The following is a 114,928-nucleotide window of genomic DNA, read 5'->3' on the forward strand; positions in this document are numbered from 1 at the left end:
TGGACGCTGCACGCGGCGGCCGAGCAGGGCTACGAGGGGCCGGGCGTCGGCTGGCCCGCGCCCTACCGGGCGGGCAGCCGCCCCCCGCGCACCGGGCGCACGGACGCCCCCAAGCCCCGGCTCACCCTGGGGAACTGACCTGCGCCCTGCCCGCGCTGAGCACGCCACCGCCCGCCGGGCCGATCAGGACGGACCGGCCGGCGCGGCGGGAGAACGGCGCAGTCATCGCGGGCGCCCCGGCCCCGCCGCGCGCAGGCCGGTCCGGGTCCTTCGCGGACGGCTCGGTCCTCTCCCCGAGGGACGCGACGATCACCCGCACAGCCCGCTGGGGGTTCCACGAGTGACGCGTGATGCGGCCGGAACCAGGCCCCACGGCCTCGCCGGGACCAGGCCCCATGCACTCGCCGGGTCGGGCCCGACGGCCTCGCCGGGATCGGGCCCCACGGCCTCGCCGGGACCAGGCCCTTATGCACTCGCCGGGTTCAGGTTTCCACGAACTCGGCCCCCGCGTCCCGCAGTCGCGCGTGCAGCGCGTGGAACACCTCCGCCGAGCGGGCGCCCGGCCAGCCCGTGGGCACCAGGTGCGCCGGCAGCCCGGGGTCGGTGTAGGGCAGGCGCCGCCAGGAGTCCAGGGCCAGCAGATAGTCGTGGTACGCCTCCTCGGGCGGGGTGTCCGCCCGCCGCTGCCAGGTCTGCAGCACGGGCGCGTGCGCGTCCAGGAACTCCTCGTGCTCCTTGGCGATGGCGGCCAGGTCCCACCAGCGGGCGACCGCCTCCACGGTCGGCGCGAAGCCCAGGTGCTCACCGCGGAAGAAGTCGACGTACGGGTCGAGGCCCAGCCGCTGGAGGGTGTGCCGGGCCTCCGTGTGCAGCCGCGCCGGAGCGATCCACACCCCGGGCGCCGCCGTGCCGAAGCCCAGGCCCGCCAGCCGGGAGCGCAGCACATGCCGCTTCTGTCGCTCCGACTCCGGCACGGAGAACACGGCGAGCACCCAGCCCTCGTCACCCGGCGGCGCGGACGCGTAGATGCGCAGATCGCCGTCGTCGAGCAACTGCCGTGCCTCCGGGGAGAGTTCGTACCCGGCCGCGCCCCGCTCCGTGCGGGCGGGCAGCAGCAGCCCGCGCCGTTTCAGACGGGACACCGACGAGCGCACGGACGGCGCGTCCACACCGACCGCGGCCAGCAGTCGGATCAGCTCGGCGACGGGCACCGGACCGGGCATGAAGCGGCCGTACGCGCCGTAGAACGTGACGATGAGGGACCGGGGGGCGTGCTGCTCGGACACGTTGATCATCTTAGGTCTTCGTGATCATTACGGGTCACCTTGGGTGCGGAGGGCGCGGAGGGCGCGGAGGGCGCAACGGCACGGAGGCGGAAACGCTGGAGCTTGCCGGTCGCCGTGCGCGGCAGCGCGTCCAGGAAGACGATCTCCCGCGGGCATTTGTAGGGCGCCAGCTCGGACTTGACGAAGGCCCGCAGCGCGTCGGCGTCCCGCGCGGCCCCCTCGGCCAGCACGGCGTACGCCACCACCACCTGGCCGCGCGCCTCGTCGGGCCGCCCGACCACCGCGGCCTCGACCACGTCCGGATGGCGCAGCAGCGCGTCCTCGACCTCCGGGCCCGCGATGTTGTACCCGGCAGAGACGATCATGTCGTCGGCGCGCGCGACGTACCGGAAGTAGCCGTCGGGCTCCCGGACATAGGTGTCGCCGGTGATGTTCCAGCCGCCGCGCACATAGACGCGCTGCCGTGGGTCGGCGAGATAGCGGCAGCCGACCGGGCCGCGCACGGCCAGCAGCCCCGGCCGGCCGTCGGGCACCGGGTTCCCGTCCGCGTCCTGTACGCGCGCGTGCCAACCCGGCACGGGCACCCCCGTGGTGCCGGGCCTGATCCGCTCGTCGGCGGCGGAGATGAAGATGTGCAGCAGCTCGGTGGCGCCGATGCCGTTGATGATGCGCAGCCCGGTGCGCTCGTGCCAGGACCGCCAGGTCGCCGCCGGCAGGTTCTCGCCCGCCGAGACACAGCGCCGCAGCGACGAGGTGTCGTGTCCGTCCAACTGGTCCAGCATGGCGCGGTAGGCGGTCGGCGCGGTGAACAGCACGGACACCCGGTGCCTGGCGATCGCGGGCAACAGCTGCCTGGGTCCGGCCTGTTCCAGCAGGAGCGCGCTGGCGCCGGCCCGCATCGGGAAGACCACGAGCCCGCCGAGGCCGAACGTGAAGCCGAGCGGGGGGGCTGCCCGTGAACACATCGTCCACATGGGGGCCGAGCACATGTCTGGAGAAGGTGTCCGCTATGGCGAGCACATCCCGGTGGAAGTGCATACACCCCTTCGGGCGGCCGGTGGTGCCGGAGGTGAACGCGATCAGCGCGATGTCGTCGGCGGCGGTGCGCACGGCCGGGTACGGGGTGCCGGGCGCCGGGAGGTGCAGCAGGTCGTCCGGCGCGTCACCACCGTACGTCGTGATGCGCAGCCCGGGGCACCTCGGCCCTCGCGAGGTCGGCCACGGACCGGATGTCGCACAGGGCGTGACCCACCCGGGCGATCTCGCAGATGGTGGCCAGCTCGTGCGGGCGCTGCTGGGCCAGCACCGTGACCGCGACGGCGCCCGCCTTCAGCACCGCGAGCCAGCAGGCCGCGAGCCACGGAGTGGTCGGGCCGCGCAGCAGGACCCGGTTGCCGGGGACCACGCCGAGGCCGGCGGTCAGCACATGCGCGAGGCGGTCGACCCGGGCGCGCAGCTCGCCGTAGGTCCATGAACCGTCCGTGGGGGTGTGGAACACCGGGCGCGCCGGATCGGCGTGGTCCAGGAGTTCCGCTGCGCAGTTCAGCCGGTCGGGGTAGCGCAGCTCCGGCAGGTCGAAGCGGAGCTCGGGCCACTCGTCGGGCGGCGGGAGGTGGTCGCGCGCGAAGGTGTCCACGTGCGCCGAGACGTTCATGGCGTCTCCCCCCTTGCCGGCCGGGCTCGTGGTGGGCTCGCGGATCGAGCGTATCGTGTCGGTGACGACAGTCAATGGCCCGCGATACCGTCGGGGTGGGGTCATGCGACCCGCCGTGGAGGGAGGAACGGCAGTGCCCGCATTCTCACTCGAACCCGAGCAAACCGCCTGGTGCGCCCGGTTGCGCACGCTCGCCGCGCAACGGCTGCGCCCGCTCGCCGAAAAGGGCGAGCCCGGCCGGGTCAACCGTCCGCTCGTCGCCGAACTCGGCCGACTGGGGCTCATCTCCCGGCTGTTCGACTCCGGCGCCCTCGACCTGTGCCTGATGCGGGAGTCCCTGGCGTACGCGTGCACGGAGGCCGAGACCGCGCTCGCCCTCCAGGGGCTCGGCGCCCATCCGCTGCACGCCCACGGCACCCCGGCCCAGCGCGACCGCTGGCTGCCGCGGGTCGCCGACGGCAGCGCGATCGCCGCGTTCGCCCTGACCGAGCCGGGAGCGGGGTCCGACGCGGCGGCACTGACCCTGCGAGCGGAGGCCGAGAACACGCGGGACACGTGGGATGCTTCGGGCGTGCGGGATGCTTCGGACTTGCGGTACGTTTCGGGCGCGCGGGACCGGCAGGGCGTGCGGGATGCGCAACCGGCCTTGCGGGGCGGCGAGTTCGGTGGTGGGCCGGTGGCCGAGGGTGACGGTGTTCGGCGGTGGCGGCTCACCGGCGCGAAGTGCTGGATCTCCAACGCGCCCGAAGCCGACTTCTACACGGTGTTCGCGCGCACCACCCCGGGCGCCGGAGCCCGCGGCGTGACCGCCTTCCTCGTGCCGGCCGACCGGCCCGGCCTCACCGGAACCGCCCTGGAGATGCTGTCACCGCACCCCGTCGGCACCCTCGACCTCGACGCCGTACCGGTCACAGCGGACGATGTGCTCGGCGTGCCCGACCGCGGCTTCCGGGTCGCCATGGGCACCCTGAACCTGTTCCGTCCGAGCGTCGGCGCCTTCGCGGTCGGCATGGCACAGGCCGCACTCGACGCCACCGTCGACCACACCCGCCGAAGGGACGCCTTCGGCGGCAAGCTGAGGGACCTGCAGACCGTCGCCCACCAGGTCGCGGAGATGGCCCTGCGCACCGAGGCCGCCCGCCTGATGGTGTACGCGGCGGCCACGGCGTACGACGAGGCCGCGCCGGACGTCCCGCGGCGCGCCGCGATGGCGAAGCTGCTCGCCACCGAGACCGCGCAGTACGTCGTCGACACCGCCGTCCAACTGCACGGCGCCCGCGCGCTGCGCCGGGGCCACCTCCTGGAGCACCTGTACCGCGAGGTACGCGCCCCGCGGATCTACGAGGGCGCGAGCGAGGTCCAACGCGGCATCATCGCCAAGGAGTTGTACGCCCCGCACGCCGCATCGCCCACTTCCCAGGAGGCCCCGTGACGGCCGAGCGCGTCAACCCGCCCGACCTCTCCCCGCCCGTCGGCTTCTCCCACGCCGTGGTCGCCACCGGCACCCGGCTGGTCTTCCTGGCGGGCCAGACCGCGCTCGACGCCGACGGAAAGGTCGTCGGCGACACTCTGCCCGAGCAGTTCGAGCGGGCACTCGGCAACCTCCTCAGCGCCCTGCGCGCGGCCGGCGCCACCCCGGCCGACCTCGCCCGGATCACCGTCTACGCCACCGACGTCGCCGCCTACCGCACCCACGCCGCCGAACTCGGCCACATCTGGCGGCGGTTGGCGGGACGTACGTATCCGGCGATGGCCGTCGTCGAGGTGGTGCGGCTGTGGGACGAGCGGGCCATGGTGGAACTCGACGGCTTCGCCCTCCTCGACTAGGCGCTCCGCCAGGCGCTCCGCCAGGCGCTCCGCGGGGTGAGCGGTAGGGGGTGGTTGTGCGGCTGCGGGTGTGTGGTGGCTCGTCGCGCAGTTCCCCGCGCCCCTATGGGGGCTGTGACGCGCCACCGATGGGGTGATGTCAGGGGAGTGGGTCCGGGCAGGCGGTAGGACCTGAGGTGACCCCCACCAGTTCACGATCTCGGGAGGTACCCCATGCCCGTACGCCCCGTTCTCGGCCCGGCCGTCGGCGGCGTCGTGCTGCTGCTCGGTGCGCTCGCGCCGGTGACCGCTGCCGCCGCCCCCGCCGAACGCGTCACCGTCGACTCCGTGGGCCGGGTCGCCGCCGACGGCACCGTCGTCCTCAGCGGCACCTACCGGTGCGGCGCGGGCATCGGCCCGGTGTTCGTCACTTCCTCGATCAGCCAGGAATCCACGCCGGCCCGCTACGGCGTCGGCGGCACCCGCGCGCTGTGCGACGGCGCCCGACACCGCTGGGAGAACTCCGGCACGGTGCCGTCGGACCGGATCGCCCCCGGGGCGGCGCACGTCGAGGCCACCCTCATGGAGCTGCGCCCGCAGGGCGGCCTGCCGCTGCCGTACTTCCACGCCACCGGTCGGCAGGATGTGACACTCGTCGCACGCTGACCCGCGCCCCCCGGCGCTCGTCCACCCCGGCCGAACGAGCGCCGGCTCACCACCCCGTAGGCCGTCTCCTCGACGGCACGGGAGCCGAGCCGTCCCGCTACGGCGCCGGACGGGATTCGTCGCGGCGCAGGGCGCGGGCGCACGCGCCGATGACCAGGGCATTGACCAGCGCGCCGACCGCGACCACCGCGACGAACGCCGACACATGGTCCGGCGCCACGATCAACAGCAGGAGGCTGGCCGGCGCGGTGACGAGCAGCGGGACGACGCCCGCCATGGACTCGCCCGAGCTGTCGCCCACGCTCACCACGACGGCCCACACCAGCAGCACGGCGCAGACCGCCAGATAGAGGCGGGCGACGGCGGTGCCGAGGGCGTCCCGCACCCGGCGCCGTACGCGGACGGTCATCGGTGGTTCTCCTCGTCCCTCCGGACCGGGTCCCGCGTCGCGGGTGCCACGGTGCCCACGGCGTTCGGGGCGTCCACGGCATGCAGGGTGTACACGGCGTACAGGGTGTCCGCGTCGTCCCGGCCCAAACCCGGCCCGGTGTCGTCCCGCCGGAACGCGGCACGGCCCGTGGCCCGGCGGTGGTGAGCGTGCCGGTCGGTCCGTCACGAGAGGCGGCCTAGGACAGCCAGGTCGTGGCGAGCCGGCAGGCGAGGGCCGCGGTGGCGATGAGCACGACGTTCAGAGCGATCCGGCGGTCGCCGAGGCTCAGGTGGACGCCGATCGCACCGATCTGCAGCAGCACGAACCCGATGGCCGCGGCCAGGGCCAGCCAGGGCGCGACGCCGGTCAGCGGCGGCAGCACGAGCCCGATCGCGCCGAGTACTTCGAGGACCCCGAGGGTCCGCACGGCCGGCATCGGTATGCGGTCCACCCAGGCCATCATCGGCCGCAGCCCCTCACGGGTCCTGATCACCTTGAGCCCGCCCCCGTAGAGGTAGAAGAGGGCGAGCAGGCCGGCGACGATCCCATACGCGACGTTCATGATCCCCATCTGTCGTGGTCGGTGGTCGGTGCTGCGGACACCGGGGCCTGCGCGAAGTCGTCGGCGGGCTCGGTCGCGTACCGGCTCATCGTCCGCACGCTCGCCTCCGGGGTCGGCGCACCGCCGCCCGCGATCATGTCCCGCAGGTCGCGGAAGTACTGCACGTACAGGTCGGGCGTGAACGTGCTGAGCATGACGGCCGGCCGGTCGGTCGGGTTGGCGAAGGTGTGCGGGGCGCCGGGCGGGATCATCACGAGCGTCCCCGCCATCGCGTCGTACGTCCTGCGCCCCACCGTGAACCGCACCATGCCGGAGACGACGTAGAAACCCTCGTCGTGCCGGGCGTGCCGGGCGTGGCGGTGCTGCGGCGGGCCGTCGGTGTGCGGGGCGAGGACGCTCTCGGCGATTCCGAGGCGGTGCCCGGTGGTGCTCCCGTCTTCGAGGACGCGCATGCGCGTGCTGCCCAGCAGGATCGTCTCCCCGTCGTCCGGGCCGACCACGGATACGGCGGGGTCGGCCGGCTGCCGGCCGGTCATCGGTTGGTCCGTCATGCTCCGATTCCACCGCGCGGGCACCGCCGCCGGCCAAGACCGATTAGGTGACGCCGATACCCCACGGGTAACGTCGCAGGTCATGGAGCTGCGCACGCTGCGCTATTTCGTGGCCGTCGCCGAAGAGCTGCACTTCGGCCGGGCCGCCACCCGGCTGCACATGAGCCAGCCGCCGCTGAGCCGGGCGATCAGGCAACTGGAGACCGAGATCGGCGCCGCGCTCCTCCACCGCTCCGCCGCCGGCGTCACGCTCACCCCGGCCGGCACGGCACTGCTGGAGGAGGCGCGTGCCCTGCTCGACCGGGCCGAACGGGTACGCGTGCGCGTGGCCGCCGCGGCCGGCACCGCCACCCTCACCGTCGGCATCCTCGGCGACAGCACCGACCCCGGCGCGAGACGGCTGGCCGCCGCCTACCGCAGGCGGCACCCGGGCGTCGAGGTCCGCGTCCGCGACACCGACCTGACCGACCCGACCTGCGGGCTGCGCGCCGGACTGGTGGACATCGCGCTGACCCGCGCGCCCTTCGACGAGACCGGCCTGACGGTGCGCGAGCTGCGCGCCGACCCGGTGGGAGCGGTGCTGCGCGCCGACGACCCGCTGGCCCGCCGCGACCGGCTGCGGCTGGCCGATCTGGCCGACCGGCGCTGGTTCCGGTTCCCGGACGGCACCGACCCGCTCTGGCAGGCGTACTGGAACGGCGGCGAGCCGCGCGAGGGCCCCGTCGTGCGCGCCGTCCAGGAGTGTCTGCAGGCCGTGCTCTGGAACGGCACGGTCGGGATGACCCCGCTCGGCCACGAACCACCCGGCGAACTGGTCGTGGTACCGCTGACCGACATGGCGCCGAGCCGCGTGGTGGCGGCCTGGAACGAGAACGACCCGAACCCCTTGCTCGGGTCGTTCGTACGGACCGCGACTGCCGCCTACCGGTCCTGAACGCCGGGGACCCCTCCGGGCCCCATGAGGAGGGCGTCTACGGCGGCGCCCCAAAAGGGACCCAAAAGGGGCGCGTGGAACGGCGCGCTCAACCCCAACGCACCCGCGCCCGCCCGAGGGCATGTCATGGCACCCACGAACTGCACGGTCAGGCTGGTCAGGCGCGGGACCTCCGCCCGGCCCGCCCCTTGCGCAGGAACCGCCGCAAAGGGGTCTCCGGCCAGGTGTTGATCACATCGTCCCGGGTGAGCCAGCCGCGCTGCGCCGTACCCACGCCGTAGCGCATGTTGGCCAGGTGCAGCACGGAATGCGCGTCGCTGTCGACGGCGAACTTCACTCCATGTCGCCGGGCCCGCAGGATGTCCTCGTCGCGCAGATCGAGCCGGTCCGGATGGGAATTGATCTCCAGCGCGGTGCCGGTGCGCGCACACGCGGCGAACACCTCGTCGAGATCGGCGTCGAGAGGCGGCCGCTTGCCGATGATGCGGGTGGTGGGGTGACCGATGACGTTGACGTACGGGTTCTCGCAGGCCCGCACGAGCCGCCGGGTCAGCTCCCCGCGGGTCTGGTTGAAGTGCGAGTGCACCGAGGCCACGCACACGTCGAAGCCGGCCAGGAACTCCTCGGGCCAGTCGACGCCGCCGTCCGGGTCGATGTTCAGCTCCACGCCGTGCAGCAGCCGCATGCCGCGCCGCCCGCCCCGCCCGCCGAACGTCCCGTCGAGCTCCCGCACCCGCTCGCGCTGGGCCAGCATCCGCTCCTCGGTCATCTGCTGCATGTACAGGTTCGGCCCGTGGTCGGTGATCGCGTAGTAGGCGTAGCCGCGCTCGGCCGCCGCCTCGGCCATCTCCTCCAGCGGCGCGAGCCCGTCGGTCAGATCGGTGTGCGTGTGCAGGTCACCCCGCAGGTCCGGCTCCCGCACCAGGTCGGGCAGCGCGTCGCGCAGCCCGGCCTCGATCTCCCCGCGGTCCTCGCGCAGCGGCGGCGGGATCCAGGGCAGTCCGAGCCGGGCGTAGACCTCCTCCTCGGTCTCGGAGACGATCTTCTGCCCGCTCTCGACGTCGAACAGCCCGTACTCGGACAGCTTCAGCCCCTGGTGCACGGCCAGCTCCCGGGTGCGGATGTTGTGGGCCTTCGAACCGGTGAAGTACTGCAGCGCCGCGCCCCAGGAATCCGGCGGCACCACCCGCAGGTCCACGGCCAGCCCCTTGACGGTGCGTACCGAGGTCTTCGCCCGGCCGTGCGCGATGACCTCGGTGACGTACGGCAGACCGGTGAAGGCGTCCATCACCGGACCCGACTCCTCGGCCGCGACGAGGACGTCGATGTCCCCGATCGTCTCCCGTACACGGCGTAGCGACCCGGCGTAGGTGCAGCGGCGGCAGCCGGTCACGTGGGACAGCTCCCCGACGATGTCGTCGGCGAGGTCCATCGCCACGTCGAGCAGCACCCGGTCGCCGGAGGACTGCAACAGCTCCACGCCGTGCAGGATGTTCTCCTCCGTCCTGGGGCCGAAGCCCTTCAGGTCGCGCAGCTTCTCGGCGTGGATCGCGTCGACCAGCTCGTCGACCGAGGAGATGCCGAGTTCTTCGTAGACGGCCAGCGCCTTCCTCGGGCCGAGCGTCGGGATGGCCGTCAGCCGCCGGACCCCGGCCGGGATCTGCGCGCGCAGTTCGTCCACCGCGGACACGCTGCCGGTGCGGAAGTACTCGGTGACCTTCTGCGCGATCGACGTGCCGACTCCTGGGATCTCCCGCAGTCCCTTGGCGTCGAGCGTGGACACGTCGGCGTGGTAGCCGCCGATGGCGCGCGCCGCCTTCTCGTAGACGCGTGCCTTGTAGGCGTCTCCGCCGGTGATCGAGATCAGGTCCGCGTACTCCTGGAACAGCGCCGCGACCTCGTCGTTGGACCGAGCCATGCGCCCCGAGTAGGCAGGAAAGCCGGGTTCATTCCTTCCCGCACGCGCCGGTCACGCCCGGGCGCGCCAGGGAGCCCGGCGCGCCGGTCGACCTCGTGGATTTCCGCCGTACGGAGGGCTTCAGCGGCGTCCGATGGCGTACGGCGGCGTCCCATGGCGTCCGGCGGGGTACCGACGGCGTCCCCTGGCGTTCGGCGGCGTACCGGCGGCGTGCGAGGGCGTACCGGCGGCGTGCGAGGGCGTACCGGCGGCGTGCGCGGGCGTACCTGCGGCGTTCGAGGGGCGCGGACGGGCATGAGCGGCGGCGGCAAGGGGCATTCAGTAGCTATGGAAGGCGCGCCTGTGATTGTGCAGCCGCCGAGCCCTGACGGCGGCAGGCGGGTCACGATCCGCGGCGAGTACGTGGGCACCGCGTATCACCTGCTCGATCTGGTCGAGTTCCTGCGCCGGACCGGCCTGCCCGAGACCGATACGACGCTCGACGACCCGGCCCTGATCGAGTGGCGCGGCGGCGGCCCGAAGGCATGGACCCCAGCGGAGTGACCCACCACACCCCTGCACGGCACTGAGCCGGTGCCGCCGGTGACACGCGTCCTGTCGCCCGGCCGAGCCGTGCCCTCCGCGCCGCTGGTACGGCCCCCGGTCCTCTGCGGGACCCATCTGAGGTCACCGCCGGTACTCACCCGGTCCTCCCATGCCGCCGCGCCCCGGCCGCGCCCCGCCGCGCCCCGCCGCGCCCCGGCCTCGCCCCGCCGCCCCGCAGGTCGCGGCCGCTCTGCGACCACTCGCCCCCTTGGCCGCCGTGGCGACGGCGCGGCGTGCCCGCGACTGACGCCGCACCGCGGCGAGTCCCACCGGCACCCGGTGACGTCGGGACGGCCCGCGACGGATCGTCCAGGGTCAGGACGCACGTCGGCCGCGTCCTCATGAAACCCGGACCGCGCGACCGCACCCAGGCAACCGTCGTCGCCTACGAGAGCGGGGCTGGTGGTGCCGGGCCCCACGCCGCGCTGACGTAGCTCCGCAGAGCCAGGCGGAGACTTGGCTCCCTCGGGGGACGCGGGCCAGGAGCACGGACCGCGACGCTGGTGACGAGTCAGAGGCGAGCAGACCGACTCGTCACCCACCGCACAGCTCAGGAGCAGCCCCATGTCCGCGTCCGCCAGTACGCCCCAGCGGGCAGTCCGCCCCGGCCGGGTGAGAAGGGCCCTTCGCCTCGCCGTCGCTCTGATCGCCTCGCTCCTGGCCTTCCTCGTCGCCGCGATCCTGCTGGGCGCCTACGTTCCCGCCATCCCGAAGGCGGGCGTCATCGGCCCGGTCCTGGGCGGTCAGTATCCGTTCCACATGGCGCTGTTCGCTCTCGCCGGGCTGCTTCTGGGGGTGCTGGTGCGGCGCAGCGGCCTCGTGCGCCGGGGCGGCACCCTCGGCGTGATCACAGCGGTGACAGCTCCAACGCACCCTGCTCGTCGTCGGCGACCGCGACCGCGGCGCACCGCCCCGAACCGTCGAAGACCTCGGCGCCGCTCTCCGTGCCGAGGGCGTCGACACCACGATCAGGAAACTCCCCTTCGCCGAGCACGCCTTCGACGACGCCTACGGAAGCATCACCTCCCAGACCAGCCGTCAGATCCTCCTCACCTTCCTGACCCGCTGACCCTCCGATCCGAAGGGAACCTGCCCCCATGTCACACCCGAACCCGCCACCGCACCCCTCCCGGCCCCGATACCCCGGAGCCCGGAGAGGCCACGGCGACCGACCGTCGTCAGATGTCCCGGAAGATTTCGATCTGGGCGCCGATCGAGTTGAGGCGTTCGGCGAGGTCTTCGTAGCCGCGGTTGATGACGTAGACGTTGCGCAGCACCGACGTGCCCTCGGCGGCCATCATCGCGAGCAGGACGACCACGGCGGGGCGCAGGGCGGGCGGGCACATCATCTCGGCGGCGCGCCAGCGGGTGGGGCCCTCGACCAGGACGCGGTGCGGGTCGAGCAGTTGCAGCCGGCCGCCCAGTCGGTTGAGGTCCGTCAGGTAGATCGCACGGTTGTCGTAGACCCAGTCGTGGATCAGGGTTTTGCCCTGGGCGACCGCCGCGATGGCCGCGAAGAAGGGCACGTTGTCGATGTTCAGGCCGGGGAACGGCATCGGATGGATCTTGTCGATCGGCGCCTCCAGCTTGGAGGGCCGCACGGTCAGGTCCACCAGACGGGTACGGCCGTTGTCGGCGACGTACTCGGCGGTGCGGTCGTGGTCGAGTCCCATCTCCTCCAGGACCGCGAGTTCGATTTCCAGGAACTCGATCGGCACCCGGCGCACGGTCAGCTCCGACTCGGTGACCACGGCGGCGGCCAGCAGGCTCATCGCCTCGACCGGGTCCTCGGAGGGCGAGTAGTCGACGTCGACGTCGATGGTGGGCACGCCGTGCACGGTGAGCGTGGTGGTGCCGATGCCCTCGACCCGCACGCCCAGCGCCTCCAGGAAGAAACACAGGTCCTGGACCATGTAGTTGGAGGAGGCGTTGCGGATCGTGGTGACGCCGTCGTAGCGGGCGGCGGCGAGCAGCGCGTTCTCCGTGACCGTGTCGCCGCGCTCGGTCAGTACGATCGGGCGGGCGGGACGCACGGACCGGTCCACCGTGGCGTGGTACTGACCTTCGGTGGCGGCGACCTCCAGACCGAACCGGCGCAGCGCGATCATGTGCGGTTCGATGGTGCGGGTGCCGAGGTCGCAGCCGCCGGCGTAGGGCAGCTTGAAGGCGTCCATGCGGTGCAGCAGGGGGCCGAGGAACATGATGATGGAGCGTGTGCGGACGGCCGCCTCCGCGTCGATGGCCTCAAGCTCCAGCTCGGCGGGGGGCACGATCTCCAGATCGACCCCGTCGTTGATCCAGCGGGTGCGGACGCCGATGGAGCTGAGCACTTCCAGCAGGCGGTACACCTCTTCGATGCGGGCGACCCGGCGCAGCACCGTGCGGCCCTTGTTCAGCAGCGTGGCGCACAGCAGGGCCACGCAGGCGTTCTTGCTGGTCTTCACGTCGATGGCGCCGGACAGGCGACGGCCTCCGACCACCCGGAGATGCATGGGGCCCGCGTAACCCAGCGACACGATCTCGCTGTCCAGGGCTTCGCCGATTCGGGCGATCATCTCAAGGCTGATGTTCTGGTTCCCGCGCTCGATCCGGTTGACGGCGCTCTGGCTGGTGCCGAGTGCCTCCGCGAGCTGTGCCTGTGTCCAGCCGCGGTGTTGCCGGGCGTCACGGATGAGCTTGCCGATGCGTACGAGGTAGTCGTCTGCCATGAGGTTGAGGTTATCTCAGATATGAGATGGCACCCGCTGGGGGGTCCACCAGGGTGATGGGACGTCAGTGTCCCCTGATGCCAAGGGTGATGTGGCAGATTCAGGGTAACCGGACAGAGTGATAAATCATTAGATGTCCCGTTATATCGCGCATGCGTGTCGACTTCGAACGCGCGTCCACTCTGGCATCGCGCACGGCCCCCCGCATCGGCCGCCGTCCTCATGCCGGCCCCCGCTCCCCCGGGTCGGCACCGCCCCCGTGTCGGCGCCCGCCTCCGGGTCTGCCCTCGCCCCCGTGCTGTCGGCATGCGCACCCGCACTCGCGCCTGTATGTGCGGACGGTCCGGGCATGACCATCGCGGCCCCATGTACTAGAGTTATCTCGACATCGAGATATCTGCCGAGGGCACCACAGCCGCCACCCGGGTAAGGATTACCTAACTTAGCCTTACCTTAGCGGATCGGCCCCGTGGCCGTGGCGGCAGGATCGTGGTGGTACGCGCACATCAATGAAGGAGACTGTCGTGTCGGCGAACAGCTTCGACGCCCGCAGCACACTGCAGGTGGGCGACGAGTCGTACGAGATCTTCCGGCTGGACAAGGTGGAGGGCTCGGCCCGCCTGCCCTACAGCCTCAAGGTCCTGCTGGAGAACCTGCTCCGCACCGAGGACGGCGCGAACATCACCGCCGACCACATCCGCGCCCTCGGCAGCTGGGACTCCAAGGCCCAGCCGTCGCAGGAGATCCAGTTCACCCCGGCCCGTGTGATCATGCAGGACTTCACCGGCGTCCCGTGCGTCGTGGACCTCGCGACCATGCGCGAGGCCGTCAAGGAACTGGGCGGCGACCCCGCCAAGATCAACCCGCTGGCCCCGGCCGAGCTGGTCATCGACCACTCCGTCATCGCCGACAAGTTCGGCACCAACGACGCCTTCAAGGCGAACGTCGACCTGGAGTACGGGCGCAACAAGGAGCGCTACCAGTTCCTGCGCTGGGGCCAGACCGCGTTCGACGAGTTCAAGGTCGTCCCGCCCGGCACCGGCATCGTCCACCAGGTGAACATCGAGCACCTGGCCCGTGTGGTGATGGTGCGCGACGGCAGGGCCTACCCGGACACCCTGGTCGGCACCGACTCGCACACCACGATGGTCAACGGCCTCGGCGTGCTCGGCTGGGGTGTCGGCGGCATCGAGGCCGAGGCCGCCATGCTCGGCCAGCCCGTCTCCATGCTCATCCCGCGCGTCGTCGGCTTCAGGCTGACCGGTGAGCTGCGGCCCGGCACCACCGCCACCGACCTCGTGCTCACCATCACCGAGATGCTGCGGGCGCACGGCGTCGTCGGCAAGTTCGTGGAGTTCTACGGCGAGGGCGTCGCCGCCACCTCCCTCGCCAACCGCGCCACCATCGGCAACATGTCGCCGGAGTTCGGCTCCACCGCCGCGGTCTTCCCGATCGACGACGAAACCCTGAACTACCTGCGCCTGACCGGCCGCAGTGACCAGCAGGTCGCGCTGGTCGAGGCGTACGCCAAGGAGCAGGGTCTGTGGCTGGACCCGAAGGCCGAGCCGGACTTCTCCGAGAAGCTGGAGCTGGACCTGTCGACGGTCGTCCCGTCGATCGCAGGACCGAAGCGCCCGCAGGACCGCATCGTCCTCGCCCATGCCGCCCAGCAGTTCAAGTCGGACGTGCTCAACTACGTCGACGTGGTGGACGAGGCGGGCAAGGAGTCCTTCCCTGCCTCCGACTCCCCGGCGGTCGCCCCGAACGGTGCCCCCTCCAACCCGGTCCAGGTCACCGCCCCCGACGGCACCACCTACACCCTCGACCATGGTGCGGTCACGGTCGCGGCCATCACCTCCTGCACCAACACCTCCAACCCGTACGTCATGGTCGCCGCCGCGCTGGTGGCCAAGAAGGCGGTGGAGAAGGGCCTGACCCGCAAGCCGTGGGTCAAGACCACCCTTGCCCCGGGCTCCAAGGTCGTCACCGACTACTTCGACAAGGCGGGCCTCACCCCGTACCTGGACAAGGTCGGCTTCAACCTCGTCGGCTACGGCTGCACCACCTGCATCGGCAACTCCGGGCCGCTGCCGGAGGAGGTCTCCAAGGCCGTCAACGACCACGATCTCGCGGTCACCGCGGTGCTGTCCGGCAACCGCAACTTCGAGGGCCGGATCAACCCCGACGTCAAGATGAACTACCTGGCCTCCCCGCCGCTGGTCGTCGCGTACGCCATCGCGGGCTCCATGAAGGTGGACATCACGCGTGACGCCCTGGGCACCGACCAGGACGGCAACCCGGTCCACCTGAAGGACATCTGGCCGAGCGAGGCCGAGGTCAACGACGTCGTCGCCAACGCCATCGGCGAGGACATGTTCGCCAAGTCGTACGAGGACGTCTTCGCCGGCGACGCCCAGTGGCAGGCGCTGCCGATCCCGACCGGTAACACCTTCGAGTGGGACGCCGAGTCGACGTACGTCCGCAAGCCCCCGTACTTCGAGGGCATGGGCATGGAGCCGGCCCCGGTCGAGGACATCGCCGGCGCCCGCGTCCTGGCCAAGCTGGGCGACTCGGTCACCACCGACCACATCTCCCCGGCCGGCGCCATCAAGGCCGACACTCCGGCCGGCAAGTACCTCACCGAGCACGGTGTGGAGCGCCGTGACTTCAACAGCTACGGCTCACGCCGCGGCAACCACGAGGTCATGATCCGCGGTACGTTCGCCAACATCCGCCTGCGCAACCAGATCGCGCCGGGCACCGAGGGCGGCTACACCCGCGACTTCACACAGGACGGCGCTCCGGTCTCCTTCATCTACGACGCCTCGCAGAACTACCAGGCCGCCGGCGTCCCGCTGGTCGTCCTGGCCGGCAAGGAGTACGGCTCCGGCTCGTCCCGCGACTGGGCGGCCAAGGGCACGGCCCTGCTGGGCGTCAAGGCCGTCATCGCCGAGTCCTACGAGCGCATCCACCGCTCCAACCTCATCGGCATGGGCGTGCTGCCGCTGCAGTTCCCGGAGGGCGCCTCCGCCGAATCCCTCGGCCTGACCGGTGAGGAGACCTTCGCCATCTCCGGCGTCACCGAGCTGAACGACGGCACCACGCCCCGCACGGTCAAGGTGACCACCGACACGGGCGTCGAGTTCGACGCGGTCGTCCGCATCGACACCCCCGGTGAGGCCGACTACTACCGCAACGGCGGCATCATGCAGTACGTGCTGCGCAGCCTGATCCGCAAGTAGGCACCGGCGGAACCGGACCCGGGCGGCGATCGTCCCGGCTTCCGGCAGCCGACACTCAAGGGCCGCATCCCCAAGGCGAGGGGGGTGCGGCCCTTCGCCGCGTCTCCTGCGCGCGGCGGCTCCCCGCCTCGGCTCGATGTCCTGGTCATCACCGACCCTCAGGCTGAACACGGGCTTCCCCCAGCGGACCGGGACAGGATAGGTACATGGCTGACAGCCATGAGCCGCGGACCGGCCGTACCCGTGTGCTGACCGTCCCTCGCCCCGGCCACGCCGTCGGGGACGCGGAGGGTCGAAGACGACCCGCGGTCGATCGGGTACGCCGCCGGGGGCCGCCCGCTGGGCGCGCGGCTGCTGGTCGTGGTCATCGCCGCGCCGGTGTCCCTGACCGCTGCGCCGACCGTCGCCACCGTGGTCGCCCAACGCGCCCGCCTGCTCGGCGAGTTGGACGATCTGGTCACGGCCGCCGAGCGCGGCGTGGCCGACGCGGCGCGCCGGCCGGAACGCGCCGGTGGTGGCGGCGCCCGTCGCGAGCGGCCCGCCGATGGCGTGCATGGCACGCTGGTCGTGCCGGTGCAGCGCGTCGTACTCGCTCTTCGACACCTCGACCTGTTCATGCGTGGCGCTGCCGAGGTCGATGGCGTAATAGCGACCGGCCTCGGTGCTTCCGGCCTGGCGGGACGTGTCCGCGATCATGCCGCCGGCCGTCAGACCGATATCGGACGCGAAGAGAAAGAACAGAAGGAAGCGCAGGGAGCGGGGCAGCCGCCGCACGGCCGGCCAGTGATCCGCGCGGGTGACCTTCGTTCCGTCGGCCCGCAGCGCGATCCCGTGCGCGACGGTCACGACGAACAGCGGGAAGAGCAGGGCGAATTCAGAATTCGATCGGCACCAGCCCACCGTGGAACGGTACCGGCAGGAGCGTGAGCGTCGGCACCGGCAGCGAGAGCACGCTGAGCGCGAGGGCCGCACCTGCGTGGACCTTGAAGCTGGTCCTCACCAGCCCGGCCCGCCCCCATACCCGAACCGGCAACCACGCGCCATCATGGGCGAGGTGGCGCAGCCGGACGCGGAAGTCACAGCAATCCGCGCCTTGTTGGGGCGTGCCGAGGCCACCGGGCGGCTCGGTCTGCGTCTGTCGGCCACGGGCCGAGGGCAGTCGACCACCGGGCGCCGACCCCGGCGACCGTGGCGCGTAGCGCGCCGCCCCGCCTGCCTCCGCGCGGGTCCGAGGGCGGCTGCGGGCAACTGCCCGATTTCCGACCGGCAAAGGGCACGACGAGGGGAACGGCATCATGGCGACGGCCCTGTTCTGCGGAGACATAGCGTTCGATGTGGCGCTGCGCGTGCCCCGCTTTCCCGACCCGGACCAGAAGACGCACGCGTTCGAGCACCTGGTGAGTGCCGGAGGTGTGGCCGCCAACGCCGCCGTCGCCTGCGCCCGGCAGGGTGTCGACACGGCGCTGCCGGCCGTCGTCGGGGACGACGTGTTCGGCGCGTACGCCACGGACCACCTCGCGGCGCGCGGGGTCGACGTCACGGGTGTCACCACCACGCCGGGCATGACCGCGCTGTCGGTGTGCACCCTGGCCGAGGACGGGGAGAAGCGTCTCGTCTACACCTCGTCCGTCTCGCAGTACCCCTCGCTGGAGCGGGTGCGCGACGCCGAACTGGCGGGAGTGGACTGGATCCACACCTCCTGCCTGCACCCCGAGGGCGCGGCGGTGCTCGCGGAGCGGGCGCGCGCCGCCGGCATCGCGCTGTCCATCGACCTGGAACCCCTCGCGCTCGCCCACGGCATGGACGCGCTCGCCCCGGCCCTGCACGGGGCGGCGGTTGTCTTCCTCAACGAGCGGACCACGGCGGAGATAGGCGACGTGCACGCCTTTGCCGCGCGCCACCGGCTCAGGTCGGTGGTACGCACCGCGGGGTCACGCGGGGCGACGCTGACGTACGGGTCCGGCGAGATCGCCGTGGCCCCGCCCGCCGGCCGGATCATCGACACCACCGGCGCCGGCGACTGCCTGGCAGGTGTCTAGATCGCCCGTTCCCTGTCCGGCGCGGACCCGCACTCGGCGCTCCGGGCGGCGGTGGCCTCGGCGACGTACGCCTGCGGCCACCTCGGCGCGCAAGGCGGATACCCGGACGGACCGACCACGGACGAACTCCTCGCCGCCGCGGACACCTGACCGCAGGGTCGGGACACCCACCTCCGGAAACCGAAGCCTCAGCTCGGCGAGGGGGTTGATCGGGCAGCGTCGCACCCGCCGTCTGAGCACAGGCCCTCGGCGAGAACCGGCCAGCCGGCATCGCCTGGGCTTCGCCAAAGTCCGTCGCAGAAAGCCCCGGGCCGGCACAGGGACGACCGTGCAACCGCCCGATGAGGTCCATGCCGAGATCATTGACCTGTGTCAGGAAGGTGATGCGCTCCCAGGGATGGGAGAGTTCACCGAGGCCGGACAGCGCTACGTCGAGGATCCCGGCCGCCCCCGCCGTGCCCCGTGCCGGCCGCAGCCCACCCCACCTGCCAACCCCGGTCGCCCCGACCCAGCCCGACCCCAGCCGCCCCCGACCACACCCCGCCCCCGACCCCTGGCCGTCTCCGACCACACGCCGCCCCCCCCAACCTCGGCCGCCACCACACCCCGCCCCCGACCCCAGCCGCCCCCACCCACACCCCGCCTCCGACCACACGCCGCCCCCCAACCCCGGCCGCCACCACACCCCGCCCCAAACCCAGCCGCCCCCACCCACACCCCGCCCCCGACCCCAGCCGCCCTCACCCACACCCCGCCTCCGACCACACCCCGCCCCCCAACCCCGGCCGCCACCACACCCGTCCCGCCCCAGCCGTTTACACCTCTCGTCGGGCGCGCTAGCTTCACTGGGGAGTGGGATGGGAGCGCTCCCATTCGGTGGTCCGGAACCCGTCGAAGGCGGGACCGCTCCCATCCCGCGTGTTCACGGCATCCAGGACACCCGCACACCCTTCGCACGACCGTCGAATCCGGAGGTGGACGTGTCATGTTTGCGACAACCAGACCGAGGGGGCGCCCGCGATTAGCGGGAGCCTCACCGCGCGGCGCCCTCTTCCTCGTCCTGCTGGCGCTGCTCACCACCGTCCCGGCCCTCGGGCTCATCGTGGCCGGCGGCGGCCGGGCCGAGGCCCACGGCACCCCCATGAAGCCGGGCAGCCGTACCTTCCTGTGCTGGCAGGACGGACTCACCGACACCGGTGAGATCAAACCCGTCAACCCGGCCTGCCGGGCGGCCCAGCAGATCAGCGGGACCACCCCGTTCTACAACTGGTTCTCCGTGCTGCGCTCGGACGGCGCGGGCCGCACCCGCGGCTTCGTGCCGGACGGCGAGCTGTGCAGCGGCGGCAACCCGAACTTCACGGGCTTCAACGTGGCCCGCGACGACTGGCCGCTGACCCATCTGACCTCGGGCGCCACGGTCGACTTCTCGTACAACGCCTGGGCCGCCCACCCGGGTTGGTTCTACGTCTACGTCACCAAGGACGGCTACGACCCCACCCAGCCGCTCACCTGGGACGACATGGAGGACCAGCCGTTCCTGACGGTCGACCACCCGCCGCTGAACGGCTCTCCTGGCACGGTCGACGCCAACTACTCGTGGAGCGGGCAGCTGCCGGCGGACAAGTCGGGGCGGCACATCATCTACATGGTGTGGCAGCGGTCGGACAGCGCCGAGACCTTCTACTCCTGCTCCGACGTCGTCTTCGACGGCGGCAACGGCGAGGTCACGGGCATCCACGACCCAGGGCACCCGACCGAGCCGCCGCCCGGCGCCTGCACGGCCACCCGGCGCACCACCGGGACCTGGTCGGGCGGGTACCAGTCGGAGGTGACCGTCACCAACAGCGGTGATGTGCCGATGCTCGGCTGGATGGTCGACTGGACGCTGCCGGCCGGCCAGTCGGTGGACAGCCTGTGGAACGGGAACGCGACCTACACCGGCCAGGACGTCATGGTCCACAACGCGGACTGGAACGGGTCGCTCAGTCCGGGGCAGAGCGCGACCTTCGGGTACGTGGTCTCGGGATCCGGCGGCGACAGCGCGACGAACCTGCCCTGTCAGGTGGGTTGATCCGCTCGGGCGGACCCGGTGGCGGTTGCCCACCGGGTCCGCGAGCCGGACGGGTGAGGGGGGTGGCCCGTCCAGGTGGGGCATGGCTTGTGCCGACCTGGAGTGCGACAACGTTGTCGATACGGTCTGACCATGACTTTACCGCCCCAACCGACAACGATGTCAAGCCACTTGGTGCGGCCAGGCCGGGGTGATCCGGGCCGGCGCCGGTACCGGCGCACGCGGTCTTCCGTGGCACCGGTGGCGCGGGTTACTGTCCCTGCGGCTTGTGCGACCTGTGGTGCGCGACCCGTCCGAAGGAGGAGGGGCCGCGTCATGCGATTCCGTCCCACGTCCCTGCTGCTGGCCGCCGTGCTCGCGGTCGGCGGTTCCCCCGCCCTCGCGGCGACCGCAGCACCCCCCGAACTCGTCAAGGACCCGACCGGATACGTCGATCCGCTGATCGGCACCAGGAACGGCGGCAATGTCTTCCCGGGCGCCGTCGTGCCTTTCGGCATGCTCTCCTGGAGCCCCGAGAACACCCGCGGCGACGCCACGAGAACCGCCGCGCCCGGCGGCTACCAGTACGACGCCACCCGCATACGGGGCTTCAGCCTCACCCACATGTCCGGCACGGGCTGCGCGGGCGGCAGCGGCGACATCCCGTTCTTCCCCTATCCGGGCGAGGTCACCTCGTCCCCGGCGAGCGACACCAAGGACGCCGTGTACGCCGCGGACTTCAGCCACGCCGACGAGACGGCCGAACCCGGTCACTACGCGGTGAGCCTCGCCTCCGGAGTGACCGCCGACCTCACCGCCACCGCGCACACCGGTTCGGCCCGCTTCACCTATCCGGCCGGCCGGCCCGCCTCGCTGCTGGTGCGCACCGCCAACTCCGAAGTCGGCTCTAGCGCTTCGACGGTGTCGATCGACCCCGAGCGGCGCACCATCTCCGGGTCCGTCACCTCCGGCAACTTCTGCGGCTACCTCGACCCCGAAGGCCGGCGCGACTACTACACGCTCTACTTCACGGCGAAGTTCGACCGCGCCTTCAAGGCGACCGGCACCTGGCAGGACGACAAGCTCACCCCGGGGGCGACGTCCGCGTCGGGCGGCACCGGCGGCTTCGCGAACGGCGGGCGGCCGGTGGCGGGCAAGGGCGCCGGCGGATACGTGGAGTTCGCGCCCGGCTCCGCTCCCGTGCACGCCAAGGTCGGCATCTCGTACGTGAGTCAGGCCGGCGCCGAGGCCAATCTCGCCGCCGAGAACCCGTCGCGCCGGTCCTTCGACGACGTGCGCGAGGCCGCCCGGCGCGCCTGGCGCGAACGGCTGGGCCAGATCCGGGTGGGCGGCGGCACCGACGCCGAACGCACCACCTTCTACACCGCCCTCTACCACGCCCTGCTGCACCCGAACGTGATCAGTGACGCCGACGGCAGATACCGCGGCGGCGACGGCGCCGTGCACCGGGTGGGCCGCGGCCACCGGGCCCAGTACGGCACCTTCTCCGGCTGGGACGTCTACCGCGACCAGGTGCAGTTGCTGACGCTGCTCGACCCGCGGGCCGGGTCGGACATCGCGCAGTCCCTGTACGAACTGGCCCGGCAGAACGGCGGTGTCTGGGACCGCTGGCTGCACGGCGCGAGCGGCACGCACGTCATGAACGGCGACCCGTCGCCCACCGCGCTGGCCGGCATCCGGGCCTTCGGCGGCACCGACTTCGACCTGCGCGGCGCGCTGGACTCGCTGGTGAAGGCGGCGACCGTGCCGACCGCCCAGGACCTGTCGGCGGCGGGCAAGCCGGTGCTGTCGGTGGGCCAGCGCCCCTCGCTGGACAAGTACCTGGCGCTGCACTACATGCCGTCCGTGTCCAACGCCTGGGGCGGCGCGGCCGAGACCCTGGAGATGTCGACCGCCGACTTCTCCCTGTCCCAGCTGGCCGCGGCGGCGGGACGCAAGGACACCGCCGCCGCCTTCGCCGGGCGCGCCCAGTGGTGGCAGAACAACTTCAACATCGCGGCCGACCCGACCGGCGGCTACATCGCCAACCGCAAGGCCGACGGCAGCTGGGTGACCGGCTTCACCCCGGGCACCGGCAACGGCTTCGTGGAGGGCACCGCGGCCCAGTACACCTGGATGGTCCAGCACAACCCGGCGGGCCTGTTCGCGGCCATGGGCGGCACCGACGCGGCGCTGGCCCGGCTCGACGACTTCTTCCACGACGCCGACGGCGGCTGGGCCTTCACCGGCAGCGGCGGCGCCAAGTCGGAGCTGGACAACGAGCCGTCGATCAACGTCCCGTATCTGTACGCCTATGCGGGCGCCCCGTACAAGACGCAGGAGACCGTCCGCGCGGCGATGCGGCAGCTGTGGACGACCGAGCCCGGCGGCATCCCCGGCAACGACGACCTCGGGGCGATGTCGGCGTGGTACGTGTTCTCCGCGCTCGGCATGTACCCGCAGGTGCCCTCCCGGGCCGAACTCGTCCTCGCCTCCCCGCTCTTCGAGCGGATCGAGATCGACCGGCCGCACGGCAACGACATCTCGGTGAGGGCGGCGGGCGCGGCGGCCGACGCCCCGTACGTGCGGTCCCTGAAGGTCGACGGCCGCACCAGTGACCGGGCCTGGCTGCCGGCGTCCTTCGTGCGGGACGGCGGCCGGCTCGACTACACGCTCTCCGGCACCCCGGACCGCGCCTGGGGCACCGGCCAGGCGCCGCCGTCCTTCCGGGAGGGCGAGCAGCCGTACCAGATCGGTGTCGGCCCGACCGCGGCGACCGTCGCGCCGGGCGGCAGCGCGAAGGTCGGCATCCGCGCGCTGTCGCTGAGCGGCGGCAGCGGGCCCGAGGTCCGCTTCCGCGTCGAGACACCGGACGGGGTCACCGCGACGCCCGCCGCCGGCACGGTGACCGGCGGCTCGCAGGAGATCACCCTCGCCACCGGCCCGGACACCCCGCAGGGCTTCGCCACCGCCAAGGTCACGGTGACCGCCGGCGACACCTCGTACGAGCAGCCGGTGTCGCTGACGGTGGCCGCGCCCGGCACCCTGCTCGCCGCCTACGACACCACCGGTGTCTCCGACGACGAGGGCGATCACGACGAGGCCGACTTCGACGGCGGCGGATGGAGCTATTCCCGTCAGGCCCTCGCCGCGGCGGGCCTCGCCCCGGGCGGTCACGGCACCGTGGACGGCCTGGACTTCACCTGGCCGGCATCGCCGAGCGGCCGCCCCGACAACGCGTCGGCCGCCGGCCAGAGCATCGAACTGGCCTCACCGGCGGCCCGGTTGTCCTTCGTCGGCAGCGCCGTCAACGGCAACCAGCGCGGCACGGCGACCGTCCGGTACGACGACGGCACCACCGACGCCGTCGACCTCTCCTTCACGGACTGGACGGTCGGCGGAGGCGGCGGAACCGTGCAGTACGGCAACGAGGTGGTCGCCAGGACGGCGTACCGCAACGTCGCGGGCGCCGACCGGGACCCGGTGGTGACGTATGTGTTCGCCACCCGGCCGTTCGCGGCCCCTCAGGGCAGGCGGATCGTGGGCGTCACCCTGCCCGCCAACGCCGACCTGCACGTCTTCACCCTCGCCGTCGGCTGACCGTACGGCAGCGCGGGGGGCCTGCGACGATGGGGCGATGACCGAAGGACATCGCCCCGCGGGCCGCCTCGCGCTGCATCCGGACACCCGCGGCGTCACCCTGGACGGCCGGACGGTGCGGCTGAGCCGCAAGGAGTTCCAGGTCCTCGCGCTCCTCGCGGCGGAGCCGGACACCGTGCACACCGCGGCCGAACTGGCCCGCCGCGTCTGGGACTTCCTGCTGCCGCCGGGCGGCGAGCCGGCCATCGACGTCGAGGTCGCGCGGATCCGCGCCAAGCTCGGCCACCCGTCGTTCCTGCACAGTGTGCGCGGCGAGGGGCACCGGCTCGACTCGTCCGCGCTGTACGCGGCGGGACCCGCACACGCCGAAGGGGCGGACCCGGAGTGATTCCGGGCCCGCCCCTCGCTGCGAGCGGTGCGGGTCAGGCCAGCAGCTCCACCTCCGCGAGCGTCGACTGACCGTCCAGGACCAGCCGGTACTTGGTGTACGTGCCCGGCGAGGGGATGGTGAACGCCCTGGTCTGCCGGTCCCAGGTGAACGACTCGCCGGAGCGCTTGTCCAGGGTCTTCCACGTGGTGCCCTCCGTGGAGCCCTGGAGGGTCCAGCCGGACGGTGCCTTCGTGCGGTCCGTGGACGACGTCAGCGTGTACTGGAGCGCCTTGGCGGCGGCGCCGACCGGCAGGTCGACGGAGGTGACCGCCGCGTCCGTCGCCGACGTGTCGTCGAACAGCGCGCCGTCACCCTTCAGCACGTCCGCGCGCGGCGTCGGCGCCTTGTCGTCCTGCGCGATGGAGACCGGGCCCGCGTCCTTGCCCGTGCCCCACCTGGACGGCTTGGCGCCCATGTCGAAGCTCAGCACCCCGCCCTTGGCCAGCACCGAGTGCGGCAGCGAAGTCGACGTCCAGGCACGGCCGTTGACCTTCAGGCCCTGCACGTACACGTTCTTCGCGCTGTTCTTCGGCGCGTTGACCACCAGGTCCCGGCCGTTCTCCAGATGGACCGTGACCTTCTTGAACAGCGGGGAGCCGATGGCGTACTCGCCGCTGCCCATGACCAGCGGGTAGAAGCCGAGCGCGGAGAACAGGTACCAGCCGGACATCTCGCCGTTGTCCTCGTCGCCCGGGTAGCCCTGGCCTATCTCACTGCCCACGTACAGCCGGGACAGCGCCTCGCGCACCAGCGCCTGCGTCTTCCACGGCTGACCCGCCGCGTCGTACATGTACAGCGCGTGGTGCGAGGGCTGGTTGGACTGCCCGTGCATGCCCATGCGGACATCGCGGGCCTCGATCATCTCGTGGATGATCCCGCCGTACGAGCCGACGACCTCGGGCGAGGCCGTCTCCGGCGTGGAGAAGTACTCGTCGAGCTTGTCGGCGAGGCCGGACCGGCCGCCGTAGAGGCCCGCCAGGCCCCGGCTGTCCTGCGGCGCCGTGAACGCGTAGCCCCAGCCGTTGGTCTCCGTGTAGTCGTAGCCCCACACGCGCGGGTCGTACTTCGCCGAGTCGACCCGCCAGTTGCCCTTGGCGTCGCGGCCCTGGAAGAAGCCCGCCCGAGAGTCGAAGAGGTTCACGTAGTCCTGGGCGCGGTTGAGGAAGTACTGCGACTCCTCCTTGTAGCGCTTCTCGCCCGTCTTCTTGTACAGGGCCTCGCCCATCTTGGCGATGCCGTAGTCGTTGAGGTAGCCCTCCATCGCCCAGGACAGGCCCTCGCCGGTGGCGGTGCTGGTGTAGCCGAGGAACGGCGAGGTGGCCATGCCCTTGCGGCCCACGCCGGAGGACGGCGGCACGACGGTCGCGTTCTTCAGGGCCGCCTCGTAGGCCGCCTTGCCGTCGAACCTCACGCCCTTGACGTAGGCGTCGGCGAACGCGACGTCCGAGGAGGTGCCGGTCATCAGGTCCGCGTAGCCGGGCGAGGACCAGCGGGAGGTCCAGCCGCCGTCCTTGTACTGCTGCACGAACCCGTCGACCATCTCGCCCGCCTGAGAAGGCGTCAGGAACGAGTACGCGGGCCAGGTCGTCCGGTAGGTGTCCCAGAAGCCGTTGTTGATGTACACCTTGCCGTCGACGATCTTCGCGCCCGTGTGGGTCGGGGTGTCCGGGCCCGGCATCGGGGAGAACGGCGAGGCGTACCGGTACGTCGAACCGACCTTCTCGAAGCCGGAGTTCGGGTACAGGTACAGCCGGTACAGGCTGGAGTACAGGGTGGTCAGCTGGTCGGGCGTCGCGCCCTCCACCTCGACGCGGCCGAGCACCTTGTCCCAGGCGCGCTGGGCCCGCGACCTGACCGTGTCGAAGGACGTGCCGCCGGGGATCTCCTGGCGCAGGTTGTCCTTCGCCTGGTCGACGCTGATCAGCGAGGTCGCCAGGCGCAGCGTGACGGTGCGGTCGGCACCCGCGTCGAACCGCAGATAGCCCTTGACGCCGCCGGAGTCGCCCTCGGTGACCGGCTTGTCGAAGACGCCGTAGACGAACAGCCGGGTGGCGCCCGCCGACAGACCCGACTTCACGTCGGAGTAGCCGGTGACGATCCCGTTCTCCTTGTCGAGGGTCAGGCCCGCCTGGTCGGTGACGTTGTCGAAGATCACGCTCGCGTCGTCGCCCGGGTAGGTGAAGCGCAGCGCCGCCGCGTGGTCGGTCGGCGCCATCTCCGCCTTGAGGCCGTTCTCGAAGCGGACGCCGTAGTAGTACGGCCGCGCCGTCTCGTTCTCGTGCCGGAACGCCAGCGCCCGTGCCGTGCGGCCGGTGTCCGGGGTGCCGGCCGCGGCGGACGGCATCACCTGGAAGGTCTGCCGGTCACCCATCCAGGGGCTCGGCTCGTGGCTCGCGCTGAACGCCTGGATCGTCGGCAGGTTGGCGTCGTTGTTCGCCCGGGCGTACTCGTACAGCCAGCTGAGCGAGGACGCGTTGGTCACCGGGGTCCAGAAGTTGAAGCCGTGGGGCACCGCGGTCGCGGGGAAGTTGTTGCCGCGCGAGAAGCTGCCGCTGGAGTTGGTGCCGCGGGTGGTCAGCGCGTAGTCGGACAGATGCGCCTTGGGCTTGTCCGGGGTCGCCTCCCGCAGCGCCACGTCGTCCAGCCAGCCGCGGAACTTCGCCGGTCCGGTGGGGGAGTCGTAGGCCAGCAGGATCCGGTCGACGGTCTTGCCCGCGGCGACCGAGCCGATCCGCGACTCCACGTTGTTCCACTGGTTGACGTACAGCACCTTCGCCGCGCCCTGCCCCCGCGGGGACAGCGCGAAGCCGTGCTGGTCCGTCGCGCCCAGAGCGCTGAGGTAGGTGCCGTCGGTGAAGGCCAGGTCCACGGAGACGTTGGTGGCGTCGTAGTCGCGGTCGCCGTCGGCCATGGACGGGAAGATCCGGTACGACAGCCGGGTGTCCCGGCCGACCTTCACGTTCACGTCGAAGACCTTGTTGTACGAGTAGGCGCGCCCGTTCGCGGTGTGCCGTCCCGCGTATCTGAGGGCCCGCTTGCCGGTGAAGCCGGCGCCCGCCTTGGCGGTCGGCGATCCGCTCGGGCCGCGGTCGACCAGCGAGAGCATGTCCTGCGGGACGGGGTTCTCGCCGCCGCCCGTGGAGAACTGGACGTCCGCGAGCTGCAGGATCCCCGACGCGCCGTTGTTCTTCGTCACGTCGAGCCGGAAGTGCTGGTACTCGGCCGGTTCTGCGAGGTCGTACGACTTGGTCTTGAAGCGCTCCGAGAAGGTCTCGCCCAAGCGGGTGTCGAGGGTCTTCCAGTCCTTGCCGTCCGTGGAGCCCTTGAGGGTCCAGTCCTTCGGGTCGCGTTCGGCGTAGTCGTTGGCCGACGTCAGGGCGTACGTCACCAGCTTGACGGGCTTGTCCAGGTCGAACTCCACCCAGCCGGTCGGCTGGAAGGCGAGCCACTTGGTGCTCGGCTCGCCGTCGATCAGATTCTCCTTCACCTCCCCTCCGCCGGTGTTCTCCGCGCTCGCGCGCACCTCGGTGACATGGTCGGTGACGTTCCCCGGGATGCCGGTGCTGTAGCCGCCGTCGACGCCCGAGGCGCGCTTGGTCCCGTCCGGCGCCGTGTCCACCGTGTTCAGCCAGTCCGGCGCCGGATCGTCCGCCTCGAACGAGGACGCGAACTCCCGGTCGGCGGCCGGTGCCTTGGCGGGCAGGGCGACGGCCGCTCCCTGCGAGCCCGCCGCCATGACGAAGGCGGTCGTCAGCACGACCGCCGGTCCCCATCTGTACCGCGTTCTCCGCTGCATCTGCGGAAACCCTCCCTGCGCTGATCAGACAACGTTGTCAAATTTGGTGCGCAAGAACCAGTAGGGAGTCAAGTGACCGATGATGTCAAGGGTGTTGCGTGCGGCATTCGGGGCTCTATGTCGCGGATTTTTCCGGCAAGGCGCCCACAGGTGGCGCATATTTCCGCGAGGTCTCAACTCGGAAAAGACCCATGGCCAACCTTGCATTCGATCTTGCTCAGCCAGCGGGAAGTGGACTATACCTGTCGGCGTTTCCTGCACGACCCAGCGCTACCCGACCGCGGTGCCGGGGAGGATCCGGTTCACCGCCTGAGTCCTGGAGAAAGCGAGGACTTGAGCATGGGATCCACTTCCGCAGCGAACCACGGTGGCGATGGCGTAGGCCGCCGCGACCTCATCAAGCGGTCCGCCGCACTCGGTCTGCTCACCCTTCCCACGGCGGGCTTCCTGTCCGCCTGCGCGAGCAGCGGTGGCGACAGCCAGGACAAGGCGAAAGCGGGCAAGAAGACGGCGCGGAACCCGCTCGCCGTCAACGACACCGCGCAGATGGAATTCGTGCTCTTCGACGGCGGCTTCGGCAAGGAGTACGCCGAGGACGCCGTGAAGATCTACGAGAAGGACTTCCCGAAGGCCACGGTGAAGTTCTCCGCCACGCAGAAGATCCAGTCGACGCTCCAGCCGCGCTTCAACCAGGGCAACCCGCCGGACCTCATCGACAACTCCGGCGCCGAGCAGATGGACATGGGCGTCCTGGTCGGCAAGAACCAGCTCGCCGACCTCACCCCACTGCTCGACGCCCCCTCCTACGACGACCCCAACAAGAAGGTCCGCGACACGCTGCGGCCCGGCATCGTCGAGATGGGCCAGTTCGACGGCGACCCGGTCTGGATCTTCTACTACGCCTACACGGTGTACGGCGTCTGGTACTCGCAGAAGGCCCTGGACTCGCTCGACGAGCAGTACCCGCAGACCTGGGACCAGATGCTCGCGGTCTGCGAGAAGGCCAAGAAGAAGGGCATGGCGGGCTGGACCTACGCGGGCAAGTACCCGTACTACATCCCCTTCTCGCTCTACCCGATGATCGGCAAGGTGGGCGGCCGGGAAGTGCTCGACGCCATCGACAACCTCGAACCGAACGCCTGGAAGCACCCGGCGGTCAAAGCCTGTTTCGAGGCATACTACGAGCTGTACAAGAAGGGCTACGTCCTCAAGGGCACCCCCGGCCTCGACCACATCCAGTCGCAGACCGCCTGGGCCCAGGGCAAGGCCCTGTTCCTGCCGAACGGCTCCTGGGTGGAGAACGAGTCGGCGAACGTCATCCCGAAGGACTTCGACCTGGCCGTCTCGGCGCCCACCGGCCTCGACTCCTCCGACAAGATGCCGTTCGGCACCATCTGGGCCTCCGGCGGCGAGCCCTTCGTCGTTCCGGCCAAGGCGAAGAACGGCGCGGGCGGCATGGAACAACTGCGCATCATGCTCAGCGAGGCATCCTCGAAGAACTTCACCGCCAAGGTGAAGTCGCTGACCGCGTACAACGGCGGCACCACCGGAATCGCCCTGACCCCGGGCCTCAAGTCCGGTGTCGCCGCACTGGACAAGGCCGGCCAGAACGTGGTCAACCCGCGGCTCCAGGACTGGTACGTGAAGCTCCAGAAGGAGCAGATCGGGGTGGCCGGCCTCGGCGAGATGATGGCGGGCCGCATGACCCCGGCCGAGGCCATCAAGAAGATCCAGGGCTTCGCCGACGCGGCCGCCAAGGACACGTCGATCAAGCACTACAAGCACCAGTGACGATCCGTCACCAGGGCCTGCCCGGCGGCATCCGCCGGGCAGGCCCCGGCGGCGCCCGCGCAGAGATCGGGGTCGGCAGCAATGCAGCACGGTAAGTACCGGTTCATCGTGGGGTTCCTGGTGGCGCCCCTGGGGCTCTACGCGCTCTTCGTCATATGGCCCTTCATCCAGTCCATCTACTACTCCTTCACGGACTGGACCGGGCTGAGCCCCGACTTCAAGATGGTGGGCTTCGACAACTACCAGCGGATGTTCGACGACGAGATCTTCTGGAAGTCGTTGCGGCACAGTCTGCTGTTCGCGGTCCTGCTCCCGCTGGTGACGATCAGCCTCGCGCTGTTCTTCTCCTTCATGATCAATGTGGGCGGGCGGCGCCGCAGGGGCGGACCGGTCGTCTCCGGCGTCCGCGGCTCCTCCTTCTACAAGATCGTCTACTTCTTCCCGCAGGTGCTGTCCATCGCGATCGTCGCGCTGCTGTTCGCTTTCGCGTACAACCCGGACAGCGGTGCCCTCAACTCGCTGCTGCGCGGCATCGGCCTCGACAGCGTCCAGCCGCTGTGGCTGGGCGACCCGAGCCTCGCGCTGTGGTGCGTGATGGCGGTCCTCGTCTGGTCGACGGTCGGCTTCTTCGTGGTCCTGTTCTCGGCGGGCATGGCGTCGATCCCCGCCGACCTGTACGAGGCGGCCCTGCTGGACGGGGCGAGCCGCTTCACCACGTTCTTCCGCATCACCCTGCCGCTGCTGTGGGACACCGTGCAGTCCGGCTGGGTCTACATGGGCATCCTCGCGCTGGGCGCCGAGTCGTTCGCGGTCGTGCAGATCATGACGACCGGGCCGGGCGGCCCCGACTACTCGACCACCGTGATGGTCCTGTACGTGTACCAGAAGGCGTTCCGGGACGGTCAGGCCGCCTACGCCACCACCATCGGCGTCGCCCTGCTCGTCGTCACCCTCGCCTTCGCGGCGATCGTGATGCGGCTGGGCCGTCGCGAGCGGCTGGAGTTCTGAGCATATGAAGACGACCGAGACCCCCGTGCCCCCGCCGGCCGCGTCCGGCGCGCCGGTCGGCAAGGCGGACGGGCCGTCCGCCGGGCGGCCCGAGCGGAAGAAGGAGGGCCAGGTCCTCAACGCCTTCTCGCACGGCTTCCTGATCCTGTGGGCCGTCATGGTGGTCCTGCCGCTGGTGTGGGCGGTGATGACGTCCTTCAAGGACGACCGCTCGATCTTCACCTCGCCGTGGTCGCTGCCGGACAAGCTGCACTTCGACAACTGGTCGCGGGCCTGGACGCAGGCCAACATGAGCGACTACTTCCTCAACACCATCCTGGTGGTGGGGGGTTCGCTGATCGGCACGCTGGTCCTCGGCTCGATGGCGGCGTACGTCCTCGCCCGCTTCGACTTCCCCGGCAACCGGTTCATCTACTACCTGTTCATCGGCGGCATGAGCTTCCCGATCATGCTGGCGCTGGTCCCGCTGTTCTACGTCGTGAACAACATGGGGCTGCTGAACACGATCCACGGCCTGATCCTCGTCTACATCGCGTACTCCCTGCCGTTCACGGTGTTCTTCCTGACGGCGTTCTTCCGTACGCTGCCGACATCGGTCGCGGAGGCGGCCTTCGTGGACGGCGCGTCCCACTCCCGGACGTTCTTCCAGATCATGCTGCCCATGGCCAAGCCCGGACTGATCAGCGTGGGCATCTTCAACTTCCTCGGCCAGTGGAACCAGTACATGCTCCCGACGGTGCTCAACACCGACCCGGACAAGCGCGTCCTGACCCAGGGCCTGGTCCAACTGGCCGTGAGCCAGGGCTACAAGGGCGACTGGTCCGGCCTGTTCGCGGGCCTGGTCATGGCGATGCTGCCGGTACTGGCGGCGTACATCGTCTTCCAACGCCAGGTGGTCCAGGGACTGACGGCCGGAGCGCTGAAGTAGAACACACGGAGCGTGACCCGTCCGGCGCGATTCCAGCCGCCTCGCGCAGGCAGCCCCGCGGGGCCGGGCCGAGGAGCCGTGCCGCGGCCCTGCCGACCGGGGCCCACGCCGAGTGGCGCCGCACGCATCCGACCGCGTGTCCCCGTGGCGGGCGCCGGCGTCGGGGATGGTCCGCTGGGGGCCGCGCTGCGGTGACGTGAAGGGGTGTCTTCCGGGTGGTCGCCCTTCGCGGAGGCGCACGTGTTCCTGCGGCCGGCGGTGACGGGGATCGTCCGCCGGGGGCCGTGCTGCGGTGGGGTGAAGGGCGTCTTCCGGGCGGTTGTCCCTCATGGAGGCGCACGCCTTGCTGCGCCGGGGCGTAGCTGGTCCGCGTGCGCTGTTGCTCCCGCCCCCGCGGAGCGGCGGCAGGCCCCTCGGGCACCGTGTCCTGTTCGCGCCGTCGACGCTCGCGGTGCGACGGAGTCGCGGACAGCCGGGCGCGCGGCTGGGCTCAGCGCAGCGTGCGGCGTTCGGCGCGGCGGGGACGGCCGCGTGCCCGCCGGGGAAGCTCCCCTCAAGGAGCATGTCGGGCGCGCCGGGGCGGGGCAGGGCCGTCTTGAGTACTTGCTCCCGATCGTGGCCACGACGACCCCGATCGCCGCGCACCCCTACCACCAGCACCTGCGCACCAGGGCTACCACCGCGATGACGCCCAGGCCCGCGATCAGGGTTTTGACGTGGCTCAGTTCCAGCTGGGGCGGGGGCGTCGAGGCGTAGGCCGCTCCGTTCGCGGACAGCGGCGCGCGCGGCTGGGGTCAGCGCGGCGTGCCGCGTTCGGTGCGGGCGGGCCCCTTCGTCGCGACGTACCAGAGCAGGGCCGCGCACCCGAAGGCCGTGGCCGCGTCGACCAGTGAGAGCACAAGGGTGTCGCTCCGTGCGCCGGCGGCGAGCGCGACGGCCGCGGACAGGGCCAGGGTGACGGGCGGCAGCGCCCGGGGGCCGCAGGTGACGGCAGGCGCGGCGGCGCTGGGCAGCAGCCGGGCCACGAGGCTGTAGCAGGCGCAGGCCAGCAGCGTCGAGCCCACCACATCGCTGGGCCGGTGGTGACCGAGGGCCTGGACGGCGGCGGCGATGCAGGCGAACCAGAGCACGCCGACCGTGGTGACGTAGGGGCGGACGCGGGGGGACGCGACGAGGACGACGCCGAGGGTCAGCGCGGCGGGGACGGCCGCGTGCCCGCTGGGGAAGCTGCCCTCAAGGAGCATGTCGGGCGCGCCCACCAGATCGGGGCGGGGCAGCGCCGTCTTGAGTACTTCCTTGCCCCCGATCGTGGCCACGACGACCCCGATCGCCGCGCACCCCTGCCACCAGCATCTGCGCACCAGGGCCACGACCGCGATGACGCCCAGGCCCGCGATCAGGGTTTTGACGTGGCTCAGTTCCAGCGGTGGCAGGGGCGTCGAGCCGTAGGCCGCTCCGGACCACGGATAGATCCATGCGTTCTTCCGGGTGTCGCCACCGAGATCGAACAGGGCGTTCTCCGCCCGCTGCCCGAACGGGGTGCAGACAGCGAGCAGATAGACCGCCAGGAACCCCAGGGAGTACAGCAGAGCGGGGGTCCACGGCCGTATCGACCGCGAGGGACCGCGGCCGGCCGGCGCTTCCTGGGCCGGGCCGGGGCCGTCCGGCCCGTGCGGAGACAGCGCCGGAGGATCTTGCTGGGTCATCGCCTTCTCTGTTCTTCCTGAGGTCTTCCTGAGGTCTTCCTGGGGGCGAAAGGTCACTGTTCGTGGAGCGCCCGGCTCTGCCGGCGCCGGGCGGCGATCGCCAGGAGCGGGAGGGGTGCGATCAGGAGGGGCAGGACGACCAGGTCCGGCAGGGAGTTCATGAACCCGTTCGGCTGGACGACGATCGCCTGCGTGCGGACGAAGGCGACCGCCGCGACGGGGATCAGCCACCGGTGGTCCCCGGTGGCGGCCGTCGCCCCCCACGCGGCGATCAGCGCGGCGACTTCGAGGGCGAACAGACCGCGCTGGAAGGCCGGACTGACGGCGGTGACGTGCAGGCCCCCGGCCACGGACATGGCGAGCACGACGGGGACCAGCCAGCGGTACGAGTGGCGCCGCAGCCGGCCGGGACGGCAGACCGCCGGCACGGCGCACGCGGCGCACAGCGCCCCCGACAGCACCAGGTCACGGGCCGTTATCGGGGCGCCGAGGCCGTAGTAGCCGAGGCCCGTCTTGCCCTCGTCGCCGAAGAACGTGGTGTTGTTGAAGGTGGCACCGGCGTAGATCATCGCCGCCGCGGCGGGCAGCGCGATCCATGCCCTGCCGCGCAGCAGGGCGATCAGGCAGACCAGCGGAAGCAGGCCGTAGGGCAGCAGCCGGGTTCCCGTGGGCCCCTGTGCCCACGGGAACCAGCCGGAGTAGTCGAAGGCGATGGCGTGCCGGCCGGGATCGATGCGCAGTGCCCAGTGCCACACGTCCTGTAGGTACGGCACCAGCGCCAGCGCGGCGAGGAATAGCGCGGTCAGATGGATGCCGTCCAGCCACCACGGCCGGGCCGTGTCGTCGGCGACGGCGCGGGCGCGCGCCCGCGCCCCGGCACGTGCCAAGGCGACGATCTCCCGCGGCGGGGGCCAGGAGCGGCCGGGATACGCCTCGGCCAGGCAGGTCAGCAACTCCTCGCCCTGCCGGGAACGGTAGGGCTCGGGATAGGCCGCAAGCAGCAGACGGTTCATGCCGGGGCCGGTCCGACATCGCGCGAGCGTCCGATGACGAAGGCAGCCGCCTGCTGCATCCGCAGCGCCTCCTGGCCGAGCACCACGGTGCCGTCCTCGGTGAGCCGGTAGTAGCGCCGTGCCCGCCCGTCCACGATCTCCTCGTCGCCGGCGGCCACCAGCCCGGCCCGCTCCAGCCGCTCCAGCGCGCCGTAGAGAGTGCCGACGGCGATCCGCAGCCGGCCGTCGGTGGCCTGCTCGGCGGCCTTGATGATGCCGTAACCGTGCAACGGCCCGTCCATGAGCGCGGCAAGGATGAAGTACTGCGGTTCCGTCAAGGACGGCCTCTGGCGTGTCATACACCGAGCATATATCGACCTACGAAATATATCCGCGACTCGGGTGATCGGACGGCTGCCGGTCGGGCCCGCCCGACCCCGCGCGCCCCCGGCGGACGCGCACGGCAGGCCGCGTACGGCCGGCGCCGGCCGCGCCACCGGGAACCCCGCATGCGACCCCCGCCGTCGTCCGCGCCTGCGTGGCCGCGGTCCGTACCGCGTCCCGTGTCGCGTCCCGTGCCGGGGTCGCGCGGCCGTGGGGGGCGGCACGGGCGGCACGGGCGGCGCGGGTGCTCGGGGGTGCCGGTCGCCGGTCGGCCGCCTGAAGGCGCCCACGCAGGGCGGGCTGCCAGGGGTGCGCCGCAGCGTTGTGCGTGGCGTTGGTTCGCGTTTGTGATGTGCGTATGGGGTCTCTGGGCGGGGGCGTCCCGGGTTCCGTGGCTGAAGGGGGAGCGGGGGAGCGGGCGGGCGCGGGAGGGAGGGGGCGCGGGGTGCCGTGACGGTGGTCCGGGGACCGGTCGAGGGGGACGCCGCCCTGCTCCGGGGTGGCGTGGGTATGTCCGGAGGATGGCCGGTGCGCGACCGACCAAGTGCCGGCGATTTACGTCAAGGACTTGACTGCGGCAACCCCTACAGAAGAGCTTGGAGTTCATAACTTGTAAGTGGCCCGGTTCCGCGGATGTGACCTGGGCCACGGGCGGCGCAGGGGCCGCCCGGCCGATGGCGGGAGTGGATGAGTCGATGGAGACTCCGGGGTCGCAGTCGTCGCTGCACCGAGCCAACCTGGAAAGAGTCGTACGGGCGGTGCGGCTGGCCGGGTCGCTCACGCAGGCGGAGATCGCGCGGACGACCGGCCTGTCCGCGGCGACGGTCTCCAATATCGTGCGGGAACTCAAGGACGGCGGGACCGTCGAGGTCACGCCGACGTCGGCGGGCGGCAGGCGGGCCCGCAGCGTCTCGCTGAGCGGAGACGCCGGCATCGTCATAGGTGTCGACTTCGGCCACACCCACCTGCGCGTCGCGATCGGGAACCTCGCGCACCAGGTGCTGGCGGAGGAGTCCGAGCCGCTGGACGTCGACGCCTCGGCCACGCAGGGCTTCGACCGGGCGGAGCAACTGGTCAACCGGCTGATCGACGCGACCGACGTCGACCGGTCCAAGGTGGCGGGCGTGGGCGTCGGCGTGCCCGGCCCCATCGACGTCGAGTCGGGCACCCTGGGCTCCACCGCCATCCTGCCGGGCTGGTCCGGCACCCGGCCCGCCGAGGAGCTGCGGGGGCGGCTCGGCGTACCGGTGCACGTGGACAACGACGCCAACCTGGGCGCCCTCGGCGAGCTGGTCTGGGGCAGCGGCCGGGGCGTGCGCGACCTGGCGTACATCAAGGTCGCCAGCGGCGTCGGCGCCGGTCTGGTGATCAACGGCAGGATCTACCGGGGCCCCGGCGGTACCGCGGGCGAGATCGGGCACATCACGCTCGACGAGGCAGGCCCGGTCTGCCGCTGCGGCAACCGCGGCTGCCTGGAGACCTTCACGGCCGCGCGCTATGTGCTCCCGCTGCTCCAGCCGAGCCACGGCACCGACCTGACCATGGAGGGCATCGTACGGCTGGCCCGGGACGGCGACCCGGGCTGCCGCCGGGTGGTCGCCGACGTGGGCCGGCACATCGGCAGCGGGGTGGCCAACCTGTGCAATCTGCTGAACCCCAGCCGGGTCGTGCTCGGCGGCGACCTCGCCGAGGCCGGCGAGCTGGTGCTCGCGCCCATCAGGGAGTCGGTCGGGCGCTACGCCATCCCCAGCGCCGCGCGGCAGCTCTCCGTGCTTCCCGGCGCGCTCGGCGGGCGCGCCGAGGTGCTCGGGGCGCTCGCCCTGGCGCTCAGCGAGATGGGCGATTCCACCCTTTTGGACGGCACCCTGTCGACAGCGGCACCCGTCTTCACTTAGAGAACGGCTGACACCGTTGCCATCTCGTTAAGGATTTACTTCTTGACGTCGCACGTGTGGCCGAGTTGACTTCCAGCCACCTCGGCCGCAACGACGCGGCCTCGTCAGGGAGGTTTCTGAAGTGAACACGCGTATGCGTCGTGCCGCCGTCGCCATTGCCGCTGGTGCGATGGCCGTTTCGCTTGCCGCCTGTGGTAGCGCCAAGGACTCCGGCAAGGACGACTCTTCCTCGTCGTCGTCGGCCAAGAAGGGCGACGACATCAAGGTCGGCCTGCTGCTGCCCGAGAACAAGACCGCGCGCTACGAGAAGTTCGACCGCCCGCAGATCGAGAAGAAGATCAAGGAGCTGACGAACAACAAGGCGGAGATCCAGTACAACAACGCCCGCCAGGACGCCAACCTCCAGGCCCAGCAGGTCGACACGATGATCACCAACAAGGTGGACGTGCTCATCCTGGACGCCGTGGACGCCAAGGCCATCCAGAACTCGGTCCAGAAGGCCGTGGACGCGGGCATCAAGGTCGTCGCCTACGACCGTCTGGCCGAGGGCCCGATCAGCGCCTACACCTCGTTCGACAACGTGCAGGTGGGCAAGACCCAGGGCGAGGCCCTGCTGAAGGCCCTGGGCAGCAAGGCCACCAAGTCCTCCAAGATCGTCATGATCAACGGCTCGGTCACCGACCCGAACGCCAAGCAGTTCAAGGAAGGCGCCCACTCCGTCCTCGACGGCAAGGTCACCGTCGCCAAGGAGTACGACACCAAGGAGTGGTCGCCGGACAACGCCAACTCCGAGATGGAGACGGCGATCTCGGCGATCGGCGCGAAGAACATCGCGGGCGTCTACTCCGCCAACGACGGCATGGCCGGCGGTGCCATCACCGCCCTCAAGGCCGCCGGCATCTCCGTGCCGGTCACCGGCCAGGACGCCGAACTCGCCGCGGTGCAGCGGATCGTCACCGGCGAGCAGTACATGAGCGTCTTCAAGTCCTACCCGCAGGAGGCGCAGATCGCCGCCGAGATGGCCGTCGCGCTCGCCAAGGGCGAGAGCCTCGACTCCATCGCCAAGGACAAGGTCTCCAGCGGCAGCGCGAAGGACGTCCCGTCCGTGCTGGTCCCGGTCGTCTCCCTGACCACGGACAACATCAACGAGACGGTCGTCAAGGACGGCTTCTACACCGTCGCCGACATCTGCGCGGCCAAGTACAAGTCGGCCTGTGACAAGATCGGCCTCAAGTAAGCGGCCCAGGTCCCTTCCAGAGCACGGTGATCAGCCCTTGAATCCCGTGCGGGACAGGACTGCTCCAGACTCCACCGGCGCCCCGCGTATCAGTCAGCCCCGCAAGCTCGGCGCGGGGCGCCGGATGGAACTCCCCCAAACTTCTGCACAACCTTCCGCCGGGTCAGGCGGCGAAGGAGATGGTTCACGTGTCCGCTACGCCCGTGCTGGCGTTGCGCGGGGTCTCCAAGCGGTTCGGTGCCGTTCAGGCGCTCACCGACGTAGAGCTTGAGGTCCACGCCGGTGAGGTGGTCGCCCTGGTCGGCGACAACGGCGCCGGAAAGTCCACGCTGGTCAAGACGATCGCCGGCGTGCACCCCATCGATGAGGGCGTCATCGAATGGGAAGGCAGGCCCGTCCAGATCAGCCGGCCGCACGACGCCCAGAGCCTGGGCATCGCGACGGTGTACCAGGACCTGGCGCTGTGCGACAACATCGACGTCGTCGGCAACCTCTTCCTGGGCCGCGAGCTGAAGCGGCGCGGCGTCCTCGACGAGGTCGAGATGGAGCGCCGCTCCCGCGAACTGCTCACCACGCTCTCGATCCGCATCCCCAGCGTCCGCATCCCGATCGCCTCGCTCTCCGGCGGTCAGCGCCAGACCGTGGCGATCGCCCGGTCCATGCTCGGCGAGCCCAAGCTGGTCATCCTCGACGAGCCCACCGCGGCCCTCGGCGTCGAGCAGACCGCCCAGGTGCTCGACCTGGTGGAGCGGCTGCGCGAGCGCGGCCTCGCCGTCGTCCTCATCAGCCACAACATGGCCGACGTCAAGGCCGTGGCGGACCAGGTCGCGGTGCTGCGCCTGGGCCGCAACAACGGCGTCTTCGAGGTCAAGACGACCTCGCAGGAAGAGATCATCTCCGCCATCACCGGCGCCACCGACAACGCCGTGACCCGCCGTGCGGCGCGCGCGAACGGGGAGGTTTCCCAGTGAGCATCGACAAGACCTCCGCGACCCCGCAGGACCAGACCGCCGTCGAGAACCCCGAGGCAGCCGCCGCCGCGGTGACCGCGGTCGACCCGCGCCTCCTGGTGCGCGAACAGGGCCTGGCGGGCTACCTCGGCGAGTTCCGGCGCAAGATGAAGGCCGGTGAACTGGGCTCCATCCCGGTCGTCATCGGCCTGATCGTCATCTGCGTCGTCTTCCAGAGCCTGAACTCCAACTTCCTGTCCGCGCAGAACCTGAGCGACATCACCGTCACGATGGTCGGCACGGGCATGATCTCCGTCGGCATCGTCTTCGTGCTGCTGCTCGGCGAGATCGACCTGTCGGTCGGCTCGGTCAGCGGCGCGGCCAGCGCCCTCGCGGCCGTCCTCGCGGTCAACCAGGGCTGGCCCGAGTGGCTGGCCGTGCTCACCGCCATCGCAGCGGGCCTCGCGATCGGCGCGGCGCACGGCTTCTTCTTCGCGGTGCTCGGCGCCCCCGCGTTCGCCGTGACCCTGGCCGGCCTGCTGTTCTGGCTCGGCTTCATGCTGAAGGTGCTGGGCGAGAACGGCACGATCAACCTCGACGGCGACGGTCTGATCGGCAAGCTCACCACGTACTTCTTCTCCGACGTGGCCGCGGCCTACGGCCTTGCGCTCGTCGTGGTCGCCGTGTTCTTCGTCACCTCGTTCCTCGGCAACCGCCGCCGCGAGGCCGCGGGCATCCCGTCCCGGCCGCTCAGCGACACGCTGGTGCGCACGGTCCTGCTCGCGGTGGCCTCGTTCGCCGCCGCGTACATGTACAACCAGTACAAGGGCCTGCCGCTGGCCACGGTGATCTTCCTCGCCTTCCTGATCGGCACGGACTTCCTGCTGCGCCGCACCGCCTACGGCCGCAAGATCTTCGCGCTCGGCGGCAGCGTGGAGGCGTCCCGGCGTGCGGGCATCAACGTGACCGCGGTACGGATCTCCGTCTTCGCCATCTCGGGCGGGTTCGCGGCGATCGGCGGTCTGTTCCTGGCCTCGAAGATCGCCTCGGCGAACCAGAGCGCCGGCACGGGTGACCTGCTGATGAACGCGATCGCCGCGGCCGTCATCGGCGGCACCAGCCTCTTCGGCGGGCGGGGGCGTACCTGGAACGCGTTGCTCGGTGTCCTGGTCATCGTGTCGATCCAGTACGGGCTCCAGCTGGAGTCCATCGCCGAGCCGGTGAAGTACATGATCACCGCGGCGGTGCTGCTGACCACCGTGGTCATCGACTCCGTCACGCGGAAGACGCAGAAGACGGCCGGCCGCGCGTAGCGCTCCGCTGGGTTTGGCCGTTGGTGTGGGTGACTGTGCCCGGTGCCGTTTTGGTGCCGGGCGCTGTCGTGTTCTTCGGCGGTTGGTGTTTGGGTGCGGGTGGGTGGGGGCGTGTCTTGTTTGTTCGGCTGCGGGTGGTGTGTGGCTGGGCGCGCAGTTCCCCGCGCCCCTTTCGGGGGGTGCGGTTGTTTTGTGGGTGCGGGTGGTGTGTGGCTGGGCGCGCGGTTCCTCGCGCCCCTTTCGGGGGGTGCGGTTGTTTTGTGGGTGCGGGTGGGGTGGGGGTGGGTGCGCGGTTTCTCGTGCCCCTTGGGGTGGGGGTGTGGGGGGAACATTAGACTCGGTGGGCCCGGTAATGGTCGATCAGCTCTATTGCAAGGAGGCACGGGTGCCGTTGCTGACCCGCATCAGGGGACCGCGCGATCTGGACCGGCTCAGCCTGGAGGAGCTGGACCAGCTGGCGCAGGAGATCCGGACCTTCCTCGTGGACGCGGTCGCCAAGACCGGCGGCCACCTCGGGCCCAACCTCGGTGTGGTCGAGCTGACCATCGCCCTGCACCGGGTCTTCGAGTCCCCGAAGGACAAGGTCCTGTGGGACACCGGTCACCAGTCATATGTGCACAAACTGCTCACCGGACGGCAGGACTTCTCCAAGCTGAAGATGAAGGGCGGCCTGTCCGGCTACCCCTCGCAGGCCGAGTCCGAGCACGACGTCATCGAGAACTCGCACGCCTCCACGGTCCTCGGCTGGGCCGACGGCATCGCCAAGGCCAACCAGCGGCTGCGGCGCGATGCCCACGTCGCCGCCGTCATCGGTGACGGGGCGCTCACCGGCGGCATGGCCTGGGAGGCCCTCAACAACATCGCCGACGCCAAGGACCGCCCGCTGGTCATCGTCGTCAACGACAACGAGCGGTCGTACGCGCCGACCATCGGCGGCCTCGCCAACCACCTCGCCACGCTGCGCACGACGGACGGCTACGAGCGTTTCCTGGCCCGCACCAAGGACCTCCTGGGGCGCACCCCGGTCGTCGGCAAGCCGCTGTACGACACGCTCCACGGCGCCAAGAAGGGCCTCAAGGACTTCATCGCGCCGCAGGGCCTGTTCGAGGACCTGGGTCTGAAGTACGTCGGCCCGATCGACGGCCACGACATCGAGGCGCTGGAGTCCGCGCTGTCCCGCGCGAAGCGGTTCGGCGGCCCGGTCATCGTGCACTGCCTCACCGAGAAGGGGCGCGGCTACCAGCCCGCCCTCCAGGACGAGGCCGACCGCTTCCACGCCGTCGGCAAGATCCACCCCGACACCGGTCTGCCGATCGCCAGCTCCGGCGCCGACTGGACCTCGGTGTTCGGCGACGAGATGGTCGAGCTGGGCCGGGAGCGCGAGGACATCGTCGCCATCACCGCCGCCATGCTCCAGCCCGTCGGCCTGGAGAAGTTCGCCAAGGAGTTCCCGGACCGGGTCTACGACGTCGGCATCGCCGAGCAGCACGGCGCCGTGTCGGCGGCGGGCCTGGCGCACGCCGGGGTGCACCCCGTCTTCGCCGTGTACGCCACCTTCCTCAACCGCGCCTTCGACCAGGTGCTGATGGACGTGGCCCTGCACAAGTGCGGGGTGACCTTCGTGCTGGACCGGGCCGGGGTCACCGGCAGCGACGGCGCCTCCCACAACGGCATGTGGGACATGTCGATCCTCCAGGTCGTGCCCGGCCTCCGGCTCGCCGCCCCGCGCGACGCCGACCAGGTGCGCGCCCAACTGCGGGAGGCCGTCGCGGTCGAGGACGCGCCGACCGTCGTGCGCTTCTCCAAGGGCGCCGTCGGCCCCGCCGTACCCGCCGTGGGCCGCGTCGGCGGCATGGACGTACTGCGCGAGCCCGGCACCGCCACCCCGGACGTGCTGCTGGTCTCCGTGGGCGCGCTCGCGCCGATGTGCCTGGAGATCGCCGGCCTGCTCGACAAGCAGGGCATCTCCACCACCGTCGTCGACCCGCGCTGGGTCAAGCCCGTCGACGAGGCCATGGCGCCGCTCGCCGAACGGCACCGGGTGGTCGTCACCGTAGAGGACAACTCCCGCGTCGGCGGCGTCGGCTCGGCCGTCGCCCAGGCCCTGCGGGACGCGGGCGTCGACATGCCGCTGCGTGACTTCGGCATCCCGCCGCGCTTCCTCGACCACGCCTTGCGCGCCGAGGTCCTGGCCGAGATCGGGCTGACCGCACCCGACATCGCCCGCCAGGTCACCGGGCTCGTCGCCCGGCTGGACGGCCGCTTCGAGGCGCCCACGGCCGACATCGACCCGGTGGAGCGGGCCCGCGACTGAGCACCCGGACGGGCCGGTTCCGCCACGGCGAAGAGTGGCGGAACCGGCCCGTTTGCGTGAATGTGCCCGTTGCGGGGCATACGTTCCACGCCCCCTCTCGATCAAGTCGAGGACGCCGAGCGTGGGAGGTATGCCGTGAGCACCACCGTCTTCCGGACGAAGAAGGTCGAGCAGTCCATCCTCGATACCGAGGAGCCAGAGCACGCGCTCAAGAAGTCCCTGTCCGCGCTGGACCTGACGGTCTTCGGCGTCGGCGTCATCATCGGCACCGGCATCTTCGTCCTGACCGGCAAGGTCGCCAAGGAGAACGCCGGACCCGGGGTCGCGCTGGCCTTCGTCGCCGCCGGCGTCGTCTGCGCCCTCGCCGCGCTCTGCTACGCCGAGTTCGCCTCCACCCTCCCGGTGGCGGGCTCCGCGTACACCTTCTCGTACGCCTCCCTGGGCGAGCTGCCCGCCTGGATCATCGGCTGGGACCTGGTCCTGGAGCTCGCGCTCGGTACGGCGGTGGTCGCCGTCGGCTGGGCCGGGTACATCCGGGCGCTGCTGGACAACGCGGGCTGGCACCTGCCGGCGTACCTCGGCGGCCGGGAAGGGGCGCACGGCTTCGGCTTCGACATCCTCGCCGCCGTGCTGATCCTGGTGCTCACCGGCATCCTCGTGCTCGGCATGAAGCTGTCCGCCCGGGTCACCAAGCTCGTCGTCGCCATCAAGGTGACCGTCGTCCTCGTCGTGATCGTCGCCGGTGCCTTCTTCATCCACGCCGGCAACTACAAGCCGTTCATCCCGAAGGCCGTGCCGGCCACCGCGGGCGGCGATCTCAAGGCGCCCCTGATCCAGCTGATGGTGGGCTGGGCGCCCGCCAACTTCGGGGTGATGGGCATCTTCACCGCCGCCTCCGTCGTCTTCTTCGCGTTCATCGGCTTCGACGTCGTCGCCACCGCCGCCGAGGAGACCAAGAACCCGCAGCGGGACATGCCGCGCGGCATCCTCGGCTCCCTGCTCGTGTGCACCGTGCTGTACGTGGCGGTGTCCGTCGTCGTCACCGGCATGCAGCACTACACCCAGCTCTCCGTCGACGCCCCGCTCGCCGACGCCTTCAAGGCCACCGGGCACCCGTGGTTCGCCGGGGTCATCAGCTTCGGCGCCGCCGTCGGCCTGACGACCGTCTGCATGATCCTGCTGCTCGGCCAGACCCGGGTGTTCTTCGCGATGAGCCGCGACGGGCTGCTGCCGCGCTTCTTCTCCCACGTCCACCCGCGCTTTCGCACCCCGCACCGGCCGACCATCCTGCTCGGCGTGGTCATCGCGGTCGTCGCCGGCTTCACCAGCCTCAGCCAACTCGCCGAGCTGGTGAACATCGGCACGCTGTTCGCGTTCGTCGTCGTCGCGGTCGGCGTGGTCATCCTCCGCCACACCCGGCCGGACCTGCACCGCGCCTTCCGTACCCCATGGGTGCCGGTCATCCCCGTGCTGTCCGTCGCCGCCACCCTGTGGCTGATGCTGAACCTGCCCGCCGAGACCTGGCTGCGGTTCGCCGTCTGGATGCTGCTCGGCTTCATCGTCTACTTCCTGTACGGCCGCACCCACAGCCGCCTGGCCCGCCGCGAGGACGCCCCGGCCGTACCCCCGTCCCGGGGCACGCGCGCGTGAACCCCCGTCCCGGGCACGCGCGCGAGCGGGGGAACACACGGTGATCGACCCGCTCGCCGACCCCGCCCCGTATGTCCCGCTTCGGCGGAGAGTGCGGGGCCGGATAGCGTGCTCACCATGCTCGCCCCGCCGCTCGCCCCCTCACGGTCCGCAGCCGTACGGACGGCGTACTGGGCGCGGCTGCTGCCGCTGCTGGCGGCGCTCGCCTGCGTCACCCGGGTGCCGTCCTTCGCCCGGCCGCTGTGGAACCCGGACGAGGGCTACCTCGCCGTACAGGCCCGGATGCTGGCGCGCGGCGGGCGGCTGTACGAGACGGTCGTGGACCGCAAACCGCCGCTCGTGCCCTGGCTGTACGAGGGCGCGTTCGCGGTCTTCGGATCGGGTTCGCTGACCCCGGTACGGGTACTGGCGGTCCTCGCACAGCTGTGCACCGCGCTGCTGCTGGCCTCCCTGGCCCGGCGCCGCTGGGACGACACCGCCGGGCGCACCGCCGGGGTGCTGTACCTGCTGGTCTCCGTCGGGCTCAGTCCCGAGGACGCGCAGGCCGCCACCTTCGAGGTGTTCATACTGCCCTGCACCGCCGCCGCGATGTGGTGCGCTGACCGGCGCCGCTGGGGTGCGGCCGGGGCGGCGGTCGCCTGCGCCTTCCTCGCCAAGCAGACCGGTGGGGCGGTGCTGGTGCCGGTGGTGTGGCTGCTGCACCGGTGCGGCGCGCCGCCGGGCGGTGTGCTGCGGCTGTCGGCGGGGACGGCGGCGCCGGTGCTGTGCGCGGCCCTGCTCACCGACCCGGCGGGCTTCGTCTTCTGGACCGTCACCGGTTCCGGCGCGTACGCCTCCTTCACCGGTTCCGAACTGCATGTGCTGGTCCGTGCCGTGGCCAACACGGCGATCCTGGCGGTGGCCTGCGCGGGGCTGATCCCGCCGGTGGTCCGGGCGCTGCGGGTGGCGCGCACCGGCGCGAGGGACCTGTGGCTGTGGCTGGCCTCATCGGCCGCCGCGGTCGCCGTGGGTTTCCACTTCTTCGGCCACTACTACCTGCAACTGACGCCCGCGATCGCCCTGTTGGCGACCGCCGCGCTGCAGATCCTGCCGCGGGGGCGGCTGGTGGCCGCGGTCCGCGCCACCAGCTGCTGCTGCGTGCTGTTCCTGACCTGGGGGTGGCTTGCGCCACGCGCCGACCTCGGACACGCCCAGCGGCTCGCCGCCGCGGTCGGCGACCGCACGGCGCCCGGCGACCGGGTCCTGGTGTGGGGCATACACCCGGAGACGTACTGGCTCGCCGCGCGCACGCCCGCCAGCCGCTATCTCACGGCCGGACTGCTCACCAACTACAGCGGCGGCCGCAACGGGCCCCAGGTGGGCGAGAAGTACGCCGTCCGGGGCGCCTGGCCGGTCTTCCGGGCGGAACTGGCCGCGCACGCGCCCGCCCTGGTCGTCGACGACTCCCGCGGCAAGCCGTACGCTCCCGCACGGGTGCCCAGCCTGCACCGCCTGCTGACCACCGAGTACGAACGGGTCGGCGAGGTGGACGGCGCGGTGCTGTACGCGCGGGTGACGGGGGAGTAGAGCGGACGCGGCGACGCGGGCGGCACCGCGGTGGGCGGTGCCGTGGCGGCCAGTGCTGTGGCGGCCGGTGCCGTGGCGGCCCGTGGCGGCCCGGGGCGGCGCTGGGTGTGGTGGGTGTGGTGCCGTGGTGGCCCGGGGTGGGCGCTGGGTGTGGTGGGTGTGGTGCCGTGGTGGCCCGGGGTGGGCGCTGGGTGTGGTGGGGGTGGTGGCGTTGGGTGCGGGCGCGGTGGTGCCGTGGTGGTGGAGGTGGTGCGGGTTGTGGCGTTGGGTGGTGCCGTGGTGGTGGGTGCGGTGGGGGCCGCTGCCTCGGGGCGCGTGGGGTCCGTTCAGCCCAGTGCGGCGCGTGGGCCGGTCACCTCCGCCCCCAACTCCGTGACCCGGCGGCGGAGTTCACGGTCGGCTGTGATGACGAGGCGGGGGCGGTGCGGATTCCCGGCGACGAGTTCGACCACACGGTCGTCCCCGCTGCCCGCTGCCGCCTCCACCCGCACCCCGGGCACCGACGCCACGTCGCGCGCGGCGCCCTCCACGACGAGCACGATCTCCACGGGGGCCGGACGGCCGGGCAGCCCGTCGGCGGCCAGCCGGTCCCGCAGCCGCTCGGCGGCGCCCTTCCGGTCCCGCCACCAGCCGTCGGGCACCGACCCGACCACGTTCGCCCCGTCGACGACCACGAGCACCGCAGACCCTACGTCCATACCTCCAGCGTCCCACGGAGCCTCCGGACCCGCCCGCGCCGCCCCTCGCGGGACGCGGTACGCCGCGACCCGGCCCGGCCGTGAGCAGGGCGGGGGTGCCCCGGGGGACCGGGGGAGGGCGGCTTAGAGTGAGGTGGTGAACGGCGATTGGCTCATACGTGGCCGAGACGGTCGGCTCAGTGTGTACCTGCTGTCGGACGACGCCGTCCTGTGCCGGGCTGAACGCGGACCGGACGGGCCCTGGGGCGCCCCGCGCAAGGTGGGCGGCGACCAGAAGCTGCACCCCGTCCTCGCCTTGGGGCAGGGCCGCGACGGCTACGCCCACCTGGTCTCCTGGCGCCCCACCGCCAAGGGCGAGTCAGGGCTCGTGCACTCCACCCACTTCCGCCCGCACCTCGCCGCCCTCGACTGGAACCCGATCGGTCACCCGAACAAGAAGGGCCCCCGCACCGGAACACCCGCGGTCGCCGTCGACGCGCAGGGCCGTGCCCATGTCTTCGTCCGCAACAAGGGCGGCGGCATGAGCCTGCTCGCCCAGAAGGAGAAGGGCGGCTGGGGCCCCTGGCAGGACCTCAAGGGCCGCGACGTCCAGGACGAACCGGCGGCTGTGACCGGGGAGTCGGGCCGCGTCGAACTGTACGCGGCGGTGCCCGGCGGCGTCCTGTACTGGCGTCAGGAGGAGCCGGGCTCCCGGCCGGTCCTGGAGGAGGCGATCCAGGCACCGGTCCGGCCGGGCACGCTGTACGCCCTCGCCACGTCGCCCGACGCCACGACCCTCTTCTACACGGACGACTCCGGCCACCTGTGCGCCTGGCGCCCCGGCGGTCCGCCCGCCGCCCTTCTGCCGTCCGCCGGTCCCGGCCCGGTCTGCGCGGTCCGCTGCGAACTGGACGGCCATGACTGCACGTTGCTGGCCCAGCGCTCGGCCAGTGGCCGTGTCGCCTTCGCCGCCTACCCGACGGAGCAGGAGTCGGCGGGCGCCTGGTGGACCGAGTCCGGTCCGCGGCTGCCGGCGGACGCCGCGGTGTCCCTCGCGACGGACGCGCGGGGCAGGGTGAGCGCGGCGGTGTTGTCCCCGTCCACCGGGCGGCTTCTGCTGACCCGTCGCAAGGCCGAAACGGGGCTTGCGCTGGAGGCTTGGCGCAGCGCGTAAGCGCTCCGCTGGGTGTGCCGCTGTGTGCCGTCGGTTGTGTGCGGCGCCGTTGTGGTTGGTTGCGCAGTTCCCCGCGCCCCTTGGGGTGTGTGCTGCCGTCGGTTGTGTGCGGCATCGTCGTGGTTGGTTGCGCAGTTCCTCGCGCCCCTTGGGGTGTGTGCTGCCGTCGGTTGTGTGCGGCTGTCGTCGTGGCTGGTCGCGCCCGCGCGGCGGAGCCGCATATTGACACAGCCCCGCGCCCCTTGGGGTGTGTGCTGCCGTCGGTTGTGTGCGGCTGTCGTCGTGGCTGGTCGCGCAGTTCCCCGCGCCCCTTTGGGGCGGGGCCTGCCGTCGGTTGTGTGCGGCTGTCGTTGTGGTTGGGCGCGCCCGCGCGGCGGAGGCGCAGATTGATACAGCCCCGCGCCCCTTGGGGGCGGGTGCCCGCACCCCCGCTTGGGGGTGCGGGCACCCGAAAACGGTCGGCGTTTCGCTACGCCGGGACGTCGGCCACGCCCGGGGTCAGGAAACGCTTGCCGTTGGCGCGGGTGGAGATGCCCTCGCGGTCCAGGTACGGTGTGATGCCGCCCAGGTGGAAGGGCCAGCCGGCGCCCGTGATGAGGCACAGGTCGATGTCCTGGGCCTCGGCGACGACGCCCTCGTCGAGCATGAGCCCGATCTCCTGCGCCACCGCGTCCAGCACCCGGGCCCGCACCTGCTCCTCGGTCAGCACGACGTCGCCCTGCTTCAGGAGCGCGGCGACCTCGGGGTCCAGCTCCGGCTTGCCGCTGTCGTAGACGTAGAAGCCGCGCTTGCCGGCCTCGACGACGGCCGCGAGGTTCGGGGAGACCGTGAAGCGGTCCGGGAACGCCTTGTTGAGGGTCTGAGAGACATGCAGGCCGATCGCCGGGCCGACCAGTTCCAGGAGGACGAGCGGCGACATCGGCAGGCCCAGCGGCTCCACCGCCTTCTCCGCGACCTCGACCGGCGTGCCCTCGTCGATGACGTTCTGGATCTCGCCCATGAAGCGGGTGAGGATGCGGTTGACGACGAACGCCGGGGCGTCCTTGACCAGGACCGCGGTCTTCTTCAGCTTCTTGGCCACGGCGAAGGCGGTCGCCAGCGACGCGTCGTCCGTCTGCTCGCCGCGCACGATCTCCAGCAGCGGCAGGACCGCGACCGGGTTGAAGAAGTGGAAGCCCACGACCCGCTCGGGGTGCTTCAGCTTCGACGCCATCTCCGTGACGGACAGCGACGAGGTGTTGGTGGCGAGGACGGCGTGCTCCGGGGCGACCGCCTCGACCTCCGCGAACACCTGCTGCTTGACGCCGATCTCCTCGAAGACGGCCTCGATGACGAAGTCCGCGTCGGAGAAGCCCTCGGCCTTGTCCAGGACACCGGTCACCAGCGCCTTGAGGCGGTTGGCCTTGTCCTGGTTGATACGGCCCTTGCCGAGCAGCTTGTCGATCTCGGCGTGGACGTAGCCCACACCCTTGTCGACGCGCTCCTGGTCGATGTCCGTGAGGACGACGGGCACTTCGAGGCGGCGCAGGAAGAGGAGGGCGAGCTGCGAAGCCATCAGGCCCGCGCCCACCACGCCGACCTTGGTGACCGGGCGGGCCAGGTTCTTGTCCGGGGCGCCGGCGGGACGCTTGCCGCGCTTCTGGACGAGGTTGAACGCGTAGAGGCCGGCCCGTAGTTCGCCGCCCATGATGAGGTCGGCGAGCGCCCGGTCCTCGGCGTCGAAGCCCGGCTGGAGGTCGCCGCTCTTCGCGGCGGCGATGATGTCGAGGGCGCGGTAGGCGGCCGGCGCCGCGCCGTGCACCTTGCCGTCGGCGACGAAGCGGCCCCTGGCGACGGCCTGGTCCCAGGCGTCGCCGCGGTCGATCACCGGGCGTTCCACCTCGATCTCGCCCTTGATCACCTGGGCCGTCCAGACCAGCGACCGCTCCAGGAAGTCGGCGCCCTCGAAGATCGCGTCGGCGATGCCCAGGTCGTAGACCTGCCGGCCCTTCAGCTGCTTGTTCTGGTTGAGGCTGTTCTCGATGATGACCGAGACGGCCTTGTCGGCGCCGATCAGGTTGGGCAGCAGGGTGCAGCCGCCCCAGCCCGGCACCAGGCCAAGGAACACCTCGGGCAGCGAGAAGGCGGGGACGGCCTCGGACACCGTGCGGTAGGAGCAGTGCAGTCCGACCTCGACGCCGCCGCCCATGGCGGCACCGTTGTAGTAGGCGAAGGTCGGCGCCGCGAGGTGGGCGAGGCGCTTGAACACCTCGTGACCGCCCTTGCCGATGGCGAGCGCGTCCTCGTGCCTCGTCAGCAGTTCGATGCCCTTGAGGTCGGCGCCGACCGCGAAGACGAACGGCTTGCCGGTGATGCCGACGCCGACGATCTCGCCGTCCGCGGCCTCCTTGCCGACCTGGTCGATCGCGGCGTTCAGGTTCGCCAGCGAGGCCGGGCCGAAGGTGGTCGGCTTGGTGTGGTCAAGGCCGTTGTCCAGCGTGATCAGCGCGAAGCGGCCGGCGCCGGACGGCAGGTCGAGGTGGCGCACATGCGCCTGCGTGACGACCTCGTCGGGGAACAGCTCGGCCGCACCCTTCAACAGATCCGCGGTGGTGCTCACTTGTCCCCCTCGAAGTGCGGGTTCTCCCAGACGACGGTGGCGCCCATGCCGAAGCCGACGCACATGGTCGTCAGGCCGTAGCGGACGTGCGGCTGCTCCTCGAACTGGCGGGCCAGCTGCGTCATCAGCCGGACGCCGGATGAGGCCAGCGGGTGGCCGAAGGCGATGGCGCCGCCGTACTGGTTGACGCGCTCGTCGTCGTCCGCGATGCCGTAGTGGTCGAGGAAGGCGAGCACCTGGACGGCGAATGCCTCGTTGATCTCGAACAGGCCGATGTCGGAGATGGACAGGCCCGCCTTGGCGAGGGCCTTCTCGGTGGCCGGGATCGGGCCGTAGCCCATGACCTCAGGCTCGACGCCCGCGAAGGCGTACGCGACGAGGCGCATCCTGACCGGCAGGTCGTGCGCGCGGGCGAAGTCCTCGGCGGCGATGATCGAGGCGGTGGCGCCGTCGTTCAGTCCGGCCGCGTTGCCTGCGGTGACCCGGCCGTGCACCCGGAACGGCGTCTTCAGGTTCGCCAGGTTCTCCAGCGTGGTGCCGGGGCGCATCGGCTCGTCGGCGGTGACCAGACCCCAGCCGGTCTCGCCCGCGTCCGGGGTGGTGCGGCGCACCGAGACCGGCACCAGGTCCTGCTGGATCCGGCCGTTGGCGTACGCCTTGGCGGCCTTCTCCTGCGAGCGCACCGCGTACGCGTCGGCGCGCGACTTGGTCAGGTGCGGGAAGCGGTCGTGCAGGTTCTCCGCGGTCATGCCCATGAACAGGGCGGACTCGTCGACCAGCTTCTCGGAGACGAAGCGCGGGTTCGGGTCCACGCCCTCGCCCATCGGGTGGCGGCCCATGTGCTCCACACCGCCGGCGATGACGGCGTCGTACGCGCCGAAGGCGATCGAACCGGCGGTGGTGGTGACGGCGGTCAGCGCGCCGGCGCACATCCGGTCGATCGAGAAGCCGGGCACGGACTGGGGGAGACCGGCGAGGATGCCGGCCGTGCGGCCCAGGGTCAGGCCCTGGTCGCCGATCTGCGTGGTCGCGGCGATGGCGACGTCGTCGATCTGCTTCGGGTCCAGACCGGGGTTGCGGCGCAGCAGCTCCCGGATCGCCTTCACGACGAGGTCGTCGGCGCGGGTCTCGTGGTAGATGCCCTTCGGACCCGCCTTGCCGAACGGGGTGCGGACGCCGTCGACGAAGACGACGTCCCTGACGGTACGAGGCACGATGGCTCTCCTCCAGGGTGCGGGATGGCACTGCCGCGCGACGCTGAGCGTGCGCTCAGAACCCATGCTACTTATCAGTAACGTGACTGCCCAGTCCCGCAGGCTACAGCGGTGAAGGTCACACATTCGGCGGCGCCGTGCGCCGTGCCGTCCCAGGATCTTGGCGCGATCTCGACGTCGATGTTCCCGACGCTCCCGCTTGCCGGGTGTTCCCGGCGTCCCGCGTGCCAAGTGTTCCCGGCGTCCCCGCGTGCCCGGTGTTCTCGGCGCCCTGGTGTTCCAGGCGTGCCCGGTGTTCCGGGCGTTCCCCCCTGGGTGCGAACGAATGAGCCGCCCGCGGCGGCTAGGAGGGCACCTGGCCGGTCTCGGGCCTGGCCGAGAGCGCGGCCACGAGTGCCGGTGTCACCTGCTCGATCTGCCACGGTCTCGCCCCGTACCCGGCGAGGGCCGCGGCCACGGAGTCCGGGCCGGCCGGCTTGGGCGGCTCCCAGCACAGCCGCCGCACGGTGTCCGGCGCGATCAGGTTCTCCTGCGGCAGGCCGAGCCGTTCGGCCAGCGCCGAGACCGCGGCGCGGGCCGCGGACAGCCGGGCGGCGGCGGCCGGGTCCTTGTCGGCCCAGGCCCGCGGCGGGGGCGGCCCGGTGACCGGCTGCCCCGGCTGCGGCAGCGCGACCTCCGGCAGCGCCCTGGCCCGGTCCACCGCGGCCTGCCACTGCTCCAGCTGGCGCCGCCCGGTGCGATGGCCGAAACCGTTCAGTGCCGCGAGCGCGTGTGCGGTGCCCGGCAGGGCGAGCGCCGCCTCCACGATGGCCGCGTCGCTGAGCACCTTGCCCGGCGAGATGTCCCGCCGCTGGGCGATCCGGTCCCGTGTCTGCCACAGCTCGCGCACCACGGCGAGCTGGCGCCGGCGCCGCACCTTGTGCATGCCGGACGTGCGCCGCCAGGGCTCCTTGCGGGGCTCGGGCGGCGGCGCCGAGGCGATCGCGGCGAACTCCTGGAGGGCCCAGTCCAGCTTGCCCTGCCGGTCCAGCTCCTTCTCCAGCGCGTCGCGCAGGTCGACGAGCAGTTCCACGTCCAGGGCGGCGTAGCGCAGCCACGGCTCGGGCAGCGGCCGGGTGGACCAGTCGACGGCCGAGTGGCCCTTCTCCAGGACGAAGCCCAGGACGCCCTCGACCATCGCGCCGAGGCCGACCCGCGGGAACCCGGCGAGCCGGCCCGCCAGTTCCGTGTCGAACAGACGGCTTGGCAGCATGCCTATGTCGCGCAGGCACGGCAGGTCCTGGGTGGCGGCGTGCAGCACCCACTCGACGCCGGACAGTGCCTCGCCGAGCCCGGACAGATCGGGGCAGGCGACCGGGTCGATCAGCGCGGTCCCCGCGCCCGCGCGGCGCAACTGCACCAGATAGGCCCGCTGGCCGTAGCGGTAGCCGGAGGCGCGCTCGGCGTCGACGGCGACGGGGCCGGTGCCTGCGGCGAAGGCGGCCACCGTCGCGGCCAGCGCGGACTCGTCGGCGATCACGGGGGGAACGCCCTCACGCGGTGCGAGCAAAGGGATCGGCGCCCCCGCCGCAGAAGATCCGCCGTCGTCCGGAGGGGTCCCTCCGGTGGTGCGCAGTGGCATGTCTGCTGCGGTCTCTTGGGCGTCGGTCACCTGTCAAGGGTATCCGTGTATCGAAGGCGCCCGTCGACGGAACGTTCCGTCGACGGGCGCCGGGGGGTCGTAAACAAGTCAGGACGGTAGGAGGGCCAGGAAGACAACGACATGATCGGCGGGGGACACCGCCGGTGACCTGCTGACGGTCCCGCGCACGCGGGTGCGGGGCCGGCATACGGATCCGGCCGTCGCCGGCGGGCTCAGTGGATGATGCCGGTGCGCAGGGCCACGGCGACCATGCCGGCCCGGTCACCGGTGCCCAACTTGCGGGCGATGCGGGCGAGATGGCTCTTGACGGTCAGTGCGGAAAGGCCCATCGAGACGCCGATCGCCTTGTTCGACTGGCCCTCGGCGACCAGACGCAGCACCTCGACCTCGCGGCCGGACAGTTCGCGGTAGCCGCCCGGGTGGCTCGGGGCGCCCGGGGGGCGGCGGTGCATACGGGCGGCGGCCGCGCCGATGGGGGCGGCGCCCGGTCGGGTGGGGAGCCCGATGTTGGTGCGGGTGCCGGTGACGACGTAGCCCTTGACCCCGCCGGCCAGTGCGTTGCGCACGGCGCCGATGTCGTCGGCGGCGGACAGCGCGAGGCCGTTGGGCCAGCCCGCGGCTCGGGTCTCGGACAGCAGGGTCAGGCCGGAACCGTCCGGCAGATGGACGTCGGCGACGCAGATGTCGCGGGGGTTGCCGATGCGGGGACGAGCCTCCGCGACGGACGAGGCCTCGATGACATCGCGCACACCGAGCGCCCACAGATGGCGGGTGACGGTGGAGCGGACGCGCGGGTCGGCCACGACCACCATGGCGGTCGGCTTGTTCGGGCGGTAGGCGACCAGGCTTGCGGGTTGCTCAAGGAGAACGGACACCAGGCCTCCTGGGGTGCGGGACGGGGCCGGCTCGTGGGGGGTGAAGCCGGGACGAACCGTGCTTTCAAGGTCACAGTCGTCTTCGGCACCAAACCCGTTCGGCTTTAGAGAATGATCACGATCTGGTGAGAACATTCCGTGCAATTCGGACGCGCGATCGATCAGCCGAAGAACGAGTCGGTTCGAGCGGGTTCGCTTCGAGGACCGAAAGTGGCCGTATCGACAAAGAGATGGTCAATGAAAGGGTGATCGTCTCCGGTGACCGGGGCCGTCAGCGGGCCTGCGGGTCCCTGCGCTGCGGCAGGGTCACCACCGACGCGTCGCCGGGCGCGGCCGGCGGCAGCCCCGCGAGCTGCGCCAGCAGATCGCACCAGGAGGCCAGATGGGCCGCCGTGTCCGGCACCCCCGCCAGCCCCTCCCGGGGCGTCCAGGAGGCCCGGATCTCGATCTGCGAGGCGGGCGGGCGCGGGGACAGCCCGCCGAAGTAGTGCGAGCCCGCGCGGGTCACGGTGCCGCTCGGCTCCCCGTACGACAGCCCGCGCGCCTGGAGCGCACCGGTCAGCCACGACCAGCACACCTCCGGCAGCAGCGGATCGGCCGCCATCTCCGGCTCCAGCTCCGCGCGCACCAGCGTCACCAGCCGGAAGGCACCGCGCCAGGCGTCGTGCCCGGCCGGGTCGTGCAGCATGATCAGCCGCCCGTCCGCCAGATCCTGGTCGCCGTCGACGACCGCCGCCTCCAGGGCGTACGCGAAGGGAGCGAGCCGCTGGGGCGCGGGCGTCGGATCCACCTCGATCTGCGGTCGCAGCCGCGCGGTCCGCAACGCCTCGACCGCGGCCCGGAAAGCCGGCGGAGCCGAACTGTCCGTGTGCCGGTCCGTCTCCCGGCCTCCCTTCCCCTCGTCCATCCCACCAGCGCCGTCCGACAGTCGTCCCTGAGCCGCAGCCATGCGGGGAAGAGTAAGGGGAACGGGCGCCTCGCGCAGGGAGAGACACCACCTAAGGACACGGCCGAGGACGCCGCCGCCCCCGGTGCGGGGCCTGGTCCGGCCGGGTTCGGGGCCGTGCGAGACTTTCCGTCGTGAGTGCCAACGCAAGCCCCAGCGGCCAGCAGCCGACAGCCACGTACGACAGCGCCTTCCTCAAGGCGTGCCGACGCGAACCCGTGCCGCACACCCCCGTGTGGTTCATGCGCCAGGCCGGCCGCTCCCTGCCCGAGTACCGCAAGGTGCGCGAGGGCATCGGGATGCTGGAGTCCTGCACCCGCCCCGAACTGGTCACCGAGATCACGCTCCAGCCGGTGCGCCGGCACCACGTGGACGCGGCGATCTACTACAGCGACATCGTCGTCCCGCTCAAGGCCATCGGCGTCGACCTCGACATCAAGCCAGGCGTCGGCCCGGTCGTCGAGCGCCCCGTGCGCACCCGGGCCGACCTCGACCGGCTGCGCGACCTCACCCCCGAGGACGTCACCTACGTCACCGAGGCCATCAAACTGCTCACCCGCGAACTCGGGCCGACCCCGCTCATCGGCTTCGCCGGCGCCCCGTTCACCCTGGCCAGCTATCTCGTCGAGGGCGGGCCCTCCCGCACGTACCACAACGCGAAGGCGATGATGTACGGCGAGCCCGGACTGTGGGCCGACCTGCTCGACCGCCTCGCCGGCATCACGGCCGCCTTCCTCACGGTGCAGATCGAGGCGGGCGCCTCGGCGGTCCAGCTGTTCGACTCCTGGGCCGGCGCGCTCGCCCCCGACGACTACCGGCGCTCCGTGCTGCCCGCCTCCGCCAAGGTGTTCGCCGCCGTCGCCGGATACGGCGTCCCGCGCATCCACTTCGGCGTCGGCACCGGCGAGTTGCTGCACCTCATGGGCGAGGCCGGCGCGGACGTCGTCGGCGTCGACTGGCGGGTACCGCTCGACGAGGCGGCCCGCCGCGTCGGCCCCGGCAAGGCGCTCCAGGGCAACCTCGACCCGACGGTACTCTTCGCCGGCGCGGAGGCCGTCGAGGCGAAGACCCGCGAGGTGCTGGACGCGGCGGCCGGGCTGGAGGGCCACGTCTTCAACCTCGGCCACGGAGTGCAGCCCGAGACCGACCCGGACGCGCTGACCCGGCTCGTGGAGTACGTGCACACACGCACCGCCCGCTGACTCACCACGTCTGCCAGGGCCGGGCCTGCCTGCCGAACAGCAGCCGGGGCGGCTCCGGCGGGGGCGGGGTGCCCGGCCGCAGCGGCAACGCGAACAGCATGCCGACGACGAAGCCGACGATGTGCGCCGCGTACGCCACCGTGCCGGCGCCGGAGACACCGAGACCGGACGAGTACACCGCCTGGAGCACGAACCAGAACCCCAGCACCAGCCAGGCGGGCAGCCTGAGCGGCAGGAAGATCAGGAACGGCACGAGGACCCAGACCCGCGCCTTCGGATACAGCACCAGATAGGCGCCGAGGACGCCGGCGATCGCCCCGGACGCGCCGATCAGCGGTTCGGCCGAGGAGGCGTTGAGCAGCGCGTAGCCGTAGCCGGCCGCGTAGCCGCAGACGACGTAGAAGACGAAGTACCGGACGTGGCCCATGCGGTCCTCGACGTTGTTGCCGAAGATCAGCAGGAACAGCATGTTGCCCAGCAGGTGCAGCCAGCCGCCGTGCACGAACATCGCCGTGAAGACCGACAGCGGCGGCGACTTGTCGTAGGCCGGCGGGGCCACCACGCAACCCGGCCCCTGCGGCCCGACACCCACCGCCCCGGTCGGCACCAGCCGCGGCAACTGACGGTGGATCAGCTCTCGGGGCACCGCCGCGTAGTGGTCCATGAACGCCTGCAGATGGCACAGCTGCGCCAGATCGCCGCCGCCGGCCACGGAACCGGCTATGCCGGGCGTGGCCAGGAAGACGGCGAAGTTCGCGGCGATCAGCGCGTACGTCACCCAGGGGGTGCCGCGCACCGGGTTCACGTCATGGACGGGGATGACCACACAGGAGTACTGCCCGCGACGCGGCGGGCGAATCGGTGAACGCCGCCGGGCGTGGCTGCGTATCCCCTTGCAACCGACGTGAGGACCAGGCGATGAACGACCGAGTCACCCCTCAGACATTCCCCGCGATGCAGGCCCTGCCGGACGGCGAGGCGGAGATCTCCCTCGTGGTGCGGCTCCCCTGGGAGGACGTCGCCCGGCTCGGCCAGGAGGCCGGGCGGCTCGCCGCGCAGATGCAGCGGCCGGTGACCCTCGACGAGGCGGTCAGCCACCGCCTGCGATCCGTGCGCGCGACCGCCTCCCACGCGAAGCCCGCCGCGGAGCAGCCACAGGCCATGACATCCAGCGCGTCCGTGGCATCGCTGCCACGAATCAGCGGCACGGCGTAGCTCCGCTGGCCCTGCCGCGCTATGTCGTCGTTCGTCTGCGGCTCCGTCGTGGCTGGTCGCTCCCCCAAGTTCTCGGCTTCGCTCGAACAGGGGGGACCCCCATCGCGGCGGAGCCGCATATCAATACAGCCTCGCGCCCCTTTGGGGGCGCTGTCAGGGGGCGCTGAGGGGTGGGGCCGGGGTGGCCGGGAGGGCTGCGGTGGGGGTCCTTGGTGAGACCGTCTGCCCCGGCCCGCCCTGGCCGGGGGCTTCAGCGTGTTCGTGCCGCCGCGGCCGGGGGATCAGCGGGGCGGGGCTGTGGGGGTGGTGGCGCGTACCTTGGTCGCCGCCTTGCGGGCCGCCACCAGGACCGGGTCCCACACCGGTGAGAACGGCGGCGCGTAACCCAGGTCAAGGGCCGTCATCTCCTCGACCGTCATCCGAGCGGTCAGCGCCACCGCGGCGACGTCCACGCGCTTGGCCGCGCCCTCCCGGCCCACGATCTGCACCCCGAGCAGGCGGCCCGTGCCGCGCTCGGCGAGCATCTTCACCGTCATGGGGGAGGCGCCGGGGTAGTAGCCGGCCCGGCTGGTCGACTCGATGGTGACCGTCTCGAACCGCAGGCCCACCCGGCGCGCGTCCTTCTCGCGCAGCCCGGTACGGGCGATCTCCAGGTCGCAGACCTTGCTCACCGCCGTGCCGACCACGCCCGGGAAGGTGGCGTACCCACCGCCGACGTTGGTGCCGATGACCTGGCCGTGCTTGTTGGCGTGGGTGCCGAGGGCGATGTGCCGCTCCTGGCCGGAGACCAGATCGAGCACTTCGACGCAGTCGCCGCCGGACCAGATGTTCTCCTGGCCCCGGACGCGCATCGCCAGGTCGGTGAGCAGCCCCCCGTGGCGGCCGAGCGGCAGCCCCGCCGCCCGGGCGAGCGTCGTCTGCGGGCGCACGCCGATCCCGAGGACGACCACGTCGGCCGGGAACTCGGCGTCCTCCGTCGCCACCGCCCGCACCCGGCCGTCGTCCCCCGTGAGCAGCTTGGTGACGGCCGCGTCGTTGACCATGGTGATGCCCAGGCCCTCCATGGCCCGGTGCACCAGCCGGCCCATGTCCGGGTCGAGCGTGGCCATGGGCTCCGCGCCCCGGTTGACGACGGTCACCTCGTAGCCGCGGTTGATGAGCGCTTCGGCCATCTCCACACCGATGTAGCCCGCGCCGACGACGACCGCGCGGCGGCCCTCGGTGTGCGCCAGCGTGTCCAGCAGGGCCTGGCCGTCGTCCAGGGTCTGCACGCCGTGCACGCCGGGCGCGTCGATCCCCGGCAGGTCGGGGCGTACGGGCCGGGCGCCGGTCGCGATCACCAGCTTGTCGTACGACGTCCAGGACTCGGCACCGGAATCGACGTCACGCGCGCGTACCCGTTGCCGGGCCACGTCGATCTCCGTGACCTCGGTGCGCATGCGCAGGTCGATGTCCCGCGCGCGGTGCTCCTGCGGCGAGCGGGCGATCAGCTGATCGCGTTCGGGGACGTCGCCGCCCACCCAGTACGGGATGCCGCACGCCGAGTAGGACGCGAAGTGGCCGCGTTCGAACGCCACGATCTCCAGCTCGTCGGGGCCCCGCAGCCGCCGCGCCTGCGACGCCGCGGACATCCCCGCGGCGTCACCGCCGATCACGACGAGCCGTTCGGTCCCGCCCCGCGCACCGCTCACACTCATGCGAACACGCTACGACCACAAAGCATCCCAACCCCACCGGGGCCCCACACCGGCCTTGCCGGCGTTTCAGGGACGCGGGGAACGACGCGCCGAGCCACAAAAATGCCGCACCTGGTTAGGCGCCCCGGGCCCACGCCGGCCTCTTGGGCGCCGTCCGGCATTTCAGGGGCGCGGGGAACTGCGCGCCCAGCCACAACGAATGCCGCACCTGCCCACCGCCAAACCGAGGCACTTGGTGAGGCGCCCGCAGTCCCACGTCGGCCTCTTGGGCGCCGCCCGGCGTTTCAGGGGCGCGGGGAACTGCGCGCCCGGCCACGACGAATGCCGCACCCGCCGCCCCGCAAACCGAGGCACCCCATTAGGCGCCCGCCGACACACCGCCGCGCTCGCCGTCGGGCCCCTCGTCGTCCATGGCGGCCGGGGCCGGGCGGCGGGCCTGGGGGAGCGGGCCCACGGTGCTGGCCGCCGCAGGCGACGCAGACGCAGGCGACGCGTGGCGCGGCAGGCGGGACCGCAGGACCCGTACCCAGCCCAGGACGAGCAGCGCCGCCAGAGCCGCGAAGGGCAGCACCGCGCCCAGGGCCAGCGCGATCCAGCGCAGCATCGTGACGAAGACGTGCCAGCCGCCGGACACGGCGTCCAGGAATCCGGGGGTGTCGTCCTTCGCCGTCTCCTTCTCCGGCGCCTCGGTCAGCGTCAGGGTGATGGTCGCGAGGCTCGTGCGGTCCTTCAGGGACGCCTGCTGGGCGAGCAGCGCCTCCAGATCGGCCTCGCGGCTGCTCAACTCCCGTTCCAGGGTGACCACGTCGCTGAGCCGGCCCGCCCGGTCCATCAGCTCGCGGATCCGGGCCACGCTGGCCCGCTGGGAGGCGATGCGGCTGTCCACGTCCACGATCTGGTCGGTGACGTCCTCGGCCCCCGCCGTGCGCGAGATCAGCTTGCCCGTGCCCTGGAGGTCTTCGAGGACCTTGTCGTACGCGTCGGCGGGCACGCGCAGGACGACTCGGGTGCGCTCATGTCCCCCGGAGCCCCGGCTGGTGCGCTCCCGGCCGACGAAGCCCCCCGCGCCCTCCGCGGCGGTGCGGGCCTCGTCCAGCGCCTTGGGCACGTCCGTGACCCGCACGGTCAGGGAGGCGGTGCGGATGATGTGCTCGACGGTGATCCGGGGCCCCTTCGGGGCCGTCTTGGCGGTGTCCGTCCGGCCCGGCCCTGCGGCCTCGCCGACCGCGTCGGAGCCGGCGGCCGTACCCCGCTGCGCCGCGCTCTTCGCGGCGGCCTTGTCGTCGCCGCTGCTCGCGGTGTCGGCGGCCCCGCAGCCGGTCAGCGTGACGGCGGCGGCCAGCAGGATGCCGGCCAGGGCGGGCACGGGGCGTACGGAGCGTGGTGTGCGCATGTGGCGGTTCCCCCCAAGGGATTGGCGCGAGGGTTCGTGAAGACTGACGCTCCTTCGACGCCGCACCCGGACGGGACGTTGGCGGGGCACGGTCCCGATGAGGTCACGGTCACGACGCGAGCTGGACACGAGGCGCCGATCGGGCCGTCGGCGGTGTCTGAGAGGGTGGACGCATGAACGGATCGGGTACGGACACGGGTCATGTCGTCGTCATCGGAGCCGGGATCGCGGGACTGGCGGCAGCGCACCGGCTGCTGGACCGCGGGGCGCGGGTGACCGTGCTGGAGGCGGCGGACCGGGTCGGCGGCAAGCTGCTGCCCGGCGAGATCGCGGGCGTGCGGGTGGACCTGGGCGCCGAGTCGATGCTCGCCCGCCGGCCGGAGGCGGTGGCCCTGGCGCGCGAGGTGGGCCTCGCGGACCGGCTGCGCACACCGGCCACCACGACCGCCTCGATCTGGACCCGCGGCGCGCTGCGCCCCCTGCCCAAGGGACATGTGATGGGCGTGCCCGGCACGGCGTCCGCGCTGGCCGGCGTGGTCTCCGAGGAAAGCCTCGCGCGCATCGACCGCGAGGCCGGCCTGCCGCGCACCGAGACCGGCGACGACGTGGCGGTCGGGGAGTACGTGGCGGCGCGGCTCGGCCGCGAGGTCGTCGACCGCCTGGTCGAGCCCCTGCTCGGCGGGGTGTACGCGGGCGACGCGTACCGCATCTCGATGCGCGCGGCCGTCCCCCAGCTGTTCCAGGCCCTGCAGACCCACGACTCCCTCACCGCCGCGGTCCGCGACCTCCAGGCGCGGACCGCCGCGGACCCGCGGCCCGGCCCGGTCTTCCAGGGCATCGAGGGCGGGGTGGGCCGGCTGCCGCTCGCGGTCGCCGAGGCCGTGCGGGCCCGCGGCGGCGCCGTCCTCACCTCGACAGCGGTGACGGAGCTGCGCCGGGAGGCTGCGGGCGGCTGGCGGGTGGTCGCCGCCGACCGGGTGCGGCACGCCGACGCCGTCGTGGTCGCGGTGCCCGCGCCCGTCGCCGCCGGGCTGCTGGCCGCCGAGTCCCCCGGCGCCGCAGCCGAACTGCGGGCCGTCGAATACGCCTCCATGGCCCTGGTCACCCTCGCCTACCGGCGGGACGCCGTCACCCTCCCCGAGGGCAGCGGCTTCCTCGTGCCCCCCGTCGACGGGCACACCGTCAAGGCGTCCACCTTCGCCTCCCGGAAGTGGGGCTGGATCGCCGAGGAGGACCCGGGGGTGTTGGTGCTGCGCACCTCCGTCGGGCGGTACGGCGAGACGGAGATCCTGGGCCGCGAGGACGCCGACCTCGTCGACGTCTCCCGGCACGATCTGCGCGAGGCCACCGGCCTGACCGCAGCGCCCCTTGAGACCCGGGTCACCCGCTGGACCGAGGGCCTGCCCCAGTACCCCGTCGGCCACCACGCGCGCGTGGCCCGCATCCGCGAGCACGTCGCCAAGCTCCCGGGCCTCGCCGTGTGCGGCGCCCAGTACGACGGCGTCGGCATCCCCGCGTGCGTCGCGAGCGCCGAGGCCGCCGTTGACCGGCTCGCGGGCGACCCGCGCGGGGGCGGCGCCGCCGGCGCTGAGCCGACCGGCCACCCGGTGCACGGCTCGCGGAGCGGAGCGGGAGAATAGGCACATGAGTGACGACGCCCCCACCACCGAGTCCGGCAGGATCCCCAACAAGGGCAAGCTGGCCAAGGACCTCAACGCGGTCATCCGCTACACGCTGTGGTCCGTCTTCCGGCTGAAGGACGCGCTGCCCGAGGACCGCACCGGCTACGCCGACGAGGTCCAGGACCTGTTCGACCAGCTCGCCGCCAAGGACGTGACGATCCGCGGCACCTACGACGTCTCCGGGCTGCGTGCCGACGCCGACCTCATGATCTGGTGGCACGCCGAGACCAGCGACCAGCTCCAGGAGGCGTACAACCTCTTCCGCCGCACGAAGCTGGGCCGCGCGCTGGAGCCGGTGTGGTCGAACATGGCGCTGCACCGCCCCGCCGAGTTCAACCGCGCGCACATCCCGGCGTTCCTCGCCGACGAGACGCCCCGCGCCTACGTCAGCGTGTACCCCTTCGTGCGCTCCTACGACTGGTACCTGCTGCCCGACGAGGACCGCCGCCGGATGCTCGCCGACCACGGCAAGATGGCCCGCGGCTTCCCCGACGTGCGCGCCAACACGGTCGCCTCGTTCTCGCTCGGCGACTACGAGTGGATCCTCGCGTTCGAGGCCGACGAGCTGCACCGCATCGTCGACCTCATGCGCCATCTGCGCGGCTCCGAGGCGCGGCGGCATGTACGCGAAGAGGTGCCCTTCTTCACCGGCCGCCGCAAGGAGATCGGCGAACTGGTCGCGGGCCTCGCGTAAACGCTCCGCTGGGTGTGCCGCGCTGTGCCGTCGGTTGTCTGCGGCTTCGTCGTGGCTGGTCGCGCAGTTCCCCGCGCCCCTTCGGGACGCTCCTGTTGGGGCGCTGTCAGGGGGCGTCGGGGGCCGGGGTGACCGGGAGGGCTGCGGTGGGGGCGACCGGCGGCGGGGTGGTGTCGGACGCGGACGGCGGGCCGCTCGCCGCCAGGTCCCGGGACAGCGCGGCGAAGTCGACGTAGCCCGTCGCCTCCAGGACCTTGATGTGGTCAAGGACGGTGGCGTTGGCGTCGTCGGCGAGATCGCGCACCAGCGCGTTCTGGGTGCCCGCCCGGACCTGGGCGACGACCGAGAACACCTTGCCGTGCGCCAGCCTGAGGATGTTGGCGAACGCGCGGTCGAAGTCAGTGCCCTGCGCGGCGTTCAGCTCCGCCAGCCAGTCCCGCTGCTGCGATGTGGGCGCGTTGGGCAGGGCAAGGCCGAGCCGCGAGGCGACGAGGCGGACGTGCGCGTCCAGTGTCGTGTGTCCGTCGACCAGATGCTGTCCGGCCGTCCGTACCGCCGCCGTGGTGCCCTTGCGCTCCGCCAGTTCACCGGCCGGCAGTTCCCACAGCCCGGCCAGCCTGACCCTGGTGACGAAGTCCTGGTCGAGCGCGGAGAGCAGGCCGTACGGTGTGGTCCGCGTCCGCGTGCTCAGCACGTCCGCGCCGGTCGTTCCCGATCGGTCGGCGTAGGACCAGACCGGGAAGATCAGCGCCGCGAGCGTCGCGGCCAGGCCCGTGATGATGAGCCCGGTGCCGCTGAAGATGCCTCTGCCCTTGATCGGGGGTCGCGGTCGCATGGTGCCTCCTGCTTGCGGCACCGCGTTTCCGGTGTGCGTCGGTGGGTGCGGGTTGGCATAGTACTGCGCGGACCGTCCCGGCCGTGCTGTGGCAGAACCGGGCGAAGCATGCCGAACCGGAAGTGAAGTAGGCAACAGCGCACGGCCGTTGAACCCACCGCGCCCCGCCCGGACCACACCACACCGCCCCATCCGTCACCCCTCACTCCCGGCGCCGGCCGGGGCGGCCGGAAGTCGACGGGTGTCGTGTCACGGCCGTCGGGCCAGCGCTCGGCGTGCCGCCCGGCCGATCCGGGCGACCGGGCGCCGGGAGCGTGGCACCGGTCCCGAGCGCTCCAGCCACCAGGTGCGCAACTCCCGCCGTCCCCCGGCGTCCTCGGGGTGCCGCGCGTTCAGCAGATGCGCGACGAAGTCCAGCGCGTCCCGGCGGTATCCGCCGGTCATCGGCTGCCCCTGCGCATAGTCGAGGAACGCCGGGCGGTAGCGGGTACCCAGGATCCGGGGCAGTTCGGGCGCGACCTTGGCCACCACGTCCGCCCGCTTCGCGGCGAGCGCCCGCGCCTGCACGCCCATCCGCACCCGGTCGAAGCCCTCGGGCAGCGGAGTCCCGGCGACCAGCGCGGACAGCACCGCCGCCTGGGCGAGCGCGACCCGCTCCCGGTCGGGCTCTTCGGCCGGCCGCGGGGCGGTGAGCGTCGTCGCCCGCGGGGCCGGCCGCGTCCCGGCGGCGCGGCGGTTCGCGGAGCCCTCCTCGACGGACGTCCGTATGGCCGTCAACTCCCGTTCCAGCTCCGCGGTTTCGGGGAAGTTCTCGTCGCGCTCCAGCAGCACCCCGGGCGGCGTGACCCGGGAGGCCAGATCGGTCAGGATGTCGAGGACGGGCCGCGGGACGGGGTGGGCGTGGCTGTCGTGCCAGACGCCGTCGCGCTGGAATCCGCCCGCGACATGCACGTACGCGATGGCCTCAAGCGGCAGTTCGGCGAGTGCCCGGGCCGGGTCGTCGCCGCGGTTGACGTGGTTGGTGTGCAGGTTCGCCACGTCGATGAGCAGCCGCACACCGGTCCGGTCGGCCAGCTCGTACAGGAACTGTCCCTCGGTCAGCTCCTCGCCGGGCCAGGAGATCAGGGCGGCGATGTTCTCCACGGCGAGCGGCACCGGCAGGGCCCGCTGGGCGATGCGCACGTTCGCGCACAGCACGTCCAGGGCGTCGCGGGTGCGCGGCACGGGCAGCAGATGGCCCGCCTCCAGGCGCGGGGAAGCGGTCAGCGGGCCACCGGCCCGGACGAACGCGATGTGCTCGGTGACCAGGGGCGAGCCCAGTGCCGTCGCGCGTTCGGCGAGGGCGGTCAGCCGGCCCTCGTCGGGCCGGTCCGCGTCGCCGAGACCGAGCGAGACGCCGTGCGGGACCACGGTGACCCCGCGTTCGCGCAGCCGCAGCAGCGACGCGGGCGGATGCCCGGGGCACACGTTCTCCGCGACGACCTCGACCCAGTCGATGCCCGGCATGCGTTCCACGGCGTCCGCGATCTCCGGCCGCCAGCCGATCCCCGTCCCCAGTCGTCGCATCGCCCGTCCCCTCCCGTGCCTCCTCGTCGCCGTCGTGGCGTGACGGAGGTATGGCCCCGCCGTCCGCCACCGAATCCCGCCGCCCGCGTCTTCAGAGCAACATTTGAGGTTCCCGGCGGTCACGGCGCCGCGGTCCGGTGGCCTGCGCCGCGGTCCGGGGAACAGTTCGGCCGGAGCTACCAGGAGTGCCGTGCGACGGATTCATTGAGCCGCTCGACGCACCGGCTCAGGCGTTCCAGATCCTCGTCGGACCAGTCCAGCAGCAGCGCCTCCAGGAGCCGGGAGCGGTGAGCGGTGGCCCGGGTGAGGAAGTCACGTCCGGTTTCCGTCAGTTCCACCCTGCGTGTGCGCCGGTCCACGACGTCCCGGACCCGGCGGACCAGGTCCTGTGCGACCAGTTGGTCGACGACGCGTACGGCGCGAGCCCGGTCGGTCAGCAGCAGCTCGGCGATGTCGGACAGGGCGGGCGGGGGCGGTGAACTGGCCTCGACGAAGCGCAGCACCCGGTAGCCGGTCGCCGTGACCTCTCCCGGCAGCCCGCTCAGGAAGCGCTCCCTGACCACGGGCCCGTACAGCCCGAACCGCCCGTGCCGCAGCTCCCGCAGCGCGGAATCCAGCCCGCGTACCGCGTCCGCCCGTTCGTTCACACCGACAGCCTGCTGTCCACCACCGGGCGTCGCAATCACCGGCGCCGAAATGGTTGTCAAGGTTTGGACTCCGGTTGCCTTTGCAGCCGAGGCGATTGGCGCACTGTTCACGGCTCGCCGGTGTCGGGCACAGCGGGGACCATGGGAGTTTCCCGGCATGACGACGACTTCCACAGGCAGAGAGCAACCGGCCGGCACGGCAGTCGGGGAACCCGGCGAACAGCAGACGACCGGCCGAGGGGGGCGGCTCCACCGGATGAGCCGACGTGGACTGATCGGTGCCGCCGGCGCTGCGGGCGCCGGCTGGGGAGGACTGTTCGGCGCGGGACCCGCCGCCGCCTCACCGGTGTTGTGGGTCCGCCCGGAGGGCTCCGGCATGCCGCCGGTGAGCGGCCTGCATCTGCAGTTCGGCGCGGACGCCTCCCACGAGATGGTGGTGTCCTGGCAGACGCCGGTGCCGGTGCGGCGGCCCCGTGTTCTGCTCGGCACGCCCGCGGGCGGGCTGGGCCGCGACGTACCGGCACGGACCACGCTCTACAAGGACGCGAAGTCCGGACAACCGATCCATGCGCATCACGCCTGGCTGAGCCGGCTGCGCCCCGACACCGAGTACGTCTACGCCGCCGTGCACGACGGGGCCGGACCGGAGCCGGGGACGTTCCGGACGGCACCGAGCGGCAGGGCGCCGTTCACCTTCACCAGCTTCGGCGACCAGGGCACTCCCACGGTGGGCAAGCTGAACGGCCCCATGCCGTCGAAGATCACCTCGAAGCTCACCTACCTCAACGACAATCTCGGCTCGCCCTACGCGGGTGATGTGACCACGGCGGTGGAGCGCGTCGCACCGCTGTTCCACCTGATGAACGGCGACCTGTGCTACGCGAATCTGGCCGCCGACCGCATCCGCACCTGGTCGGACTGGTTCGACATGACCACCCGGTCGGCCCGGTTCCGGCCGTGGATGCCGGCGGCCGGCAACCACGAGAACGAGTCGGGCAACGGGCCGATCGGATTCGCCGCCTACCAGACGTACTTCGCGCTGCCGGGCAACGGCGGCGATCCGGAGACCGAAGGGCTGTGGTACGCGTTCACCGTGGGATCGGTGCGGGTGATCAGCCTGGCCAACGACGACGTGGCCTACCAGGACGCCGGCGACTCCTACGTCCGCGGTTACTCCGACGGGGCCCAGCGGCGCTGGCTGGAGGCGGAACTGACCCGCACCCGGGCCGACCGCGACATCGACTGGATCGTCGTCGTCATGCACCAGGTGGTCGTCTCCACCGCTGACCACCCGGGCAACGGTGCCGACCTGGGCATCCGCCAGGAATGGCTCCCGTTGTTCGACCGGTACGGAGTGGACGTGGTCGTCTGCGGTCACGAGCACCACTACGAGCGCTCCCACCCGATCCGCGGCCACCAGCCCAACGACACGATGACCCCCGATCCGGCGGCCACCCGCACCGACCTCGTCGACACCGCCGAGGGCACCGTCCACCTGGTCATCGGCGGTGGCGGCACCAACAGCCCGTCCAAGGACGTGCTGTTCGACACCCCGCGGTGCAACGTCATCACGGGCGTCGGCCCCGCCGGGGCGAACGGCAAGAAGACGCCCGTGTACGTGACGGAGCCGGCGCCCTGGTCGGCGGTCCGTGACCGCGTCAACTCCTACGGCTTCGTCGCCTTCTCCGTCGACCCGGGCACCCCGTCCTCGGGCCACACGAGCATGGCGGTCACCTATTACGCCGTCACCGGCCCCTACGCTCAGATCGACCCGGTCGACACCTTCACCCTGCGTCGCCTCCGCAACGACGTCCACAGGCAGGGCTGAACCCGTAAGCACGGCCCCCCGCGCCGCCCGACTCCCACCGCGGGAGCCGTCGACTGCACGAGGTGACCCGGGGCCGGTCGCGGTGATCCCCGCAAAGACTCATGCGGCCTTGCCGGCGCCGCCGGTCACCGTGAGCGAAGGGCCGGGTGGTCCGCGACGACCGTGGTGGAGCCGGGGCGGATCTCGGTGAAGCCGGCGTCCCGGACCAGGGGCAGTCCGCCGGTGGTGAGCCGGGGCCACTCGGCGGGGTCGGCGGTGCGCACGGACAGCGGGAAACCGGCGTCCCGCCAGTCGTCCCGCTCCGCGGCGGACAGCTCCCACCAGGCGAGCTGGGCGCCGTGCCCGGCCTGGGCCATCGCCTTGCCGGCCGACATGTCAAGGCCGGGGTTCAGCCACAGCACGGGCTGTGCCGGGTCGGGTGCGGCCGGCGGCTCGGGGTCGTCGAGTTCGGTGCCGGACACCTGGAGCCGGGCCAGATCCTTGGGCCAGCCGTCCAGGGGAACCGGCGGGAAGACCCGTACCTCCGCGGACTTCCCGGTGACGGTGATGCCGGGCAGCGCCTCGGCCCGCCGCCACTCGGCGCCCCGGGCCCGCCGCACCACCTTGCGGATCCGGGCGTCCTGCCAGTCCCGCACGGCCCGCGCCCACTCCCCGTCGCCCAGCGCCCGCTCGTCCGCGAGCAGCATGAGCACGGCCCGGGCGGCGGTCTCCAGCGCGTCGGTGCGCGCGGGCGGCGCCGCCCGCTCGATCCGTACGACGAGCGGCAGCACGAACTGCGGGGCCGCGTCGCGCGGGGAGCGCTCGGCATGGAAGGGGCTGTCACCGGGGGAGTCAGGAAGGTCGCTCACGACAGCCCACCTTACGGGTCCGGGCGGCGGTGCCGCCGTGGCCCGGTGCGGCAGGGGTCAGCCCGAGCAGGCGGTGCGCTGCGCCTCCTGCCACGCGCAGACGGGGCACAGCGTGATGCCCCGGTGCGAGGGCGGATACTCGGTCGGCTCGCGGCACAGCACGCACTCCGCGTACGGCGGGCCGCCGGCCGTGGCGGGCCCGTCGGGGCGGGTGGCCGGGCGGGGGTCCTCGTCGGTCATGCCCTCAGCGGAGGCGGGTCAGCGGCGGCTGCCGGACTGCGAGATCAACGTGGAGACCTTCACGAACTGAAAGCCCCGCTTGCGCAGTTCCGGCACGATCGTGCGTACGACCCGCTCGGTGGTCGGGGCGGCGCTGCGGGTGCAGTGCATGACGACCACCGACCCGGGCCGCACCCCGTCCAGCACCTGCTTGACGACCGCGTCGGCGTCCGTCGCGAACGCGTCCCCGCTGACCACGTCCCACTGCACCGCGGTGACCCCGAGCCCGCTCAGCGCGCGCAGCGACTGCTGGTCGTAGCAGCCGCCGGGGAAGCGGAAGTACGGCATCGGGTGGGGCACGCCCGCCTTGCGGAGGGAGGCGTACGCCTGCTCCACGTCCGCGCGCATCCGGTCGGCGGAGACGGTCGGCAGGCCGTAGCAGTCGGCGGTGAAGGCGTAGTGGCTGTAGGAGTGGTTGGCGACCTCGAACAGCGGGTCGCTGCCGATCGAGCGGGCCTCGGCCGGGTACTGCTCGGCCCAGCGGCCGGTCATGAACACGGTCGACGGGACCTTTAGGTCGCGCAGGGTGGCGATCAGGTCGGGGTTGTCGAAGTGCTCGCCAGCCGCGGCGCGTTTTCCCTGGTCGGCGGTCATGTCGGCGTCGAAGGTGAGGGCGACGGTCTTGCCCCGGGTGCGCGGGCCGTTCATGAAGACGGGGGTGAGACCGCCGGGGCCCGGGGTGAGGGTGGGCGGACGCGAGGAGGCGGACGAGGCGGCGGGCTGTGCCGGGGCCCGGCCCGTGGTGCGCGGGGCCCCGGCGGTGCCGCACGCGGCGAGGGCTGCGCCGAGGGCGCAGAGGGCGGTGACGCGGCATACAAGAGTGAACACGGTATGAAGATATGACCGGAAGTGGTGCATACCGGACGACATGGCTCACCGGCGGTCTGTGCGTCACCCGCCCGGCCCCCGCGGGCCCGGGGACGGACGGCGCGGAGGGCCCGGATGAGGGCGGGGCGGGTCACGGCGGAGGCCGCGGCGAGCAGCGGGAGGGCGCGGACGGGCGCGGTGGCGGGACTTTGGGCGTCCTGGGCGGCTCAGCGGGCGTAGTGGCCGGACAGGGTGCCGGAGGCGAGGGTGTGGGCGGCGAGTGCGTGCCGCAGGTCGTCGGCGGTGGCGGTCGCCGGTGTCAGGTCCGGTCTCCGGTCGGCGGCATAGACCGTGAAGACGTAGTGGTGGGGCCGGTCCCCGCGCGGCGGGCACGGACCGCCGTAGCCGGGCCTGCGGAAGTCGTTGCGGCCCTGTTCCGCGCCCTCGGGTGCGCGGCCCTCGGCCAGCGCGGTGGTGCGCGGGGCGATGTTCCACACCAGCCAGTGAGTGAACGGGCCCTCGGGGGCGTCGGAGTCCTGGACCAGCAGGGCCAGCGAGGCCGTCCCCGCGGGTACGCCGGAGAAGGCGAGCGGCGGCGAGACGTCCGCGCCGTCGCAGGTGTAGCGGCGCGGGATCGCCCCGCCCTCGGCGAAGGCGGCACTCGCCACCGCGATGCGGTGCCCGGACGGCGCGGCGGACGACACGGCGGGGGAAGGGGCCGGGGGCACGGAGGCCCCGCCGCCGCAGGCCGCGGCACCGCAGAGCACGACGGCCAGCATTCCGACGGTCACCGGACGGTTGCGCATACCCGCAGGCTAAGCGCTCCGCTGGACATGCCGCGCTGTGCCGTCGGCCGTCCGTGGCACCATCGCGGCCGGTCGCTCCCCCACGTTCTCGGCTTCGCGCGACCAGGGGGACCCATCGCGGCGGAGCCGCATGTCAATACAGCCCCGCGCCCCTTCGGGTCGCTGTCGTGGGGCGGCACGGCTCAGGGCAGGTCCGGGTGGGGGGTCGGGGGCGGTGTGTCCTCCGGGGGCGTGGGGATCGGGCGCGTGGGGCGGGTGGTGGAGTGGTCCTGGCCGTTCGGGGTGGTGGCCTCCGTGTGGGGTGCGGCGGGGGGTGCCGCGTCGGCGCCCGCCGGCTGCTGTGCCTTTTCCAGGAAGCGGAGCAGTTCCACCGGGAAGGGCAGCACCAGTGTGGAGTTCTTCTCGGCGGCCACCGCCACCACCGTCTGCAGCAGCCGCAGTTGCAGCGCGGCGGGGGTGTCGGCCATCTGCTGCGCCGCCTCCGCCAGCTTCTTCGACGCCTGGAACTCCGCGTCGGCGTTGATGATCCGGGCCCGCCGTTCACGGTCCGCCTCGGCCTGGCGGGCCATGGACCGCTTCATCGTGTCCGGCAGGGAGACGTCCTTGATCTCGACCCGGTCGATCTGCACGCCCCAGCCCACGGCCGGGCTGTCGATCATCAGCTCAAGGCCCTGGTTGAGCTTTTCGCGGTTGGACAGCAGATCGTCGAGGTCGCTCTTGCCGATGATGGACCGCAGCGAGGTCTGCGCCATCTGGGAGACGGCGAACCGGTAGTCCTCGACGTTGACGATCGCGGCCCTCGCGTCCATGACCTTGAAGTACACGACCGCGTCGACCCGGACGGTCACGTTGTCGCGGGTGATGCCCTCCTGGGCGGGGATCGGCATCGTCACGATCTGCATGTTGACCTTGTGCAGCCGGTCCACCCCGGGGATGACCATGGTGAAGCCCGGCGCTCGCGCCGGTTCCATGACCCGCCCCAGCCGGAAGACCACGCCGCGTTCGTACTGCTTGACGATCCGGGCCGCCGCGGTCAGATAGATCAGGCCGGCGGCGCCGAGGCCCACGAGGGCGCCCAACAGGTCCGGGAGCATGACGGCCTCCTCCGCTCAGAGGTCCGTTCCATCCGTTCCTGTAACGATATGCCCGGTGTCTGGTCCGGGGCCACGCCCCTGCCCCGGACCAGACCGGCGCGTCACCGCGCCGTCGTGAGCCGTACCGGCTCGGTCCCGGACGAGCTGTGCCGCTCGGCCCAGGACTCCAGCGCGGTCCGGCAGGCGTGATCCAGGTGGTGCAGGCCGGACAGGTCGAGCCGGACCGGCCGGTCCGTGGGCAGTGCCTCCAGGCTGTCGAGGATCTTCGGCAGCCGCAGGAAGGTGGCGTTGCCGGACAGATACGCCTCGACGGGGCCGGCGCCCTTGTCGACGAACTCCAGCCTGACGTGCGAGGCCTCCCACGCGGTCTTGCCGATCGCCAGCGCCAGGCCGATCAGTACGCCCTCGAACATGCTGACCGCGACGATCGACACGGCCGTGACGACCAGGATCAGCGCCTCGCCCCGGGACTCGCGCCACAGCGTGGCCAGCGCCCGCACCGGGATGAGCTTGGCTCCCGAGTACACGAGGATGCCCGCGAGCGCGGGGATCGGGATGTAGCCCAGCACGTCCGGCAGCAGGGCCGCGAACAGCAGCAGCCAGACGCCGTGCAGCACCCGGGACGCCTTGGTGCGGGCGCCCGCCTGCACGTTCGCCGCGCTGCGCACGATCACCGCGGTCATCGGCAGCGCGCCGAGCAGCCCGCAGATCGTGTTGCCGGCGCCCTGGGCGACCAGTTCCCTGTCGTACTGGGTGCGTGGTCCGTCGTGCAGCCGGTCCACGGCCGCCGCGCTGAACAGCGACTCGGCGGACGCGATCAGCGTGAACGCGACGATCGTGCCGAGCATCCCGAGGCCGGCGAGTTCACCGAAGGCGCTCAGCGGCGGCGGCTGGATCGAGCCGAGCAGCCCCTGCACCTCGACGGTGGCCACGGGCAGGCCGAGGGCCATCGCGGCCGCCGTGGCGAGGCCGACCGCGGCCAGCGGGCCCGGCACCGCGCGCACCGGGGCGGGGGCGAGCTTCCACAGCAGGAGGACCGCGATCGTGCCCGCGCCGAGGGCGAGGGAGGCCAGCGCGTCCGTGTCGCCGAGGGCGTCCGCGAGCGCCCCGGGAAGTCCGGCTATCTTTCCTGGGCCGGAATCGGGGGCCTCGGCGGCCAGCGCCGGGTACAGCTGTCCGGCGATCAGGACCAGACCGATACCGGCCAGCATGCCCTCCACCACCGAGACCGAGATGGCCCGGAACCAGCGGCCGAGCCGCAGGGCGCCCATAGCCGTCTGGAGCACCCCGGCGACGAGCACGATCACCCCGAGCGCGGGCAGCCCGAACTGCTGCACCGCCTCGAAGACCAGCACGGTCAGGCCGGCGGCCGGACCGGAGACCTGGAGGCTGCTGCCGCGCATCAGCCCGGTGACGATGCCCCCGACGATGCCGGTGACCAGGCCGAGTTCGGCCGGTACGCCGGAGGCGACGGCCACGCCCACGCACAGCGGGAGCGCGACCAGGAAGACGACGAGGGAAGCGGTGAAGTCCTGCCTGAGATGAGGGAATGGGTTGGTCACGGCGCGGCTCACAGTGCTTCGAAGGTGTCGGTCTGCGCGACGTGCGCCCGGACGGCGCCGGTGTGCACCTCGTAGTACCAGGCGTGCAGGGCGAGTCGCCCCTGGGCCAGCTTCCGGGCCACGCACGGGTACGAGCGCAGCCGCAGCAACTGGGTCAGGACGTGGCTCTGCACGCCCTCGGTGACGGCGGGGTCCTCGGCCGCGCCGGCCGGGCGCGGGGTCGCGTGCGCCAGCCAGTCGCGCACGGCGGGTACGGCGGTCAGGTCGTCGCCGCGCACCAGCGCGCCGACGGCACCGCAGTGGGAGTGGCCGCAGACGACGACGTCACGGACGCCGAGCACTTCGACGGCGTACTCGATGGTGGCCGCCTCGGCCGTGGGGTGCGCGGAGGCGTGGGGCGGGACGATGTTGCCGGCGGTGCGCAGTTCGAACAGCTCACCGGGGCGGGCGCCGGTGATCAGGGCCGGCACGACCCGGGAGTCGGAGCAGGTGATGAACAGGACCTGCGGGGACTGGCCTTCGGCGAGCTTGGCGAACTCCTCAGGGCGCTGTCCGAAGGTACGGGCGTTGTCGATGAGGGGCTGCATGGTGTGTTGGTTCCTCCTGGCGCGCCGTTCCGGCGCGTCGGACGTGCAGGACGGTGGTGAGGGCTGCCCGTCTCTCAGCAGCGGAAGACCTGAAGCGCCGCCGGGGTGTGGGCTCCTGAGGGTCTGGGGACGCGGTGGTGCACGGCGCCGGGCGCACTCGCCCGGCCTGTGGTCGTCATGGCCCCGTCGGGCAGCGGACGCCCGGGCGTCCGCCCCGAGACGGCGGCGCGCCGGCGGTCACGGTCGGGCGTCGCGCCGGGCGGCTCCTCGCCGTGCCCCGTGTCGCGGTGGGTCCCCGTGCCGTCGCGCGACGGCTTCCCGGAAAGCTCGGTTCCGGATTGAGCCTTGGCCTCGGTATGACGGAATGTGTGCGCGGATGCGAAGGAATCCGTGGGTGTGAACAACTGCAGGGCGAGTAGGACGGTGGCGAGGAGTGTCAGCGCGCTCCGGCGCGTTCGACCTCGGAACATGCGCCCCCCTCCCGACAGTTCACGCCTCTAGTACGGACCAAGCATTGGTCAATGAATGGTCAAGAGACACGGTAACCCTGCGAAGTTGTTTGCAGGGTTAAATCCGCGTTTCGGGCGCGGGAGAGAGTGAAAAGTGCGGGTCCTATGGCGTGAACCAGTCCTTGACCCGCCGATCTTGATCGACTGTCAGGCCGCCACGAGGGGCTTCGCGTCCCGGGCGAGCGCGGTGAGCCGGGATATCGCGCGGAAGTACTTCTTGCGGTAACCGCCGTTCAGCATCTCCTCGCTGAACAACGCGTCGAAGGGCACGCCGGAGGCCAGGACCGGCACCTCACGGTCGTAGAGCCGGTCCGCGAGGACCACGAGGCGCAGCGCCGTGGACTGGTCGGGCACCGCCCGCACATCGGTGAGGCACACGGCCCGCACGCCGTCGGTCAGCGCGCCGTAGCGGCTCGGGTGCACCTTCGCGAGATGGTCCAGCAGACCCGGGAAGTCGTCGAGCGAGGCGCCCTCGGTGGCGTACGCCGTCCGGGTCACCTGCTTGTCGGAGTACGGCGCCGGCGCCTCGGGCAGGCCGCGGTGGCGATAGTCCTCGCCGTCGATGCGCAGGGTCCGGAAGTGCGCGGACAGGCCCTGGATCTCGCGCAGGAAGTCGACGGCCGCGAACCGGCCCTCGCCCAGCTTGCCCGGCAGGGTGTTGGAGGTGGCGGCGAGCGCCACGCCCGCGTCGACCAGCCGGCCCAGCAGCGTCGACACCAGGACCGTGTCGCCGGGGTCGTCCAGTTCGAACTCGTCGATGCACAGCAGCCGGTGGCCGCCGAGGGTGCGCACGGTCTCCTGGAAGCCGAGGGCGCCGACCAGGTTGGTCAGCTCCACGAAGGTGCCGAACGCCTTGAGCGCGGGCTCGGCCGGGGTGGCGTGCCAGAGGGAGGCCAGCAGATGGGTCTTGCCGACGCCGTACCCGCCGTCCAGGTAGACGCCGCGCGGGCCGGCCGGGGCCTTCTCCCTGGACCGTCCGAAGCCGAGGAACCCGCGCCTCGCGCCGCCCGCAGCGGACGGTTTGCCCAGGCCGGCCGCGAAGCCCTCCAGGGCCCGCACGGCCTCGGTCTGGCTGGGCTGGTCCGCATCCGGCAGGTAGGTGGTGAAGCGCGCCGAGTCGAAGCGCGGGGGCGGCACCATCTCGGCGACCAGCCGGTCCGCGGGGACGTGCGGCTCGCGGGAGCACAGGGACAGCGGGGCCGCGTCGGCGGCGGAGCCGGGCCGGGAGGCGGCGGTGGAGGACGACACGGTTCCCCATGGTAAGCGCCGTGTCACACTGCACCTCATGCGACGCCTGTTCCCTGTGACCGAAGAAACAGCAGCCCAGGACCTCGCCGCGGACGCCGCGCGGACGGGGGCGGGAGCCGCCGCCAAGGCCGCGGAGGCCACCCCGGAGGCTGCGGGGGCGGGGGCCGGGGCCGCCGCGGGCGCCGCCTCCCCGGGTGCGGGCGACCGCGCGGAGCGGGAGTGGAGCCTTGCCGAGCTGGCCGCCGCCTATGCCTACCCCGAGCAGGACCGGCACGGCGAGCAGGCGTGGCTGCGGGCCAACATGGTGTCCACGCTGGACGGCGCCGCCCAGTACGAGGGCCGCTCGCAGCCCATCTCCGGCGCGGCCGACATGCGGATCTTCGGAACGCTGCGGGCCCTCGCGGACGTCGTGGTCGTCGGTGCCCAGACCGTACGCGAGGAGGGCTACCGGCCCGCACGCGCGCGTGCCGAGTTCGCGGCGGCCCGCCAGGCCGCGGGACAGGGCCCGGCCCCGGCCATCGCGGTGGTCAGCGCGAGCCTGGAACTGGACTTCTCGCATCCGCTGTTCACCGCGCCGCTGGTGCCCACCCTGGTCCTGACCGGCGCCGCGGCGGACCGGGGCCGGATCGCCGCGGCCGAGCGGGCGGGCGCCCGGGTGGTGATCGCGGGCGACGGCACCGAGGTGGATCCGGCGCGCGCGGTGCGGGCCCTCGCCGGGCTCGGCCACACCCGGCTGCTCACCGAGGGCGGCCCCCGGCTGCTCGGCCGGTTCGTCGCCGCCGGGGTGCTCGACGAGCTGTGCCTGACGCTGTCGCCGATGCTCACCGCGGGCAACGCCCAGCGCATCGCGGACGGTCCGCCGGTCGATGTGCCCCGGCGCTTCGAACTCGTGTCGCTGCTGACGGAGGCCGGATATCTGTTCGCCCGCTACCGGCGGTCCTGACCACAGCGGAACGTATCGTTCCGTTCTGCCTCCGCCGGGCACACTGGATCCGGCGGGACCCGTGCGATCACGGGGCAGGATGGTTTCCGCAGGGCCAGGTACGGTCCACGCAGGAGAGCGGGGCCAAGGGGCCCTCGAAGGAGAATGGGGCGCTGGTGTTCACAAGCGTTTTGATGATCGAGAAGGCCCTGACGTCCGCCGACGTGGAGTTCGTCACCACCTTGCACGGAGACGAGGCGGTCTTCTTCCATGTGCTGCTCCAGCCGCGGGGCGACCAGGCCGACCGGCTGCTGCGGGCCATCGACGACATCGCCCTCGGCGAACTCGACGACGCCGCCCGCGAGGGGGAGACACCGGAGGGCGCCGCCGCGAAGGAGCCCGCCGAACAGGCCCTGTCGGTGTCCCTCACCGCCCTGCGGGCGGCCGGCAGACAGGCGCGGGGGCGGCTGGTCGAGGACCATCCGCTGGACGCCCTGAAGTCCCTCGTCGACGAGGTCGGGGCCGACGAGGTGATCGTCCTCACCGACCCGCACTACGTGGAGGAGTTCTTCCACCGTGACTGGGCCTCGCGGGCCCGGCACAAGGTGGGGGTGCCGGTGCTGAAGCTGTTCTCGCACAGCAAGGCGTAGGCGCTCCGCGGTGACCTCTCGCCCGGTCCCCCGCGCCCCTGGGCGCAGGGACCGGCGCCGCTCGCGTACGACCGCGCCCCTCGCGTAGGCCGGGTCTCCCTCGCGTACGGCCGCGCCCCTCGCCGCGACCGCGCCCCTCGCGTACGACCGACGTCCGTCGCCTACGGCCGACGTCCGTCGCCTACGGCCGACGTCCGTCGCCTACGGCCGACGTCCGTCGCCTACGGCCGACGTCCGTCGCCTACGGCCGACGTCCGTCGCGTACGGCCGGTGCCCTCGCGGTGGTGTGGGACGGGCCGGTGGCCTGTCCACGCGGGGCGGGCCGGGAGGGCCCCTCGCCCCGCCGGCGCGAGCCGCCGCACGGGGCACGCCGTCACCTCCGGCGCGCGCCGGTGACCACCGCGCTCGTGGAGCCTCGCTGCGCGGAGACCGGCGCGGGAGCGCATAGGCTAGGCGTGCTCAGCCCGCACCGTGATCCTGGGGAGATTCGCATGGCACCCGGCCTTCCTGCCGCCATGGACCGACCGCACTTCATCGGCATCGGCGGCGCCGGGATGTCGGGGATCGCGAAGATCCTCGCGCAGCGTGGGGCCAAGGTCGCGGGGAGCGACGCCAAGGAGTCGGCGACCGCCGACGCCCTGCGGGCGCTCGGCGTGACCGTGCACATCGGGCACGCGGCCGAGCACCTTGCCGACGACGCCGACTGCGTGGTCGTGTCGTCGGCGATCCGCGCGGACAACCCGGAGCTGGCCCGCGCCGCCGAACTGGGCATCCCGGTGGTGCACCGTTCCGACGCCCTCGCCGCCCTGATGGACGGCCGGCGGCCGATCGCCGTCGCCGGCACCCACGGCAAGACGACCACCACGTCGATGCTGGCGGTGGCGCTGACCGAGCTGGGCCTGAACCCGTCGTACGCCATCGGCGGCGACCTGGACGCCCCCGGCTCCAACGCCCTGCACGGCACCGGCGAGATCTTTGTGGCCGAGGCGGATGAATCGGACCGCAGCTTCCACAAGTACGCGCCCGAGGTCGCGATCGTCCTCAACGTCGAGCTCGACCACCACGCCAACTACGCCTCGATGGACGAGATCCACGAGTCCTTCGAGACCTTCGCCGGCCGGATCGTGCCCGGCGGCACCCTGGTGATCGCCGCGGACCACGAGGGCGCCCGGGAACTGACCCGGCGGCTGGCCGGTTCGGTGCGGACGGTGACCTACGGGGAGCGGGCGGACGCCGACGTGCGGATCCTGTCCGTCGTCCCGCGGGGGCTCACCAGCGAGGTCACCGTGGAGCTGGACGGTGCGCCGCTGACCTTCACGGTCTCCGTGCCCGGCCGGCACTACGCGCACAACGCGGTGGCCGCGCTCACGGCGGGAGTGGCCCTCGGCGTCCCGGCGCCCGAGCTGGCGGCGGCGCTGGCCGCCTACACCGGGGTGAAGCGCCGGCTGCAGCTGACGGGCGAGGCGGCCGGCGTGCGGGTCGTCGACTCCTACGCGCACCACCCGACCGAGATGACCGCCGACCTGGAGGCGATGCGGGCCGCCGCGGGAGACGCCCGCATCCTCGTCCTCTTCCAGCCGCACCTGTTCTCCCGCACCCAGGAACTGGGCAAGGAGATGGGCCGGTCCCTGGCCCTCGCGGACGCCTCGGTCGTGCTCGACATCTACCCGGCCCGCGAGGACCCGATCCCCGGCGTGACCAGCGAGCTGATCGTCGAGGCGGCGCGCGCGGCGGGCGCGGACGTCACCGCCGTGCACGACAGGACGCGGTCCGTGTCCGTGATCGCGGGAATGACGAGGCCCGGTGATCTCGTTCTCACCATGGGCGCGGGTGACGTGACCGACCTGGGCCCGCTGATCCTTGATCGCCTGTCGCAGCAGTGAAGGGGCTGAGACCCATGTCGTACGACGTCGAGAAGCCGGACGAGCAGTGGCGTGCGGAGCTGAACCCGGCCGAGTACGCGGTGCTGCGCCAGGCCGCCACCGAGCCGGCGTTCACCGGTGAGTACACGGACACCAAGACCACCGGCGTCTACTCCTGCCGCGCCTGCGGCGCCGAACTGTTCACCTCGGACACCAAGTTCGAGTCCCACTGCGGCTGGCCGTCCTTCTACGATCCGAAGGACTCCGACGCGGTGGAGCTGGTCGAGGACCGCTCCCACGGGATGGTCCGCACCGAGGTGCGCTGCGCCCGCTGCGGGTCCCATCTGGGCCATGTCTTCGAGGGCGAGGGCTACCCGACCCCGACGGACCAGCGGTACTGCATCAACTCGATCTCCCTGCGCCTCGCCCCCGCCGGGAGCTGACCGCGACCAGCTGAGCGCTTGCACCACGTAATACGTGTCATACAACAGCACGCGGAGCGGTCGGGCATGGATGTCTCGGCGTACCTGGTGCATGCCGCGACGCGGCAGATGGCTGAGAGCGATGCCATAGAAGAACAGTTCGCCGGGGTGGATGCGCTGATCGCTCGGGCGGAGCAGGAAGCGGTCGACCTGCCCGAAGGGCCCGCCGCGGTGTCGGTGGAGCTGACGGAGCAGGAGCGCCGTGAGGTCGACGAGGCCCTCGGGCTCGTTCACGGCCGGGACCGGTAGGGCCGGCGGCCGGGGCATGCCGCGTGAGCGTTCGCGTGCCGGTGTATGACACCGGCATGCTCATCGCGCTCGCCGATCGCAAGGCGAAGGCGATGGCGCTCCATGAAGGGCTGCGGGCGGCCCCGCACCGAGCGCTCGTGCGCGCTCAAGGACTGCACCGTCCCTCAGGCCCGTACGTCCGAACCGCCGATGCGGGAGACGAGGGCGGGCCGTCCGGAGTGTCTGGCCTGTGCCACGGGCCCGGACCTGGCCGACTGGCGGCGCATCGACACCGCGCTGGGGCAGGCGGCCCTCCCGGCGAAGAAGCGGCCGGACGCGGTCGACGCCTGGGCGGCCCTCGCCGCGGTCCGGCACGGCAGCGCGGTCATCTTCACCAGTGACCCGGAGGACATCCGCGCGTACCTGGCGGTGTTGGCTCCGCCGGACGTGCATGTGGTGACCGTCTGACGACGTCTCTCCGCTAGGTCGGCAGGCGTCGGCTCGATCTCATTGCGGCTCGCCCCGCCGGGAGTTGACGTCCGTGGGGCCGGGGCGGGCGCGGTGCGGGGCGCGGGGGTGCGTAGGCTGGCGCGGTGATCAGGGTGCCGGAGGGGTTCGCGCGGAGCACCGTCGAGCGGGAGGGGCAGCCAGGGGCGGCGTGGCTCGACCGGCTGCCGGGGATCGTGGAGGAGCTGACGGGCGCCTGGGGGTGTGTGCCGGACGGCGAGGTCATGCACGGGGGCGTGGGTGTCATCGTCCCGGTGCGACGGGCCGCCGGAGCCGCCGTGCTGAAGGTGTCGTTCCCGCACCCGGGCAATGTCCATGAGCCCGACGCGTTCGCGGCGTGGGCCGGGCGCGGCGCGGTCCTGCTGCACGAGCGCGACGACGAACGGTTCGCCATGCTGCTGGAGCGGGCCCGGCCGGCGACCCTAGCGGAGGTCGGGGACGGCGACGAGCTGGTGGCGGTCGCCGGGCGGCTCGGCCGCCGGCTGGCCGTGGCGGCGCCGCCCGGCCTGCCCCGGCTGTGCGAGCAGGCCGACGCCTGGGAGGAAGGGCTGTTCCGGGACGCCGCTCAGCCGGCCCACGGGCTGTCGCGCCGGGCGCTGGACGCCGCCGTGGCGACCGTGCGGGAGATGGGCCGGGTCCAGCCGGACACCCTCGTCCACGGCGATCTGCACGCCCGGAACATCCTGCGCGCGGACCGCGAGCCATGGCTGGCCGTCGACCCCAAGGGGTACGTCGGGGACCCCGCCTACGACGCCGGCACCCTGCTGAAGTCCCGCGCTCCGGCGCTCCTCACGGTGGACGACCTGAGCAGGTCCGTCCACCGCATCCTGGACGTCTTCGCCGAAGCAGCGGAACTCGACCGTGAACGCGTCCGGCGCTGGTGCCAGTTCCACGCCGTCCAGGCCGCGTTCTGGGGCCGCCGGCACGGCTACCGCATAGCCCGCACCGGACCGCGACTGGATGCGCTCACCCGATGCGTCGAGCACCTGGCCGAGTTGCTCACCGAACGCGTGTAGAGCGATCCGGCCACGGTCCGGTCACGACCCGGCGGCGGGCCGTCGCCTGGCAAAGTACTGAAACAGTCGCGGTCTAAACTCTTCACGCAACGGCCTGCGCACCGACGACCGTGGCCGGAAGTGGGCAGTATCTGCCAAACCCGAAGGGTATTCGGCGTTTTGATACGGATAGATTCAGTCACCAAGCGGTACCCGGACGGCACCGTGGCGGTCGACCGGCTGTCACTGGAGATACCGGACCGCTCGATCACCGTGTTCGTCGGGCCCTCCGGCTGCGGCAAGACGACGACGCTGCGGATGATCAACCGAATGGTGGACCCCTCCGAGGGACGCATCCTCCTCGACGGCGTCGACATCCAGGCGCAGCCCGTCAACACGCTGCGCCGGTCCATGGGGTACGTCATCCAGAACGCCGGCCTCTTCCAGCACCGCACCATCGTCGACAACATCGCCACGGTGCCCCGGCTGCTCGGCTGGAGCAAGCAGCGGGCCCGGGCGCGGGCCGCGGAACTGATGGCGCGGGTGGGGCTTGACGCCTCGCTCGCCAAGCGGTACCCCTACCAGCTGTCCGGCGGACAGCAGCAGCGCGTCGGCGTCGCCAGGGCGCTCGCCGCCGACCCGCCGGTGCTGCTGATGGACGAGCCCTTCTCGGCCGTCGACCCCGTGGTGCGCAAGGGCTTGCAGGACGAACTCCTGCGCATCCAGGAGGAACTGGGCAAGACCATCGTCTTCGTCACCCACGACATCGACGAGGCCATCAAGCTGGGCACGATGGTCGCCGTGATGCGCACCGGCGGCCACCTGGCCCAGTTCGCCCCGCCCGCCGAGCTGCTGACCGCCCCCGCGGACGCCTTCGTGGAGGACTTCCTCGGCGCCGACCGTGGCATCCGCCGGCTGTCGTTCTTCCCGTCGGACGAGCTGGAACTGCGCACCACCCCGGTCGTGGCGATCGACGCCGACGCCGGGCAGATCGCCGCGCGCGCCGCCGACGACGCGCCGTACCTCCTCGTCACCGACCTCGACGGGAAGCCGCTCGGCTGGAGCGCGCCCGGCGACCTCACCGCCGGGAAGATCGACCGGGAGCATCTGCTGTCGTACGGGCGGCCGTTCGTGCCCGGCACCGACTCGCTGCGCGCCGCACTCGACGGCGCCGTGCTCTCGCCGACCGGCTGGGCCGTCGGCGTGGACGCCACCGGCCGGGTCGTCGGCGTCGTCTCGCAGCAGGTCATCGGCGAGGCGATCCGCTCCGCGCACGCCATGGGCCGCAGCACGGCGAAGGCCGGCCGATGAACGGGTTCTTCGACATCCCGAGCGACCTCCAGCACAGCTACTTCGGCCTGGTCGGGCTGCATCTGCGGGAGGCGCTGCTGCCGGTGCTCGCCGGACTGCTCGTCGCGCTGCCGATCGCCCAGCTCTGTGTGCGCTTCCGCCGCCTCTACCCGCCCGTGCTGGGCGCGACGACCGTGCTGTACGCGATCCCGTCGCTCGCCTTCTTCGTGGTCCTCATCGACTACACCGGCCAGAGCGAGACCACCGTGATGATCCCGCTGGCCGTCTACAGCCTCGTGGTGTTCGTCCCGGCGATCGTGGACGGGGTCCGCTCGGTGTCGCAGGAGACCCTTGACGCGGCCACCGCCATGGGGCTCGGGCCGGTGCGCCGCTACCTCCAGGTGCAGTTGCCGATCGCCGTGCCCGCGATCATCGCCGGCCTGCGGGTGGCCACCGTGTCCAGCATCTCCCTGGTCAGCGTCGGCATGCTGATCGGCAACCAGGGAGGGCTCGGCAATCTGCTCTACGCCGGCATGATCTACCACCGGCCGCGCCTGGTCTGGCTGTCCGTCGTCGGTACGGCCGTCCTCGCCGTCCTCGTGGACGCCGTGCTGGTCGCCGTCCGCCGGCTCCTGACGCCGTGGACGCCGCGCGACACCGGCAGGACCCGCACCGGCGGGGCCGGCCCGCGGACCACGCGGATCACCACCCGGCCCAAACCGGCCGCGGTCACCCTGGAGGATGCTGTCCGGTGAACGTACTCCACTTCATCAACGCCTTCTTCAGCGACGGCGCCCGCTGGCACGGCTACGACGGCATCCCCACGCGGGTCCTTGAGCACGTCCAGTACTCGCTGCTGGCCCTCGCCGTCGCGGCCGCCATCGGTCTGCCGCTCGGGATGCTGACCGGGCACACCGGACGCGGCGGCAACGTCCTCGCGTTCATCGCCACGGCCGCCCGCGCGCTGCCCAGCTTCGGCCTGCTGGTGCTGATGTTCGTGCTGCTCGGCTTCGGCCTGCTCCCGGTGATGATCCCGCTGGTGGTGCTCGCCATCCCGCCGATCCTGGTGACCACGTACGAGGCGGTGCGCTCCGTCGACCCGTCCCCGGTGGACGCCGCCCGCGGCATGGGCATGGCGGAGTCACGGATTCTGCTGCGGGTCGAACTGCCCGTCGCGCTCCCGCTGATCCTCAGCGGGCTGCGCTCGGCGGCCATCCAGATCGTCTCCACGGCCACCATCGCCGCCTACGTCAGCTTCGGCGGCGTCGGCCGCTACATCATCGACGGCCTCTACCAGTACAACTACGAGAAGGTCGCGGGCGGCGCCGCGCTGGTGGCCGTGATGGCCCTGGCGACACTCGCGGTGTTCTGGGCGGTGGCCCGGATCGCGGTGTCGCCCGGCGTGCGCAGGAGCGGCTGACGGTCAGCGCTCGGTGCGGGCCAGCGCCAGCTCCAGTACGACGAGCAGCGCGTCCCGCACCGAGCCGCGCTCCCGGGCGTCGAAGACCACCAGCGGGACGCCGTCGGCGACGTCCAGCGCCCAGCGGACCTCGTCCAGGGTGTGCTCCACCGTGCCGTCGAAGGCGTTGACGGCCACGGCGAACGGGATCCCCTTGTGCTCGAAGTAGTCGACGGCCGCGTAGCAGTCGTCGAGGCGCCGGGTGTCGACGATGACGAGCCCGCCGACCGCGCCCTCCACGATGTCGTCCCACATGAACCCGAACCGGTCCTGCCCGGGTGTGCCGAACAGATACAGCTTGAGCGTCGGGTCGATGGTGATGCAGCCGAAGTCCATCGCCACCGTGGTCGTGGTCTTGCGCGGGGTGTGCGTGAGGTCGTCGACGCCCGCCGCGACCTCGGTGATGGCGGCCTCGGTGGTCAGCGGCTCGATCTCGGAGATCGCGCCGACGGTCGTGGTCTTGCCCACGCCGAAACCGCCCGCGATGACCATCTTCACCGGCAGGGGCGGTCGTACGGCGGTGTGCGCGGCAGAGCCGTGGACCAGTGGTTCAGTCGGTGTCACGGAGTACCCCTCGGGAGTCGGGGATGGCTCGCAGGCCATCGATAACCCTGCGCAGGACGGATGCGTCGTGGGTGGTGTCGAAGTCGGGCACGTACACCGTCAACTGCCCGGCCGCGCGCAGGTCGTCGGCCAGCACACGGACCACGTTGAGGTGCAGCCGCAGCCGGGCCGCGAGTTCGGCCAGCGACTGCGGCAGCCGGCAGGCGGCGACGATGTCGTGCCGCTCGAAGGAAAGCCCGTCGAGCGCGTCCAGACCCGCGACGGTGGCCACCACCTGGGTCTCGACGGGCATCGTCCGGCCGGAGTCGCTGTCCGCGACCCGGCCGGCGGTGACCAGGAACGGCCGCACGGCGGGGGCCGGACCGACCGGGTCGGGGCCCGGGGGCGGGGAGCCGTCCGCCATGGGTTCCTACGCTTCCTCTCTCGGTCTCGGCGGGCGGGCCGCCGGTCAGCGGGCCGACGCGACGCCGACGCTGTTCTTCAGTTCGAGCACCAGCTGCGGGCTGAGCGCGGCCCCGGCGCGGTTGGCGAACAGGGTCATCTCGTAGGCGATGTTGCCCAGCTTGGCCTCCTTGTCGGCGACCACGCCGAGGACGGCGCCGCTGCCGATCGCGGAGACGATGACATGGCCGCCCTCCAGGTCGATGATGACCTTGTTGAGGCCGCCCAGACCGTAGTTGCCTGAGGCGCCCGCGGCCAGGCTGGTGATGCCGGAGACGATCGCGGCCAGCCGCTCGGAGTGGGCGCGCTCGCGCAGCTCCGACACGGCGATGAGCAGGCCGTCCGACGACACGGCGATCGCGTCGACCACGCCTGCGGTCTCGGTCGCGAAGCGGTTCAGCAGCCAGGTGAAGTCGGCCGCGGCGGCCTGCAGGTCGGTCGGCGTGGTGCCGCCCGTCGGGGTGTCACCTGTCGACGTGCTCACTGCTCGGCTCCTTCCGGATGGTGGTTCTGGTCATGCGGCTGGTCCCCGCGCGCCGCCCCGGTTCCGGGGCGCGCGAGACTGCCGGTGTCGCTGTCGAGCCGGGCCCGCGCCACCGCGGCCTCGAACTCCTCAAGGGCGTCGCGCTCGGCCTGTGCGTCCCGGGGACGCACCGCCTGCGGTACGGACTGCTGGGCGCCCGCGGTCGTACGGAGCGTGGCCCCGCGGACCCGCCGGCGCAGCGGGCGGGCGCCCGTGGCGGCGTCGTCCGCGCGGGCGGCGGACGGCGGCATCTCGGTGCGGGCCCGCGGGATCAGCGGCGGCCGGTCTCCGGGGGCCGCGGCCTTGTCGTGGGCCGCGGGGGTGCCATGGGTCACGGCGGCATTCTCCACGGTCGCCGGGTCGGTGCCGTCGGCGCCCTGCGGCGCCTCGCGCCGGGGCAGCCGACGGGGGAGCGGGCCCTGCGGCTCGGCGGAGCCGCCGAGGCCGTGCGCGTCGGCCCGGTCCGAACGCGCGGACGACGGGACCGGGAGGGCGCCGGCGGCGGCGGACGGGCGCGGTGCCTCGGCGGGCAGGACCGTGGCCGGGTGCGGGCCCGTGCGCACGGGCGCGTCCGCCGCGGCACCGGCCGGGCGCTCGGCGCGGCCGGCACCGCCGGCCGACACCGGGCTCATGGTGAGCAGCAGCGCGGCCGGCAGCGACACCTCGGCCGTGACACCGCCGCCCGGGGTCCGGGTCAGCTCGACCCCGATCTCCCAGCGGCGGGCGAGCGTGCCCACCACGAACAGGCCGAGCACCTTCGTCGGCACGAGGTCGAGGCGTTCGCGGCGGATCAGCCGGGCGTTCTCCTCGGCGAGGCGTTCGGCGCTCATGCCGAGGCCGTGGTCGGTGATGACGACATGCGCGCCCTCGGCGCCGCAGCGGACGGTCACCTCGACGGGGCTGCCCTCCGGCGAGAACGACACCGCGTTCTCCAGGAGTTCGGCCACCATGAGGGTGAGGTCGCCGATGATGTCGGGCTCGACCATGGCGTCCGACGCGGTGTACAGCCGTACCCGTTGATAGCCCTCGATCTGGCCGAGCGCGGCCCGCACCACGTTGGTGAGGGGCGTCGGCCCGGAGTCCAGCACCGTTTCGCGGATGCCGGCCAGCAGCATCAGGCTGTCGGCGTTGCGGCGCAGACGCACCGCGATGTGGTCGATGGAGTAGAGGCGTTCGAGCACGGCCGGGTCGGTCTCGCCGCGCTCCACCGCGTCGATCAACGCCAGCTGACGGGTGGTCAGGTTGCTGACCCGGCGGCCGACGTTGCCGAACATCTCGGCGGTATTGCGGCGGCTGAGCACCTGCCGCTCCAGCAGCGCGGCGGCGGTCGTCTGCACATGGTTGAATGCCTCGGCCAGGTCGCCGATCTCGTCGCGCGCGGTGACCGGCATGTCCCGCAGCCGGGGCGGACGGTCGTCCTCGGTGTCGTCGTCGGCCACCCGGGCCAGCTCCCGGCCGGCCACCTCGGCCACCTCCTGTGCCGCTCCGGTCAGCGCCTGCACCGGGCGGATCACCGAGCGGCGGACCAGCACGGCGAGGGCGAGCCAGAGGGCGAAGCCGACCAGCGCTCCGCCGAGCAGCAGTCCGGCGCGCCACTGGGCGGAACGGGAGGCGTCGTCGGCCCGCTCGGCGATCTGGCCGATCAGCGAGGTGGTGATCTTCAGCCGGGCGGCGGCCTGCTCCGGGTAGTCGGGGTAGGAGTTCAGCGCGTCCTTGACGGCCTGCCGGATCTGCTCCTGGCTGCCCGCCTCCAGCCTGCTGGTGTCGATCTGCAGTTCGGCGAAGGACTCGGCGATGGCGCGCTGCGCGGGTGTGTGCTCCACCCCGGCCAGCTGCTCCGCCTGCGCCTCGGTGGCGAACCGGCCGAAGCGGTCGGCCTGGTGGTTGTACAGGTCGTAGGAGCCGACCGCGTTCGTGAACTCGATCAGCGCGTTGGTGTCCCCGGTGGTCGCCGAGAACACGCTGGTCTCGAAGGCGCCGTGGGCGGCGTCCGCGCGCAGCAGCGAGTCCAGCAGGTTGCCGGTGAAGGTGGAGGCGAGCGAGGAGTTGCGGTCCAGGCCGAGCCCGTCGATGAGGTTCTGGGCGGTGTTGGCGTACGCCGGGTCGATGTTGTCGGCCGGCAGATAGGCCGCCTCGACCGAGTCGCGCAGGCTGGACAGGCCCTCGACCTCCCGCAGGGCCTGCGCCTCGCTGTCCGGCAGCCGGTCGCCGAAGGTGTCGAGGACCTTCTGCACCTGGCTGTCCACGGCCTTCTGGGCGGCCCGGTAGGCGGCGGGGGAGGGCTTGCTGAACCCGGACTCGTAGCGCACCGACAGCAGGATCGCCTGCTGGTGCTCGGCCTCCACCCGGTCCACAAGGCGGGCGACCTGCGCGCTGTCCCGCACGAGCTGCGCTGCAGAACCCGCCGTGTTCGACTGCTGGACCAGATCCGTGATCAGGTACGACAGAAGCGCTGCGACCACGGCGAGGGGCACGCCGACGAGCAGATTGAGTTTGCGCCTGAACGGCCAGCGGTCGGCGTAGCCCCTGATGCCGCTCCGCGTCGGCGGGGCGTGCCGGGCGGGCGCGTCCACCTCGTTCGTGGACACCGGTCCTCCTTCGTGGGGGGTGTCTCCGCGGGGCGTGACCGCCTCGCTGTGCGGGGCCTCGTCGCCCCGGTGGTGGGGCGTCCTCGCCCCCGGAACTGTTGCGCAACGACGCCGAAGCGGAACCCGTGCACCGCTGTGCCCGCCATCAACTGCGGTGAGACTACAGCTTCCTCGAAGGACTGATCAGCTCGGCTTTCATCAAGAATCCGTTACAAACAGAACCCTCCTCATACACAACTGGCCACGGATCGAAGCCAATCGGTGACCCGGTGGCACTTGACTGGGCGAGAACGGGCTGGATTGGATCAGTGGCGAGCTGTTCCAGAGTTGTTCACCGACCCCACCACCCACTGAACCCGGAACGGGAACCGTGACTTCCAACACCCACACCAGCAGGTTCATCCGGAGACACCGAAGCGCGGCAGCCGTCGCGCTCGCCGCCGCAACGGCCCTGCTGGCGGGCTGTTCCTCCTCCTCCGACGACACGTCCGACGACCCGCTCAAGAGCGACAAGAAGGCGAGCGGCGACACCGTCGTCGTCGGCTCCAACAACTTCGCCGAGAGCATCCTGATAGCCGACATCTACGGCGAGGCCCTGAAGGCCAAGGGGATCAAGGTCACCTACAAGCCCAACATCGGCAGCCGCGAAACGACGTACGGCCTGCTCAAGAACGGTTCGATCTCCGTTCTGCCCGAGTACAACGGCGCTCTGCTCGCCTACCTCGACTCGAAGGCCACCCCGAAGTCCGTCGAGGAGACCACGGCCGCCATCGAGGCCAAGCTCGACTCCAAGCTGACCCTGCTGGAGCCGGCCGAGGCCCAGGACAAGGACTCCGTCACGCTCAACGCGGCCACCGCGAAGAAGTACCAGCTGACCGACAAGTCGTCCATCGCCGACCTCAAGGGCATCGCGAAGGACCTGGTCATCGGCGGCTCCCCGGAGTTCCAGACCCGGCACCAGGGCCTTGAGGGACTGAAGTCCGTCTACGGCGTGGAGTTCAAGTCGTTCAAGGCGCTCGACGCGGGCGGCCCGCTCACCCAGGCCGCGCTGAAGAAGGACACCGTCCAGGCCGCCGACATCTTCACCACGGACCCGACCATCTCCAAGGAGAAGTTCGTCGTCCTCCAGGACACGGAGAACCTGTTCGGGTTCGCCAACGTCCAGCCGCTGGTCTACAAGGGCTCGCTCTCCCAGGAGGGCACCGACACGCTCAACGCGGTGTCGGCCAAGCTGGACACGGCGACCCTGCTGGACCTGGACACCCAGGTGCAGCTGGAGAACAAGGACCCGCTGGACGTCGCCAAGTCCTGGCTGAAGTCCGCCGGTCTCGACTGACGTCCGCACCGTGGACGCGAGCACGAACGGCACGACGCGGGTGTCCCCGGACACCGGGGACACCCGCGTCGTCCTGGACGGCCACGGCCTGGACCTGCCCGGACTCGTCCGGCTCGCCGACTCCGTCGCCGTCCCCTTCGTCCCCCGAGCGGCACTCGACCGGGCGCACCGCGCCTGGCACACCGTGCGCCGCCTGGCCGCGAAGGGCCGGCTCTACGGCCGGGGCACCGGCGTGGGCGCGAACCGCTCCGTCCCCGTCCCGGCGGGCGACGAGACCGAGCACGGCCTGCGACTGCTGCGCAGCCACGCGGGCGGCGCCGGACCGCTGCTGCCCGCCCGGCAGGTCCGCGCGATGCTCACGGTCCGCGCCAACCAGCTCCTGGCCGGCGGCTCCGGCATCCACCCCTGCGTCATCACCGCCCTCACCGAGGCCCTGCGTCTCGGCGTCCACCCGGCGGTCAACGCCTACGGCGGCGTCGGCACGGGTGACCTGGCGGCCCTGGCCCAGACGGGCCTCACCCTCATCGGCGAACGCCCCTGGCTGACCGCCACCGCGGACACGGCCCGGACACCGGCCGCGGACGGCCACACCGCCCGGCCGCCCGCGACCGGCGCGGACACCGCGCCCACCGGGCTGCCCGCGCCCGTCACGCTGCGCCCCGGCGACGCGCTCGCACTGCTCAGCAGCAACGCCCTCGCGCTCGGCCAGGCCGCGCTCGCCGGGCACGCCGTGGACGTCCTGCTGCGGGCCACCCACGCCGTCGCCGCGCTCTCCCTCGCCGCCGTCGGCGGGTCACCGGAGGCGTACGCCGCCCCGGTGCACGCCCTGCGCCCCTACCCGGGCCCGGCCCGCGCCGCCGCCGAGGTACGCCGACTGCTGGAGCTGCCCGACCGGCCGGTCACCGCCGGGCGGCGCGTCCAGGACCCGTACGGCTTCCGCGCCTTCCCGCAGGTGCACGGCGCCGCCCTGGACGCCTTCGACGCGCTGCGCCGGATCGTCGAGGTGGAGGTCAACACCCCCACGGAGAACCCGGTGCTGGCGGCGGACGGCCATGCCTACCACCACGGTGGCTTCTTCGCCGCCCCGCTGGGCCTCGCCCTGGACGGCCTCGACCTCGCCCTGTTGCAGACGGCCCAGCTGTCGGTCGCCCGGCTGTCCGCGCTCGTCCGCGGCGACCTGACCGGACTGCCCGACTTCCTCGCCACCGGCCCGGCCGGCAGCTCCGGTGTGATGATCCTGGAGTACACCGCCAACTCGGCGCTCGCGGAGCTGCGTTCGTGCGCCGCCCCCGCCTCCGCCGGGCACGCCGTCCTCTCCCACGGCCTGGAGGAGGCCGCCAGCTTCGCCGGCCAGGCAGCCCGGCAGACCCAGCGGGCCGCCGACGCGTACGCCACCGTCCTCGCCTGCGAACTGGTCACCGCCGTACGGGCGCTGCGCCTGCACCCGGCGGCCCCGCCGGTGCCCGCCCTCGCCCTGGCCGCGTCCGTGCTCCCACCGGACACCGAGGACCGCCCCCTGACCGGCGACATCACCACGGCAACCGAACTGCTCCCCTTCCTGTCAGACCTCTGACCCCACCGACAGAACCAGCCCGCACCTTCCCCGTACCGCCCCGCCGCCCCGACTCGCTCACCCCGCCGGGGGCTCGCGCGGGGGGACGGGCGGGCCCCGCCCAGGGGTCGGTTCGGGGGCGGGGCACCAAGGGGAGGGTCAGAGGTCGAACTCGTGCGGGGGGAGGTCCAGGGTGAAGCATGCCTCTCGGACCACCGCCTGCTCCGTCTTGTCGAAGTCGCCGTCGGCGCCGCCGATGACGATGCCGATCTGGATCACCGCGCGGGCCTCGGCGGGCTTCTTCTTCGCCTTGGCGATCTCCTGGAGCACGCTGACCTTGCCGAAGTCGAAGTCGGCGGTCAGCTTGTTCAGGTTCTCCTCGAAACGGCGCCGCAGGTCGTCCGCGGGGAAGTTCTGCAGCACCTCGTTGGTGGCGATCAACTGGGCCACACGCTGGCGCTCGGCCGGGTCGATGGTCCCGTCTGCGGCGGCGACGAGCGCGCACATCGCCATGCTCGCGTCACGGAAGGCACCGCTCTTCAGGTCGTTCTTCTTCGCCACGAGCTGGGTCTGCATCGTCGATGCGGACTCCTTGATGCGGTCCCACAGGGCCATGCGAACTCCTTGAATACACAGTCGAATGCCTCTACAGCACCGTAGAAACTCTCGGCGGTCCCGTTAAGTTCCGCGGGGCCCGCCCTCCGGTTCCGCCACCGCCCGAGCGCACCGCCGCCCTACCGCCGCGGCGCGCTCGGGGCCGCCAGTCCGTCGCTCAGCAGCCGGTTGTCGACCTCGTCCAGGGCCAGCCGCAGCCCGCCGAGGGCCACGCTCTCGTCGCCGAGGGTGGAGGTGCGCAGCTCCGGAAGGCGCAGGCAGTGCTTGGTGAGTTCGCGGCGCAGGGGCTCAAGGACCACGTCGGCGGACCGGGAGAACCCGCCGCCGTAGACGACGACCTGGGGATCGAGCGCGAGGACGAGCGCGGCGACGCCGACCGCGAGGTCGCGGGTGTAGCGGCGGACGGCCGCCCTCGCCTCCCGGTCGCCGTCCCGGGCCGCCTGGAACACCCACGCCGCCGCCTCGCCCGGCGCGGCCGTCGCGGGCACACCGGGGCACGACTCCAGATGACCGGGGGCGGCCAGCCAGCGCACGGCCTTCAGCGCGCCGATCTCGCCCGCGGCGCCGCCGTGGCCGCGGCGCAGGGTGCCGTCGAGGATCAGCCCGGCGCCGGTGCGCAGTCCGGCGAGCAGGAAGACGATGTCGTCGGCGTCCTGCGCGACCCCCTTCCAGCGTTCGGCCACGGCGGCCAGCTTGCAGTCGTTCTCGACCTGGATCGGGCAGGAGAAGCGGGCAGCGAGGTGCGCGGCCGGGTCGGTGGTGTGCCATCCGGGCAGCGGGGTGAACAGGGTGGTGCGGCCGGTGGCGTCGACCGGTCCTGTCACCCCGACCGTCACCGCCCAGATGTCGGCCGGCGTCATGCCGGCGCCGCGCAGCGCCTCGTCGATGACGCGGTCGACCGCCGCGAGCCGTGCCCCGGGGGCCGCCTCGGGGTCGGCCGGGCGGCGCACGGTCCGCACGAGGTTGCCCTCCAGATCGCTCAGCATGACGAGGATCTTGTGCACGCCGATGTCGATGCCGAGCACATGGCCGGCGTCGGCCCGGAACCGGAAGCGGCGGGCGGGGCGCCCCACCACGCTGCTGGGCCCGGGCTCCTCGACCGCGGCCCAGCCGTCGGCGACCAGCGCCTGCACCAGGACGTCCACGGCGGGCCTGGACAGCCCGGCCCGGCCCGCCAGTTCGGTGACCGTGGAGGGCGGGTTGCCGCGCAACGCCCACAGGATGGACAGCTGGTTCATCTCGCGCATCCGGGACAGGTCTGTTCCGGTCGTCGCCATGCTGGTGCTCCCTGTAGGGGTTCCGGTGCCCGCCGCTGGATAATGCTGAGCAGTTTACTAATTCCCGGCGGTGGCCGTGCCCGCGCAGCTCACGCGATCGGGTACCGCTGTTCCCGCTCCGGAGCGACCGCGGGTGTGAAGTCGACCTCCCGTCCGTCGAGCGCGAACCGGTAGCGGCCGAGCCTGCGCACCCGCGGGCGCGCCGACAGATACGCCGTCATCGCCTCCAGTTCGTCGGAGTGCAGCCATCCCGGCGGATCGGAGACCGCACGGAACCCGCAGACGTCCGCGAGGTCGCGCAGCCACCGCTGCTGCTGTTCGGTCAGCAGGTTGAGGCGGCTGCGGAAGTACACGACGTCCGGGTCGACCTCCAGCAGGGGCGCCTGCCACAGCCGGTGCAGGGTGTTGACGACGGCGTTGCGGGCCAGGGCGTCGGAGGGGTCCCGGGTGGCGTAGTGCTCCCACAGCGGTGCGACGTCGGGCCCGCTGCGGATGCCGTCGAGCAGTCCAAGGGAGGGCAGCAGCGGTGCGCCGCTGCCCAGCAGATAGGCGTCCGGGCCCGCCTCCTCCCGGATGATCCGCAGTCCGAGCCGGTATGCCTCCTCGCGCCCGGTGTCCGCGAACGGCGCGCCGGCCGCCGCGCCGGCCCCGATGAAGTCGGCCTTGAGGTAGGTGAACCCCCATTGCCGGCTCACCCGGTGGATCGTCTCGCGCAGATGGTCCTGCGCTGCGGGCCGGGTGAGGTCGAGCGCCCAGTAGCCGGTGCCCCAGTTGTGCCCGGCGACCACCGGTTCGCCGTGGTCGTCGCGCAGCAGCAGCTCCGGCCGCTCCCGGGCGGTGCGCGATCCGGGAAGCACGATGAACGGGGCGATCCACAGCCCGGGCCGCAGCCCCGCGTCCGTGATCCGGTCGGCCAGCGCGCGCATCCCGGAGGGGAACTTGGCGTTGGGCTCCCAGTCGCCCACGGCCCGCTCCCAGCCGTCGTCGACCTGGACGACGTCGAAGGGCAGTCCGCGCAGGGCGGTGATGTCCTTGGTGAGCTGCTCCTCGGTGATGTTCTCGTAGTACGCGTACCAGCTGCACCACACGTTGCCCGCCCGCTTGCGGCTGTGCCCCAGACGGTCGGCGAGCTGCCGGGCGTAGCCGGCGAAGACCTCCGCCTCTTCGCCGTACGCGAGGAACCAGGGGGCCCCGTCGCGTTCGTACCATCCGGCGAGCGTGTCCTCGTCCGCCGTCAGACGCGGTACGTCGAGGCCGAGCGCGCCGAGCAGCAGCACCCGCCCGTCGGCTCCCTGGAGTGCGGCGACGGCGGAGGAGTGGTGGCGGGCGGGGTCGTCCCACACGGTGTCGTCGGCGGTCAGGCGGCGCGTGGCGCTCTCGATGCGCAGCGGGTCCGCGGAGAGCCGGCGCCAGCCGCACGGGCTCCAGGAGTTGTGCCCGTGGCGGTAGAAGAGCGCGTCGCCGAGCCCGTGCAGCACGGCCGCCCGGCCGGCCGGCAGCAGCAGGCCGCCCTCGACGGGCCGCGGCGGGGCGTCGCCTTCGAGCTCGACGGCGAAGGTGCGCGCGCCGAGGTCTACGAGCTGGGCCATGGATCTCCTTGCGTTTCGATGGGTGGGGTGCTGACTCGCGTGCCGCGGCGGCTACTTGAAGAGGCCGTTGACCTTGTCGTTCGCCGCCTTCAGGGCCGCCTGCGGCTGCGCCCTGCCGAGGATCACGGACTGGATGGCGTCCTGGACGATGGTGCTGATCTCGGTGCCGTGCTCGGTGACGGGCAGCGCGAAGGTGCCGTCGGATGCGGCCGCGGCGTCGGTGAAGACGTGCACGTCGTCGCCCTTGGCCCGGTGTGCGGCGAGCGCCTTCCGGGTGGCGCTCTTCAGCGCGGGGAAGACCACGGCCCGCTCGGCGACGAGGTTCTGGCAGCCGGGGGAGGCGAGGAACTTGACCCACTGCCAGGACTGTTCCTTGTGCCTGGTCCCGGCCCAGATGGCGTCCGACAGTCCGTTGATGGCGCTCTTGCGCCCCATCGGGCCCTTGGGCAGCGGCGCGAAGGCGAACTTGTGCGGCCCCTTGGGGTCGGTGAAGGTGGAGATGGTCCAGGACCCGGCGACCATGAGGGCGCCCTTGCCCGCGGTGAGGAGTTCGGAGTTGGCGACCGTCGACTGCTTGTCCAGGCGGGGCGCGTAGCCCTTGTCGATCAGGTGCTTGAACCAGCCGATGGTCTCGGCGAGTCTGGGGTCGTCGTACCGGTAGTGCGTGCCCCAGGGATTCTTGTCGAGGTACTGGAAGCCGTTGGCGACGGCGAGGTCGCCCCAGCCGTTCTGGCCCTGGGACCCGTCGGCCCACTCGGGCAGGAACCCGTAGGTCTTCACGTGGTTCTTGTCGAATCCGGCGTCGAGACCGTTGCGGCCCTCGGTGTCGACGGTGGCCTTGGCTATCACCCGCTCCAGGGTGCCGCCGTCGTCGGGGTTCCAGGTCAGGTCGTTCAGCTCGGCGGCGTCCACGCCCTGCTGGTCGAGCAGGGCGGTGTTGTAGACGAGCGCCATGGTGTCCCAGTCCTTCGGCAGCCCGTAGCGCTTGCCGTCCTTGACCCAGGTCCCGGCGAGGCCGGGCTGGTAGGCGTTCAGGTCCACCTTGTCCCGCGTCACGTACGGCTGGAGGTCCAGGAGCTGGTTGCTGGTGGCGAACTGCGGATAGTAGGAGCCCTGGTCGGTCCATACGTCCGGGGCGTCGCCCGAGGTCAGCTGGGTGGTGAGGTTCTGCCAGTACTGGGCCCAGGCGGTCTGTGTGATCTTGACGGTGATGTCGGGGTGGGCCTTGTGGAAGGCGTCGGCGCACTCCTGGTAGGCGGGCAGCTGCCGGTCGTCCCACAGCCAGTAGTCGAGGGTGGTCCTGCCGTCGGCCGTGTCGTCGGAACCGCCGCAGGAGACCAGGGTGGCGGTCGCGGCAAGACACAGCAGGGCCGCGCCGGTGCGCACGCGTCGGGAACTCATCGTGAGAGACCTCTTCGGCTCGTTCTGGTTGGTCGGTTGAGGGGGAGTCACTTGATGCCGGTGAAGTTGAGTGACTCGACCAGGCGGCGGCCGAGTACGAGCAGCAGCACGAGCACGGGCAGCACCGACAGCGCCGACCCGGCCATCAACCCGGTCCAGTCGGGCTGGGTGTTGGGCGACTGCTGCTGGAAGATGCCGAGGGCGACGGTGAGTACGCGGGTCTGCTCCTCGCGGCCCGTCAGCAGCGGCCACAGATAGTCCTTCCAGGCCCACACGGTGGTGGTGAGCCCGATGGTGATGAGCGGGCCGCGGCTCATGGGCAGCACCACCCGCCAGAAGATCCCCCAGGCGCCGACGCCGTCGAGCACGGCCGCCTCCTCCACCTCGCGCGGGACCGACAGGAAGAACTGCCGCAGGAAGAAGACCGCGAACGGCGTCATCAGCACGCTCGGCGCGACCATGCCGGCGAAGGCGTTCAGCCAGCCGAGGTTCTTCACCAGGACGAAGTTGGGCAGCACCGTGAAGATCGGCGGCACCATGAGCGCGCCGATCAGGACGCCGAAGACGGCGTCCCGGCCGGGAAAGCGCAGCCGGGCGAAGGCATAGCCGGCCATCGCGCAGAACAGCGTCTGCAGCACGGCGATCAGCCCACTGTAGACGACGGAGTTGAGCAGGTAGCGCAGGAAGTCCACGTGCGCGCCGGAACCGCCGGCGGCCCGCGCCTCCTCCTGGCTGGTCAGGCCCAGCACCCGCAGAAAATTGATCATTGTGGGGTGGTGCGGGACGAGCGCGGTGGAGTCGGAGTAGATGTCGGCCGCCGGGGTCAGGGCGGTGCGGATCATCCAGTAGAACGGGAAGACGGTCACGATCAGTGCGAGGGCGAGCACGGTCCACGCGGCGATCCGGCCGGGTGAGACCCTGGTGCGGCTGCGGGTCATGGTCGGTGCCTCCTCAGGCCAGGTCCGAGCGGGACGCACGCAACAGGCGCAGTTGCACCGCGGTCAGCACCCCGAGGAGCACCGCGAGCACCACGGCCACGGCGGAGGCGTAGCCCATGTGGAAGTCGGTGAAGGCCTGTTCGTAGATGTAGAAGTAGATGACCCGGGTGGCGCTGACCGGCCCGCCCTTGGTGGTCACCGCGATCGTGTCGAAGATCTGGAACGAGCCGATCAGCGACACCACCAGCACCAGGGCGAGGACCGGGCGCAGCAGGGGCAGGGTGATCCTGGTGAACATGCGCCACTCGCCGGCGCCGTCCAGGGCCGCGCTCTCGTACAGGTGCTGCGGGATCTGCAGCATCCCGGCGTACAGCAGCAGCGCCGTGTAGCCGGTGTACGCCCAGGTGTTGACCGCGGCGACGGTCGGCATGGCCCAGTCGGGCGAGGTGAAGAAGCCGGTGGAGCCCAGGCCGAGCGCGTTCAGCACATGGTTGACGAAGCCGAGGTTGGCGTCCAGCAGCCACATCCACAGCAGGCCGACGGTGACGTTGGGCACGAGCCACGGCACCAGCAGCATCGCGCGCAGCGCCACCGACCGGGTCAGGCGGTGCATGAGCGTCGCCAGCAGCAGGCCGAGGACGGTCTGCGACGCGATGTTGACCACCACGTAGTAGCCGGTGACCTTCAGCGCGTTCCAGAACTGGTCGTCGCCGATCAGCTGCCGGTAGTTGTCCGCGCCGATGAAGCCGGGCGGGGCGAGCAGGTTGTAGTCGGTGAGCGAGTAGTAGACGCCGCGGGCGGTCGGATACGCGTAGAAGAGCGCGAAGCCGGCCAGCGCGGGCGCCAGGAACAGCCAGGCGGCCTTCCGGTCGTCGCGGCGCCGCCGGCGGGCCGGCCCGCCCGGAGCGGGGGCCCGGCCCGGCGGTGAACCGGCGCTCTCGTGCGGTGGCGCAACTGCGGTGTTCGCCCCCATGGTTCCCCTCCGAACGGATCTGCGCCGCACCTCTTGTCAGTGGGGCACCGTGGGCACATATTGATGAGCAACAGCGAAAGTTTGTCAACGCTGTCTCATAAAAAAGCGGGTTTTCCAGCACCGTGAGAGACAGCGGAGACAAGCCGACGGGGCCCGCCCGGGCCCGTGTTGTCGCAGGTCGGCCGGGAGTTGGCCGGGCCGGTCGGCCGGCCGGGACCGGTCGGCCGTCAACGCCCCCACCGTTTCCGGAGGTTGACACCGTGCGCTCCTTCGCACAGCGACGCGGCAGAGGACTGCTCGCCGCGCTCTGTTCCTCGGCCCTGGCCCTCGCCCTGGCGGCGCTGCCGGTCGCCACCCGGCCCGCAGCCGCAGCCGCACCGGCTCCCGGCCCCGCCGCCGCGCCCGTCACGTCCGCCGCGTCCGCTGCGTCCGCCGCGGCTCAGGGTGGGGTGCCCGAGCGCCCGGCACCCGGGCCCGACCCGGACCCCTCGCTCCCGGTCCACACCCTCACCCGCGCCGACGCCCCGCTGGACAACCCCCTCAAGGGCTTCGCCCGCTTCTACCAACCCGGAAGCGACCAGAACACGGGCTACCCACACTCCCTGACCTGGAGTTACTTCGGCCTGTCCGAGGTCATGAAGGACGCCTTCGACTGCGGGCACTACGACTGGTCGGCCCTGGACGGCGCGCTCGACGAGATCGCCTCGTACGGAAACCAGGCCGCCGTCCGCTTCTACCTGGAGTATCCCGGCGGCACCGGAAGCCATCCCGCCAACGCCGTCCCCCGGTGCTTCGACGGGCACGTCGCCTACCGCACCAACGCCTACTGGGGCACCACCAGCCCCGACTACGACAGCCCCTATCTGCTCGACGCGCTCAAGGACTTCATCGCCGCGTTCGGCGCCCGCTACGACGGCGATCCGCGCATCGGCTTCATCCACATGGGCCTGGTCGGGCTGTGGGGCGAGTGGCACACCTGGCCGTACGACACGGACACCTCGGGCGACTCCTACCCGAACTACATGCCGACCGACGCCCATGGCGCCGAGATCCTGCGCGCCTACGACAGCGCCTTCACCCACACCAAGACCGAGGTCCGCTACCCGGACGCGGCCGGCGGCGCCGCCGCCGGCCTGCCGTCCGTCGGCTTCCACGACGACTCCTTCTGCTTCCGCGAGGGCAGCCCCCTGGCGGGCGTCACCCTGCCGGCCTCGATGGGCGGGGCGTCGTACGCACAGCTGCAAAGAGCCCTCCAGCGCGGCGTCGAGAACCGGTGGACCACCGCCTCCATGGGCGGCGAGGTGCGGCCCGAGATCCAGTCGACGGCCTTCGCCCACTGGCCCGGCGGCTCGGGCGCCGTGGACGACATGAAGGCGTGCCTCGAACTGGAGCACACCACCTGGAAGATCAACGAAGGCAGCGCCGGCTACTCCGCCACCGATCCCGGCGTGGCCGCCGCGGTGCGGACCATGGGCTACGACCTCACCGTCGACCACGCCTACTTCCACGACACCGCGCGGGGCAGCACCACCGTCGGCGTGCGGATCACCAACAACGGCGTCGCCCCCTTCTACTACCCCTGGACGGTCAGCCTCGGGCTCAAGGACTCCGCCGGGAACGTCGTCAGGACCTGGGCCACGCCCTGGGACCTGCGCAAGGTCATGCCGGCGAAGATCCGCGCCTTCCCCGACTGGGCGGCGGGACCCGACCCCACCTACCTCGACTACGGCCACCCCCGGTACTTCGACGCGACCGTCGACCTGTCCGGACTCACCGCCGGCGACTACCACCTCGTCATGAAGGCGAAGAACCCCCTGGAGGACATCAACCCCGACGCCAAGAAGCTGCGCTTCGCCAACACCGGCCAGAACGGCGACGGCTGGCTACGGCTCGGCGCCATGACCGTCGGCTCGGACGGCACCACAGGACCGGTCAGCCACGAGGCGGAGGCCGACGGCAACACCCTCACCGGCACCGCCACGGTCGCCGACTGCGCCGGCTGCTCCGGCGGCGCCAAGGTCGGATACCTCGGCAACGGCGCCACCCTCACCTTCCACCACGTGGACGGCGGCGCCGGCGGCACCAGGACGATGACCATCGACTACGCCTCGGCGACCGCGCGCACCGCCACGATCCAGGTCAACGACGGCACACCACGCACCGTCGGCTTCCCGCCCACCGCCGACTGGTGGACACCCGGCTCGATCTCGCTGAGCGTCGACCTGGAACCCGGCACGGGCAACCGGATCACGCTGGCCCAACCCTCCGACTGGGCACCCGACATCGACCGGATCACGCTCCGCTGACCGCCGACGCGGTCGCGACCGGCCGGGACCCTCCCGGGCCGGCGCGGCAGCGGGCCGCCTCCCGTGCGTCACGGGAGGCGGCCCTTCGCGTCCCAGGCCCTTCGCGTCCCAGGCCACTTCGCATCCACGTGGCCCTTCGCGTCCAAGTCGGCGTGCGGCAAGGGAAGTTCGGTCGCATACCGGTCGACCGGCCGGAACCAGGGGGTGTTTTCCGGCCGTATCACCTCGGCGGCAAGGCCGTGCCGCCGCCCGCGGCCCGGTGTGTGCCGCACCGTTCGCGGGCGTGATGACCGCGAACGGTGCGGCCCAAGGGGCTGCTGAGCCGGTCGAGGCGCGAGTGCACCGACCGGCCCGCCCGTTTTCCGGCCCGCCGACGTGCCATTGAGAACAGACCGTCCGCCTCGTATCGTGGCGATCACCGGTGTGGCGTACGCCTGTCCGCCGGAGCCTCCGCAAACCGGGAGAGAACCGAGGGAGATCCGTGCTTCGACGCCGTCCGTTTGCGGAAGAGCCAGGGCCACCGGGCCCGCCCGCGCCACCGCTCCGCGCGCCGGGCACCCGGTCCGCACCCCGAACGACCGCTGGCGCACGGTGAGCTATCGTGTGCGGGGGGTAAGAAACAAACGGCACGTCCCGTTCTTTTCCCGGCCGTCAAGGAGTGTCCAGCAGATGGCGAGGCAGTTACGCGCCGAACAGACCCGCGCGACGATCATCACGGCGGCGGCCGACCTGTTCGACCGCCACGGCTACGAGTCCACCAGCCTGAGCGACATCGTCGCGCACGCCCGGGTCACCAAGGGGGCGCTGTACTTCCACTTCGCCGCCAAGGAGGACCTTGCGCACGCCATCATGGAACTCCAGTCCAGGGCCGCCCGGCAGGTACTGGCCGAGGTGGAGCGCCGCGGCTGCTCCTCGCTGGAATCCCTGATCCGCACCACGTTCGGCATGGCCCGGCTCGCCGTCGAGGGCCCCGTCCCCCGGGCCGGACTGCGGCTGGCCACCGCGGACATCGCCGTACGGCCGCCGCTCAGACACCCCTTCACCGAGTGGCTGGAGCTGGCCACCCGCAAACTCCTGGGCGCCGTCAAGGAATCCGACGTCCATCCGGACGTCGACGTGGAGGCCGCCGCCCACTCCCTGGTCTGTCTCTTCGTCGGCACCCGCGTCGCCGGCCGCCTGCTGGAACCCGCCGGGCGGCTGCCCCGCCGGATCGCCGAGATGTGGCACCTGCTCATCCGCGGCCTGGTGCCGGTGCCCCGCCGAGCCCGCTATCTGGCGCTCGCCACCCAGCTGGAGCGGGAGATCAGAACCGTCTGAACCGCGCGGTACGGTGACGGACATGCCCGACACCCCCGCCGCGCCCGTGATCCTCGGCAACGCGCCCGGCTCGTTCCCGCACAGCGTGCTCGCCGAACGGCACCCGGCGATCATCCGCCAGGTACGGCACGCCTTCCCGTACGGCCCCGAGCGGCACCGCGCGCTCGATGCACTGCTGGAGAACTGCGCCCACGGCGTGATCGAACCGCTCCCCGACGGCGCGGCCGACCGCGACCGGTGGCGGGACTGGGGCATGGCCGCGCAGACCGGCCGGTCCTGGTTCGATGTGCCGTGGCTGTGGTCCGAGAGCCACTTCTACCGCCGGCTCCTCGACGCCGTCGGCTACTTCGGCCCCGGCGCCTGGCAGGGCATCGACCCCTTCCGCCCCGTGAAACGCGCCGAACTCGACGCCGCCGAGACCGACGAGGAACTGGCCGCCCTGGACGCGCTGGAGGGCCGGCCGTACGACGAGCGGGCCCGGGCCCTGCTGCACGGCTCGCTCTGGGGCAACCGCGCCGACCTCGGCTTCCGCCTCTCGGCGGAGGGCAGCGCGGACCGGGCGGCGGTCCCCGCGCTCGTCCACGACGACAGCGACGCCCTGTGGGCCCGCCTCCCGCCCGCCGGGCCGGGCACGCTGTGCCTGGTCGCCGACAACGCGGGCCGCGAACTCGTCCCCGACCTGCTGCTGATCGCCCACCTGCTCGCCGAGGGCCGGGTCCGGTACGCGGTGCTGCACGTCAAGCCCTACCCGTACTACGTCTCCGACGCGACCACCGCCGACGTGGTGGACGCGCTGCGCCGGCTCGTCTCGGCGCCCGGCGCGGCGGCCCGGTACGGGCGGCTGCTGTGGGCGGCCATGGCCGAAGGACGCCTCGACGTGCGCGCGCACCCCTTCTCCTGCGCCCCGCTGCCGTACGCGGACATGCCCGACGACCTGCGCGCCGACTTCGCCGCGGCCGATCTGACGATCGTCAAGGGCGACCTCAACTACCGGCGTCTGGTGGGCGATCGGATGTGGCCGCCGACCACGCCCTTCCACGAGGTCACCGCGTACTGGCCGGGGCCCGTCGCCGCCCTGCGCACCCTGAAGTCCGACGTGGTCACCGGTCTCGGCGAGGACACCGAGGCCGAACTCGTCCGTGCCGAGGGAGAGCGGTGGCGTACCGCGGGCACGCATGCGCTGATTCAGGTCAGCGTGGCGTCATCCCACCGGTAGTCCTCGAAGCGACCTGAGCCCGCCGTGGTCTGGTCGTGCGGCGCGGCTACTGGGGTGCCGGGGTGTGTTGAGTGCCGGGTGCGGGTGGTTTGTGGTTGCTCGCGCCGTTCCCCGCGCCCCTTTGGGGCGCGTGATGTCGCTAGGTTTCGGTCGGCAGGCGCTACGAGCACCATGTTCACGTCTTTGATGGTGAGTTCGCGGAGGACGAGGCGGTCGCTGGAACGAGCGACCGGGTGCATGGCGCGGACTCTACTTCCGGGGCAGTACGGGTCGGCTCGCCAGGAAGGACTCGATCCCGCGCGGAGACCTCGGGCGACGACTGCCCTGCGCGCGGGACTGGCCATCAGCGCATGCCGGACCCGCAGCGCGGAGACGAGGATCCCGTTGTTGCGGTGCGAGGGCGGCGGGTTCAGCACCGGAGGGATCGCTTCTGAGGGTTCTACGTGACTGGCCATGGAACACGAGAGGTGCCCGAGGCCCGGGAGCGGGTCCCGGCTCGGGCACGGCGGTTGGGTGCGCGCGACCTCCGGCGGCGGAGGCGTGGGACACGGGGCTACGACCGCCTGGCGTCAGCTCTTGTTCTCGCCGAGAGCGGCCCGGAGCCAGTCCAGGGTGCCCGTCTCCAGCACCGCGTCGGCGAGCGACTGGCCGCTCTTGGTGACGATCCGGCCGCGGCTGTTGTCGATCCACCTCTGAGCGTTGGCATAGCCCTGGTCGCGGTACTCGATGCCCTGGATCATGCACTCCAGTTTGTCCGCGTCCCGCGCGCACCGCGCCTCCGCGGACTCCTTGGCCTCGTACTCGGCAACCAGTTCCTTGACCGCGTCGGCGAGGGCTGCGGGCATGCCGGCGACTTGGTCGGCGGCGATCGTCTCGGGGTCGGCTTCGCCCGCGGTGTACTTCTTGCCGAGGTGGTTGACGTCGCCGGTGCGGGTCTCGCCGGTGTCGTGCCAGACGGCGAGGAACGCGGCGCGGGCGGGGTCGGCGCCTTCGAGCTTCGCGATGACGGTTGCGATCAGGGCCGTGCGCCAGGAATGATCCGCGACCGACTCCGGGTCCTTGACTCCGGCCATCCACCAGCCGCTGCGCTTGGTGTTCTTGAGCGTCCCCGCCTCGTACAGGAAGCGCGCCACCGCGGTCAGTTCATCGGACACCGTCGGGCTCCTCTCACGCCTCGGCGAGGCGGATCGCGTACCGGATGCTCTCCAACTCCCGCCGTCCGCGCGGTGGAAGTCCACCGCTATCCAACATGATCGGGAGACGATCGCGTAGGGCGCGGGCCGCTGCTCCTGATCGCAGCAGGTTGGGGCGGACCTGGAGCAGCGACCACACGCTGTGGATGTTGAGGTCCACGTAGCCATGCTCGGGTGCGATGCCCTCGACGAGGTGAGCGAGGAGCCGGTATCCGGGCCACGGTCCGAGGGAGCCGTCCGCGATGAAGTCGTCCGACAACTGCGGCACGTTCGTCTCGCCGACCCAGTACGCCCAGTACGCGAGGTTTGCTGACTCGCCGGCGTCGTCGTCCTGGAGGGCGGTGTCGATGAAGTAGGCCATGCGGTCGCGGTCGCCCTGGCGGGCTGCGACGGCGGCGACGCTTCGGTTGTTGAGCCAGGCGGTGAGCCAGTCGCCCGGCCGTTCGGTTCGCTGTTGGTGGGCGAGCCAGTCAGCGGTGTCGGTCGCCTGGTCGTAGCTGGACAGGTAGAGGGACTGTCGCCGCAGCAGGAACTGTTCCGGCCCACGGGCTTGTTCCGCTGTGCGGCGCATCTGCTCGAAGAAGGTTCGGCGCTCGGCGGCGGTCAGTGCCGGGCCGGACGGTGCCGGTCCGCGGCGCGGCCGAGGCCGTGGAGGAAGATCGCGTACGGTGCGCGGCGGTACGCCGTTGAGCGGCCATGCCAGAACCTCGGCGAGTTCGCGCTGCATCACCATCGAGCCAAGGGCGGCGTCCTCGACGGGCGCGTCTCCGTCCAGGGCGGACGCGAGAAGGACGTCCGCCTCCAGAGCGCGTTCCAGCGCCTGGAGCAGGGCGGGAGAAGTGCCCATCTGCATCAGCCTTTGGCGTAAGCCGAGCATCTGCGCCACGGGTACGGCCGTCAAGGCTCGCCGTCCCGTCTCCCACCCGGCGATCGTGTCTGGGGAGACCTTGAGATGTTCGGCGGCCTCGTCCTGCGTGTATCCGTGCTGCTCGCGGATTACCCGCAGGACGTAGCCGCTGAGGAGGCCGGTTCGTGGCCGCTGGCCCTTTGCCGTACTGGCGGTCAGGGTTTGCCGAGCGCTTGGCCGCATGGGAATCCCAATCCCGGCGGTTTGCAAGAAACCACCCGTACTCGCAGTCACTTCAGGGTCACGAGCCGACTTTCTAAGGTCGTTGGTGTCCCTGAAACGAGCCTATTGGGAGGCCGCGACACATGGGCTCCGTTCTGCACCCTCACCACACGACGGTGTCAGCTGAGACAGCGCCAGCACTCAACGCGGAGGCCGAGCGGTGGCTGAGCTGGTCGTCGCCGAGTTGGCCTCCAACACCGTCCGGTTACCCGCGCGCTTCTGCGGCGCGTACGGCCCTCCCGGCGCATCGCCGACGGGGCCGTACGAGTGGCGGTACCGACACGAGCCACGTCATGCCGGTGCAGGCTTGGGTGGATCTTGTGCGGGTGGCTGACATGCCTCCCGCGGTCGGGGTCCTCGCTTCGGGCGCGGCGGCTCGGGGGGAGCGGCGCCGATGCATATGAGGCCGGACAGTCCGTGGGGCCAGTTCCTCTACGCCCTGGTCCTCGCCGTCCTCATGGGCGCTCTCCTGGCCGGTACCGGCCGCTGACCTCGTCGACCGGCTCCGGTCACTTCACCCTCGTCTCTGCACAGGAAGGTTCTCGATTGTGTTGCCTCCGGCACCGCCAGGTGTTGTCCCGTACATCGCCGGTTGGAGTGAGGAAAGGCTGCTGACGTGTCCGATCACTCGCCGCCGCATAGTCCCGGGAATCGGGTACGCGGATGAAACCCCGTACGACCGGGACAGTTTCGGCGTGCTCTGGGCCCGGTACGCCCTGCGGCCGAAGCGGCGCCGGGGCAGCCCGCAGCTGCGGAACGTCCATCCGTACCGGCAGCGTCGGGCGATGCTGAACATGATGTGCCAGGTCTGCTCCCGCATGCCGCCGGACCCGCACGGCCCGCATCTGTTTCTCCTGCGGGACAGCGTCGGCCCGATCCGGGAGGGAGAGCGGACGACGAGCCCGCCGGTGTGCGTGCCGTGCGCCGGGATCTCCATCCAGCTCTGCCGTGCCCTGCGGGGTGGGCGGTTCGTGGCGGCATGGGCGAGACGCGTGCCCGCTTGGGGAGTCGTCGGCCCCCTTCACCATCCCGTGACGCTCCAGCCCATCCCCGAATGCCACATGGAGCAGGTGAAGTACGGCTCGGAGTGGTCTCCCTGGGTCCGGGCCGCCCGCACCATGGTGGAACTCCGCGGAGTGACACCGGCGGACCTCGACCGCGAGTTCGCAGCCCTCGGCCACGACCGCCTGGAGGAGGAGTTCGCCCGCGTCGCACAGCTCACGGCCGTATGAAAACTCCGCCACCTGGGCCAGAACCGCTGGGGTCGGCCGCTCCACTCGTGCGGTTGGCCCAGGCGACTGCCGGCCGGGTGGACCGGACCCCAGTCGCCGCGGTCGGACTGACGCGCGACTCCGGCGCAGCAGCAGTCGGCGGTCGCCCGTCGGTACGCCCCTCAGGACCGCGAGGCCGAGCAGCGCGTACTCGTCGCCGGCGGGTGACCACGGCGACCGTGCCGTCCCCGTCCCGGGCCGCTCGCAGCGCGCCGGTGAGCAGGATGCGGGCCCGTTCCCGGGCGAGCGCCCGTCGGCGTACGACGAGTTGGCCGTCGCGTCCTTGAGCGGCCGGACCACGCCGGCGTGCACCGGCAACTCCGCGCGGACAGCTCCGTACGGTGAAAGTCCCGGTGTTCGGGTGGGGTTCACGCGATGGTGTGTTCATGTGTCGGGGGGTGGATGGGGGGTGGAGGGCGCGGGTAGGGCCCGGCCATGACGCAGCCCTTCGAACTCCCGCACTTCTACATGCCGTACCCCGCGCGGCTGAACCCGCATGTCGACGAGGCCCGTGCCCACTCGACCGCGTGGGCGCGCGAGATGGGCATGCTGGAGGGCTCCGGGGTCTGGGACCAGGCCGACCTGGAGGCGCACGACTACGGTCTGCTGTGCGCCTACACGCACCCCGACTGCGACGCCCCGGCCCTCTCGCTGATCACCGACTGGTACGTGTGGGTGTTCTTCTTCGACGACCACTTCCTGGAGAAGTACAAGCGCAGCCAGGACCGCGCCGCGGGCAAGGCCCACCTCGACCGGCTGCCACTGTTCATGCCGCTCGACGCGACGGCCCCGGTGCCGGAGCCGGAGAACCCCGTCGAGGCGGGCCTCGCCGACCTGTGGGCGCGCACGGTGCCGTCGATGTCGGCCGGCTGGCGCGCACGGTTCGCCGTCGCCACCGAGCACCTGCTCAACGAGTCCCTGTGGGAGCTGTCCAACATCAACGAGGGGCGGATCGCCAACCCCGTCGAGTACATCGAGATGCGCCGCAAGGTGGGCGGCGCCCCCTGGTCGGCGGGGCTCGTCGAGTACGCGACCGCGGAAGTACCCGCCGTCGCAGCGGGCTCACGGCCGCTGCGGGTGCTCATGGAGACCTTCGCCGACGCCGTACACCTGCGCAACGACCTGTTCTCCTACCAGCGCGAGGTGGAGGACGAGGGCGAGAACAGCAACGGCGTGCTCGTCCTGGAGACCTTCTTCGGGTGCACCACACAGGAGGCCGCCGACACCGTCAACGACATCCTCACCTCCCGCCTGCACCAGTTCGAGCACACCGCGCTCACCGAAGTGCCCGCGCTCGCCCTGGACAAGGGCCTCACCCCGGACCAGGTGGCGGCGGTGGCGGCCTACACCAAGGGCTTGCAGGACTGGCAGTCCGGCGGCCACGAATGGCACCTGCGCTCCAGCCGCTACATGAACGAGGGCGCCGCCGCCCGCTCCCCGTGGCAGGTGTCGGCCGGCCCCGGCCTCGGCGCGGCGGCGGACATCGGCGCGCTGCTCGCGTCCGCCGCGGCCGAACGGCTGCGCGCCTACTCCCACACGCCGTTCCAGAAGGTCGGCCCGTCCCTGCTGCCCGACTTCCACATGCCCTTCCAGGTGGAGCTGAGCCCCCACCTCGACGCCGCCCGCGGCCGGCTCACCGACTGGACGCACCGCATGGGCATGCTGGCCGAGGGCGTCTGGGACGAGGACCGGCTCGCCGCCTACGACCTCGCGCTGTGCGCCGCGGGACTCGACCCGGACGCCACCCCCGAGGCCCTTGACCTCGGCTCCGCCTGGCTGGCCTGGGGAACCTACGGCGACGACTACTACCCGCTGCTGTTCGGCCACCGCCGGGACCTGGCCGCCGCCCGGGTCACCACGGCGCGGCTGTCGGCGTGCATGCCCCTGGACGGCGCGCAGGCCCCCGCCCCGGTGAACGGACTGGAGCGCGGCCTGATCGACCTGTGGGCGCGCACGACGGCCGGCATGACCGCCGAACAGCGGCGCGCCGTGAAGGCGTCCGTCGACGTGATGACCGAGAGCTGGCTGTGGGAACTCGCCAACCAGGCGCAGAACCGCATCCCCGACCCGGTCGACTATTTGGAGATGCGGCGGGCCACCTTCGGAGCCGACCTCACCCTCAGCCTGTGCCGGATGGGCCAGGGCCCGGCGATTCCGCCGGAGGTCTACCGCAGCGGCCCGGTCCGCTCGATGGAGAACGCCGCCGTCGACTACGCGTGCCTCCTCAACGACGTCTTCTCGTACCAGAAGGAGATCGAGTACGAGGGCGAGATCCACAACGCCGTCCTCGTCGTGCAGGACTTCTTCGGCGTCGACTACCCGGCCGCGCTGGGCGTCGTACACGATCTGATGACCCAGCGCATGGCGCAGTTCCAGCATGTCGTGGCGAACGAACTCCCCGTCGTGCGGGCGGACTTCGGCCTCTCGGACGAGGCCGGCCGGGCGCTCGACGGATACGTGGCCGACCTGCGGAACTGGCTGGCCGGCATCCTGAACTGGCACCGCGCGGTCGACCGGTACAAGTCCGGCTATCTGGCCCGCCGCGCCCACCGCTTCCTGCCCGATCGGCCACCGGCCCCCGCGCTGCCCGTCGGCTGAGGCCCGCCACCGCCCGGCGCGCACGGTCCCGCGCGTGCGCGGCGGCGGCGCGCGCAGCCGCCGAACAGCTCCGGTGGCGTAGAGGGGCACGCCCCGCGGAGCCGCCGCGGCCCTGACACGCCGGCTGTCCGGCACGGACCGGCCCTCGCGGCCCTTCCGCGCTCGCCACTCCGGCAGTCTCACTCGTTCGTGGCTCGTCGGGTCCGGGCCCGCCGGGTAGAGCATCTGCCGGAGGCGATCCATGGAACAGACTGCGTTGCGTACCACGTCAGTGCCCGGTCAGCAGCGGCCGGCCCGACCCAGGCCCGGTTCAGGCCCGCGCCCGCACGCCGCGCGACGACGCGGCAGGCGGCTCAGAGCCATGCTGTTCGGACTGTTCGCCGGCACGGTGCTGGTGCTGTCCGGCGTCGGACTCGGCGCGGTCGGCGCCACCGCGGTCGGCACCGGCAAGCTGGCCCAGCTCCAGCGGCAGGCGCCGCACCCGCACCCGCACGCGTCGTCGACCCCGGCCACCCCCGCCACCGCCCCGGGGTCCAGCGCACCGGCCGGCGCGACCCTCGGGGTCGAGGCCGTGGACGCCGAGCAGGCGGGCGCGCAGATCATCGCCGTCCACGACCCAGGCCCCGGCCACGTGGCGGGCCTGGCACGCGGCGACGTGATCCTCCAGTTCGGGCAGAGCCGCATCGGCACGGCCGCCGACCTCGCCCGGGCCGTCTCCCGCGCCCGCCCGGGGGAGCAGGTCACCCTCGGCGTGCGCCACCACAGCGGCGGCTACCAGCAGATGACCGCCGTACCCGGTGTCGTCACCTGACCCCCGTGAGCGGCGGGTCTGCGGCAGCGGTGTGCCGACCGCCGCCGGGACACCGCCGTCACCGCGACGCGAGCCGGTAACGGCTCGCGTCGCCCTCCGGGTCCGGGCAGGATGCTTCCCGTGGTTGTCCACCCTGCCCGCGCACGTGTCCCCGGAGGCCCCGATGTCCGGTAGCCAGCCCGCTCCCTTCACCGCCGACGACTACCGGGCCCGCATGGAACGCGCGGCGCGCTCCGCGGCCGACGCGGGACTCGCCGGACTGCTGGTGGCGCCGGGCCCCGACCTGGTGTGGCTCACCGGCTACGCGCCCACCGCCGTCACGGAACGGCTCACCCTGCTGGTGCTGGCCCAGGGCCGCGACCCGGTGCTCGTCGTGCCCGCCCTGGAGGCCCCGGACGCCCGGCGGGCGGCCGGCGCGCCCGCGCTGACCCTGCGCGACTGGAGGGACGGCGTGGACCCCTATGCCGTGGCCGGTGACCTGCTCGCCCCGAGCGGCCGGTTCGGCGTCAGCGACAACGCCTGGGCGATGCACCTGCTCGGCCTGCAGAAGACGCTGCCCGGCGCCTCCTACGCCGCCCTCACCGACGCCCTGCCGATGCTCCGCGCCGTCAAGGACGCCGCGGAGCTGGAGCTGCTGGCGGCGGCGGGAGCGGCGGCCGACGCGGCGTTCGAGGAGATCCGCACGGCACCCTTCGCCGGCCGCCGCGAGTCCGAGGTGGGCCGCGACCTCGCCGACCTGCTGCGGCGTTTCGGGCACTCCCAGGTCGACTTCACCATCGTCGGCTCGGGACCGAACGGCGCCGACCCGCACCACGAGGTCGGCGACCGCGTCATCCGCCGCGGCGACATGGTCGTCCTCGACTTCGGCGGCCTGAAGGACGGCTACGGCTCCGACACCACGCGCACGGTCCACGTGGGGGAGCCCACCGACGAGGAACGCGCGGTCCACGACATCGTGCGCGCCGCCCAGGAGGCGGGCTTTCGCGCGGTGCGGCCCGGCGTCGCCTGCCAGGAGATCGACCGCGCGGCCCGCGCGGTGATCGAGGACGCCGGGTACGGCGAGTACTTCATCCACCGCACCGGGCACGGCATCGGCGTCACCACGCACGAGCCGCCGTACATGATCGAGGGCGAGGAGCAGCCCCTCGTGCCCGGCATGTGCTTCTCCGTGGAACCCGGCATCTACCTGCCCGGCCGGTTCGGCGTGCGCATCGAGGACATCGTCACCGTGACCGCGGACGGCGGGCGCCGGCTCAACGACACCACCCGCGAGATGGTCATAGTGGAGTGAGGGCACCGCCCCCGCGAGCAGGAGAGAGATCCCCTCGACGACACGACGAGACCCGGACGACAACGGCGCGATCATGACCCAGGCACCGACCCCCAGCACGGACACCGTCCGCCGGCTGATCCGCGCGCTCGTCCAGGAGGGCGCGGCCGACGCCGCCGGGCCCGAGGTGCGGCCCGTCGCCGAGGGCGGCGAGCACGCCACGTGGTGGGTCGGCAGTGGCTATGTGCTGCGGCTCGCCCCCGACCGGGACGCCTCCGCCCGGCAGCGGCGCGAGCTGCGCGTGCGCGACCTCGTACGCCCGCACCTGCCGGTCGGCGTCCCGGTCAGCGTGGCGCACGGCGAGTGGGCGCCGGGACTGACGTACACCCTCGACACCCGACTGCCCGGCGGCTTCGCGGAGGACCGCGACGTGTCCGCCCTCGGCGAGGCCGACCTCGCCGGGCTGCTCGCCGGCCTGCGCGAGGTGCCTGTGCGGCAGGCCCAGAACCTCGGTGTGCCGCGCGCCGCGCCGCGCTCGCTGGAAGCGCTGCGCCGGATGGCGGTGCCCGCCGCCGAACGCCTCGGCGCGGCCGACGAGTTCGATCCCGTGCTGCTGCGGCAGCTCACCCGGGCCGGCGCGGCGCAGCTCACCGCACAGTCCGGCACCGCCGTCCTCGTCCACCACGACCTCAAGGGCGAGCACCTGGTGGTGAGCGACGACGGGCGGGTGCGCGGTGTCCTCGACTGGACCGACACGGTCGTCGGCGACCCCGCGGAGGACATCGCAGGGCTCGCGATCGCCGTCGGCTCCGGCGCGGCCGTGCGCGCCGCCACCCTGGCCGCCTACGGCGCCCGGCCCTGCCTGCGCGGACTGTGGCTCGCCCGGTGCGACACCGTGCTGCGCCTCGCGGACCGCCTCGACGGCCGTGACGTGAGCCCCCTGCCGCTGCTGCGGACCCAGCTGCGGCGGGCCTGGGAGGCGATCCTGCTGGAACGGGTCACCGAGTTCAGACCCGACAAACCGAACGAGCCCGGCTGAGCGCTTCGCTGGACATGCCGCGACATGCCGTCGGTTCACTGGACCTGCTCAGCCGCGTCGCCGTTCACGCGTCGTGGTCGGACACGCCGAACGCCTTGCGGTACGGCCTCTCGGCGACGATCCTCGGGTCATGGAATTCGCCGTCTTCATGACCTTGCCCGGACTGGTCATCCTGCTGACCGTCGTGGCCTTCGTGGATCAGCTGCTGCTGCGTGCCGGGCGGGCCGGCCTGCTGCCGTGGCGGAACAGCGTCCGGCAGGGCCAGATCTCGGCGACCGGTTTCGAACAGCTCCACGCCAGCTTCTCGCCGGGGAAGCAGAACGAGCTCAAGGAGCGGCAGTCGTCCCTGGTCATGCGGGACGACGAGGAGGACGGCGCGCCGCCGAACCGGACGACCGTAGACCTGGACGGCGGGCTCGCGGTCGTCCGCGTGCCACAGACCGACCGGTAGAAGGCCGCCCGGTACGCGGTGGCGCACTCCTGGCCGCCCGGCCGCCGCACAGACGGGCGGACCCGCGTCCCGCGGCGGAGTGTTCACACGGCTGTGAGCTGCGCGACGCGGGCGAACTCCTCCTCCAGGCGGTCGTGGCCGAGGGCGGCGAACTCGCGGTCGAGGTCCGCCGGTGTCACGTCATGGAGTTCCACCATGGTGCGGGCGGCCCGGACCCAGGGAGACCACTCCGAGCCGTACTTCACCTGCTCCATGTGGCATTCGGGGATGGGCTGGAGCGTCACGGGATGGTGAAGGGGGCCGACGACTCCCCACGCGGGCACGCGTCTCGCCCATGCCGCCACGAAGCGCCCACCGCGCAGGGCGTGGCAGAGCTGGATGGAGATCCCGGCGCACGGCACGCACACCGGCGGGCTCGTCGTCCGCTCTCCCTCCCGGATCGGGCCGACGCTGTCCCGCAGGAGAAACAGGTGCGGGCCGTGCGGGTCCGGCGGCATGCGGGAGCAGACCTGGCACATCATGTTCAGCATCGCCCGACGCTGCCGGTACGGATGGACGTTCCGCAGCTGCGGGCTGCCACGGCGCCGCTTCGGCCGCAGGGCGTACCGGGCCCAGAGCACGCCGAAACTGTCCCGGTCGTACGGCGTCTCATCCACGTACGCGATTCCCGGGACCATGCGGCGGCGGGTGATCGGACACGACAGCAGCCTTTCCTCACTCCATCCAGCGATGTACGGGACGATGCCTGGCGGTGCCGGAGGCAACACGATCGAGAACCTTCCTATGTCGAAGCAAGAACGAGGGCCCGGCACACCGCACGGCATGACGGGGCCAGTTGATCCGGGCCGGGGGCTCCCGCCGTCCACATCAACCCCTTACCGGTCGGTGGCCACGCCCCCGGACCGTCCCCACGGTCGCGTGGGTCTGCCGGTGACTCACCACACTTCCTTCTCCGGCGGCGCGTTCCTACTTCGTTCCATGAACGTTAGGTACGGAGTACGTCTACCGTGAGAAGCGTGCCTAACGTCCCAGGGGTACTTGTGAACGAAGCGCTGCGTCGTGCCATGCTTCAGGCGCGAATGACAGACCGTCAATTAGCCGAAAAGTGCGGCGTCGACATCAAGACGGTCGGCCGATGGATCACAGAGAGCGGGCGGGTACCCCGTGCCCGCCATCGGTGGGCTGTCTGCGAGGCACTCGGGGAGGACGAGGTGATGCTGTGGCCGGCCGCCACAAAGAAGGCGATCAAGGTCGGTCCCGACCGTGAGGTCGTTTCCGTCTATCCGTACCGGTCAAACTGCCCAGCTTCCCTATGGCGGTCGTTGATCGCCAAAGCCGGGCGAGAGCTGACCTTCGCCGGTTACACCAACTACTTCCTGTGGCTCGAACAGGCCCGGTTCGGCGCTGCGTTGCGACGCAAGGCCGCTCAGGGGTGTCGAATTCGGTTTCTGCTCGGTGACCCCGACAGTGATCTCACGCGGTCCCGCGAGCAAGACGAAGCCGTTGCGCTTACGCTCTCGACGCGTATCCGCGTGACACTGGCCGAGTTGGACAAGATCAGAAGCCAACCGGGCATCGCTGCACGGTTCAGCGACGGGCACGCGTACCTGTCCGTGTTCCGCTTCGATGACGACATGATCGTCACGCCATTGCTGACGCACAGCGTCGGCCACGATGCTCCTACGCTGCATCTGCGCCGTCATCAGGACGACGGCATGTTCGATCGCTTTGCCGCGCACGCCGAGGAACTGTGGAAGCGGGGCACCCCGGTATGGGAGGAGGAGGGGCATGAGTAGGCGCGACTACGAGGACGACCCGAACGCCCCGGCCGCGAACAGCTTGGTTCCGGCTGCTTCCGCCGTCGTCGTCGACGGCTCCGGGCGCATTCTGCTCCACCGTCGGCGCGACAACGGCATGTGGGCACTTCCCGGTGGCGCCATGGACATCGGTGAGTCGCTACCGGACTGCGCGATTCGGGAGACCCGCGAGGAAACCGGGCTTGACGTCGAGATCACCGGCATCGTCGGGACCTACACCAACCCCCGTCACGTCTTCGCCTACGATGACGGCGAGGTCCGGCAGGAGTTCTCCGTCTGCTTCCTGGCTCGGCCCGTGGCCGGGCAGTTGGCCGTGTCCGAGGAATCCACCGATGTCCGCTGGTTCGAGCCCGAGGCGGTTGACGCGCTCCCCATGGTCGCCGGCATCCGGAAGCGGGTGAACGACTGGCGCGATGGCACCATGCCCGCAGCCCGGTAGTCGGCGCTGTCCCGATGGTGGCCTGGTCGTGGGGGCCTTGCACCGCGACGACGGGATCGTCGTCTCCCGCTCCGCGAGTCCGGCGTGCGCTGACGGTCGGCCCCGCGCGCACGGCGGTTGTCGGCCGAGACCTCCGTGCGCGGATCGAGCCCTTCCCGGCGAGCCGACCCGCACTGCCCCGGGGCGCGATGCCCCGGTCCACCGACGCTGCGACGGTGGACCCGCGCAGCGAGTACGCGCTCGCCGTCCGGCTGGATCACCA

96 protein-coding genes and 1 pseudogene (1 of these 97 only partly in view) are annotated in these 114,928 nt (G+C 72.0%); 52 read left to right on the forward strand and 45 right to left on the reverse strand.

The genetic code is table 11. The features are described from left to right. Positions 1-138, forward strand: partial view of a bifunctional salicylyl-CoA 5-hydroxylase/oxidoreductase gene (locus AC27LF_RS04730; protein ID WP_479661594.1) — the 3' end only. 2,250 nt of this gene lie to the left of the window's left edge; only the last 138 of its 2,388 coding nucleotides appear in the window; the start codon falls outside the window, past its left edge; it ends in the stop codon at positions 136-138. Between the two features lie 344 nt (positions 139-482). On the opposite strand, the gene AC27LF_RS04735 is transcribed toward AC27LF_RS04730, so the two are convergent. Together AC27LF_RS04735 and AC27LF_RS04740 are read right to left on the reverse strand one after the other, a co-directional pair. Continuing rightward, positions 483-1,295: a PaaX family transcriptional regulator gene (locus AC27LF_RS04735; protein WP_479661593.1), complete on the reverse strand. Its 813-nt coding sequence runs from the start codon at positions 1,293-1,295 to the stop codon at positions 483-485. Next, positions 1,292-2,940: pseudogene (locus AC27LF_RS04740) on the reverse strand (AMP-binding protein). The gene AC27LF_RS04735 and the pseudogene AC27LF_RS04740 overlap by 4 nt, the downstream one beginning before the upstream one ends. A gap of 133 nt (positions 2,941-3,073) precedes the next feature. Between AC27LF_RS04740 and AC27LF_RS04745 the strand changes: the two are divergent. The 3 genes from AC27LF_RS04745 (at position 3,074) to AC27LF_RS04755 (ending at position 5,412) form a co-directional block, all read left to right on the forward strand. Next, on the forward strand, positions 3,074-4,372 hold the full coding sequence (locus AC27LF_RS04745; RefSeq protein WP_479661592.1) for an acyl-CoA dehydrogenase family protein: 1,299 nt from the start codon (positions 3,074-3,076) through the stop codon (positions 4,370-4,372). Next, a complete protein-coding gene (locus AC27LF_RS04750) occupies positions 4,369-4,767 on the forward strand; it encodes a RidA family protein (protein WP_479661591.1) in 399 nt (132 codons plus the stop codon). Before AC27LF_RS04745 ends, AC27LF_RS04750 begins: the two co-directional genes overlap by 4 nt. A 213-nt stretch (positions 4,768-4,980) precedes the next feature. Then, positions 4,981-5,412, forward strand: a complete 432-nt coding sequence (locus tag AC27LF_RS04755) for a DUF6299 family protein (protein WP_479661590.1) — start codon at positions 4,981-4,983, stop codon at positions 5,410-5,412. Positions 5,413-5,509: 97 nt separating this feature from the next. Here the strand turns inward: AC27LF_RS04755 and AC27LF_RS04760 are convergent, their stop codons facing one another. From AC27LF_RS04760 to AC27LF_RS04770, 3 genes are all read right to left on the reverse strand, one after another. Then, positions 5,510-5,821 (reverse strand): SCO4225 family membrane protein, encoded by a 312-nt coding sequence (locus tag AC27LF_RS04760; protein ID WP_479661589.1) that lies wholly within the window; start codon positions 5,819-5,821, stop codon positions 5,510-5,512. Positions 5,822-6,038: 217 nt separating this feature from the next. After that, positions 6,039-6,404 carry a DoxX family protein gene (locus AC27LF_RS04765; RefSeq protein WP_479661588.1) on the reverse strand — a complete coding sequence of 122 codons (366 nt, stop codon included), beginning with the start codon at positions 6,402-6,404 and terminating at the stop codon, positions 6,039-6,041. After that, a complete protein-coding gene (locus AC27LF_RS04770) occupies positions 6,401-6,955 on the reverse strand; it encodes a cupin domain-containing protein (RefSeq protein ID WP_479661587.1) in 555 nt (184 codons plus the stop codon). Before AC27LF_RS04770 ends, AC27LF_RS04765 begins: the two co-directional genes overlap by 4 nt. Positions 6,956-7,037: 82 nt before the next feature. Between AC27LF_RS04770 and AC27LF_RS04775 the strand changes: the two genes are divergently transcribed. After that, on the forward strand, positions 7,038-7,889 hold the full coding sequence (locus tag AC27LF_RS04775) for a LysR family transcriptional regulator (protein WP_479661586.1): 852 nt from the start codon (positions 7,038-7,040) through the stop codon (positions 7,887-7,889). 157 nt (positions 7,890-8,046) lie between these two features. On the opposite strand, the gene polX is transcribed toward AC27LF_RS04775, so the two are convergent. Beyond that, a complete protein-coding gene (gene polX, locus AC27LF_RS04780; protein WP_479661585.1) occupies positions 8,047-9,807 on the reverse strand; it encodes a DNA polymerase/3'-5' exonuclease PolX in 1,761 nt (586 codons plus the stop codon). Between the two features lie 327 nt (positions 9,808-10,134). Here polX and AC27LF_RS04785 point away from each other — a divergent pair, with 327 nt between their 5' ends. Continuing rightward, positions 10,135-10,350 (forward strand): hypothetical protein, encoded by a 216-nt coding sequence (locus tag AC27LF_RS04785; RefSeq protein ID WP_404038153.1) that lies wholly within the window; start codon positions 10,135-10,137, stop codon positions 10,348-10,350. Between the two features lie 889 nt (positions 10,351-11,239). On the opposite strand, the gene AC27LF_RS04790 is transcribed toward AC27LF_RS04785, so the two are convergent. Continuing rightward, positions 11,240-11,386 carry a hypothetical protein gene (locus AC27LF_RS04790; RefSeq protein ID WP_479661584.1) on the reverse strand — a complete coding sequence of 49 codons (147 nt, stop codon included), beginning with the start codon at positions 11,384-11,386 and terminating at the stop codon, positions 11,240-11,242. Between the two features lie 184 nt (positions 11,387-11,570). Next, positions 11,571-13,100, reverse strand: coding sequence for a helix-turn-helix domain-containing protein (locus AC27LF_RS04795; RefSeq protein WP_479661583.1), 1,530 nt, complete (start codon positions 13,098-13,100; stop codon positions 11,571-11,573). 524 nt (positions 13,101-13,624) lie between these two features. Here AC27LF_RS04795 and acnA point away from each other — a divergent pair. From acnA to AC27LF_RS04825, 6 genes are all read left to right on the forward strand, one after another. Next, entirely contained in the window at positions 13,625-16,342 is a 2,718-nt protein-coding gene (acnA, locus tag AC27LF_RS04800; protein WP_479661582.1) for an aconitate hydratase AcnA, read from the forward strand. Positions 16,343-16,702: 360 nt separating this feature from the next. Next, the gene (locus AC27LF_RS04805; protein WP_479661581.1) at positions 16,703-17,269 is read left to right on the forward strand and encodes a hypothetical protein; all 567 of its coding nucleotides are present in this window, start codon (positions 16,703-16,705) and stop codon (positions 17,267-17,269) included. 368 nt (positions 17,270-17,637) lie between these two features. Continuing rightward, the gene (locus AC27LF_RS04810; RefSeq protein WP_479661580.1) at positions 17,638-18,381 is read left to right on the forward strand and encodes a carbohydrate kinase family protein; all 744 of its coding nucleotides are present in this window, start codon (positions 17,638-17,640) and stop codon (positions 18,379-18,381) included. 985 nt (positions 18,382-19,366) lie between these two features. After that, positions 19,367-20,452, forward strand: a complete 1,086-nt coding sequence (locus AC27LF_RS04815; protein WP_479659741.1) for a lytic polysaccharide monooxygenase auxiliary activity family 9 protein — start codon at positions 19,367-19,369, stop codon at positions 20,450-20,452. A gap of 315 nt (positions 20,453-20,767) precedes the next feature. Next, the gene (locus AC27LF_RS04820) at positions 20,768-24,031 is read left to right on the forward strand and encodes a GH92 family glycosyl hydrolase (RefSeq protein ID WP_479659740.1); all 3,264 of its coding nucleotides are present in this window, start codon (positions 20,768-20,770) and stop codon (positions 24,029-24,031) included. Between the two features lie 37 nt (positions 24,032-24,068). After that, positions 24,069-24,419 (forward strand): winged helix-turn-helix domain-containing protein, encoded by a 351-nt coding sequence (locus AC27LF_RS04825; protein WP_479659739.1) that lies wholly within the window; start codon positions 24,069-24,071, stop codon positions 24,417-24,419. 34 nt (positions 24,420-24,453) lie between these two features. Here the strand turns inward: AC27LF_RS04825 and AC27LF_RS04830 are convergent, their stop codons facing one another. Next, positions 24,454-28,257: a GH92 family glycosyl hydrolase gene (locus AC27LF_RS04830; RefSeq protein WP_479659738.1), complete on the reverse strand. Its 3,804-nt coding sequence runs from the start codon at positions 28,255-28,257 to the stop codon at positions 24,454-24,456. A gap of 339 nt (positions 28,258-28,596) precedes the next feature. Between AC27LF_RS04830 and ngcE the strand changes: the two genes are divergently transcribed. The 4 genes from ngcE (at position 28,597) to AC27LF_RS04850 (ending at position 32,740) form a co-directional block, all read left to right on the forward strand. Next, positions 28,597-30,048: an N-acetylglucosamine/diacetylchitobiose ABC transporter substrate-binding protein gene (ngcE, locus tag AC27LF_RS04835; protein WP_479659737.1), complete on the forward strand. Its 1,452-nt coding sequence runs from the start codon at positions 28,597-28,599 to the stop codon at positions 30,046-30,048. 81 nt (positions 30,049-30,129) lie between these two features. After that, positions 30,130-31,056, forward strand: a complete 927-nt coding sequence (locus AC27LF_RS04840; RefSeq protein ID WP_479659736.1) for a carbohydrate ABC transporter permease — start codon at positions 30,130-30,132, stop codon at positions 31,054-31,056. Positions 31,057-31,060: 4 nt separating this feature from the next. Further along, positions 31,061-31,984: a carbohydrate ABC transporter permease gene (locus tag AC27LF_RS04845; protein ID WP_479659735.1), complete on the forward strand. Its 924-nt coding sequence runs from the start codon at positions 31,061-31,063 to the stop codon at positions 31,982-31,984. Between the two features lie 531 nt (positions 31,985-32,515). Then, positions 32,516-32,740: a hypothetical protein gene (locus AC27LF_RS04850; RefSeq protein ID WP_479659734.1), complete on the forward strand. Its 225-nt coding sequence runs from the start codon at positions 32,516-32,518 to the stop codon at positions 32,738-32,740. A gap of 38 nt (positions 32,741-32,778) precedes the next feature. Here the strand turns inward: AC27LF_RS04850 and AC27LF_RS04855 are convergent, their stop codons facing one another. From AC27LF_RS04855 to AC27LF_RS04865, 3 genes are read right to left on the reverse strand one after another with little or no spacing between them, the layout of a single operon-like run. Next, a complete protein-coding gene (locus AC27LF_RS04855; RefSeq protein WP_479659733.1) occupies positions 32,779-33,690 on the reverse strand; it encodes a phosphatase PAP2 family protein in 912 nt (303 codons plus the stop codon). A 53-nt stretch (positions 33,691-33,743) separates the two neighbouring features. Continuing rightward, positions 33,744-34,703, reverse strand: a complete 960-nt coding sequence (locus AC27LF_RS04860) for a hypothetical protein (RefSeq protein WP_479659732.1) — start codon at positions 34,701-34,703, stop codon at positions 33,744-33,746. Continuing rightward, complete coding sequence (locus tag AC27LF_RS04865) at positions 34,700-35,041, reverse strand: PadR family transcriptional regulator (RefSeq protein ID WP_479659731.1); 342 nt, start codon at positions 35,039-35,041, stop codon at positions 34,700-34,702. The genes AC27LF_RS04860 and AC27LF_RS04865 overlap by 4 nt, the downstream gene beginning before the upstream one ends. Before the next feature lie 720 nt (positions 35,042-35,761). Here AC27LF_RS04865 and AC27LF_RS04870 point away from each other — a divergent pair. From AC27LF_RS04870 to AC27LF_RS04900, 7 genes are all read left to right on the forward strand, one after another. Then, complete coding sequence (locus AC27LF_RS04870; protein WP_479659730.1) at positions 35,762-36,961, forward strand: ROK family transcriptional regulator; 1,200 nt, start codon at positions 35,762-35,764, stop codon at positions 36,959-36,961. A 133-nt stretch (positions 36,962-37,094) separates the two neighbouring features. Beyond that, positions 37,095-38,198 carry a substrate-binding domain-containing protein gene (locus AC27LF_RS04875; protein ID WP_479659743.1) on the forward strand — a complete coding sequence of 368 codons (1,104 nt, stop codon included), beginning with the start codon at positions 37,095-37,097 and terminating at the stop codon, positions 38,196-38,198. A gap of 179 nt (positions 38,199-38,377) precedes the next feature. Beyond that, complete coding sequence (locus AC27LF_RS04880; RefSeq protein WP_404040216.1) at positions 38,378-39,169, forward strand: ATP-binding cassette domain-containing protein; 792 nt, start codon at positions 38,378-38,380, stop codon at positions 39,167-39,169. Next, positions 39,166-40,461 carry a sugar ABC transporter permease gene (locus AC27LF_RS04885; RefSeq protein WP_479659729.1) on the forward strand — a complete coding sequence of 432 codons (1,296 nt, stop codon included), beginning with the start codon at positions 39,166-39,168 and terminating at the stop codon, positions 40,459-40,461. The genes AC27LF_RS04880 and AC27LF_RS04885 overlap by 4 nt, the downstream gene beginning before the upstream one ends. A 385-nt stretch (positions 40,462-40,846) precedes the next feature. Beyond that, a complete protein-coding gene (gene dxs / locus AC27LF_RS04890; protein WP_479659728.1) occupies positions 40,847-42,775 on the forward strand; it encodes a 1-deoxy-D-xylulose-5-phosphate synthase in 1,929 nt (642 codons plus the stop codon). A 135-nt stretch (positions 42,776-42,910) separates the two neighbouring features. Continuing rightward, positions 42,911-44,425 carry an amino acid permease gene (locus tag AC27LF_RS04895; RefSeq protein WP_479659727.1) on the forward strand — a complete coding sequence of 505 codons (1,515 nt, stop codon included), beginning with the start codon at positions 42,911-42,913 and terminating at the stop codon, positions 44,423-44,425. A gap of 117 nt (positions 44,426-44,542) precedes the next feature. Further along, complete coding sequence (locus AC27LF_RS04900; RefSeq protein WP_479659726.1) at positions 44,543-45,991, forward strand: ArnT family glycosyltransferase; 1,449 nt, start codon at positions 44,543-44,545, stop codon at positions 45,989-45,991. Between the two features lie 326 nt (positions 45,992-46,317). Here the strand turns inward: AC27LF_RS04900 and AC27LF_RS04905 are convergent, their stop codons facing one another. Continuing rightward, entirely contained in the window at positions 46,318-46,689 is a 372-nt protein-coding gene (locus AC27LF_RS04905) for a PIN domain-containing protein (protein WP_479659725.1), read from the reverse strand. A 136-nt stretch (positions 46,690-46,825) separates the two neighbouring features. Between AC27LF_RS04905 and AC27LF_RS04910 the strand changes: the two genes are divergently transcribed. Beyond that, a complete protein-coding gene (locus tag AC27LF_RS04910) occupies positions 46,826-47,842 on the forward strand; it encodes a PLL family lectin (RefSeq protein ID WP_479659724.1) in 1,017 nt (338 codons plus the stop codon). 469 nt (positions 47,843-48,311) lie between these two features. Here AC27LF_RS04910 and AC27LF_RS04915 read toward each other — a convergent pair whose 3' ends face one another. The 5 genes from AC27LF_RS04915 to AC27LF_RS04935 all read right to left on the reverse strand — a co-directional run bounded on the left by AC27LF_RS04915 (position 48,312) and on the right by AC27LF_RS04935 (position 55,121). Next, positions 48,312-50,441, reverse strand: a complete 2,130-nt coding sequence (locus tag AC27LF_RS04915; RefSeq protein ID WP_479659723.1) for a 3-hydroxyacyl-CoA dehydrogenase NAD-binding domain-containing protein — start codon at positions 50,439-50,441, stop codon at positions 48,312-48,314. Further along, a complete protein-coding gene (locus AC27LF_RS04920; protein WP_479659722.1) occupies positions 50,438-51,655 on the reverse strand; it encodes a thiolase family protein in 1,218 nt (405 codons plus the stop codon). The genes AC27LF_RS04915 and AC27LF_RS04920 overlap by 4 nt, the downstream gene beginning before the upstream one ends. A gap of 343 nt (positions 51,656-51,998) precedes the next feature. Then, positions 51,999-53,306 (reverse strand): HRDC domain-containing protein, encoded by a 1,308-nt coding sequence (locus AC27LF_RS04925; RefSeq protein WP_479659721.1) that lies wholly within the window; start codon positions 53,304-53,306, stop codon positions 51,999-52,001. A 203-nt stretch (positions 53,307-53,509) separates the two neighbouring features. Further along, positions 53,510-54,172, reverse strand: coding sequence for a response regulator transcription factor (locus AC27LF_RS04930; protein WP_030041211.1), 663 nt, complete (start codon positions 54,170-54,172; stop codon positions 53,510-53,512). Between the two features lie 271 nt (positions 54,173-54,443). Further along, positions 54,444-55,121 carry a DUF3000 domain-containing protein gene (locus tag AC27LF_RS04935; protein WP_479659720.1) on the reverse strand — a complete coding sequence of 226 codons (678 nt, stop codon included), beginning with the start codon at positions 55,119-55,121 and terminating at the stop codon, positions 54,444-54,446. Between the two features lie 131 nt (positions 55,122-55,252). On the opposite strand from AC27LF_RS04935, the gene hemE reads away from it, so the two are divergent. Then, positions 55,253-56,320: a uroporphyrinogen decarboxylase gene (gene hemE, locus AC27LF_RS04940; RefSeq protein ID WP_479659719.1), complete on the forward strand. Its 1,068-nt coding sequence runs from the start codon at positions 55,253-55,255 to the stop codon at positions 56,318-56,320. Between the two features lies 1 nt (position 56,321). Here hemE and AC27LF_RS04945 read toward each other — a convergent pair whose 3' ends face one another. After that, on the reverse strand, positions 56,322-57,146 hold the full coding sequence (locus AC27LF_RS04945; RefSeq protein ID WP_479659718.1) for a rhomboid family intramembrane serine protease: 825 nt from the start codon (positions 57,144-57,146) through the stop codon (positions 56,322-56,324). Between the two features lie 92 nt (positions 57,147-57,238). Here AC27LF_RS04945 and AC27LF_RS04950 point away from each other — a divergent pair, with 92 nt between their 5' ends. Then, the gene (locus tag AC27LF_RS04950) at positions 57,239-57,535 is read left to right on the forward strand and encodes a hypothetical protein (protein ID WP_388705975.1); all 297 of its coding nucleotides are present in this window, start codon (positions 57,239-57,241) and stop codon (positions 57,533-57,535) included. Between the two features lie 281 nt (positions 57,536-57,816). Here AC27LF_RS04950 and AC27LF_RS04955 read toward each other — a convergent pair whose 3' ends face one another. Both AC27LF_RS04955 and AC27LF_RS04960 read right to left on the reverse strand, forming a co-directional pair. Then, positions 57,817-59,232, reverse strand: a complete 1,416-nt coding sequence (locus tag AC27LF_RS04955; RefSeq protein ID WP_479659717.1) for an FAD-dependent oxidoreductase — start codon at positions 59,230-59,232, stop codon at positions 57,817-57,819. 358 nt (positions 59,233-59,590) lie between these two features. Continuing rightward, positions 59,591-60,625 (reverse strand): DUF4349 domain-containing protein, encoded by a 1,035-nt coding sequence (locus AC27LF_RS04960; RefSeq protein ID WP_479659716.1) that lies wholly within the window; start codon positions 60,623-60,625, stop codon positions 59,591-59,593. A 173-nt stretch (positions 60,626-60,798) separates the two neighbouring features. Here AC27LF_RS04960 and hemG point away from each other — a divergent pair, with 173 nt between their 5' ends. Beyond that, positions 60,799-62,265: a protoporphyrinogen oxidase gene (gene hemG / locus AC27LF_RS04965; RefSeq protein ID WP_479659715.1), complete on the forward strand. Its 1,467-nt coding sequence runs from the start codon at positions 60,799-60,801 to the stop codon at positions 62,263-62,265. Positions 62,266-62,269: 4 nt separating this feature from the next. After that, a complete protein-coding gene (gene hemQ / locus AC27LF_RS04970; RefSeq protein WP_479659714.1) occupies positions 62,270-63,001 on the forward strand; it encodes a hydrogen peroxide-dependent heme synthase in 732 nt (243 codons plus the stop codon). A gap of 106 nt (positions 63,002-63,107) precedes the next feature. Here the strand turns inward: hemQ and AC27LF_RS04975 are convergent, their stop codons facing one another. From AC27LF_RS04975 to AC27LF_RS04985, 3 genes are all read right to left on the reverse strand, one after another. Continuing rightward, on the reverse strand, positions 63,108-63,836 hold the full coding sequence (locus tag AC27LF_RS04975; RefSeq protein ID WP_479659713.1) for a DUF4142 domain-containing protein: 729 nt from the start codon (positions 63,834-63,836) through the stop codon (positions 63,108-63,110). Positions 63,837-64,085: 249 nt separating this feature from the next. Further along, positions 64,086-65,402, reverse strand: a complete 1,317-nt coding sequence (locus AC27LF_RS04980; RefSeq protein WP_479659712.1) for an MbnB/TglH/ChrH family RiPP precursor modification enzyme — start codon at positions 65,400-65,402, stop codon at positions 64,086-64,088. A gap of 176 nt (positions 65,403-65,578) precedes the next feature. Then, a complete protein-coding gene (locus tag AC27LF_RS04985; protein WP_479659711.1) occupies positions 65,579-66,049 on the reverse strand; it encodes a MarR family transcriptional regulator in 471 nt (156 codons plus the stop codon). 256 nt (positions 66,050-66,305) lie between these two features. On the opposite strand from AC27LF_RS04985, the gene AC27LF_RS04990 reads away from it, so the two are divergent. Further along, complete coding sequence (locus tag AC27LF_RS04990) at positions 66,306-67,877, forward strand: purple acid phosphatase family protein (protein WP_479659710.1); 1,572 nt, start codon at positions 66,306-66,308, stop codon at positions 67,875-67,877. A 125-nt stretch (positions 67,878-68,002) separates the two neighbouring features. On the opposite strand, the gene AC27LF_RS04995 is transcribed toward AC27LF_RS04990, so the two are convergent. From AC27LF_RS04995 to zapE, 8 genes are all read right to left on the reverse strand, one after another. Next, positions 68,003-68,725: a peptidyl-tRNA hydrolase gene (locus AC27LF_RS04995; protein ID WP_479659709.1), complete on the reverse strand. Its 723-nt coding sequence runs from the start codon at positions 68,723-68,725 to the stop codon at positions 68,003-68,005. A 57-nt stretch (positions 68,726-68,782) separates the two neighbouring features. Continuing rightward, a complete protein-coding gene (locus tag AC27LF_RS05000; protein ID WP_479659708.1) occupies positions 68,783-68,965 on the reverse strand; it encodes a hypothetical protein in 183 nt (60 codons plus the stop codon). Positions 68,966-68,983: 18 nt separating this feature from the next. Further along, a complete protein-coding gene (locus AC27LF_RS05005; RefSeq protein WP_479659707.1) occupies positions 68,984-69,832 on the reverse strand; it encodes a polysaccharide deacetylase family protein in 849 nt (282 codons plus the stop codon). 206 nt (positions 69,833-70,038) lie between these two features. Then, the gene (locus tag AC27LF_RS05010) at positions 70,039-70,617 is read right to left on the reverse strand and encodes a YbhB/YbcL family Raf kinase inhibitor-like protein (RefSeq protein WP_479659706.1); all 579 of its coding nucleotides are present in this window, start codon (positions 70,615-70,617) and stop codon (positions 70,039-70,041) included. 182 nt (positions 70,618-70,799) lie between these two features. Then, on the reverse strand, positions 70,800-71,711 hold the full coding sequence (locus tag AC27LF_RS05015) for a slipin family protein (protein ID WP_479659705.1): 912 nt from the start codon (positions 71,709-71,711) through the stop codon (positions 70,800-70,802). Between the two features lie 101 nt (positions 71,712-71,812). Next, positions 71,813-73,273, reverse strand: coding sequence for a SulP family inorganic anion transporter (locus AC27LF_RS05020; protein WP_479659704.1), 1,461 nt, complete (start codon positions 73,271-73,273; stop codon positions 71,813-71,815). Between the two features lie 8 nt (positions 73,274-73,281). After that, positions 73,282-73,860 (reverse strand): carbonic anhydrase, encoded by a 579-nt coding sequence (locus tag AC27LF_RS05025; protein ID WP_404038018.1) that lies wholly within the window; start codon positions 73,858-73,860, stop codon positions 73,282-73,284. A 656-nt stretch (positions 73,861-74,516) separates the two neighbouring features. Further along, positions 74,517-75,617 carry a cell division protein ZapE gene (zapE, locus tag AC27LF_RS05030; protein ID WP_479659703.1) on the reverse strand — a complete coding sequence of 367 codons (1,101 nt, stop codon included), beginning with the start codon at positions 75,615-75,617 and terminating at the stop codon, positions 74,517-74,519. Between the two features lie 37 nt (positions 75,618-75,654). Here zapE and AC27LF_RS05035 point away from each other — a divergent pair, with 37 nt between their 5' ends. The 10 genes from AC27LF_RS05035 to AC27LF_RS05080 all read left to right on the forward strand — a co-directional run bounded on the left by AC27LF_RS05035 (position 75,655) and on the right by AC27LF_RS05080 (position 83,973). Continuing rightward, positions 75,655-76,560, forward strand: coding sequence for a pyrimidine reductase family protein (locus AC27LF_RS05035; protein WP_479659702.1), 906 nt, complete (start codon positions 75,655-75,657; stop codon positions 76,558-76,560). 155 nt (positions 76,561-76,715) lie between these two features. Then, on the forward strand, positions 76,716-77,189 hold the full coding sequence (locus tag AC27LF_RS05040) for an indole-3-glycerol phosphate synthase (RefSeq protein ID WP_479659701.1): 474 nt from the start codon (positions 76,716-76,718) through the stop codon (positions 77,187-77,189). A 491-nt stretch (positions 77,190-77,680) separates the two neighbouring features. Continuing rightward, positions 77,681-79,072 carry a UDP-N-acetylmuramate--L-alanine ligase gene (murC, locus tag AC27LF_RS05045; protein WP_479659700.1) on the forward strand — a complete coding sequence of 464 codons (1,392 nt, stop codon included), beginning with the start codon at positions 77,681-77,683 and terminating at the stop codon, positions 79,070-79,072. A 14-nt stretch (positions 79,073-79,086) separates the two neighbouring features. Next, positions 79,087-79,494, forward strand: coding sequence for a peptide-methionine (R)-S-oxide reductase MsrB (gene msrB, locus AC27LF_RS05050; protein WP_479659699.1), 408 nt, complete (start codon positions 79,087-79,089; stop codon positions 79,492-79,494). A 66-nt stretch (positions 79,495-79,560) separates the two neighbouring features. Next, complete coding sequence (locus AC27LF_RS05055; protein WP_479659698.1) at positions 79,561-79,782, forward strand: hypothetical protein; 222 nt, start codon at positions 79,561-79,563, stop codon at positions 79,780-79,782. Between the two features lie 102 nt (positions 79,783-79,884). Further along, positions 79,885-80,229, forward strand: coding sequence for a hypothetical protein (locus AC27LF_RS05060; RefSeq protein ID WP_479659697.1), 345 nt, complete (start codon positions 79,885-79,887; stop codon positions 80,227-80,229). Positions 80,230-80,354: 125 nt separating this feature from the next. Then, the gene (locus tag AC27LF_RS05065) at positions 80,355-81,284 is read left to right on the forward strand and encodes an aminoglycoside phosphotransferase family protein (protein ID WP_479659696.1); all 930 of its coding nucleotides are present in this window, start codon (positions 80,355-80,357) and stop codon (positions 81,282-81,284) included. A 159-nt stretch (positions 81,285-81,443) separates the two neighbouring features. After that, complete coding sequence (locus AC27LF_RS05070) at positions 81,444-82,574, forward strand: ABC transporter ATP-binding protein (RefSeq protein ID WP_479659695.1); 1,131 nt, start codon at positions 81,444-81,446, stop codon at positions 82,572-82,574. Next, on the forward strand, positions 82,571-83,308 hold the full coding sequence (locus AC27LF_RS05075) for an ABC transporter permease (RefSeq protein WP_479659694.1): 738 nt from the start codon (positions 82,571-82,573) through the stop codon (positions 83,306-83,308). The genes AC27LF_RS05070 and AC27LF_RS05075 overlap by 4 nt, the downstream gene beginning before the upstream one ends. Next, positions 83,305-83,973 carry an ABC transporter permease gene (locus AC27LF_RS05080; RefSeq protein WP_404038047.1) on the forward strand — a complete coding sequence of 223 codons (669 nt, stop codon included), beginning with the start codon at positions 83,305-83,307 and terminating at the stop codon, positions 83,971-83,973. The genes AC27LF_RS05075 and AC27LF_RS05080 overlap by 4 nt, the downstream gene beginning before the upstream one ends. Positions 83,974-83,976: 3 nt before the next feature. Here the strand turns inward: AC27LF_RS05080 and AC27LF_RS05085 are convergent, their stop codons facing one another. From AC27LF_RS05085 to AC27LF_RS05100, 4 genes are read right to left on the reverse strand one after another with little or no spacing between them, the layout of a single operon-like run. Then, complete coding sequence (locus AC27LF_RS05085; RefSeq protein ID WP_479659693.1) at positions 83,977-84,576, reverse strand: GTP-binding protein; 600 nt, start codon at positions 84,574-84,576, stop codon at positions 83,977-83,979. Continuing rightward, a complete protein-coding gene (locus tag AC27LF_RS05090) occupies positions 84,563-84,979 on the reverse strand; it encodes a DUF742 domain-containing protein (RefSeq protein WP_479659692.1) in 417 nt (138 codons plus the stop codon). Before AC27LF_RS05090 ends, AC27LF_RS05085 begins: the two co-directional genes overlap by 14 nt. A gap of 45 nt (positions 84,980-85,024) precedes the next feature. Beyond that, positions 85,025-85,501, reverse strand: a complete 477-nt coding sequence (locus tag AC27LF_RS05095) for a roadblock/LC7 domain-containing protein (protein WP_351727909.1) — start codon at positions 85,499-85,501, stop codon at positions 85,025-85,027. Next, positions 85,498-88,128 carry a sensor histidine kinase gene (locus tag AC27LF_RS05100; protein ID WP_479659691.1) on the reverse strand — a complete coding sequence of 877 codons (2,631 nt, stop codon included), beginning with the start codon at positions 88,126-88,128 and terminating at the stop codon, positions 85,498-85,500. Before AC27LF_RS05100 ends, AC27LF_RS05095 begins: the two co-directional genes overlap by 4 nt. 370 nt (positions 88,129-88,498) lie before the next feature. Here AC27LF_RS05100 and AC27LF_RS05105 point away from each other — a divergent pair, with 370 nt between their 5' ends. Continuing rightward, the gene (locus AC27LF_RS05105; RefSeq protein ID WP_479659690.1) at positions 88,499-89,464 is read left to right on the forward strand and encodes an ABC transporter substrate-binding protein; all 966 of its coding nucleotides are present in this window, start codon (positions 88,499-88,501) and stop codon (positions 89,462-89,464) included. A 10-nt stretch (positions 89,465-89,474) separates the two neighbouring features. After that, entirely contained in the window at positions 89,475-91,037 is a 1,563-nt protein-coding gene (locus AC27LF_RS05110) for an aromatic amino acid ammonia-lyase (RefSeq protein ID WP_479659689.1), read from the forward strand. A gap of 138 nt (positions 91,038-91,175) precedes the next feature. Here the strand turns inward: AC27LF_RS05110 and AC27LF_RS05115 are convergent, their stop codons facing one another. The 6 genes from AC27LF_RS05115 to AC27LF_RS05140 form a co-directional block, all read right to left on the reverse strand. Further along, a complete protein-coding gene (locus AC27LF_RS05115) occupies positions 91,176-91,631 on the reverse strand; it encodes a tellurite resistance TerB family protein (RefSeq protein ID WP_121892260.1) in 456 nt (151 codons plus the stop codon). Between the two features lie 119 nt (positions 91,632-91,750). Beyond that, complete coding sequence (locus AC27LF_RS05120) at positions 91,751-92,908, reverse strand: ROK family transcriptional regulator (protein WP_479659688.1); 1,158 nt, start codon at positions 92,906-92,908, stop codon at positions 91,751-91,753. Positions 92,909-92,997: 89 nt separating this feature from the next. Beyond that, complete coding sequence (locus AC27LF_RS05125) at positions 92,998-94,497, reverse strand: glycoside hydrolase family 36 protein (RefSeq protein ID WP_479659687.1); 1,500 nt, start codon at positions 94,495-94,497, stop codon at positions 92,998-93,000. Positions 94,498-94,548: 51 nt separating this feature from the next. Further along, positions 94,549-95,898, reverse strand: coding sequence for an ABC transporter substrate-binding protein (locus AC27LF_RS05130; protein ID WP_479659686.1), 1,350 nt, complete (start codon positions 95,896-95,898; stop codon positions 94,549-94,551). Between the two features lie 47 nt (positions 95,899-95,945). Continuing rightward, positions 95,946-96,836 (reverse strand): carbohydrate ABC transporter permease, encoded by an 891-nt coding sequence (locus tag AC27LF_RS05135; protein WP_479659685.1) that lies wholly within the window; start codon positions 96,834-96,836, stop codon positions 95,946-95,948. Positions 96,837-96,849: 13 nt separating this feature from the next. Next, positions 96,850-97,809 (reverse strand): carbohydrate ABC transporter permease, encoded by a 960-nt coding sequence (locus tag AC27LF_RS05140; RefSeq protein ID WP_479659684.1) that lies wholly within the window; start codon positions 97,807-97,809, stop codon positions 96,850-96,852. 260 nt (positions 97,810-98,069) lie between these two features. Here AC27LF_RS05140 and AC27LF_RS05145 point away from each other — a divergent pair, with 260 nt between their 5' ends. The 3 genes from AC27LF_RS05145 (at position 98,070) to AC27LF_RS05155 (ending at position 102,648) form a co-directional block, all read left to right on the forward strand. Continuing rightward, positions 98,070-100,115, forward strand: coding sequence for a DUF4832 domain-containing protein (locus AC27LF_RS05145; RefSeq protein WP_479659683.1), 2,046 nt, complete (start codon positions 98,070-98,072; stop codon positions 100,113-100,115). Positions 100,116-100,784: 669 nt separating this feature from the next. After that, positions 100,785-101,432 carry a ScbR family autoregulator-binding transcription factor gene (locus AC27LF_RS05150; RefSeq protein ID WP_479659682.1) on the forward strand — a complete coding sequence of 216 codons (648 nt, stop codon included), beginning with the start codon at positions 100,785-100,787 and terminating at the stop codon, positions 101,430-101,432. 22 nt (positions 101,433-101,454) lie between these two features. Further along, positions 101,455-102,648 (forward strand): damage-control phosphatase ARMT1 family protein, encoded by a 1,194-nt coding sequence (locus AC27LF_RS05155; protein WP_479659681.1) that lies wholly within the window; start codon positions 101,455-101,457, stop codon positions 102,646-102,648. A 569-nt stretch (positions 102,649-103,217) separates the two neighbouring features. On the opposite strand, the gene AC27LF_RS05160 is transcribed toward AC27LF_RS05155, so the two are convergent. Next, entirely contained in the window at positions 103,218-103,802 is a 585-nt protein-coding gene (locus tag AC27LF_RS05160) for an HD domain-containing protein (RefSeq protein ID WP_479659680.1), read from the reverse strand. A gap of 13 nt (positions 103,803-103,815) precedes the next feature. After that, positions 103,816-104,931, reverse strand: a complete 1,116-nt coding sequence (locus tag AC27LF_RS05165; RefSeq protein WP_479659679.1) for a helix-turn-helix transcriptional regulator — start codon at positions 104,929-104,931, stop codon at positions 103,816-103,818. 734 nt (positions 104,932-105,665) lie between these two features. Here AC27LF_RS05165 and AC27LF_RS05170 point away from each other — a divergent pair. The 6 genes from AC27LF_RS05170 to AC27LF_RS05195 all read left to right on the forward strand — a co-directional run bounded on the left by AC27LF_RS05170 (position 105,666) and on the right by AC27LF_RS05195 (position 112,410). Beyond that, on the forward strand, positions 105,666-106,202 hold the full coding sequence (locus tag AC27LF_RS05170) for a hypothetical protein (protein ID WP_479659678.1): 537 nt from the start codon (positions 105,666-105,668) through the stop codon (positions 106,200-106,202). Between the two features lie 474 nt (positions 106,203-106,676). After that, positions 106,677-108,839 carry a germacradienol/geosmin synthase Cyc2 gene (cyc2, locus tag AC27LF_RS05175; protein ID WP_479659677.1) on the forward strand — a complete coding sequence of 721 codons (2,163 nt, stop codon included), beginning with the start codon at positions 106,677-106,679 and terminating at the stop codon, positions 108,837-108,839. Between the two features lie 361 nt (positions 108,840-109,200). Next, the gene (locus tag AC27LF_RS05180) at positions 109,201-109,650 is read left to right on the forward strand and encodes a PDZ domain-containing protein (protein WP_479659676.1); all 450 of its coding nucleotides are present in this window, start codon (positions 109,201-109,203) and stop codon (positions 109,648-109,650) included. A gap of 163 nt (positions 109,651-109,813) precedes the next feature. Continuing rightward, positions 109,814-110,941: an aminopeptidase P family protein gene (locus AC27LF_RS05185; protein WP_479659675.1), complete on the forward strand. Its 1,128-nt coding sequence runs from the start codon at positions 109,814-109,816 to the stop codon at positions 110,939-110,941. A gap of 73 nt (positions 110,942-111,014) precedes the next feature. Continuing rightward, the gene (locus tag AC27LF_RS05190) at positions 111,015-111,959 is read left to right on the forward strand and encodes a phosphotransferase family protein (protein WP_479659674.1); all 945 of its coding nucleotides are present in this window, start codon (positions 111,015-111,017) and stop codon (positions 111,957-111,959) included. A gap of 130 nt (positions 111,960-112,089) precedes the next feature. Then, positions 112,090-112,410: a DUF6191 domain-containing protein gene (locus tag AC27LF_RS05195; protein WP_479659673.1), complete on the forward strand. Its 321-nt coding sequence runs from the start codon at positions 112,090-112,092 to the stop codon at positions 112,408-112,410. 83 nt (positions 112,411-112,493) lie between these two features. On the opposite strand, the gene AC27LF_RS05200 is transcribed toward AC27LF_RS05195, so the two are convergent. Then, positions 112,494-113,066, reverse strand: coding sequence for a hypothetical protein (locus tag AC27LF_RS05200; RefSeq protein WP_479659672.1), 573 nt, complete (start codon positions 113,064-113,066; stop codon positions 112,494-112,496). 384 nt (positions 113,067-113,450) lie between these two features. Here AC27LF_RS05200 and AC27LF_RS05205 point away from each other — a divergent pair, with 384 nt between their 5' ends. Continuing rightward, on the forward strand, positions 113,451-114,206 hold the full coding sequence (locus AC27LF_RS05205; protein ID WP_479659671.1) for a DUF5919 domain-containing protein: 756 nt from the start codon (positions 113,451-113,453) through the stop codon (positions 114,204-114,206). Further along, positions 114,199-114,666, forward strand: a complete 468-nt coding sequence (locus tag AC27LF_RS05210; protein ID WP_479659670.1) for an NUDIX hydrolase — start codon at positions 114,199-114,201, stop codon at positions 114,664-114,666. Before AC27LF_RS05205 ends, AC27LF_RS05210 begins: the two co-directional genes overlap by 8 nt. Positions 114,667-114,928 lie beyond the last annotated feature (262 nt).

The sequence above is a fragment of the Streptomyces diversicolor genome (assembly GCF_057537855.1).

What these genes read in the sequence shown, in the direction of transcription:
- AC27LF_RS04735 (WP_479661593.1), bottom strand. Translation starts at nt 1,295, where the DNA reads ATGATCAACGTGTCCGAGCAGCACGCCCCCCGGTCCCTCATCGTCACG.
- AC27LF_RS04755 (WP_479661590.1), top strand. Translation starts at nt 4,981, where the DNA reads ATGCCCGTACGCCCCGTTCTCGGCCCGGCCGTCGGCGGCGTCGTGCTG.
- AC27LF_RS04760 (WP_479661589.1), bottom strand. Translation starts at nt 5,821, where the DNA reads ATGACCGTCCGCGTACGGCGCCGGGTGCGGGACGCCCTCGGCACCGCC.
- AC27LF_RS04765 (WP_479661588.1), bottom strand. Translation starts at nt 6,404, where the DNA reads ATGAACGTCGCGTATGGGATCGTCGCCGGCCTGCTCGCCCTCTTCTAC.
- AC27LF_RS04770 (WP_479661587.1), bottom strand. Translation starts at nt 6,955, where the DNA reads ATGACGGACCAACCGATGACCGGCCGGCAGCCGGCCGACCCCGCCGTA.
- AC27LF_RS04775 (WP_479661586.1), top strand. Translation starts at nt 7,038, where the DNA reads ATGGAGCTGCGCACGCTGCGCTATTTCGTGGCCGTCGCCGAAGAGCTG.
- polX (WP_479661585.1), bottom strand. Translation starts at nt 9,807, where the DNA reads ATGGCTCGGTCCAACGACGAGGTCGCGGCGCTGTTCCAGGAGTACGCG.
- AC27LF_RS04785 (WP_404038153.1), top strand. Translation starts at nt 10,135, where the DNA reads ATGGAAGGCGCGCCTGTGATTGTGCAGCCGCCGAGCCCTGACGGCGGC.
- AC27LF_RS04795 (WP_479661583.1), bottom strand. Translation starts at nt 13,100, where the DNA reads ATGGCAGACGACTACCTCGTACGCATCGGCAAGCTCATCCGTGACGCC.
- AC27LF_RS04810 (WP_479661580.1), top strand. Translation starts at nt 17,638, where the DNA reads ATGGCGACGGCCCTGTTCTGCGGAGACATAGCGTTCGATGTGGCGCTG.
- AC27LF_RS04815 (WP_479659741.1), top strand. Translation starts at nt 19,367, where the DNA reads ATGTTTGCGACAACCAGACCGAGGGGGCGCCCGCGATTAGCGGGAGCC.
- AC27LF_RS04820 (WP_479659740.1), top strand. Translation starts at nt 20,768, where the DNA reads ATGCGATTCCGTCCCACGTCCCTGCTGCTGGCCGCCGTGCTCGCGGTC.
- AC27LF_RS04825 (WP_479659739.1), top strand. Translation starts at nt 24,069, where the DNA reads ATGACCGAAGGACATCGCCCCGCGGGCCGCCTCGCGCTGCATCCGGAC.
- AC27LF_RS04830 (WP_479659738.1), bottom strand. Translation starts at nt 28,257, where the DNA reads ATGCAGCGGAGAACGCGGTACAGATGGGGACCGGCGGTCGTGCTGACG.
- ngcE (WP_479659737.1), top strand. Translation starts at nt 28,597, where the DNA reads ATGGGATCCACTTCCGCAGCGAACCACGGTGGCGATGGCGTAGGCCGC.
- AC27LF_RS04840 (WP_479659736.1), top strand. Translation starts at nt 30,130, where the DNA reads ATGCAGCACGGTAAGTACCGGTTCATCGTGGGGTTCCTGGTGGCGCCC.
- AC27LF_RS04845 (WP_479659735.1), top strand. Translation starts at nt 31,061, where the DNA reads ATGAAGACGACCGAGACCCCCGTGCCCCCGCCGGCCGCGTCCGGCGCG.
- AC27LF_RS04855 (WP_479659733.1), bottom strand. Translation starts at nt 33,690, where the DNA reads ATGACCCAGCAAGATCCTCCGGCGCTGTCTCCGCACGGGCCGGACGGC.
- AC27LF_RS04860 (WP_479659732.1), bottom strand. Translation starts at nt 34,703, where the DNA reads ATGAACCGTCTGCTGCTTGCGGCCTATCCCGAGCCCTACCGTTCCCGG.
- AC27LF_RS04865 (WP_479659731.1), bottom strand. Translation starts at nt 35,041, where the DNA reads ATGACACGCCAGAGGCCGTCCTTGACGGAACCGCAGTACTTCATCCTT.
- AC27LF_RS04870 (WP_479659730.1), top strand. Translation starts at nt 35,762, where the DNA reads ATGGAGACTCCGGGGTCGCAGTCGTCGCTGCACCGAGCCAACCTGGAA.
- AC27LF_RS04875 (WP_479659743.1), top strand. Translation starts at nt 37,095, where the DNA reads ATGCGTCGTGCCGCCGTCGCCATTGCCGCTGGTGCGATGGCCGTTTCG.
- AC27LF_RS04880 (WP_404040216.1), top strand. Translation starts at nt 38,378, where the DNA reads ATGGTTCACGTGTCCGCTACGCCCGTGCTGGCGTTGCGCGGGGTCTCC.
- AC27LF_RS04900 (WP_479659726.1), top strand. Translation starts at nt 44,543, where the DNA reads ATGCTCGCCCCGCCGCTCGCCCCCTCACGGTCCGCAGCCGTACGGACG.
- AC27LF_RS04905 (WP_479659725.1), bottom strand. Translation starts at nt 46,689, where the DNA reads ATGGACGTAGGGTCTGCGGTGCTCGTGGTCGTCGACGGGGCGAACGTG.
- AC27LF_RS04935 (WP_479659720.1), bottom strand. Translation starts at nt 55,121, where the DNA reads ATGGCTGCGGCTCAGGGACGACTGTCGGACGGCGCTGGTGGGATGGAC.
- AC27LF_RS04950 (WP_388705975.1), top strand. Translation starts at nt 57,239, where the DNA reads ATGAACGACCGAGTCACCCCTCAGACATTCCCCGCGATGCAGGCCCTG.
- AC27LF_RS04955 (WP_479659717.1), bottom strand. Translation starts at nt 59,232, where the DNA reads ATGAGTGTGAGCGGTGCGCGGGGCGGGACCGAACGGCTCGTCGTGATC.
- AC27LF_RS04960 (WP_479659716.1), bottom strand. Translation starts at nt 60,625, where the DNA reads ATGCGCACACCACGCTCCGTACGCCCCGTGCCCGCCCTGGCCGGCATC.
- hemG (WP_479659715.1), top strand. Translation starts at nt 60,799, where the DNA reads ATGAACGGATCGGGTACGGACACGGGTCATGTCGTCGTCATCGGAGCC.
- hemQ (WP_479659714.1), top strand. Translation starts at nt 62,270, where the DNA reads ATGAGTGACGACGCCCCCACCACCGAGTCCGGCAGGATCCCCAACAAG.
- AC27LF_RS04975 (WP_479659713.1), bottom strand. Translation starts at nt 63,836, where the DNA reads ATGCGACCGCGACCCCCGATCAAGGGCAGAGGCATCTTCAGCGGCACC.
- AC27LF_RS04980 (WP_479659712.1), bottom strand. Translation starts at nt 65,402, where the DNA reads ATGCGACGACTGGGGACGGGGATCGGCTGGCGGCCGGAGATCGCGGAC.
- AC27LF_RS04990 (WP_479659710.1), top strand. Translation starts at nt 66,306, where the DNA reads ATGAGCCGACGTGGACTGATCGGTGCCGCCGGCGCTGCGGGCGCCGGC.
- AC27LF_RS05000 (WP_479659708.1), bottom strand. Translation starts at nt 68,965, where the DNA reads ATGACCGACGAGGACCCCCGCCCGGCCACCCGCCCCGACGGGCCCGCC.
- AC27LF_RS05010 (WP_479659706.1), bottom strand. Translation starts at nt 70,617, where the DNA reads ATGCGCAACCGTCCGGTGACCGTCGGAATGCTGGCCGTCGTGCTCTGC.
- AC27LF_RS05015 (WP_479659705.1), bottom strand. Translation starts at nt 71,711, where the DNA reads ATGCTCCCGGACCTGTTGGGCGCCCTCGTGGGCCTCGGCGCCGCCGGC.
- AC27LF_RS05025 (WP_404038018.1), bottom strand. Translation starts at nt 73,860, where the DNA reads ATGCAGCCCCTCATCGACAACGCCCGTACCTTCGGACAGCGCCCTGAG.
- AC27LF_RS05035 (WP_479659702.1), top strand. Translation starts at nt 75,655, where the DNA reads ATGCGACGCCTGTTCCCTGTGACCGAAGAAACAGCAGCCCAGGACCTC.
- murC (WP_479659700.1), top strand. Translation starts at nt 77,681, where the DNA reads ATGGCACCCGGCCTTCCTGCCGCCATGGACCGACCGCACTTCATCGGC.
- msrB (WP_479659699.1), top strand. Translation starts at nt 79,087, where the DNA reads ATGTCGTACGACGTCGAGAAGCCGGACGAGCAGTGGCGTGCGGAGCTG.
- AC27LF_RS05055 (WP_479659698.1), top strand. Translation starts at nt 79,561, where the DNA reads ATGGATGTCTCGGCGTACCTGGTGCATGCCGCGACGCGGCAGATGGCT.
- AC27LF_RS05060 (WP_479659697.1), top strand. Translation starts at nt 79,885, where the DNA reads ATGAAGGGCTGCGGGCGGCCCCGCACCGAGCGCTCGTGCGCGCTCAAG.
- AC27LF_RS05075 (WP_479659694.1), top strand. Translation starts at nt 82,571, where the DNA reads ATGAACGGGTTCTTCGACATCCCGAGCGACCTCCAGCACAGCTACTTC.
- AC27LF_RS05090 (WP_479659692.1), bottom strand. Translation starts at nt 84,979, where the DNA reads ATGGCGGACGGCTCCCCGCCCCCGGGCCCCGACCCGGTCGGTCCGGCC.
- AC27LF_RS05115 (WP_121892260.1), bottom strand. Translation starts at nt 91,631, where the DNA reads ATGGCCCTGTGGGACCGCATCAAGGAGTCCGCATCGACGATGCAGACC.
- AC27LF_RS05120 (WP_479659688.1), bottom strand. Translation starts at nt 92,908, where the DNA reads ATGGCGACGACCGGAACAGACCTGTCCCGGATGCGCGAGATGAACCAG.
- AC27LF_RS05125 (WP_479659687.1), bottom strand. Translation starts at nt 94,497, where the DNA reads ATGGCCCAGCTCGTAGACCTCGGCGCGCGCACCTTCGCCGTCGAGCTC.
- AC27LF_RS05130 (WP_479659686.1), bottom strand. Translation starts at nt 95,898, where the DNA reads ATGAGTTCCCGACGCGTGCGCACCGGCGCGGCCCTGCTGTGTCTTGCC.
- AC27LF_RS05135 (WP_479659685.1), bottom strand. Translation starts at nt 96,836, where the DNA reads ATGACCCGCAGCCGCACCAGGGTCTCACCCGGCCGGATCGCCGCGTGG.
- AC27LF_RS05140 (WP_479659684.1), bottom strand. Translation starts at nt 97,809, where the DNA reads ATGGGGGCGAACACCGCAGTTGCGCCACCGCACGAGAGCGCCGGTTCA.
- AC27LF_RS05150 (WP_479659682.1), top strand. Translation starts at nt 100,785, where the DNA reads ATGGCGAGGCAGTTACGCGCCGAACAGACCCGCGCGACGATCATCACG.
- AC27LF_RS05155 (WP_479659681.1), top strand. Translation starts at nt 101,455, where the DNA reads ATGCCCGACACCCCCGCCGCGCCCGTGATCCTCGGCAACGCGCCCGGC.
- AC27LF_RS05165 (WP_479659679.1), bottom strand. Translation starts at nt 104,931, where the DNA reads ATGCGGCCAAGCGCTCGGCAAACCCTGACCGCCAGTACGGCAAAGGGC.
- cyc2 (WP_479659677.1), top strand. Translation starts at nt 106,677, where the DNA reads ATGACGCAGCCCTTCGAACTCCCGCACTTCTACATGCCGTACCCCGCG.
- AC27LF_RS05180 (WP_479659676.1), top strand. Translation starts at nt 109,201, where the DNA reads ATGCTGTTCGGACTGTTCGCCGGCACGGTGCTGGTGCTGTCCGGCGTC.
- AC27LF_RS05185 (WP_479659675.1), top strand. Translation starts at nt 109,814, where the DNA reads ATGTCCGGTAGCCAGCCCGCTCCCTTCACCGCCGACGACTACCGGGCC.
- AC27LF_RS05190 (WP_479659674.1), top strand. Translation starts at nt 111,015, where the DNA reads ATGACCCAGGCACCGACCCCCAGCACGGACACCGTCCGCCGGCTGATC.
- AC27LF_RS05195 (WP_479659673.1), top strand. Translation starts at nt 112,090, where the DNA reads ATGGAATTCGCCGTCTTCATGACCTTGCCCGGACTGGTCATCCTGCTG.
- AC27LF_RS05210 (WP_479659670.1), top strand. Translation starts at nt 114,199, where the DNA reads ATGAGTAGGCGCGACTACGAGGACGACCCGAACGCCCCGGCCGCGAAC.